At 68.4% G+C, this 110,780-nt stretch carries 110 protein-coding genes, 1 tRNA gene, 1 pseudogene and 1 riboswitch (2 of these 113 running past the window's edge); of the genes and pseudogenes, 68 read left to right on the top strand and 44 right to left on the bottom strand.

The window, feature by feature from the left end; all coding sequences use genetic code 11:
* Together leuS and OMP43_RS00305 are read right to left on the bottom strand one after the other, a co-directional pair.
* Window positions 1-1,249 carry the 5' end (the start) of a leucine--tRNA ligase gene (gene leuS, locus OMP43_RS00300; protein WP_280277443.1) on the bottom strand. 1,289 nt of this gene lie to the left of the window's left edge, so the window shows 1,249 of its 2,538 coding nt (coding positions 1-1,249); its start codon is at window positions 1,247-1,249; its stop codon lies beyond the left edge, outside the window.
* A 77-nt stretch (window positions 1,250-1,326) separates the two neighbouring features.
* Complete coding sequence (locus OMP43_RS00305; protein ID WP_086127797.1) at window positions 1,327-1,764, bottom strand: DUF3576 domain-containing protein; 438 nt, start codon at window positions 1,762-1,764, stop codon at window positions 1,327-1,329.
* 220 nt (window positions 1,765-1,984) lie between these two features.
* Here OMP43_RS00305 and OMP43_RS00310 point away from each other — a divergent pair, with 220 nt between their 5' ends.
* Window positions 1,985-2,725, top strand: coding sequence for a hypothetical protein (locus tag OMP43_RS00310; protein WP_280277445.1), 741 nt, complete (start codon window positions 1,985-1,987; stop codon window positions 2,723-2,725).
* Between the two features lie 315 nt (window positions 2,726-3,040).
* Here OMP43_RS00310 and OMP43_RS00315 read toward each other — a convergent pair whose 3' ends face one another.
* Window positions 3,041-3,532, bottom strand: coding sequence for a thiamine phosphate synthase (locus OMP43_RS00315; RefSeq protein ID WP_280277446.1), 492 nt, complete (start codon window positions 3,530-3,532; stop codon window positions 3,041-3,043).
* 58 nt (window positions 3,533-3,590) lie between these two features.
* On the opposite strand from OMP43_RS00315, the gene OMP43_RS00320 reads away from it, so the two are divergent.
* Complete coding sequence (locus OMP43_RS00320; RefSeq protein WP_280277447.1) at window positions 3,591-4,259, top strand: YggS family pyridoxal phosphate-dependent enzyme; 669 nt, start codon at window positions 3,591-3,593, stop codon at window positions 4,257-4,259.
* Window positions 4,256-4,918, top strand: a complete 663-nt coding sequence (locus OMP43_RS00325; RefSeq protein ID WP_280277448.1) for an HAD family phosphatase — start codon at window positions 4,256-4,258, stop codon at window positions 4,916-4,918. The genes OMP43_RS00320 and OMP43_RS00325 overlap by 4 nt, the downstream gene beginning before the upstream one ends.
* A 99-nt stretch (window positions 4,919-5,017) precedes the next feature.
* Here OMP43_RS00325 and OMP43_RS00330 read toward each other — a convergent pair whose 3' ends face one another.
* From OMP43_RS00330 to OMP43_RS00350, 5 genes are all read right to left on the bottom strand, one after another.
* Window positions 5,018-5,332 carry a hypothetical protein gene (locus OMP43_RS00330; RefSeq protein WP_280277449.1) on the bottom strand — a complete coding sequence of 105 codons (315 nt, stop codon included), beginning with the start codon at window positions 5,330-5,332 and terminating at the stop codon, window positions 5,018-5,020.
* Window positions 5,333-5,454: 122 nt separating this feature from the next.
* Window positions 5,455-6,498, bottom strand: coding sequence for a GTP cyclohydrolase II (gene ribA / locus OMP43_RS00335; protein WP_280277450.1), 1,044 nt, complete (start codon window positions 6,496-6,498; stop codon window positions 5,455-5,457).
* Window positions 6,495-7,277 carry an exodeoxyribonuclease III gene (locus OMP43_RS00340; RefSeq protein ID WP_280277451.1) on the bottom strand — a complete coding sequence of 261 codons (783 nt, stop codon included), beginning with the start codon at window positions 7,275-7,277 and terminating at the stop codon, window positions 6,495-6,497. The genes ribA and OMP43_RS00340 overlap by 4 nt, the downstream gene beginning before the upstream one ends.
* A 224-nt stretch (window positions 7,278-7,501) precedes the next feature.
* Window positions 7,502-8,095: an outer membrane lipoprotein carrier protein LolA gene (locus tag OMP43_RS00345; protein WP_280278081.1), complete on the bottom strand. Its 594-nt coding sequence runs from the start codon at window positions 8,093-8,095 to the stop codon at window positions 7,502-7,504.
* 133 nt (window positions 8,096-8,228) lie between these two features.
* Complete coding sequence (locus OMP43_RS00350; RefSeq protein WP_280277452.1) at window positions 8,229-10,547, bottom strand: DNA translocase FtsK; 2,319 nt, start codon at window positions 10,545-10,547, stop codon at window positions 8,229-8,231.
* Between the two features lie 134 nt (window positions 10,548-10,681).
* Between OMP43_RS00350 and OMP43_RS00355 the strand changes: the two genes are divergently transcribed.
* Window positions 10,682-11,899, top strand: coding sequence for a UbiH/UbiF/VisC/COQ6 family ubiquinone biosynthesis hydroxylase (locus tag OMP43_RS00355; RefSeq protein ID WP_280277453.1), 1,218 nt, complete (start codon window positions 10,682-10,684; stop codon window positions 11,897-11,899).
* 20 nt (window positions 11,900-11,919) lie between these two features.
* Entirely contained in the window at window positions 11,920-12,366 is a 447-nt protein-coding gene (locus OMP43_RS00360; RefSeq protein WP_280277454.1) for a hypothetical protein, read from the top strand.
* An 8-nt stretch (window positions 12,367-12,374) separates the two neighbouring features.
* Here OMP43_RS00360 and OMP43_RS00365 read toward each other — a convergent pair whose 3' ends face one another.
* Together OMP43_RS00365 and OMP43_RS00370 are read right to left on the bottom strand one after the other, a co-directional pair.
* Window positions 12,375-12,995, bottom strand: coding sequence for an LON peptidase substrate-binding domain-containing protein (locus tag OMP43_RS00365; protein ID WP_280277455.1), 621 nt, complete (start codon window positions 12,993-12,995; stop codon window positions 12,375-12,377).
* A complete protein-coding gene (locus tag OMP43_RS00370; RefSeq protein ID WP_280277456.1) occupies window positions 12,992-13,894 on the bottom strand; it encodes a tetratricopeptide repeat protein in 903 nt (300 codons plus the stop codon). Before OMP43_RS00370 ends, OMP43_RS00365 begins: the two co-directional genes overlap by 4 nt.
* 176 nt (window positions 13,895-14,070) lie before the next feature.
* On the opposite strand from OMP43_RS00370, the gene OMP43_RS00375 reads away from it, so the two are divergent.
* The 4 genes from OMP43_RS00375 (at window position 14,071) to OMP43_RS00390 (ending at window position 18,866) form a co-directional block, all read left to right on the top strand.
* Window positions 14,071-14,145 (top strand) — tRNA-Gly (locus OMP43_RS00375).
* A 198-nt stretch (window positions 14,146-14,343) separates the two neighbouring features.
* Window positions 14,344-14,769 (top strand): DUF2147 domain-containing protein, encoded by a 426-nt coding sequence (locus OMP43_RS00380; protein WP_280277457.1) that lies wholly within the window; start codon window positions 14,344-14,346, stop codon window positions 14,767-14,769.
* Between the two features lie 60 nt (window positions 14,770-14,829).
* The gene (locus tag OMP43_RS00385) at window positions 14,830-15,636 is read left to right on the top strand and encodes a DUF72 domain-containing protein (RefSeq protein ID WP_280277458.1); all 807 of its coding nucleotides are present in this window, start codon (window positions 14,830-14,832) and stop codon (window positions 15,634-15,636) included.
* Between the two features lie 275 nt (window positions 15,637-15,911).
* On the top strand, window positions 15,912-18,866 hold the full coding sequence (locus tag OMP43_RS00390; protein WP_280277459.1) for a TonB-dependent receptor: 2,955 nt from the start codon (window positions 15,912-15,914) through the stop codon (window positions 18,864-18,866).
* 74 nt (window positions 18,867-18,940) lie between these two features.
* Here OMP43_RS00390 and OMP43_RS00395 read toward each other — a convergent pair whose 3' ends face one another.
* From OMP43_RS00395 to hemC, 6 genes are all read right to left on the bottom strand, one after another.
* Window positions 18,941-20,047, bottom strand: coding sequence for a CaiB/BaiF CoA-transferase family protein (locus OMP43_RS00395; RefSeq protein WP_280277460.1), 1,107 nt, complete (start codon window positions 20,045-20,047; stop codon window positions 18,941-18,943).
* Window positions 20,044-20,562, bottom strand: coding sequence for a GNAT family N-acetyltransferase (locus tag OMP43_RS00400; RefSeq protein WP_280277462.1), 519 nt, complete (start codon window positions 20,560-20,562; stop codon window positions 20,044-20,046). The genes OMP43_RS00395 and OMP43_RS00400 overlap by 4 nt, the downstream gene beginning before the upstream one ends.
* Window positions 20,562-21,746, bottom strand: a complete 1,185-nt coding sequence (locus tag OMP43_RS00405) for an acyl-CoA dehydrogenase (protein WP_280277464.1) — start codon at window positions 21,744-21,746, stop codon at window positions 20,562-20,564. The genes OMP43_RS00400 and OMP43_RS00405 overlap by 1 nt, the downstream gene beginning before the upstream one ends.
* Window positions 21,747-21,860: 114 nt before the next feature.
* The gene (locus tag OMP43_RS00410) at window positions 21,861-22,694 is read right to left on the bottom strand and encodes a hypothetical protein (RefSeq protein WP_280277466.1); all 834 of its coding nucleotides are present in this window, start codon (window positions 22,692-22,694) and stop codon (window positions 21,861-21,863) included.
* A gap of 32 nt (window positions 22,695-22,726) precedes the next feature.
* Window positions 22,727-23,395 (bottom strand): uroporphyrinogen-III synthase, encoded by a 669-nt coding sequence (locus tag OMP43_RS00415; protein WP_280277467.1) that lies wholly within the window; start codon window positions 23,393-23,395, stop codon window positions 22,727-22,729.
* A complete protein-coding gene (gene hemC / locus OMP43_RS00420) occupies window positions 23,392-24,306 on the bottom strand; it encodes a hydroxymethylbilane synthase (protein ID WP_280277469.1) in 915 nt (304 codons plus the stop codon). The genes OMP43_RS00415 and hemC overlap by 4 nt, the downstream gene beginning before the upstream one ends.
* Window positions 24,307-24,517: 211 nt before the next feature.
* Between hemC and tsaD the strand changes: the two genes are divergently transcribed.
* Genes tsaD through OMP43_RS00435 form a run of 3 tightly spaced genes read left to right on the top strand, consistent with a single transcriptional unit; the run spans window position 24,518 to window position 27,050 of the window.
* Window positions 24,518-25,543: a tRNA (adenosine(37)-N6)-threonylcarbamoyltransferase complex transferase subunit TsaD gene (gene tsaD, locus OMP43_RS00425; RefSeq protein ID WP_280277471.1), complete on the top strand. Its 1,026-nt coding sequence runs from the start codon at window positions 24,518-24,520 to the stop codon at window positions 25,541-25,543.
* Entirely contained in the window at window positions 25,540-26,517 is a 978-nt protein-coding gene (locus OMP43_RS00430; protein ID WP_280277472.1) for an NAD(P)H-dependent glycerol-3-phosphate dehydrogenase, read from the top strand. The genes tsaD and OMP43_RS00430 overlap by 4 nt, the downstream gene beginning before the upstream one ends.
* Window positions 26,514-27,050: a DUF1697 domain-containing protein gene (locus OMP43_RS00435; protein WP_280277473.1), complete on the top strand. Its 537-nt coding sequence runs from the start codon at window positions 26,514-26,516 to the stop codon at window positions 27,048-27,050. The genes OMP43_RS00430 and OMP43_RS00435 overlap by 4 nt, the downstream gene beginning before the upstream one ends.
* Here OMP43_RS00435 and OMP43_RS00440 read toward each other — a convergent pair.
* Window positions 27,047-27,205 carry a DUF1674 domain-containing protein gene (locus tag OMP43_RS00440; RefSeq protein ID WP_280277475.1) on the bottom strand — a complete coding sequence of 53 codons (159 nt, stop codon included), beginning with the start codon at window positions 27,203-27,205 and terminating at the stop codon, window positions 27,047-27,049. The two genes, OMP43_RS00435 and OMP43_RS00440, sit on opposite strands and share 4 nt — an antisense overlap.
* Window positions 27,206-27,240: 35 nt before the next feature.
* Here OMP43_RS00440 and OMP43_RS00445 point away from each other — a divergent pair, with 35 nt between their 5' ends.
* Genes OMP43_RS00445 through purH form a run of 5 tightly spaced genes read left to right on the top strand, consistent with a single transcriptional unit; the run spans window position 27,241 to window position 32,836 of the window.
* Entirely contained in the window at window positions 27,241-28,548 is a 1,308-nt protein-coding gene (locus OMP43_RS00445; protein ID WP_280277476.1) for an RsmB/NOP family class I SAM-dependent RNA methyltransferase, read from the top strand.
* 37 nt (window positions 28,549-28,585) lie between these two features.
* A complete protein-coding gene (rpe, locus tag OMP43_RS00450; protein ID WP_280277478.1) occupies window positions 28,586-29,242 on the top strand; it encodes a ribulose-phosphate 3-epimerase in 657 nt (218 codons plus the stop codon).
* Window positions 29,239-30,972, top strand: coding sequence for a heparinase II/III family protein (locus OMP43_RS00455; protein WP_280277479.1), 1,734 nt, complete (start codon window positions 29,239-29,241; stop codon window positions 30,970-30,972). The genes rpe and OMP43_RS00455 overlap by 4 nt, the downstream gene beginning before the upstream one ends.
* 36 nt (window positions 30,973-31,008) lie before the next feature.
* Window positions 31,009-31,215, top strand: a complete 207-nt coding sequence (locus OMP43_RS00460) for a hypothetical protein (RefSeq protein WP_280277481.1) — start codon at window positions 31,009-31,011, stop codon at window positions 31,213-31,215.
* A 49-nt stretch (window positions 31,216-31,264) separates the two neighbouring features.
* Window positions 31,265-32,836, top strand: a complete 1,572-nt coding sequence (purH, locus tag OMP43_RS00465) for a bifunctional phosphoribosylaminoimidazolecarboxamide formyltransferase/IMP cyclohydrolase (protein WP_280277482.1) — start codon at window positions 31,265-31,267, stop codon at window positions 32,834-32,836.
* Between the two features lie 31 nt (window positions 32,837-32,867).
* On the opposite strand, the gene OMP43_RS00470 is transcribed toward purH, so the two are convergent.
* From OMP43_RS00470 to nadB, 5 genes are all read right to left on the bottom strand, one after another.
* Window positions 32,868-34,385 (bottom strand): lipopolysaccharide biosynthesis protein, encoded by a 1,518-nt coding sequence (locus tag OMP43_RS00470; RefSeq protein ID WP_280277483.1) that lies wholly within the window; start codon window positions 34,383-34,385, stop codon window positions 32,868-32,870.
* 8 nt (window positions 34,386-34,393) lie between these two features.
* Complete coding sequence (gene polA, locus OMP43_RS00475; RefSeq protein ID WP_280277484.1) at window positions 34,394-37,150, bottom strand: DNA polymerase I; 2,757 nt, start codon at window positions 37,148-37,150, stop codon at window positions 34,394-34,396.
* 183 nt (window positions 37,151-37,333) lie between these two features.
* Entirely contained in the window at window positions 37,334-38,455 is a 1,122-nt protein-coding gene (locus OMP43_RS00480; protein ID WP_280277485.1) for a serine hydrolase, read from the bottom strand.
* Between the two features lie 164 nt (window positions 38,456-38,619).
* On the bottom strand, window positions 38,620-40,077 hold the full coding sequence (locus OMP43_RS00485; protein ID WP_280278083.1) for a hypothetical protein: 1,458 nt from the start codon (window positions 40,075-40,077) through the stop codon (window positions 38,620-38,622).
* The gene (gene nadB, locus OMP43_RS00490) at window positions 40,074-41,678 is read right to left on the bottom strand and encodes an L-aspartate oxidase (RefSeq protein ID WP_280277487.1); all 1,605 of its coding nucleotides are present in this window, start codon (window positions 41,676-41,678) and stop codon (window positions 40,074-40,076) included. Before nadB ends, OMP43_RS00485 begins: the two co-directional genes overlap by 4 nt.
* 78 nt (window positions 41,679-41,756) lie before the next feature.
* Here nadB and OMP43_RS00495 point away from each other — a divergent pair, with 78 nt between their 5' ends.
* Window positions 41,757-42,665 carry a PHB depolymerase family esterase gene (locus OMP43_RS00495; RefSeq protein ID WP_280277488.1) on the top strand — a complete coding sequence of 303 codons (909 nt, stop codon included), beginning with the start codon at window positions 41,757-41,759 and terminating at the stop codon, window positions 42,663-42,665.
* Window positions 42,666-42,677: 12 nt separating this feature from the next.
* On the opposite strand, the gene OMP43_RS00500 is transcribed toward OMP43_RS00495, so the two are convergent.
* Both OMP43_RS00500 and OMP43_RS00505 read right to left on the bottom strand, forming a co-directional pair.
* Complete coding sequence (locus tag OMP43_RS00500; protein ID WP_280277489.1) at window positions 42,678-43,601, bottom strand: ABC transporter ATP-binding protein; 924 nt, start codon at window positions 43,599-43,601, stop codon at window positions 42,678-42,680.
* A 57-nt stretch (window positions 43,602-43,658) separates the two neighbouring features.
* Window positions 43,659-44,753 carry a histidine kinase gene (locus OMP43_RS00505; protein WP_280277491.1) on the bottom strand — a complete coding sequence of 365 codons (1,095 nt, stop codon included), beginning with the start codon at window positions 44,751-44,753 and terminating at the stop codon, window positions 43,659-43,661.
* A 95-nt stretch (window positions 44,754-44,848) separates the two neighbouring features.
* Here OMP43_RS00505 and OMP43_RS00510 point away from each other — a divergent pair, with 95 nt between their 5' ends.
* Entirely contained in the window at window positions 44,849-45,082 is a 234-nt protein-coding gene (locus OMP43_RS00510; RefSeq protein ID WP_280277492.1) for a zinc-finger domain-containing protein, read from the top strand.
* Between the two features lie 46 nt (window positions 45,083-45,128).
* Here the strand turns inward: OMP43_RS00510 and OMP43_RS00515 are convergent, their stop codons facing one another.
* Complete coding sequence (locus OMP43_RS00515) at window positions 45,129-46,196, bottom strand: histidine kinase (RefSeq protein WP_280277493.1); 1,068 nt, start codon at window positions 46,194-46,196, stop codon at window positions 45,129-45,131.
* 86 nt (window positions 46,197-46,282) lie between these two features.
* Between OMP43_RS00515 and tldD the strand changes: the two genes are divergently transcribed.
* The 5 genes from tldD to OMP43_RS00540 are packed head-to-tail and all read left to right on the top strand — an operon-like array spanning window position 46,283 to window position 49,915.
* Window positions 46,283-47,704: a metalloprotease TldD gene (tldD, locus tag OMP43_RS00520; protein WP_280277495.1), complete on the top strand. Its 1,422-nt coding sequence runs from the start codon at window positions 46,283-46,285 to the stop codon at window positions 47,702-47,704.
* On the top strand, window positions 47,701-48,204 hold the full coding sequence (locus tag OMP43_RS00525; protein WP_280277497.1) for a CPBP family glutamic-type intramembrane protease: 504 nt from the start codon (window positions 47,701-47,703) through the stop codon (window positions 48,202-48,204). Before tldD ends, OMP43_RS00525 begins: the two co-directional genes overlap by 4 nt.
* Before the next feature lie 9 nt (window positions 48,205-48,213).
* Window positions 48,214-49,146, top strand: a complete 933-nt coding sequence (locus OMP43_RS00530) for a DUF5996 family protein (protein WP_280277499.1) — start codon at window positions 48,214-48,216, stop codon at window positions 49,144-49,146.
* An 8-nt stretch (window positions 49,147-49,154) separates the two neighbouring features.
* On the top strand, window positions 49,155-49,706 hold the full coding sequence (locus OMP43_RS00535) for a pyridoxamine 5'-phosphate oxidase family protein (protein WP_280277500.1): 552 nt from the start codon (window positions 49,155-49,157) through the stop codon (window positions 49,704-49,706).
* Complete coding sequence (locus OMP43_RS00540) at window positions 49,706-49,915, top strand: DUF2007 domain-containing protein (RefSeq protein WP_280277501.1); 210 nt, start codon at window positions 49,706-49,708, stop codon at window positions 49,913-49,915. The genes OMP43_RS00535 and OMP43_RS00540 overlap by 1 nt, the downstream gene beginning before the upstream one ends.
* Here OMP43_RS00540 and OMP43_RS00545 read toward each other — a convergent pair.
* Both OMP43_RS00545 and OMP43_RS00550 read right to left on the bottom strand, forming a co-directional pair.
* The gene (locus tag OMP43_RS00545) at window positions 49,908-50,363 is read right to left on the bottom strand and encodes a hypothetical protein (RefSeq protein ID WP_280277503.1); all 456 of its coding nucleotides are present in this window, start codon (window positions 50,361-50,363) and stop codon (window positions 49,908-49,910) included. The two genes, OMP43_RS00540 and OMP43_RS00545, sit on opposite strands and share 8 nt — an antisense overlap.
* A 122-nt stretch (window positions 50,364-50,485) precedes the next feature.
* A complete protein-coding gene (locus OMP43_RS00550) occupies window positions 50,486-51,124 on the bottom strand; it encodes a TetR/AcrR family transcriptional regulator (RefSeq protein WP_280277504.1) in 639 nt (212 codons plus the stop codon).
* A 60-nt stretch (window positions 51,125-51,184) separates the two neighbouring features.
* On the opposite strand from OMP43_RS00550, the gene OMP43_RS00555 reads away from it, so the two are divergent.
* From OMP43_RS00555 to OMP43_RS00585, 7 genes are all read left to right on the top strand, one after another.
* Window positions 51,185-51,799, top strand: coding sequence for a glutathione binding-like protein (locus OMP43_RS00555; protein WP_280277505.1), 615 nt, complete (start codon window positions 51,185-51,187; stop codon window positions 51,797-51,799).
* Window positions 51,800-51,921: 122 nt separating this feature from the next.
* Window positions 51,922-53,085 (top strand): lycopene beta-cyclase CrtY, encoded by a 1,164-nt coding sequence (crtY, locus tag OMP43_RS00560; protein WP_280277507.1) that lies wholly within the window; start codon window positions 51,922-51,924, stop codon window positions 53,083-53,085.
* The gene (locus tag OMP43_RS00565) at window positions 53,082-54,560 is read left to right on the top strand and encodes a phytoene desaturase (protein WP_280277508.1); all 1,479 of its coding nucleotides are present in this window, start codon (window positions 53,082-53,084) and stop codon (window positions 54,558-54,560) included. The genes crtY and OMP43_RS00565 overlap by 4 nt, the downstream gene beginning before the upstream one ends.
* Window positions 54,561-54,624: 64 nt before the next feature.
* Window positions 54,625-55,206, top strand: a complete 582-nt coding sequence (locus OMP43_RS00570; RefSeq protein ID WP_280277509.1) for a TIGR00730 family Rossman fold protein — start codon at window positions 54,625-54,627, stop codon at window positions 55,204-55,206.
* Window positions 55,203-56,147, top strand: coding sequence for a phytoene/squalene synthase family protein (locus tag OMP43_RS00575; protein ID WP_280277510.1), 945 nt, complete (start codon window positions 55,203-55,205; stop codon window positions 56,145-56,147). Before OMP43_RS00570 ends, OMP43_RS00575 begins: the two co-directional genes overlap by 4 nt.
* 126 nt (window positions 56,148-56,273) lie before the next feature.
* On the top strand, window positions 56,274-58,100 hold the full coding sequence (locus OMP43_RS00580; RefSeq protein WP_280277512.1) for an ABC transporter ATP-binding protein/permease: 1,827 nt from the start codon (window positions 56,274-56,276) through the stop codon (window positions 58,098-58,100).
* An 8-nt stretch (window positions 58,101-58,108) separates the two neighbouring features.
* Entirely contained in the window at window positions 58,109-59,026 is a 918-nt protein-coding gene (locus tag OMP43_RS00585) for an alpha/beta hydrolase (protein ID WP_280277513.1), read from the top strand.
* 8 nt (window positions 59,027-59,034) lie between these two features.
* Here the strand turns inward: OMP43_RS00585 and OMP43_RS00590 are convergent, their stop codons facing one another.
* Window positions 59,035-60,495, bottom strand: a complete 1,461-nt coding sequence (locus OMP43_RS00590) for an ATP-binding protein (protein ID WP_280277515.1) — start codon at window positions 60,493-60,495, stop codon at window positions 59,035-59,037.
* 169 nt (window positions 60,496-60,664) lie between these two features.
* On the opposite strand from OMP43_RS00590, the gene OMP43_RS00595 reads away from it, so the two are divergent.
* The 7 genes from OMP43_RS00595 (at window position 60,665) to OMP43_RS00625 (ending at window position 66,823) form a co-directional block, all read left to right on the top strand.
* Entirely contained in the window at window positions 60,665-61,195 is a 531-nt protein-coding gene (locus OMP43_RS00595) for a hypothetical protein (RefSeq protein WP_280277516.1), read from the top strand.
* 38 nt (window positions 61,196-61,233) lie between these two features.
* Window positions 61,234-63,003: a DNA helicase RecQ gene (gene recQ / locus OMP43_RS00600; protein ID WP_280277518.1), complete on the top strand. Its 1,770-nt coding sequence runs from the start codon at window positions 61,234-61,236 to the stop codon at window positions 63,001-63,003.
* The gene (locus OMP43_RS00605; RefSeq protein ID WP_280277520.1) at window positions 63,000-63,488 is read left to right on the top strand and encodes a hypothetical protein; all 489 of its coding nucleotides are present in this window, start codon (window positions 63,000-63,002) and stop codon (window positions 63,486-63,488) included. The genes recQ and OMP43_RS00605 overlap by 4 nt, the downstream gene beginning before the upstream one ends.
* Window positions 63,485-63,919, top strand: a complete 435-nt coding sequence (locus OMP43_RS00610; protein WP_280277521.1) for a TIGR01244 family sulfur transferase — start codon at window positions 63,485-63,487, stop codon at window positions 63,917-63,919. The genes OMP43_RS00605 and OMP43_RS00610 overlap by 4 nt, the downstream gene beginning before the upstream one ends.
* On the top strand, window positions 63,916-64,275 hold the full coding sequence (locus tag OMP43_RS00615) for a hypothetical protein (protein ID WP_280277522.1): 360 nt from the start codon (window positions 63,916-63,918) through the stop codon (window positions 64,273-64,275). Before OMP43_RS00610 ends, OMP43_RS00615 begins: the two co-directional genes overlap by 4 nt.
* Window positions 64,276-64,340: 65 nt before the next feature.
* Complete coding sequence (locus OMP43_RS00620) at window positions 64,341-65,312, top strand: sterol desaturase family protein (protein WP_280277524.1); 972 nt, start codon at window positions 64,341-64,343, stop codon at window positions 65,310-65,312.
* Window positions 65,246-66,823 (top strand): FAD-dependent oxidoreductase, encoded by a 1,578-nt coding sequence (locus OMP43_RS00625; RefSeq protein WP_280277526.1) that lies wholly within the window; start codon window positions 65,246-65,248, stop codon window positions 66,821-66,823. Before OMP43_RS00620 ends, OMP43_RS00625 begins: the two co-directional genes overlap by 67 nt.
* Window positions 66,824-67,077: 254 nt before the next feature.
* On the opposite strand, the gene OMP43_RS00630 is transcribed toward OMP43_RS00625, so the two are convergent.
* Together OMP43_RS00630 and OMP43_RS00635 are read right to left on the bottom strand one after the other, a co-directional pair.
* A complete protein-coding gene (locus OMP43_RS00630; protein WP_280277528.1) occupies window positions 67,078-68,481 on the bottom strand; it encodes an ammonium transporter in 1,404 nt (467 codons plus the stop codon).
* A 26-nt stretch (window positions 68,482-68,507) separates the two neighbouring features.
* Window positions 68,508-68,846, bottom strand: coding sequence for a P-II family nitrogen regulator (locus tag OMP43_RS00635; protein WP_086127851.1), 339 nt, complete (start codon window positions 68,844-68,846; stop codon window positions 68,508-68,510).
* A 526-nt stretch (window positions 68,847-69,372) separates the two neighbouring features.
* Between OMP43_RS00635 and OMP43_RS00640 the strand changes: the two genes are divergently transcribed.
* Entirely contained in the window at window positions 69,373-69,564 is a 192-nt protein-coding gene (locus OMP43_RS00640) for an antitoxin (RefSeq protein ID WP_280277531.1), read from the top strand.
* A gap of 349 nt (window positions 69,565-69,913) precedes the next feature.
* Here the strand turns inward: OMP43_RS00640 and OMP43_RS00645 are convergent, their stop codons facing one another.
* The 4 genes and pseudogenes from OMP43_RS00645 to OMP43_RS00660 form a co-directional block, all read right to left on the bottom strand.
* Window positions 69,914-70,255 (bottom strand): hypothetical protein, encoded by a 342-nt coding sequence (locus tag OMP43_RS00645; protein ID WP_280277532.1) that lies wholly within the window; start codon window positions 70,253-70,255, stop codon window positions 69,914-69,916.
* A gap of 1,435 nt (window positions 70,256-71,690) precedes the next feature.
* Entirely contained in the window at window positions 71,691-73,625 is a 1,935-nt protein-coding gene (locus OMP43_RS00650) for a hypothetical protein (protein WP_280277534.1), read from the bottom strand.
* A gap of 166 nt (window positions 73,626-73,791) precedes the next feature.
* Window positions 73,792-73,908: pseudogene (locus OMP43_RS00655) on the bottom strand (transposase); the annotation flags it as partial.
* A gap of 2 nt (window positions 73,909-73,910) precedes the next feature.
* Entirely contained in the window at window positions 73,911-75,590 is a 1,680-nt protein-coding gene (locus OMP43_RS00660; RefSeq protein WP_280277536.1) for a DDE-type integrase/transposase/recombinase, read from the bottom strand.
* A 193-nt stretch (window positions 75,591-75,783) separates the two neighbouring features.
* Here OMP43_RS00660 and OMP43_RS00665 point away from each other — a divergent pair, with 193 nt between their 5' ends.
* The 7 genes from OMP43_RS00665 (at window position 75,784) to OMP43_RS00695 (ending at window position 81,892) form a co-directional block, all read left to right on the top strand.
* Window positions 75,784-76,491 carry a hypothetical protein gene (locus tag OMP43_RS00665; protein ID WP_280277537.1) on the top strand — a complete coding sequence of 236 codons (708 nt, stop codon included), beginning with the start codon at window positions 75,784-75,786 and terminating at the stop codon, window positions 76,489-76,491.
* A complete protein-coding gene (locus OMP43_RS00670) occupies window positions 76,491-77,240 on the top strand; it encodes a sterol desaturase family protein (RefSeq protein WP_280277538.1) in 750 nt (249 codons plus the stop codon). Before OMP43_RS00665 ends, OMP43_RS00670 begins: the two co-directional genes overlap by 1 nt.
* Before the next feature lie 73 nt (window positions 77,241-77,313).
* Entirely contained in the window at window positions 77,314-78,162 is an 849-nt protein-coding gene (locus OMP43_RS00675; protein ID WP_280277539.1) for a MipA/OmpV family protein, read from the top strand.
* Window positions 78,163-78,200: 38 nt separating this feature from the next.
* Window positions 78,201-78,308, top strand: a riboswitch (TPP riboswitch).
* Between the two features lie 33 nt (window positions 78,309-78,341).
* Entirely contained in the window at window positions 78,342-80,222 is a 1,881-nt protein-coding gene (gene thiC, locus OMP43_RS00680) for a phosphomethylpyrimidine synthase ThiC (protein ID WP_280277540.1), read from the top strand.
* 75 nt (window positions 80,223-80,297) lie between these two features.
* Entirely contained in the window at window positions 80,298-80,774 is a 477-nt protein-coding gene (locus tag OMP43_RS00685) for a DUF1579 domain-containing protein (RefSeq protein ID WP_280277542.1), read from the top strand.
* Between the two features lie 138 nt (window positions 80,775-80,912).
* Window positions 80,913-81,278: a hypothetical protein gene (locus tag OMP43_RS00690; protein WP_280277543.1), complete on the top strand. Its 366-nt coding sequence runs from the start codon at window positions 80,913-80,915 to the stop codon at window positions 81,276-81,278.
* Window positions 81,275-81,892 carry a Rid family hydrolase gene (locus OMP43_RS00695; protein ID WP_280277544.1) on the top strand — a complete coding sequence of 206 codons (618 nt, stop codon included), beginning with the start codon at window positions 81,275-81,277 and terminating at the stop codon, window positions 81,890-81,892. Before OMP43_RS00690 ends, OMP43_RS00695 begins: the two co-directional genes overlap by 4 nt.
* Before the next feature lie 479 nt (window positions 81,893-82,371).
* Here the strand turns inward: OMP43_RS00695 and OMP43_RS00700 are convergent, their stop codons facing one another.
* Entirely contained in the window at window positions 82,372-82,695 is a 324-nt protein-coding gene (locus OMP43_RS00700; protein ID WP_280277546.1) for a hypothetical protein, read from the bottom strand.
* Between the two features lie 8 nt (window positions 82,696-82,703).
* On the bottom strand, window positions 82,704-83,630 hold the full coding sequence (locus OMP43_RS00705; RefSeq protein ID WP_280277548.1) for a hypothetical protein: 927 nt from the start codon (window positions 83,628-83,630) through the stop codon (window positions 82,704-82,706).
* A gap of 254 nt (window positions 83,631-83,884) precedes the next feature.
* Between OMP43_RS00705 and OMP43_RS00710 the strand changes: the two genes are divergently transcribed.
* The gene (locus tag OMP43_RS00710) at window positions 83,885-84,286 is read left to right on the top strand and encodes a VOC family protein (RefSeq protein WP_280277549.1); all 402 of its coding nucleotides are present in this window, start codon (window positions 83,885-83,887) and stop codon (window positions 84,284-84,286) included.
* A 53-nt stretch (window positions 84,287-84,339) separates the two neighbouring features.
* Window positions 84,340-84,621, top strand: a complete 282-nt coding sequence (locus OMP43_RS00715) for a hypothetical protein (protein WP_280277550.1) — start codon at window positions 84,340-84,342, stop codon at window positions 84,619-84,621.
* A 273-nt stretch (window positions 84,622-84,894) separates the two neighbouring features.
* On the opposite strand, the gene OMP43_RS00720 is transcribed toward OMP43_RS00715, so the two are convergent.
* From OMP43_RS00720 to OMP43_RS00735, 4 genes are all read right to left on the bottom strand, one after another.
* Complete coding sequence (locus OMP43_RS00720; RefSeq protein ID WP_280277552.1) at window positions 84,895-85,551, bottom strand: hypothetical protein; 657 nt, start codon at window positions 85,549-85,551, stop codon at window positions 84,895-84,897.
* 75 nt (window positions 85,552-85,626) lie between these two features.
* Window positions 85,627-87,087: a S41 family peptidase gene (locus OMP43_RS00725; protein WP_280277553.1), complete on the bottom strand. Its 1,461-nt coding sequence runs from the start codon at window positions 87,085-87,087 to the stop codon at window positions 85,627-85,629.
* 282 nt (window positions 87,088-87,369) lie between these two features.
* Window positions 87,370-88,071 (bottom strand): uracil-DNA glycosylase, encoded by a 702-nt coding sequence (gene ung / locus OMP43_RS00730; RefSeq protein WP_280277555.1) that lies wholly within the window; start codon window positions 88,069-88,071, stop codon window positions 87,370-87,372.
* Between the two features lie 30 nt (window positions 88,072-88,101).
* A complete protein-coding gene (locus tag OMP43_RS00735; RefSeq protein WP_280277556.1) occupies window positions 88,102-88,806 on the bottom strand; it encodes an endonuclease III in 705 nt (234 codons plus the stop codon).
* A 60-nt stretch (window positions 88,807-88,866) separates the two neighbouring features.
* On the opposite strand from OMP43_RS00735, the gene OMP43_RS00740 reads away from it, so the two are divergent.
* From OMP43_RS00740 to OMP43_RS00755, 4 genes are all read left to right on the top strand, one after another.
* On the top strand, window positions 88,867-89,214 hold the full coding sequence (locus tag OMP43_RS00740) for a GFA family protein (protein ID WP_280277558.1): 348 nt from the start codon (window positions 88,867-88,869) through the stop codon (window positions 89,212-89,214).
* Window positions 89,215-89,253: 39 nt separating this feature from the next.
* Window positions 89,254-89,625: a tRNA-binding protein gene (locus OMP43_RS00745; RefSeq protein WP_280277559.1), complete on the top strand. Its 372-nt coding sequence runs from the start codon at window positions 89,254-89,256 to the stop codon at window positions 89,623-89,625.
* A 79-nt stretch (window positions 89,626-89,704) separates the two neighbouring features.
* Window positions 89,705-90,304: a hypothetical protein gene (locus tag OMP43_RS00750; RefSeq protein ID WP_280277561.1), complete on the top strand. Its 600-nt coding sequence runs from the start codon at window positions 89,705-89,707 to the stop codon at window positions 90,302-90,304.
* 67 nt (window positions 90,305-90,371) lie between these two features.
* Window positions 90,372-90,584 carry a DUF4287 domain-containing protein gene (locus OMP43_RS00755; RefSeq protein ID WP_280277562.1) on the top strand — a complete coding sequence of 71 codons (213 nt, stop codon included), beginning with the start codon at window positions 90,372-90,374 and terminating at the stop codon, window positions 90,582-90,584.
* Between the two features lie 33 nt (window positions 90,585-90,617).
* Here OMP43_RS00755 and ubiG read toward each other — a convergent pair whose 3' ends face one another.
* Window positions 90,618-91,349 carry a bifunctional 2-polyprenyl-6-hydroxyphenol methylase/3-demethylubiquinol 3-O-methyltransferase UbiG gene (gene ubiG / locus OMP43_RS00760; RefSeq protein WP_280277564.1) on the bottom strand — a complete coding sequence of 244 codons (732 nt, stop codon included), beginning with the start codon at window positions 91,347-91,349 and terminating at the stop codon, window positions 90,618-90,620.
* A gap of 86 nt (window positions 91,350-91,435) precedes the next feature.
* Here ubiG and OMP43_RS00765 point away from each other — a divergent pair, with 86 nt between their 5' ends.
* The 3 genes from OMP43_RS00765 (at window position 91,436) to OMP43_RS00775 (ending at window position 94,651) form a co-directional block, all read left to right on the top strand.
* On the top strand, window positions 91,436-92,716 hold the full coding sequence (locus OMP43_RS00765) for an aspartate kinase (RefSeq protein WP_280277566.1): 1,281 nt from the start codon (window positions 91,436-91,438) through the stop codon (window positions 92,714-92,716).
* Window positions 92,717-92,819: 103 nt separating this feature from the next.
* Complete coding sequence (locus OMP43_RS00770; protein WP_280277567.1) at window positions 92,820-93,587, top strand: hypothetical protein; 768 nt, start codon at window positions 92,820-92,822, stop codon at window positions 93,585-93,587.
* A 77-nt stretch (window positions 93,588-93,664) separates the two neighbouring features.
* Window positions 93,665-94,651, top strand: a complete 987-nt coding sequence (locus tag OMP43_RS00775) for a nitronate monooxygenase (protein WP_280277568.1) — start codon at window positions 93,665-93,667, stop codon at window positions 94,649-94,651.
* 124 nt (window positions 94,652-94,775) lie between these two features.
* Here OMP43_RS00775 and OMP43_RS00780 read toward each other — a convergent pair whose 3' ends face one another.
* Window positions 94,776-95,735 (bottom strand): hypothetical protein, encoded by a 960-nt coding sequence (locus OMP43_RS00780; protein WP_280277569.1) that lies wholly within the window; start codon window positions 95,733-95,735, stop codon window positions 94,776-94,778.
* The gene (locus OMP43_RS00785; protein ID WP_280277570.1) at window positions 95,735-96,076 is read right to left on the bottom strand and encodes a PadR family transcriptional regulator; all 342 of its coding nucleotides are present in this window, start codon (window positions 96,074-96,076) and stop codon (window positions 95,735-95,737) included. Before OMP43_RS00785 ends, OMP43_RS00780 begins: the two co-directional genes overlap by 1 nt.
* A 178-nt stretch (window positions 96,077-96,254) precedes the next feature.
* Here OMP43_RS00785 and ptsP point away from each other — a divergent pair, with 178 nt between their 5' ends.
* From ptsP to ftsH, 5 genes are all read left to right on the top strand, one after another.
* On the top strand, window positions 96,255-98,534 hold the full coding sequence (ptsP, locus tag OMP43_RS00790) for a phosphoenolpyruvate--protein phosphotransferase (protein ID WP_280277571.1): 2,280 nt from the start codon (window positions 96,255-96,257) through the stop codon (window positions 98,532-98,534).
* Between the two features lie 109 nt (window positions 98,535-98,643).
* The gene (locus OMP43_RS00795) at window positions 98,644-99,576 is read left to right on the top strand and encodes a helix-turn-helix domain-containing protein (protein ID WP_280277572.1); all 933 of its coding nucleotides are present in this window, start codon (window positions 98,644-98,646) and stop codon (window positions 99,574-99,576) included.
* A gap of 77 nt (window positions 99,577-99,653) precedes the next feature.
* Window positions 99,654-100,619, top strand: coding sequence for a hypothetical protein (locus tag OMP43_RS00800; protein ID WP_280277574.1), 966 nt, complete (start codon window positions 99,654-99,656; stop codon window positions 100,617-100,619).
* Window positions 100,597-101,598: a tRNA lysidine(34) synthetase TilS gene (gene tilS / locus OMP43_RS00805; RefSeq protein WP_280277575.1), complete on the top strand. Its 1,002-nt coding sequence runs from the start codon at window positions 100,597-100,599 to the stop codon at window positions 101,596-101,598. The genes OMP43_RS00800 and tilS overlap by 23 nt, the downstream gene beginning before the upstream one ends.
* A 68-nt stretch (window positions 101,599-101,666) precedes the next feature.
* Window positions 101,667-103,628, top strand: a complete 1,962-nt coding sequence (gene ftsH / locus OMP43_RS00810; protein ID WP_280277576.1) for an ATP-dependent zinc metalloprotease FtsH — start codon at window positions 101,667-101,669, stop codon at window positions 103,626-103,628.
* A 305-nt stretch (window positions 103,629-103,933) separates the two neighbouring features.
* Here the strand turns inward: ftsH and OMP43_RS00815 are convergent, their stop codons facing one another.
* On the bottom strand, window positions 103,934-105,010 hold the full coding sequence (locus tag OMP43_RS00815; protein ID WP_280277577.1) for a DUF3667 domain-containing protein: 1,077 nt from the start codon (window positions 105,008-105,010) through the stop codon (window positions 103,934-103,936).
* 50 nt (window positions 105,011-105,060) lie between these two features.
* On the opposite strand from OMP43_RS00815, the gene OMP43_RS00820 reads away from it, so the two are divergent.
* The 8 genes from OMP43_RS00820 to OMP43_RS00855 form a co-directional block, all read left to right on the top strand.
* Window positions 105,061-106,314: a glutamate-5-semialdehyde dehydrogenase gene (locus OMP43_RS00820; RefSeq protein ID WP_280277578.1), complete on the top strand. Its 1,254-nt coding sequence runs from the start codon at window positions 105,061-105,063 to the stop codon at window positions 106,312-106,314.
* 31 nt (window positions 106,315-106,345) lie between these two features.
* Window positions 106,346-106,609, top strand: a complete 264-nt coding sequence (locus OMP43_RS00825) for a ribbon-helix-helix protein, CopG family (RefSeq protein ID WP_086127885.1) — start codon at window positions 106,346-106,348, stop codon at window positions 106,607-106,609.
* Entirely contained in the window at window positions 106,597-106,884 is a 288-nt protein-coding gene (locus OMP43_RS00830; RefSeq protein WP_086127886.1) for a type II toxin-antitoxin system RelE/ParE family toxin, read from the top strand. The genes OMP43_RS00825 and OMP43_RS00830 overlap by 13 nt, the downstream gene beginning before the upstream one ends.
* On the top strand, window positions 106,881-107,510 hold the full coding sequence (locus OMP43_RS00835) for a nicotinate-nucleotide adenylyltransferase (RefSeq protein WP_280277579.1): 630 nt from the start codon (window positions 106,881-106,883) through the stop codon (window positions 107,508-107,510). The genes OMP43_RS00830 and OMP43_RS00835 overlap by 4 nt, the downstream gene beginning before the upstream one ends.
* A gap of 80 nt (window positions 107,511-107,590) precedes the next feature.
* Window positions 107,591-107,899: a ribosome silencing factor gene (gene rsfS, locus OMP43_RS00840; RefSeq protein WP_137861951.1), complete on the top strand. Its 309-nt coding sequence runs from the start codon at window positions 107,591-107,593 to the stop codon at window positions 107,897-107,899.
* Between the two features lie 27 nt (window positions 107,900-107,926).
* The gene (locus OMP43_RS00845; protein WP_280277580.1) at window positions 107,927-108,349 is read left to right on the top strand and encodes a 23S rRNA (pseudouridine(1915)-N(3))-methyltransferase RlmH; all 423 of its coding nucleotides are present in this window, start codon (window positions 107,927-107,929) and stop codon (window positions 108,347-108,349) included.
* A 4-nt stretch (window positions 108,350-108,353) separates the two neighbouring features.
* Window positions 108,354-109,526, top strand: coding sequence for a peptidoglycan DD-metalloendopeptidase family protein (locus OMP43_RS00850; protein ID WP_280277582.1), 1,173 nt, complete (start codon window positions 108,354-108,356; stop codon window positions 109,524-109,526).
* Between the two features lie 66 nt (window positions 109,527-109,592).
* Window positions 109,593-110,780 carry the 5' portion of a S41 family peptidase gene (locus tag OMP43_RS00855; RefSeq protein ID WP_280277583.1) on the top strand. 165 nt of this gene lie beyond the right edge of the window, so the window shows 1,188 of its 1,353 coding nt (coding positions 1-1,188); it begins with the start codon at window positions 109,593-109,595; its stop codon lies beyond the right edge, outside the window.

Below are 110,780 nucleotides of genomic sequence, written 5' to 3' on the forward strand. Positions count from 1 at the left end.
GGCGCCACACCGTCTGCCCCTGGCCCCAGCCGCCTTCCTCGGCGCGCCGGATCACGGTGCGCTTGGCGTCGGCCACGTCCATCCCGTCGAGGAAGTGCGAGTTCACCAGCGTGCCGGGGCCGGTATAGGCCTCGGCATCGTGGAATTCCGGCGCGATCTTGTCGCCCTCGGAAACGACGCGGCGGATCGGCAGCTTGTACTTGCTGGCGAACTCATGGTCGCGCTGGTCGTGCGCCGGCACGCCGAACACCGCGCCGGTGCCATAGTCCATCAGCACGAAATTCGCGATATAGACCGGAACTTGCCAAGTAGAATCAAAGGGATGGGTGGCAGTGAGGCCAGTGTCGAAGCCCAGCTTCTCCTGCGTCTCCAGCTCGGCCGCAGTGGTGCCGCCCTGCTTGCACAGCTCGACAAAGGCGCGAACTTCCGGGCTCGAAGCGGCCAGTTTCTGCGCGATCGGATGATCGGCCGCCACCGCAATGAAGCTCGCCCCGAAGATCGTGTCGGGGCGGGTCGTGTAGACCTGGAGCTTCTCGCCATCGGAAAGCGTCCAGTCGAACTGCAGGCCCTCGGACTTGCCGATCCAGTTCTCCTGCATCAGCTTGACCTTGTCCGGCCAATGCTCGAGCCCGCGCACGCCCTCCAGCAGGTCCTCGGCGAATTCGGTGATCTTGAGGAACCATTGGCTCAGCTTGCGCCGCTCCACGAGCGCGCCCGAGCGCCAGCCGCGCCCGTCGATCACCTGCTCATTGGCGAGCACGGTCATGTCGACCGGATCCCAGTTGACCGCCGATTCCTTGCGATAGACCAGGCCGTTCTCGAAGAAATCGAGGAAGATGGCCTGTTCATGGCCATAATAGTCGGGCTCGCAGGTGGCGAGCTCGCGGGTCCAGTCGAGCGCGAAGCCCAGGCGCTTCAGCTGGGCCTTCATCGTCGCGATATTGGCGCGGGTCCAGCTGCCGGGATGGACTTTCTTCTCCATCGCGGCATTCTCGGCCGGCATGCCGAACGCATCCCAGCCCATCGGATGGAGCACTTCCATGCCCTGCATCCGCCGGAAGCGCGCGAGCACGTCGCCCATCGTGTAGTTGCGGACATGGCCCATATGGATGCGCCCCGAGGGATAGGGGAACATCTCGAGGACGAAGCTCTTGGGCTTGGGCGAATCGTCACGCGCGGCGAAGGTGCGGTTCTCTTCCCACACCTTCTGCCATGCGGCGTCCGCCTTCAACGGGTTGAAGCGAGACAAATCAGTTCCTGCTGTCTTCTCGCGGTGCCGGCCTGCTTCGCCGGGCGGGAGAGCAGGCTGGAACCGTCACTAGGGGATCAGTTGGTGGCCACGGCGGCGCGGCGCAGGTCGCGGGCGCGGGTGAGGATGATGTCCTCGAGCTTCTGCACCGTCGCGGCCTGGACCGGCGCGGCGACCCAGGCGCCGCCCCGGTTCACTTCGCGCAGCGCCGCGACGCGCAGCGCATCGGCGCGCAGATCCTGGTCGAGGATCGTCACGGTGACCTTCATCCGCTCGGTCTGGACATTGGGATTCACGTACCAGTCGGTCACGATCACGCCGCCGTTCGAATCCGTCTGGAGCAGCGGCATGAAGCTCAGCGTGTCGAGGCTGGCGCGCCACAGATAGGAGTTGACGCCGATCGTCGTCACCTTCGAGGCGGCGAGATCCGCCTCGGGGCGCTTGGTGTGACCGCCGCACGCGGTGATCGAGAGAGCAAGCGACCCCAGGATCGCGGTGCGCAACAGGCGGTTCATCGTCACATTCCTACCAGGCGAGAAAAGTCGGGAGCATCTATAGTGGCGCATGTGGCGGGAGCAAGGCGGGAAGCCATGCCCCGATTCGCACGTTTGAAACACTGCTGGTTAAAGGGACCGCAAGCAGATTCTGTGGGTCTGGTGCAACACCGTCACGAAATTTGTGCCACCGGTGGAACCATGGTTCCGAATCATGGTAGGCGACATCATCTAGGGATTCATGACGATGCGAGTCGGACGGACGAGGACGGGAATTGCACTGGGAGCGCTCTGCGCTGCCGGGCTCCTGCTCGCGCCGGCGATCCAGGCGCAGACCAGCCGGGCCGATCGCGTCGCCCCGGCCAAGCGCGCCGCCGTGCCGGCGCGCGGCGGCATCGGCATCTTCACGCCGGCCGCGGCCGACCCCAAGCTTGCAGCGGTGCTCGCCCGTTCGGGCCTGCCCGAGGGCAGCTTCCGTTTCACGCCGGCCGAAGCGCGGGGCGGCAGCCATGGCGTGACCGTCGCCGTCCGCGCCACTTCGAGCCGTGCGGTGCGCGGCCGCGACGTGGCGCATGAGGTTGCCGTCGCGTCGGCGGCGCCGGTCAACCTGGCGCCGATCTCGTACAATCTCGGCGTCTCGGTCGGCTGGAAGCGCCTCGCCGTCTCGGGCGACGTGACTCGCGTCGAGCTGGTGGACCAGCCCGGCAGCCGCGAGCGGGCCGATATCGGCGTCAGCTACACCGGCAAGCGCCTGAGCGGCCGGCTGAGTGCCTCGGCGGATCGTCCGCTGGCCAACACGCCGGTGCTGATCGGCGACAAGCCGAGCTATTCCATCGATCTGGGCGGCAGCTATTCGCTGACCCGCAACCTGGATGTGACCGCGGGCGTGCGCTATCGCAGCGAGGAAGATCGCCTGCCCAAGCTCAACGAGAGCCGCCGGGACAGCCAGGCGGTCTATGTGGGCACCGCCTTCCGCTTCTGACGGCGCGCCCGTCCGTCCCAATGCCTGACGTCGGCCCCACGAAATCCTTGCCGCCAGTCCGGATGCCGTGACGGCGAAGCTTCGGGATAGTCCGGAGCAAGCCGCGCCCGCTCCGCCCGCGGCTCCGGATCGCTGTCCTTGCAGGAGTGGCGGAGGCATGGCCGGGCTCTCGATCCAGGGTCAGCGGGCCAAGGGCGGATTGCCCATAGTCGAGCCCTGCGCTCTCCGGAGAGCGCTCGCCCAGTGGCGTCGTTGTCCCGAGCTACCCGGACCCCGCTTTCGCAGGAATGGCGGTGTCTGCCGATTGAGTCGCGCCTAGTCTTTCGCCCCCGCCCAGGCGTCGATCGCCGCCCATCCATATATCTCCAACGGCCCGAGGCTGGCCGCCCTGCGCGCGTCCATTCCGCCCAGAGCGATCACCGGCACGCCGAGCCCCCGCGCCAACAGGCCGAAGCGCGCCCGCCCGAGCGCCCGGGCGCCCGGGTGCGAGCGAGTGGGGAAGGCAGGCGAGACGAACAGCGCGTCCACGCCCGCCCGCCGCGCGGCGATCGCCTCGCGCCGGTTATGCGCGGGCGCCGTGCGCAGGCCCCGGCCGCGCCCGCCATGCACACCCGATTCGCCGCGCATCGGCTGCGCCCCGGCGCGAATGAGCGTCAGCCCGCGCCGGCGCGCCACCTTCAGCACCTTCGCGAACAGCGCCCGCCGCTCGGCCGGTGGCAGGCCATAATGCCGGAACACCACGCCGCCCCCGCGCGGCAGCCGCGCCAGCGCATCCCACAGGGCGTCGCCCATGCGTTCGTCGGTCATCAGCCAAAGGCGCGGGAGGGGGTGGCGGCGGCGCATCGCCCTGCCTATAGCGCGGGCCATGCCGATAGACGAAGCCAGCCAGCGCCTTGCCGATGTGCGCGCCCGAATCGCGCGCGCGGCCAGGATCGCCGGGCGCGAAGCCGACGCGGTCACGCTGATCGCCATCTCCAAGACGCACGATGCCGATGCCATCCGCCCGCTCATCCATGCCGGCCAGCGCGTGTTCGGCGAGAATCGCGTGCAGGAGGCCGAGGGCAAATGGCCGGCGCTGCGCGAAGCGGCCCCGGACGTGGCGCTCCATCTGGTCGGCCAGCTCCAGTCGAACAAGGCCGAGGACGCCGTGGCGCTGTTCGACGCGATCCATTCGGTCGACCGCGCCTCGCTGGTGCATGCGCTCGCCCGGGCGATGGACAAGGCGGGCAGGCGCCCCGCGTGCTTCCTCCAGGTCAATATCGGGGACGAGGAGCAGAAGGGCGGCTGCGCCGTGGCCGCGCTACCCGAGCTGCTCGCCGAGGCGCGGGCAGCGGATCTCCCCGTGCAGGGGCTGATGTGCGTGCCTCCGCTCGATCTCGAGCCCGCCCCCTATTTCGCCCTGCTCGCCAGCATCGCCCGCGATCACGGCCTTGCCGGGCTCTCCATGGGCATGTCGGGCGATTTCGAGACGGCGGTGACGATCGGCGCGACGCATGTCCGCGTCGGCACCGCCCTGTTCGGAGCGCGCGCGTGAGATATGATGCGATATTGTTCGATTTCGACGGGGTGCTGCTGGAGAGCGAAGCGGCCGGCAACCGGCAGATCGCGGCCTATCTGACCAGCATCGGCCATCCGACCACGCCCGAGGATTCGATGGCCAACTTCATGGGCCTGTCGGGCGCGGATTTCCTGGGCGCGATCGAACGCTGGATCGGCCGGGCGATACCCGAGGATTTCCACGCCGCCCGCGCCGAGGAGGATGCGCGCGTGCTGGAGGAGGGGCTGCCCGCCGTTGCCGGGGCGATTCGCTTCGTCGAGGAATTGCCCGCCGGACTGCCCCGCGCGATCGCCTCGTCGAGCTCGACCCGGTGGATCAGCCGGCACCTCGCGCATCTCGGCATCCGTGCCGCGTTCGGCGAGCATATCTATAGCGGCCACGAGCATGTCGCGCGCGGCAAGCCGGCGCCCGATCTCTATCTCCACGCCGCCGCCGCGATCGGGGTGCCGATCCAGCGCTGCGTGATCCTCGAGGACTCGCCGGTCGGGGTGACCGGAGCGGTCGCCTCGGGTGCCGACGTCATCGGCCTGTGCGCCGGCTCGCATTGCGCGCCCGACCATGCCGAGCGCCTGCGCGCGCTGGGCGTGAAGCTGATCGCGCATGATTTCGGCGAAGTGGCGCGGCTGGTCGCCTGATCCGGCGCCGAAGGCGTTCCAGACTCGTTGCGCCGCCGCGTGGTTGCGCGCGAAATTTGATTCGCGCGGCGCCGCGACGAAGAATGAGAAAGCGCTGCGCTAGAAGCCCCGCGCCTCGCGCGCGAGCAGATGCTCCCGCAGCGCCATGGCGTCAGCCAGCGCATTGTGTGGCCGTTTGCTCATCGCCGCGCTGTCGAAGCCGAAGGCGTCGCACAGCTCGAAGCGGATGCGGTCGATCGGATGGCGCCGGCCCGGCGCGGCGATCAGCAGCTGCGCGGCATGGGCGATGTCCTCCGGCCAGTCGGCGACGAGCAGCGGATCGGGGTCGTCGCCCAGATAGGCGGCGAAGGCCTGGCCCATCGCCGCACGCGATATCGGCGCCGTATCGAGCACCGGCAGGATGTGCGCCGCCACCCAGGGCGTGGGGTCGGGGCAGGGCAGCGCTTCGTAGAAGGGAATGCTCCCATCCTCGGGCGCCAGCGCCAGCGCGATCAGCGGCCCGCCAAAGCCGTTGAACTCGGTGTCGAGGAAATATCTCAGAACTGGTGCCCCGTCCGGTCGCGTTTGGTGGCGAGATAGCGTTCATTGTGCGGGTTGGGCGGCAGGAAGTGCGGCACCCGCTCGGCCACCCGGATTCCCGCCGCTTCCAGCGCGGCCACCTTGTCGGGATTGTTGGTCAGCAGCCGCACCTGGTGTTGGCCGAGCAGCGACAGCATCTTCGCCGCGGTGGCGAAGTTGCGCGCGTCGATCGCGAAGCCCAGCCGGGTATTGGCGTCGACCGTGTCGAAGCCCTGGTCCTGCAGCGCATAGGCGCGCAGCTTGTTGATCAGCCCGATCCCGCGCCCCTCCTGGCGCAGATAGAGCAGCACGCCCCAGCCGCTGGCCCGGATTTCGCGGATCGCCGCCTGGAGCTGGGGCCCGCAATCGCATTTCAGGCTGCCCAGCACGTCCCCGGTCAGGCACTCGCTGTGCAGGCGCACCAGCGGCGGGTTGCCGTTCGGCTCGCCGATCAGCAGCGCGACATGCTCGCCGGGCATCTCGTCGGTGCGGAAGGCGACGATCTCGCTATCCTCGGCATCGGCGACCGGCAGCCGGGCGCGGGCGACGATGCGGAGGCGGTCGGCATCCTCGTGCGCGTCGATGTCCGCGGGAAGGATCATTTCCTCGCCAGCCGCGCGGCGCACGAAGAAAGCCGGGAGCAGCCCCGCGACGCGGGCCAGCCGCAACGCCGCCGCCGCCAGTTCGGGCTCCGCCAGCGGAATCGCCCGGAAGGGCCCTTTCAGGGGCGTGGCGAGATCGAACTGGGGATCGGCGAGCGCCGTCGCCATGTCGAAATCGAGCCATGGCGCACGCGCCACCAGCACCGGGGCATCGGGTGTCGCCGCATCGCGCTGGTTGGCGAGCTTGAGGGTTGCCGCGCGTCCGGCCGAGAGCAGCAGGTCGGCCGTGCCCGCCTCGTCGAACGCCGCGAGCCGCCGGGCATCGCCGGTCTCGACCGCGAGCAATGCGAGGTCCCCGATCGCCACGGGCCAGCCCCGGCGCAGCGCATCGATGGCGCGGGCCGCCTGGTGCGCGCTCAAAGGTCGAACTCGGTGACGATGGGCACATGGTCGGAGGGCTTGAGCCAGGAGCGGCAGGGCTCGCAAACCTTGTGCGACACGGCTTTCGCGGCAACGTCGCGGCTCGCCCACATGTGATCGAGCCGGCGGCCGCGGTCGGACGCCGCCCAGTCCTTCGCCCGGTAGCTCCACCAGCTATAATAGCGCGCCGGCGCGGGGATGAAGTGGCGGCCGAGATCGACCCAGTCGTTCGCCGCCTGGAGCCGGCCCAGCGTCGCCACTTCGATCGGCGTATGGCTCACCACGTCCAGCAGCTGCTTGTGGCTCCACACATCGCTTTCCAGCGGCGCGACGTTGAAGTCGCCGGTCAGGATCGAGGGGACGGCCAGCCCTTCTGACCAGGTGATCATGCGCTCGAGGAAATCGAGCTTCTGGCCGAATTTCGGGTTCACCTCGCGGTCCGGAACATCGCCCCCGGCGGGGACATAGACATTCTCGAGCCGCACGCCGCCCGGCAGCCGCACGCCGACATGGCGGGCCTCGCCGTTCGCCTGCCAGTCGAACCGGTCGTCCTCCACCACCGGCACGCGGGCGATGATCGCCACGCCGTGATGCATGCGCTGGCCGTGCTTGATGATGTGGTCATAGCCGAGCGCGCGGAACGGAGCCTCGGGGAAGTCCCCGTCGATCACCTTGGTTTCCTGGAGGCAGAGGATGTCGGGCGCTTCCTCGCGCAGGAACTGCTCGACGATCTCGATGCGGAAGCGGACGGAGTTGATGTTCCAAGAAGCGATCTTCATCGGGCGGGATTTAGGCGGTGTTTCGCCCGCGCACCAGTGGGGGAGGCCCGGACAAGGAAAGGCCCCCGCTCCGGGGGCAATGGAGCGAGGGCCGACCTAGCGTTCGTCACGCAGGCGGGAAGTGAAGATCCCGAGCAACAGGGGGAAAATCCCGGGTACGCCCTCACATCCGCAAGACAGGTTCTAGGCTGGCCAACCTGTCGCCAACATGAACGATGTTCAGCTTAGCGCGGGCCCTGGCGGCGGGGATCGTTCCAGCGGAACGTTCCGTCGCTGACGTTCGTGTTGAACGCCTGGTCCGACAGGCGGATCGTCGTGCGGTTGTTCTGCGAATCGAGCGCCACCCAGCCCTGGAGCATCAGCCCGCCCGGCGCGGTGGCGTTCTTCTGGAAGATCAGGGTGATGCGGCCATATTCGGGGTGATCCGTGTCATGCACCTCCACCGAGACGAGCTGGTCGCTGCCGGTGGGGATCACTTTGGCGAACTTGGCGATGTCCTTCTTGGGGTTGAGCAGCACGGCGAGCGGCGAGTTGCCGATCGGCCAGCGCTCGACCTGGCGGACCTGATAGTCGATGAAATAGAGGCTGCGCCCGTCGGCGACGATCAGCTGCGGCACGCCCTTCTGATATTGGAAGCGGATCTTGCCCGGGCGCTTCAGCGTCATCGTGCCGGTGAGCGTGCGGCCGTTGCGGTCGGTCTGCGCGAAGCTGGCGGTCATCGAGCTCACGGCTTCGAGATGCTGCTGTACCTGGGCGAGCTGGTCGACAGGCGCCGGGGCCGCGATCGGGGCCGGCGCGGGCGCCGCCGAAATCAGCATGGGCGCTGAAAGGGCGAGGCTGAGGGCGAGGGGCCGTGCAAACACGTGTCGATTCTCCGAAATTGCGGCTGATGCCCTGGGGGCAGGGGCTTGAATGTCCCCTGAACCCGCCAAGCGCGGTTTTCGATCCCGTCTAGAGCTGGCGGCCGTCGGTATCCATCAGCACTTCCCGGCGGCCGACATGATCAGGGCGCGAGACGAGCTCGTCCTTCTCCATCCGCTCGATCAGGCGCGCGGCGCTGTTGTAGCCCACGCGGAGCTGGCGCTGCAGCCACGAGGTCGAAGCCTTCTGGCTCTCCGCCACCAGCTGGATCGCCCGGCGATAGAGCTGGTCCTCGGGCGAATCGTCGCCCTCGGGCGCGCCGTCCAGGCTGAAGCCGCCATCCTCGGGCTCCTCGGTGACTGCGGAGATATATTCGGGCGTGCCCTGCGCGCGCCAGTGATCGGACACGGCCTGGACTTCGTCGTCGCTGACGAACGGGCCGTGCACGCGGACGATCTGCTTGCCGCCCGGCATGTAGAGCATGTCGCCCTTGCCCAGCAGCTGCTCGGCGCCCTGCTCGCCCAGGATGGTGCGCGAATCGATCTTGCTGGCGACGTAGAAGGACAGGCGGGTCGGCAGGTTCGCCTTGATCACGCCGGTGATGACGTCGACCGAGGGACGCTGCGTCGCCATGATCAGGTGGATGCCCGCCGCGCGCGCCTTTTGCGCCAGCCGCTGGATCAGGAATTCCACTTCCTTGCCCGCGGTCATCATCAGGTCGGCCAGCTCGTCGACGATCACCACGATCTGCGGCAGCGGCTGGAGGTCGAGCGCTTCCTCCTCGTAGATCGGCTTGCCGGTGTCGGGGTCATAGCCCACCTGCACCTTGCGGCCGAGCTTCTGGCCCTTCGCCTTCGCCTGGCGCACCTTGTCGTTGAACGAGGCGAGGCTGCGGACATTGGCATGCGCCATCATCCGGTAGCGGTCCTCCATCTGCTCGACCGCCCATTTCAGCGCGCGCACTGCCTTGGCCGGCTCGGTCACCACATCGGCAAGCAGGTGCGGGATGTCCTTGTACATGCTCAGCTCGAGCATCTTGGGATCGATCATGATCATCCGGCACTGCTCGGGCGTGAGCCGGTAGAGCAGCGAGAGGATCATGCAGTTGAGCCCCACCGACTTGCCCGAGCCGGTGGTGCCGGCGACGAGCAGGTGCGGCATCGGCGCCAGGTCGGCGATCACCGGATCGCCCGCGATGTTCTTGCCGAGCACCAGCGGCAGCGTCGCTCCCTGATCCTCAAAGGCCTGGCTGGCGACCAGTTCGTGCAGATTGACCGATTCGCGCGCCGCATTGGGCAGCTCGATGCCGATCACGCTGCGCCCGGGGATGGTGGCGATGCGCGCCGAGGTGGCGGACATGTTGCGCGCCACGTCGTCGGCGAGCTGGATCACCCGGCTCGCCTTGATGCCTGCCGCCGGCTCGAGCTCGTACATGGTGACGACCGGGCCCGGCCGCACCTCGACGATCTGGCCCTTCACGTTGAAATCGTCGAGCACGCTCTCGAGCAGCCGGGCGTTGCGCTCCAGCGCCGCCTTGTCGATCCCGGCATTCTTGTTGACCGGCGGCGGCTTGAGCAGGTCGATCGAAGGCAGCTGATAGCTGTCCTTGAAATCGAGGCTGGTCTGGGTCGGCGGCTTGGTCCGTGCGGGCGAGGGCGTGAGGTTGCGATCGGCGATCACCGGGCCGGGCCGGGTGTCGGGCACCACTGTCTTGCGCGGTTCGCGGCCCTCGCGGATTTTCGGCTCGGGTGCGGCGAGCTCCTTCTCCGGCGCGCCGAGCAGGGCCGTCTTGCCCGGCCCCTTGAGGCTGGGGATGCCCGGCAGGCTCACGCGCTCGGGCAGCGAGAAGTCGAGGCTGCGCCACCAGATGAACAGGCCGATCAGCCCGCAGACCAGGCCGAGGCCGCGCCCGGCCCACCAGCTGATCACCGGATCGCCGGCAAAGCCGATCAGCCAGTTGAAGAAGCCGGCGATCGACAGGCCGACCACGCCGCCCCAGCCGCCCGTCAGCGACAGCACCGCGTCGGCGGAGAAGAAGGCGAGCGCGGTGGCGGTGAAGACCACGCCCAGGCTCACGCCGCGGAACATGGTGCCCCAATTGCCCACCGGCCGGTCCTTGAGCAGGCGATAGGCGACGATCAGCCCGATCGGCAGGAACAGCACCACCGCGGGGCCGAGCAGCGCGAACAGGAAATCGGCGGTCCAGGCGCCGGGCTCGCCCATCCAGTTGCGGGCGGGGCCGGCGGCCGCGGTGTTCATCGACGGATCGGTCGGCTGATAGCTGCCCAGCGCCACGCCGAGCGCGAGCACGCCCAGGAACAGAGCGGCTCCGCCGATCACCGCGCCGCTGCGGCGCGCGCCGGCCTTCATGGTTTCGCGCCAAAGCGGCGCCTGTGCCCGGGACGCCATGCCCAGCCTCCAGATTTTCAGGGGTGCGGGCCGGTTAATCGCCTGAGCGGACTCCGGCGTCAAGCGTTCCCCGCACGTTCCGCCGCATCCCGCGCGGGGATGACGGACGGGAAGGGAGGCGCTACGGCGGGTCCATGGATCGCGCAGACGTTCTCATCCTCGGCGGCGGGCTGGTCGGCTCGGCGCTGGCTACCGCGCTCGATGCGCATGGCATTTCCTCGATCGTGATCGATCCCGCCGATCCGGCGCAGATCCTCGCCGCCCGGCACGACGGCCGCGCCTCGGCGATCGCCAGCGCGCCGATGCGGATGTTCGAGGCGATCGGCGTGGCGGCGCGGCTGGCGGGTAAGGGCTGCCCGATCGCGGGCATCCGCGTCTCGGACGGGCTCGATCCCGGCAAGCTCGATTTCGCGCCCGGCGAAGGCGAGGGCGCGCTCGGCCACATGTTCGAGAATCGTGTCCTTCGCACCGCTCTCTACGAAGCCGCGGTCGCGGCGCCGCTCGCCGATATGCGCATGCGGACGCGCGCGCTCCGCGTGGAGCGCGGCGCGTTCGGCGTCTCTGCCGAGCTGAGCGACGGCACCACGGTCCATGCCCAGCTGCTGGTAGGGGCCGAGGGCCGCAACTCGCCGACGCGCGAGGCCGCCGGGCTCAGCACCGCGCGCTGGAGCTATGATCACGCCGCGATGGTCGCCACGCTCGGCCATGAACGCAGCCACGAGAACATCGCCTTCGAGATCTTCTATCCGACCGGCCCGTTCGCGATCCTGCCGCTCCTGGACGACGCGCACGGCCATCGCTCGGCCGTGGTGTGGACGGTCCATGCCCGCGACGCCGCCGGCATGATGAAGATCTCCGAGCGCGCCTATCTGGCCGAGGCGGAGAAGCGCATGGGCGGGTTCCTGGGCAGGCTGGGCCCGCTCACCGCGCGCTTCAGCCATCCGCTCGGCTTTCACCATGCCGCCTGGATCACCAGCGACCGGCTGGCGCTGGTCGGCGACGCCGCGCACGGCATCCATCCGATCGCGGGGCAGGGGGTGAATGTGGGCTTTCGCGACGTCGCCACGCTGGTCGAGGTGCTGGTGGACGGCAAAAGGCTGGGCCTGGACATGGGCGACCCGCAGCTGCTCGCGCGCTATCAGCGCTGGCGCGGGCTCGACACCTTCATGGTCGCCGCCGCCACCGACGGGCTGACCCGCCTGTTCGGCATTCCCGGCAAGACCGCCAGCGCCGTTCGCCGCTTCGGCCTCTCCGCGGTCGACCGGCTGCCGCCGCTCAAGCACTGGTTCATGGCCGAGGCGCGCGGCGAAAGCGGCGACGTGCCCAAGCTGCTGCAGGGGATGCCCGCCTAGAAATTTCGGGGAATGGCAGGATGAGCTGGGATTTGTACGCGCAGGATTTTCCGCCCGTCGCTTCGGTCGAGGACATTCCCGAGGACTTCGATCCCCAGCCACTGGGTCCGCGCGATACGGTGATCTTGAAGATCAGGGCCGTGCTGCCCGACGTCGATTTCAGTGACCCCGGCTGGGGCCTGCTCAGGCGTGAGGGCTGGTCGATCGAGTTCAATTTGGGAAACGATGCGGAATGCAGCGGCGTCTCGCTTTACGTGCGCGGCGGTGGCGCTGATGCGATGGAAGTGGTCGATTCGATCCTGCATGCGATAGGTGCACGCGGCATCGACCTCCAGACCAGCAGGTTCTTCACGCTGGAAGCCGCCCGAAAAAGCTTCGGGACATGGCAGGACTATCGCGATCAGGTCGTGGCCGAATATGTGCCGGCACCCAAACGGGGCTTGCTTTCCCGCCTTTTCGGCAAATAGGGAGCACCCTATTGCAGCGTCCCCTCGTCGCCGTCGTGGCGGCCGAAGAACTGCATCAGCTGGACGATCAGCTCCGATCGCTCGGCCAGAGTGTCCGCCTCCAGCAGCGCCTGTTTCGAAGCGACGTCGAACGGCGCGATCTGGGCGATGCCGTTGACCAGCGATTCGTCGTCCAGCCGGCTCACCGCCTCCCAGTCGACCGCATAGCCGAGGCCATCGGCGAAGCGCCGCGATTCGATCTCGAGGGCGGCGCGCTCGGCCATGGCGAGCACTTCGATGTCGCCCGCCTGTTCCAACGCGGCCTCGACCTGGCGGAACGGCGTCGTGACGTCGAGCTCGCGCACCAGGGAGAAACGGGCCAGCCCCTCGAGCACGATGTCGAAGCGCCCGTCGTCGAGCGCCTCCACTTCGGCGATGCGCCCGACACAGCCGATCTCGAACAGGGCCGGCGAATCGCCCGGGCCGCGCGGTTGGATCATGCCGATCCGCCGGTCGCGCGCCAGCGCGTCCGAGACCATCGCCCGGTAGCGCGGCTCGAAGATGTGGAGCGGCAGGTGCATGCGCGGGAAGAGCAGGGCCCCGCCCAGCGGGAATATCGAGAGGCGCGAGAGCGTCCCGCCGGGAATCATCCGAACAGGATCGCCGACAGCTTGCGGCGCTGCGCCGCGACCCAGGGATCCTCGATCCCGGCGGCCTCGAACAGCTTCAGCAGCCGCTGGCGCGCCGCGCCCTCGTTCCATTCGCGATCGTCGCGGATCATGCCGAGCAGCGTCGCGGCGGCCGCATCGCGATCCCCCGCCGCCATCTGGCCGCCGGCGAGCTCGTAGCGCGCTTCCATGTCACCCGTCGCCGCCTGCGCGGCGAGGCCGCTCAGATCCTCGACCGGGCGGGCCTCCTTCGCCAGCGCGATCGCGGCGCGCGCCTGTTCGATCTCGGCGCCCTTGGCGTCTCCCGGCAGGGCGGCGAGCACGGCTTCGGCCTCCTCGGTCCGGCCCAGCGCCAGCAGCGCGCGCGCGCGGCCGGCGGCGACCGCGCCATGCTCGGGCGCCATCTCGGCAATCTGCTCGAAGATCGCGAGCGCGCGCTCGGCATCGCCTTCGGCCAGCACCTGCTCGCCCATCGCGATCAGCGGCTCCAGCTCGGCCTCCGCCTGCGCGTCGGCGCTCTGCACCGGAAGCTGGCGCAGGATCTGGTCGAGCATGGTGCGCAGCTGCGATTCGGTGCGCGCCGAGCTGAGGTCGGCGACCAGCTGGCCCTGGAACATCGCATAGACAGTGGGGATCGAGCGGACCTGGAACTGGTTGGCGATGAACTGATTCGCATCGACATCGACCTTGGCGAGGACGACGCCCTTGCCGGCATAGTCGGCGGCGACCTTTTCGAGGACCGGCGCCAGCGCCTTGCAGGGGCCGCACCATTCCGCCCAGAAATCGATGATGACGAGACTGGTCATCGAGGGCTCGACGACGTCGCGGCGGAACGCGTCGACGGCATCCTTCTCCGCGGGGGTGAGTCCAAGCGTGGCCAAGGCGCGTGCTCCTGAAAAAAGTGCTTCGTGGTTTCGCGGCGATATGTGGGCTTTCGCGCGTCATGCGCCAAGCCTCTAAAAAAGTTGCATCCATGGGGTTGCCCACCCCCAAAGCCGGTGCTAGTGGCCGCGCCTCACCCGCCCGGTGCGCTGATCGCCCGGGCCAAAACGCCAGAGCGGGCGTAGCTCAGGGGTAGAGCACGACCTTGCCAAGGTCGGGGTCGAGGGTTCGAATCCCTTCGCCCGCTCCAGCGTTTCCTGCCGGATCCCCGGCACTTTCCAGGGAAGCGTCGAAATCGCCCCGGCCGCTGCCGATGGCGCTCCGGGTATCGCCCGGAGCAGCGGTGCTGCGCCTGGCCGTCGAGCCGGGCCGATCCGTCCGATTCGGACATGCCGGGCTGCCGGCCATTTCAGCCTGGGTACAGATTCCGGCGGCGATAAGCCCCGCCATGTTCGGCAAGTCCTTCCGGGCGATCCTGCCCGCGCTCGCACTCTCCTCCACGCTGGTCGCCTCCGTGGCGGCCGGCTCGCCATCCGATGCGCCGATCGCCAGCGAGTGGCGCAATCCCGGCAACAGCGTCCATGTCCGCATCGACGAATGCGGCGGCGCGCTGTGCGGCACCATCACCTGGGCGAGCGAAGGGGCGATCGCCGATGCCCGGCGCGGCGGCACCGAGCAGCTGGTCGGCACGCGCCTGTTCCGCGACCTCAAGCCCGCCGGTCCCGGCAAGTGGAGCGGCAAGGTGTTCGTGCCCGATATCCGCCAGACCTTCTCGGGCACCATCCAGTTCCAGGACGGCGACAAGATGGTCGGCAAGGGCTGTGTGCTGTTCGGAGTCGTCTGCAAGGCGCAGACCTGGTCGCGGGTGCGTTGAGCGGGTTTGGCCGCAGCCTTCGGGCTGGCGGCGCGGCGCGGAGCGGCTAGGGTCGGGCGCATGAGCATGGCACCCATTCGAGTCGGCATCGGCGGCTGGACCTTCGAACCCTGGCGCGGGACCTTCTATCCGGAGGGGCTCAGCCAGAAGAAGGAGCTGGAATATGCCGCGCGGCAGCTGACCGCGATCGAGATCAACGGCACCTATTATTCCAGCTTCAAGCCGGCGACTTTCGAAGGCTGGGCGAAGACGGTGCCCGACGGTTTCGTCTTCGCCGTGAAGGGCTCGCGTTTCTGCACCAATCGCAAGGTGCTGGCCGATGCCGGCGAATCGGTGGCGAAGTTCGTCGGCCAGGGAGTCGTGGCGCTGGGGGATCGGCTGGGGCCGCTGATGTGGCAGTTCATGGCGACCAAGAAGTTCGACGCCGCCGATTTCGGCGCGTTTCTCGACCTGCTGCCGCGCGCGCATGAGGGCGTGGCCCTTCGCCACGCCGTGCAGGTCCGTCACGAGAGCTTCGCCGTTCCCGAATTCGTCGCGCTGTGCCGCGGGGCCGGCGTCGCGATCGTCTATGCCGATTCGCCGCAATATCCCGCGATCGCCGACGTGACCGGCGACTTCGTCTATGCCCGGCTCGAGGCGGGCGAGGACGACAATCCCTTCTGCTATCCCGAAGCCGATCTTCCGCGCTGGACCGCGGCGGCGGGGACCTGGGCTTCGGGCGGCCGCCCGGAAGGCCTGCCCTATGTCGAGGACCGGGACCCGCCGGCGGTGCCGCGCGAAACCTTCCTGTTCTTCATCCATGGCGGCAAGGTGCGGGCGCCGGCGGCGGCGCGGGAACTGATCCGGCGACTCGGCCAGTCAACTTGACCGGAACACCTCCGAAATGGTTTAAACAATTGCCAGATCGGTAGTAAACTGAGAGGTTTCGACACAATTTTGCAGTCCTGCAACTTGGCAGAAACATTACAGCCAAGATGCGTGCCTTTCTGGATACAGAAGAAAGGCAAAACGCGAGCCTGCCTTTTCGGCGCTTTACGCGCGAATCCGCGACTCTCATCCCGAAGCCAGTCCATGCCGTTACGGCGGCACGGCCGGCTCACACCCCGCGCAACGCTAGCGCTGGGCAGTAGGGAAAGGGTACCATGTTCAAGCGTAATATCGCTCGTACGCTCCGTGCGGGGACCGCGCTCTCGGCGCTGTCTCTGGCCGCGAGCCTCCTCGCCGTCCCCGCTTTCGCGCAGGACACCGCCCCCGCCTCCACTCCTACCCCCAGCCAGAACCAGCCCGCGGCCGACGATGCCGAGATCGTCGTCACCGGCTCGCTGTTCGCGACTCGGGTGACGACGTCGCCGGTAACCACCGTCACGGCCGAATCGCTCGATCAGCGCGGCATCAGCACCGTCCAGGACGGCCTGCAGCGCCTGGCCGCCAACAACGGACCCTCGCTCACCAACAGCTTCTCGGCCAATGGCGCGTTCGCCGGCGGCGCGTCGGGCATCTCGCTGCGCGGCCTGACGACCAACTCGACGCTGGTGCTGTTCGACGGCCTGCGTGCGGCCTATTATCCGCTCGCCGACGATGCGACCCGCAACTTCGTCGATCTCAACACGATTCCGGACGACATCGTCGACCGCGTCGAAGTGCTGAAGGACGGCGCTTCGTCGACCTACGGCGCCGATGCGATCGCGGGCGTGGTGAACATCATCACCAAGCGCAGCTTCACCGGCCTTTCGGCCCGGGCCGAGGCCGGCGTCTCGCAGGACGGCATCGCGGCGACCCAGCGCTTCTCGGTGACCGCCGGCACCGGCGACCTCGATCGCGACGGGTTCAACGCCTATATCAGCGGCTTCTATTATCACGCTGATTCGGTCAACAACCGCGACCTGCCCTATCCGTTCAACTCGGACAACCAGACCGGGATCGGCGGGCCGAACAACCTGATCAACGGCGACAATTTCGGGACCACCTCCGCCGGCTCGAACCTTTATGTCGCGCCGAGTTCGGGCGGCCGCTACCAGCTGCTCGGGAGCGGCTGCGCCAATGGCACGCCGATCCAGACCACGGCGGCCCAACAGGCCGCCAGTGGCCTGGTGCCCACGTCAATGTGCCAGCAGGACATGGTCAACCGCTACGGCGTGGTAGCGCCGGAGATCGATCGCTTCGGCTTCACGGCGCATGTCGCCAAGACGTTCGGCGATTCGACCGAGGCCTATCTGGAGCTCAACTTCCAGCAGTCGCGCAGCCAATATTCGGGCCTCCCTTCGTCGATCTACGCCAATGCGCCGGCGGGCATCTATTCCCCGCCCTATTCGACGCGCGGCAGTGGCCCGAGCTTCGCGCCGGGCTCGGGCCCGCTGACGCTGCCGGTCTATGTCTGCGCCGCGCGGGTGAACTGCACCGCGGCCAACGGCACGCTCAACCCGAACAATCCCTTCGCGGCTTCGGGCCAGACGGCGCTGCTAATCGGCGGCATGCCCAACATCACGCGCTATGACGAGACGCGCAGCCGCGTGTATCGCGCCGCCGCGGGCATCAAGGGCAGCTTCGGCGACGACTGGAACTACAAGATCGACGCGACGGCGATGCACACCGATCTGCGCCGCACGTCCAACGGCTATATCTATATCCAGCATCTGCTCGACGTGATCGCCGACGGCACGTACAATTTCGTCAATCCCTCGGCCAACAGCGCCGCGATACAGAGCTATCTGGCGCCGGAGCTCAACGTCGATGCCTCCTCGGATCTCTACCAGGTCCAGGCGAGCGTGAGCAAAGCGCTGTTCCAGCTCCCGGGCGGTCCGGTCCAGCTCGCCGTCGGCGGCTCGCTCTTCTACGAGGCGGTCGATGCGCCTTCGGCGAACAGCGACATCAACGGGCCGACCCAGCGCTACTTCACGATCAACGCGTTCGGCACCGAGGGGCACCGCACGGTCGCCTCGGCATTCGGCGAGCTGAGCGTGCCGGTGTTCGAGTTCCTCGAGCTCAACGCGTCGGGCCGCTATGACCATTATTCGACCGGCCAGAGCAATTTCTCGCCGAAGGTCGGCGCGAAGATCAAGCCGTTCGAGATGCTGACCCTGCGCGGCAACTGGTCGCGCGGTTTCCGCATCCCCAGCTTCGGCGAGGCGAACGCATTGCCGACCACGGGCTATGTCACCAACTCGGCCGGCCTGTTCAACGATGCGTATCTGGCCCAATATGGCTGCTCGGTCGCGACCTTCAGCACCGCCTGCCCGCAATATCTGCGCACGGCGAGCTATGGCCAGACCACGCTCGCCTCGCCGGACCTGAAGCCGGAGAAATCGCGCAGCATCACGCTGGGCGCCGTCTTCCAGCCGCTGCACAGCGTCTCGATCAGTGTCGATTACTTCAACATCAAGAAGACCGATGCGATCACGTCGCTCTCCTCGGGCGTGGCGCTCCAGGCCTATTATGCCGGCAATCCGATCCCGGCCGGCTACACGATCATCCCCGACGCGGCGGATCCGGCCCATCCGGGCGCGCTGCCGCGCGTGGCCTATGTCCAGTCGCACTATGTCAACGCCAACACCCAGAAGGCGGAAGGCATCGACTTCGCCGCGAATGGCCGCTTCCGCTTCGGCGACGTGACCTGGACGAGCAACCTCGACGCGACGCTCATGCTGGAGCTCAGCACCACGCTGCCCGACGGCACGCGCCAGACCTATGTCGACACGCTCGGCAACTTCAACCTCACGGCGGGCACGGGCACGTTCCGCTGGCGGGGCAGCTGGCTGAACAGCTTCGCGATCGGCAACTATACCCTCAGCGGCACGGTCAACTACACCTCCGGCTACAACCTGTCGGCGATGGACCAGGGCAATGCGTATGAGGATTGCGGCCTGGCGCCGTCGCCCGCCTATACCGGCTGCCGAGTGAAGAGCTACATCACGTTCGACCTGAACGCGACCGCCAAGATCGCGGACAAGTTCACCATCTACGCGAATGTGCTCAACCTGTTCGATCGCCTGCCGGGCATCGATCCGGTCACTTATGGCGCGTATCTCTACAATCCGGTCCAGGCCGGGGACAACATCTATGGCCGCCGTTTCACGGTGGGTGCCAAGGTCAATTTCTGATCCTTGGACGGGCCTGAAAGGAAAAGGGCGGTCCCGAAAGGGGCCGCCCTTCTTCGTTCCGGTGCCTGCCGGGGTCAGGGCCGCCTGGGGCTGGCCCGCTCGGCGGCCATGCGCTCGCCGTCGATCATGATCGGCGTGGCGATCCCCGGCAGGCCGTCACGCTCGATCTTCATGCCCCGCGCCGCCACCTGCGGATCGGCGAACACCTCGTCGACCGTGTTGATCGGCCCGGCCGGCACGCCTTCGGCCTCCAGCGCCTCGTAGAGATCGGCCTTGGCCCATTGCCGGATCGCCGCCTCGAGCAGCGGGATCAGCGCCACGCGGTTCACCACCCGCTGGGGATTGGTCGCGAAGCGCGGATCGGTGCCGTATTCGAGCCCGAGCACCCCGCACAGCTTGCGGAACTGCGAATCATTGCCCACCGCGATGATCAGCTCGCCATCCTTCGCGTGGAACGCCTGGTAGGGCACCAGATTGGCGTGTCCGTTCCCCATCCGGTGCGGCACCTTGCCCGATGCCATCCAGCCCAGTGCCTGGTTGGCGAGCACGCCCACCTGGGTGTCGAGCAGCGCCATGTCGATATGCGCGCCCGCGCCGGTAAGGTCGCGCTTCCTCAGCGCCGCCAGGATCGCCACCGCCGAATAGACGCCGGTGAAGATGTCGGCATAGGCGATGCCGGCCTTTTGCGGCGCGCCGTCGGGCTCGCCGGTCAGCGACATGAAGCCGCCCATGCCCTGGATGATGAAGTCATAGCCCGCGCGCGGCGCATAGGGTCCGGTCTGGCCGAAGCCGGTGATCGAACAGACGATCAGCCGGGAGTGGCGCGCCCGCAGCGACGCCGCGTCGAGCCCGTATTTCAACAGCCCGCCGACCTTGTAGTTCTCGATCACCACATCGGCGTCCGCCACCAGCGCGTGCACCGCCGCCTGCCCCTCGGGGGTGGCGATGTCGATCGCCCGGCTCGTCTTGCCGCGGTTGCAGGCGTGGAAATAGGCGGCGTCGCGATTCTCGCCCTCGGCGTCGTGGAGGAAGGGCGGCCCCCAATGGCGGGTGTCGTCGCCTTCGCCCGGCCGCTCGACCTTCACCACCTCGGCGCCCAGATCGGCGAGCAGCTGGCCGCACCACGGGCCGGCGAGGATCCGCGCCAGCTCGACGACCCTGATCCCCTCCAGCGGCTTCATGGCCGGGTAATCTCGTAGATCAGGTGCGGCTTCATCTCGCCCGCCATCATCCGCTCGACCGTGCCCGGCCGCGCCACGCCGCCGATCTTCTCCATGGCCCGGCGCGAGCGCAGATTCCCGACGCCCACGGTGAACACCGCAGTGCGCACGAACCGGTGGATGTGATCGAGCATCAGCCGCTTGATCTCGCGATTGTAGACGCCGCCCCAATAGGCCCGCGCCAGATAGGTCCAGCCGATCTCGATCTCGTCGGCCTCGGGCACCCAATTGTCGAAGCGCGACGAGCCGATCACGGTGCCGGTCGCCTTGTCGACAATGGTCAGCGCTCCGCCGCTGGCGATGCCGGCGTCGAAATAGGCGCGGAATACCGGCTCCTGCCAGCGGTCATGCGCCGGATGCACTTCCCAGAGGAGCGGATCGGAGGCGACCGCGAACAGCGCGTCCCAGTCCGCCGGCGTGCTGGGGCGCAGCATCACCAGCCCGCCTTCCAGCATCGGCTGCCGATCGGGTGCCATCAGAACGCCGCGATCCCGGTGATCGCCCGGCCCAGGATCAGGCCGTGGACGTCGTGCGTGCCTTCATAGGTGTTGACCGTCTCGAGGTTGATCGCGTGGCGCATCACATGGAATTCGGCCGAGATGCCGTTGCCGCCATGCATGTCGCGCGCGATGCGGGCGATGTCGAGCGCCTTGCCGCAATTGTTGCGCTTGATGATCGAGATCGCCTCGGGCGCGAGCGTCCCCTCGTCGAACATCCGGCCGGCCCGCAGCGCCGCCTGCAGCCCGAGCGCGATCTCGGTCTCCATGTTGGCGAGCTTGAGCTGCACCAGCTGGTTCGCCGCCAGCGGCTTGCCGAACTGGGCGCGGTCGAGCGTATATTGCCGGGCGGCGTGGAAACAGGCCTCGGCCGCGCCCATGCTCCCCCAGGCGATGCCGTAGCGGGCGCGGTTGAGGCAGCCGAACGGCCCCTTCAGCCCCTGTACCTCGGGCAGCAGCGCGTCCTCGCTCACTTCCACCCCGTCCATCACGATCTCGCCGGTGATGCTCGCGCGCAGGCTCAGCTTGCCTTCGATCTTGGGCGCCGAAAGGCCCTTCATGCCCTTTTCCAGGACGAAGCCCTTGATGCCGCCGCCATGCGCCTCGCTCTTCGCCCAGACGACGAACACGTCGGCGATAGGCGAGTTGGTGATCCACATCTTGCTGCCGGTCAGCCGGTAGCCGCCGTCGATCTTCGCCGCGCGCGTGCGCATGCCGCCGGGATCGGAGCCGGCATCGGGTTCGGTCAGCCCGAAACAGCCCACCCATTCGCCGGTGGCGAGCCTGGGGAGATATTTCCGCTTCTGCGCCTCGGTGCCATAGGCGTTGATCGGGTGCATCACGAGCGAGCTCTGCACCGACATGGCCGAGCGATAGCCCGAATCGACGCGCTCCACCTCGCGCGCGACCAGCCCATAGGAGACATAGCCGAGCCCCGCGCCGCCATAGGCTTCGGGAATGGTCGCGCCGAGCAGGCCCAGCGCGCCCATCTCGGCCATGATCTCGCGGTCGAACCGCTCTTCCAGATAGGCGCTGGTCACGCGCGGCAGCAGCTCGCCCTGCGCATAGTCGCGGGCCGCATCGCGGACCATCCGCTCCTCGTCGGTCAGCTGCGCATCGAGCCCGAAGGGGTCCGACCAGTCGAACCGGCCCATCTCTGCCATTTCCTCGTCCTTCTCTCGTCGGCCCGGCCAAGGCCGGGTGTTGCTCCGCCGTCCCGCTTAATGGCTCCGGTTCCCGGCGCGCGTCGGGATGACGGCATGGGGTATGCGGTGCGGCTATCCCGCCTGCCGGGCGGGCGGCGACGGCACGTCCATCGCGGCGCGTTCGATCTCGGCAAGGCCGGCACGGGCCGCGACATAGCGCCGGGCGGCACCGGTCCAGCTCTCGGCGACCGCGACGCCGGGCATATGGGCCACCTCGGCGAGCGCCGCCTCGACATCGCCGCGGTCGAGCGCGCGGCGGGCACGGCGCAGCCGCTCGGCGGGGAGCGGGCTCGGCGTGTCGGCCTGGCGCAGCACCACCAAGTCGCCGAGCATCCGGCGCACCCGGTTCCACAGGCTGTCGCCCGGATCATTGGCGAGGCGCGGCCCCAGCGTGTCGAGCGCGAGCCGCAGATCCTCGAGCGTCACCGGCTGGGCGGCGGCGCGCAGGATCGCGGCGACGGCGTCGCCGTCATGCTCGCCGAAACGCTGCTTGAGCTGGCCCTCGAGCGGTCCCAGCGGCTGGCCGCGCTCGAGCGCGCGCCGTGTCGCGAGGACGATCAGCATCCGCTCGGCGCGCGTCGCATAGGAAGCGGCATTGCGGGCGCTGCCGTCGGCGTCGCGCAGGCGCAGCTCGATCTGATCCAGCTTGCCCGCCAGCAGCGTCTCGCGCGCGCTGAGCGTGGCGAGGTCGGTGCCCGGCGGCAGCGCCGGCACCACCGGCTGCGCGCTGGCATTGGGAGAGGGCAGGGGCGCCGGCGCGGGCGGGCGCGGCGAAAGCCCGCCGGCCAGCCCGACGGCGGCGATGGTCACGCCGATCCCGCCGGCGAAGGCGATCGTGCCGATCAGGCTGGCGCTGCGCCACCAGGGCACGCGCGGCGCCGCGGGCGCGAAGGTCTCGTCGCTCATGGGGCCCTTATTCGCCGCGTGGCCCGGCCCGGTCAATCGGCGAGCTGCAGGGCGAGTGCGATCAGCGTGTCCGCCCGCAAGTCGGCGGCGACGGCGACGCGGAGCCAGCCCCGGCCCGCCGCTTCGGCCGCGCGTGCACTGATCGCTGCGATGCCGGTGGCTGCGCGGTGATCCGGCGCCACCAGCTCGGCGAGCCGTGCCCCGGCCCGGGGGGACTGGACGAGCGCGACCGCGCCGTGCAGCCGCGCTGCCTGTTCGGGCGCGATCGGCAGCGGTTCGCTGGCATAGACGGTGATCGCCCGGGCGATGATGCCGCCGGCTTCGAGCATCCGATCGCGCCCGCCCAGCAGCAATGCCCGGCGCACGCCGGCGGCTTCGGCTGCGGCCACCAGCGCGGCCCCGTCGCCGGTGCCGGCATGGGCGACGGCGAAGCCCGCCCGCCGCGCCGCAGCGGCGGTCGCGCCGCCCACCGCATGCACCGGCAGGCTCCGCAGCGCGGCCAGCTCCGTCCCGCCATGGCGCAGGGCATTGGCGCTGGTCAGCAGCAGCGCGTCGAACGCTGCCGGATCCGGAGCGCACCAGTCGACCGGCGCGGCGGCGAACAGCGGCAGGCGGATCGCCATGCCCCCCGCCGCTTCGATCGCCGCGATGGTCGCGCCGTTGCCGGGCTCGGGCCGGAGCACGGCGATCGGGCGGCTCACCCCTCGAACAATCGGCGGACCGCTGCCGGCGCGCGTGCCAGCAGATCGCGGGCGAGCGCGGCGGGCAGCGCATGGTCGAGCGGCGCGCCCTCGATCGCGCCATGGACATGCGCGGCGCCGTCCTCGGAAAGCAGCTCGGCCTCGAGCGTCAATATGCCTCCCTCGATCGTCGCCAGCGCGGCGACGGGTGAGTGGCAGCCGGCCCGGAGCGCAGCGAGCAGCGCCCGCTCGGCGGCGATGCAGCCATGGGTCTCGACATGGTCGATCGCGCGCAGCAGCTCGCGGGCATGGGTGTCGTCGGCGCGGATCTCGACGCCCACGGCACCCTGGGCCGGGGCGGGGAGGAGGATGTTGGTGGGGATCGGCGTGCCGACGTCATGGCGCCCGAGCCGGGCCAGCCCGGCGGCGGCGAGCAGGGTCGCGTCGGCTTCTCCCTGGGCCAGCCTGGCCAGCCGCGTGTCGACATTGCCGCGGAACAGCACGATCGACAGGTCGGGCCGCAGCTTGCGGATCTGCGCGGCGCGGCGCGGCGAGCTGGTGCCCAGCACGCCGCCTTGCGGGATCGCCGCGATGGATGCGGCGCCCACCAGCCGGTCGCGGACATCGGCGCGGGGCAGCATCGCGGCGATCGCGATCATCTCGGGCCGCAGGGTCTCGACGTCCTTCATCGAATGGACCGAGGCGTCGATCTCGCCGGCGAGCAGGGCGCGGTCGAGCTCCTTGGTCCACAGCGCCTTGCCGCCGATCTCGGCGAGCGGACGGTCCTGCACCTTGTCGCCGGTGGTGCGGATCACGACGATCTCGAAGTCGGTCACCGGCCGCGCGTGCGCGGCGGCGAGCGCGTCGCGCACCATCTCCGCCTGTGTCAGCGCGAGCGGCGAGCCCCGGGTACCCAGTTTGAAAACGGCCATGTCGTTCGCCTTACCGGCTCGTGTGCCGCTTGTCGAAGCGGACACTCTTGTTCGCGCGGAGGCACAGGGAGGGCAGAGGGTTTCGAGGCCTCTACGCGGCGGTTTTACTTCTCCGCGCTCTCCGCGCCTCCGCGCGAACAAAAATCCCGAACTTCGACAATCGCCTCCCGACACCCTAGATGCGCAAGCAACGGAGTATGAAACGAACGACATGGCCCTGATCCTCGGCCTCGAATCGAGTTGCGATGAAACCGCCGCCGCATTGGTCACCACCGATCGGCGGGTGCTGGCGCACAAGCTGGCGCGGCAGGAGGCTGCCCATCGCCCCTATGGCGGCGTCGTGCCCGAGATCGCCGCGCGCGCGCATGTCGAGGCGCTCGGCCCGCTGATCGAGGGCGCGTTCGCGGAAGCGGGCGTCACCCTCGCCGATGTCGACGCGGTCGCCGCCACGGCCGGCCCGGGCCTGATCGGCGGAGTCATGGTCGGCCTGGTCGCCGGCAAGGCGCTCGCGCTGGCGGGCGGCAAGCCGCTGATCGCGATCAACCATCTGGAAGGGCACGGCCTCTCGCCGCGGCTCACCGATCCGGACCTCGCCTTTCCCTATCTGCTGCTGCTCGTCTCGGGCGGCCATTGCCAGCTGCTGCTGGTCGAGGGCGTGGGCCGCTACCGGCGCCTCGCCACCACGATCGACGACGCCGCCGGCGAAGCGTTCGACAAGACCGCCAAGATGCTCGGCCTCGGCTTTCCCGGCGGTCCGGCGGTCGAGGAAGCGGCGGCGCGCGGCGATCCTCGGGCGGTGCCGCTGCCGCGTCCGCTGCTCGGCTCGGCGGAGCCCCATTTCTCCTTCGCGGGCCTGAAGAGCGACGTGGCGCGCAAGGTCGGCCGCTATGGAGTCGAGGATATCGCGGCCTCGTTCCAGCAGGCGGTGGTCGATTGCCTGGTCGATCGCACGCGCCGGGCGATGGCGCAGGTGCGGGCGACGGCGCTGGTCGTCGCCGGCGGCGTCGCCGCGAACAAGGCGGTGCGCGGCGCGCTGGAACGATTGGCGGCGGAAGCCGGCATGCGCTTCGTCGCGCCGCCGCTCTGGCTCTGCACCGACAATGCGGCGATGATCGGCTGGGCGGGGGCCGAACGGTTCCTCGCCGGGTTCAGCGATCCGCTCGACACGCCGGCGCGGGCGCGCTGGCCGCTCGATCCGGATGCGGAGAAGGTGCGCGGCGCGGGAGTGAAGGCATGAGGATAGGGGTGATCGGCGGCGGCGCCTGGGGCACGGCCCTGGCCCAGGTCGCGGCGCGTGGCGGCGAGGACGTGCTGCTCTGGGCGCGCGAAGACGAAGTCGTCGAGAGCGTGAACACCCGTCACCGGAACGATCTGTTCCTCTCCGGCGTGCCGCTCAGTCCCTCGATCCGCGCCACGCGGGCGCTTTCGCAGCTTTCGGACCGGGACGCGCTGCTGGTGGTCGCGCCCGCCCAGCATGTCCGCGGCGTCCTTTCCCAGCTCCCCGTCGGCACCACGCCGCTGGTCCTCTGCGCCAAGGGGATCGAGGCCGGCACCAAGCTGCTGGTCGGCGAGGTGGCCCATCAGGTCGCGCCCGGGGCGCCGCTCGCAGTGCTGTCCGGGCCCACCTTCGCCCATGAGGTCGCGGCGGGCAAACCCACCGCCGTCACGCTGGCCTGCGAGGACGAGGGGCTGCGCGCCCGCCTTGCCGAGCGGCTGGCCGGCCCCGCCTTCCGCACCTATGGCTCGGCCGACCTGGTGGGGGCGGAGATCGGCGGGGCGGTCAAGAACGTCCTCGCCATCGCCTGCGGGGTGGTGGAGGGCGCCGGCCTCGGCCTCAACGCCCGCGCCGCGCTCATCGCCCGGGGCTTTGCCGAGATGACGCGCTTCGGCCTAGCCCGCGGTGCCCAGGCGGAGACGCTCACCGGCCTGTCCGGCCTGGGCGACCTGGTCCTCACCTGCTCCTCCACCAATTCGCGCAACTTCTCGCTCGGCCTCGGCCTCGGCCAGGGGAAGCAGGCGGCGGCGCTGCTGGCCGATCGCAAGACGGTGGCCGAGGGCGCCTTCACCGCGCCCGTCCTGCGCGAAGCCGCGCGGGACGCGGGAATCGACATGCCGGTGACGGAGGCGGTCAACGCCCTGCTCGAAGGCGTTCCCGTGGCGCAGGTGATCGAAGTGCTGCTCAGCCGGCCCCTGCGGGAAGAAATGGCATGAAATGGGCGGCGATGCTGCGGGGCATCAACCTCGGCAAGCGCCAGCTCAAGTCGGCGGAGCTCAAGGCGGTGGTCGAGGATATGGGCTTCACCGAAGTCAGGACGATCCTCGCCTCGGGCAATGTCGTGTTCGAGGCCGGCGACGCGGCGCCCGAGGCGCTCGAGCGCGACCTCCACGCCGCGCTGGAGAAAGCCACCGGCCTCAAGTCCGAGGTGTTCGTGCGCAACCGCGCCGATCTCGAGAAGCTGGTCGAAGCCAATCCCTTTCCCGAGGAAGCCAGGGAGCGGCCGAGCTATCTGGTCGTCAGCTTCCACCACGCGCCGCCGGACCGGGCGGCGATCGACCGGCTGGCCCAAGGCTATGACGGCCCCGAGCGCATGATGGTGGTCGGCCGCGAGCTGTTCACCGACTTCCCCGAGGGCCAGGGCCGTTCGAACCTGATCCCCGCCCTGCAAAAGGCCAGGCTCGCGCACGGCAATACCGGGCGCAACTGGAATACCTTGCTCAAGCTGCTCGCCGCGCTGGACGACTAGAAATCGACGGCGATGCCCTTCAGCTCCCAGTCGCCATAGCGGGTGGGATCCTGGCCGAGCGGGTCCTTCGTCTCCTTCGCCGGCGCGGGCTCGGGCACCGGCGGGCTCGGCGTCAGATACGCGGGCGGTTTCACATTTGCGGGGCGCTGGGCCATAGGCGGCAGATCGTCCTTCCCATCGCCGAGGTCAAGTGAAGCCGCCGCGCCGCCATTCTCCCCGTCCTTCTCCCCGCCAGGCGCCCGATGCCCCCGGCGTCCCCACGCGCCGCGCCGCGCTCAGGCTGCTCGATGCCGTGCTCCGGCGCGGGCTGGCGCTGGAGCAGGCGCTCGACTCGGCCGCGCAGGGCCTTGCCCCCAATGATCGCGGCCTGGCCCATGCCATCGCGGCCGAAGTGCTGCGCCGGCTCCCCGATCTCGACGCGCTGATCGATTCGGCGACGAAGCAGCGCCTGCCCGACGACGCCAAGGCGCGCTTCGCGCTGCGCATCGCGCTCGTCCAGGCGCTCGCGCTCGGCACGCCGGGCCATGCCGCGATCGCCACCGTGCTGCCGCTCGTCGACGGCGGGCCGCGCAAGCTGGTGCACGGCGTGTTCGGCGCGCTGGTCCGCCAGGGCGCGATGCTGCCCGAGCCGCCGACTCTGCCCGATGCGGTGGCGCTGCGCTGGCACGCCGCCTGGGGCGACCAGATGATCGAGGATGCCGAGCGCGCCATCGCGGTTCCGCCGCCGCTCGATCTCACGCTGCGCGATCCCGCGATCGCGCCCGACCTGCCCGGCGCCAGCCTGATCCCGGGCCATCTCCGCCTCGACGAGAAAGGCGCGGTGGCGATGCTGCCGGGCTATGCCGAGGGCCAATGGTGGGTGCAGGATCTCGCGGCCTCGCTTCCCGCCCGGCTGATCGGCAAGGTCGAACCCGGGGGCAATGGCACTGCGCTCGATCTCTGCGCCGCGCCCGGGGGCAAGACGCTCCAGCTCGCCGCCGCCGGCTGGCGGGTGACCGCAGTCGACATCTCCGAAAGTCGTCTGGCGCGACTTCACGAGAATCTGGAGCGTACCGGCCTCGCCGCCGAGGTGATCGCCGCCGATCTGCTCGGCTGGGCGCCGGCCGCGCCGGCCGACGCGGTGCTGCTCGATGCGCCGTGCAGCGCCACCGGCATCTTCCGCCGCCATCCCGACGTGCTCCACCGCGTCCGGCCGAGCCTGATCCGGGAGATGGCCGAGCTGCAGGGCAGGCTGCTCGCGCGCGCGGCGGACTGGGTGCGGCCGGGCGGCACGCTCGTCTTCTCGACCTGTTCGCTCGAGCCCGAGGAAGGCGAGGCGCAGCTGGCGGCGTTCCTCGGGGCGCGTTCCGACTATGCGATCCTGCCGGTCCGGCCCGAGGAACTCCCCGATGGCGTCATGCCGCGCGCGGACGGGAGTTTGCGCCTGCTCCCCGGAACGCTTGGCGATGCCGGCGGGTTGGACGGTTTCTTCATCGCGAGGCTCGTCCGCAACGGCTGAGGTTGCGCGCGAATCGCGGGGTGCCTAAGGATTCGTCATGGCCGTCCGCATCGCACCTTCGATCCTCTCCGCCGATTTCGCCAGGCTCGGCGAGGAAATCCGCGCCATCGACGCGGCGGGAGCCGACTGGATCCATGTCGACGTGATGGACGGGCATTTCGTGCCCAACATCACGATCGGGCCGGGCGTGATCAAGGCGCTGCGCCCGCACAGCGCCAAGCCGTTCGACGTGCATCTGATGATCGCCCCGGTCGATCCGCTGCTCCAGGCGTTCGCGGATGCCGGTGCCGACTGCATCTCGGTGCACCCGGAATCGGGCCCGCACCTCCATCGCACGCTCCAGACGATCAAGGGCCTGGGCAAGCGTGCCGGGGTGGTGCTCAATCCCTCCACGCCGGTCGACGCCGTCGACTATGTCATGGACATGATCGACCTCATCCTGGTGATGAGCGTGAATCCGGGCTTTGGCGGGCAGAAGTTCATCGAGAGCCAGCTCGGCAAGATCGCCGAGCTGCGCAGGCGGATCGATGCCAGCGGCCGCGCGATCGACCTGGAAGTGGATGGCGGCATCGACCGCGAGACCGCGCCGCGCGCCATTGCCGCGGGCGCCGATGCGCTGGTCGCCGGCACCGCCACCTTCACCGGCGGGCCCAGCCACTATGCGGCGAACATCGCCGCGCTGCGAGGCGGGTGAGCGATGGCGGCATCGACTCCGGGGCCGACGGAGTCGAGCAGGGCAAGCGGCTCATCCGCACCGGCGGGGAACGCGGGCTCAGCCTCGCCGAGCGCATCTCCGAGCGCTTCCAGCGGCTCGCCTGGCGCACGCCGCTCCACAATATGCGCCTGAAGGGCCGGCATCCCCTGAAGCTGATCGCAGTCGGCGAGGACCCGTTCTTCGGCGATGTCGAGCGCGGCAATGCGCTGCTCGACGGCCATATATTGTTCCGCGGCGAGCAGCGCGCGATCGCCGGGCTCGACTTCGCCCGGCCCGACTGGTCGGCGGCGATGGGCGTGTATCTCCACGGCTTCAGCTGGCTGCGCGATCTCTCCAGCGTCACCACCCGCGTCACCGCGGCGCCGATCGCCGAGGCGCTGACGCAGCGCTGGCTCGCCGTGCATGGCGACAAGGTCTCCGATCCCGCCTGGCGCGCCGACCTGGTCGGCCGGCGCATCCTGGCCTGGACGGCCCATGCGCCGCTGATCCTGTCGGCGAACGACCTGGTCTATCGCTCCTCGGTGCTCCATGCGCTCGCCAAGGGTGCGCGGCACCTCGATCGCGCCGCCGATCGCGTCCCGCTCGGCACGCCGCGCATCGCCGCCTGGTGCGGGGTGCTGGCCGCCGGGCTGATGATCCCGGGCGGCGATCCGCGCCGTTCCTTTGGCGAGACCGGGCTGCGCCGCGCGCTCGAACAGTCGATGTTCGACGATGGCGGCACCGTCGGCCGCTCGCCGGCCGGCCAGCTCGACGCGGTGCAGCTGCTTTCGGTCCTGGCCAATGCCTATGCGGCGCGCCGGCTCGAGCCGCCGGCCTTTATCGGCTCGGCGCAGGCGCGGATGGTCACCGCGCTGCTCGGCGTCTGCCATGGCGACAAGGGGCTGGGCAGCTGGCAGGGCAGCGCGCCCGTGCCCGGCGCGCTGATCGAGCAGGCGGTGGAGGCGACCGGCGTGCGCACCCGCCCGCTCAAGCAGGCCCGCGAATGGGGCTATCAGCGCCTGGGTGCCGGCGGCACCGTGCTGATCGTCGACGCGGCGCCGCCGCCGCTCGCGCGGCTGGCCGCGGGCGGCTGCGCCTCGACGCTCGCCTTCGAGCTGTCGGACGGGCCGCACCGGATCGTCGTCAATTGCGGTGGCTCCAACATGGCCAATGCCGCGGTGCCCGCCGCGCTGAGCGAGGGCCTGCGCACCACCGCCGCGCATTCCACCCTGGTGCTGGCCGACAGCAATTCGACGGCGATCCACCCGGACGGGTCGCTCGGTCGCGGCGTGGTGGAAGTCGAGCTGGCCCGTACCGAGAGCGAGAATGGCAGCCGGATCGAGGCGAGCCATGACGGCTATGTCCGCCGCCTGGGCTTCGTCCATCGCCGGCTGATCGCGCTGGGCGGCGACGGGCGCGACGTGCGCGGCGAGGACATGCTGCTGCCCGCCGACAAGCGGAAGCGCAAGGCGAACACGCCGTTCGCGATTCGCTTCCACCTGGCGCCCCAGGTCGAGATATCGCCCACCGCGGACGGGCAGGCGGCGATCCTGCGCCTGCCGAGCGGACATCTCTGGCAGTTCCGCTGCAAGGGCGGCCTGCTGGCGTTCGAGGATTCGCTCTGGATCGACGGCACCGGCAGGCCGGTGGCGACGAAGCAGCTGGTGATCACCGGCGAATCGCTCGCGGGTGGTGCAAACGTCAGCTGGCTGTTCCACCGCGCGAAGTGATAAGGCCTCGCCCGCGGATTCGGGGGAGGAAGCGAGATGGCGCAGGTCGAGGTATTCGATGAGGAGGATGCGCGCGAGCCGTTGTTCGTCGGCGAGTTCGGCTTCCTGCCGCGCGCGGGCGAATGCCTGTCGATCGCAGTCGATGGTGCGTTCAGCTATTACCGGGTGACCGAAGTGTGGTTTCGCCACGACGAGGAAGGCGAGGCATTCCAGCCTTGCCTGCGCGTCGAGCTCGAAGACTAGCCGTTAGGGGGTTGCGCCGGGCGCCCCGATCCGTAGAGGGGCTTGCCGCATGGATCAGGTGAAAATCAGGCGCGCACTCCTCTCGGTCTCCGACAAGACCGGGATCGTCGAACTCGCACGGGCGCTGGCGGCGCAGGGAGTCGAGCTCGTCTCGACCGGGGGCACCGCCACCGTGCTCCGCGATGCCGGGCTCGCGGTTCGCGACATCTCCGACCTCACGGGCTTTCCCGAGATGATGGACGGGCGCGTGAAGACGCTCCATCCCAAGGTGCATGGCGGCCTGCTCGCGATCCGCGGCAACGAGGACCATGAGGCCTCGATGGCCGAGCACGCGATCGCGCCGATCGATCTCGTCGTGGTCAATCTCTATCCCTTTGCCGAGACGGTGGCGCGCGGCGCGAGCCGCGACACGATTATCGAGAATATCGATATCGGCGGCCCGTCGATGGTGCGCTCGGCGGCGAAGAATCACGAAAGCGTCGCGATCCTCACCGATCCCGCCGACTATGCGCTGGTGACGGACGGCTCAACCACGCTGGCCCAGCGCCGCAAGTTCGCCGCCAAGGCCTATGCCGCCACCGCCGCCTATGACGCGATGATCGCCAGCTGGTTCGGCCTGGTCGATCAGGGCGAGGAATTCCCCGACACGATGCACCTTGCCCTCAAGCGCGGCCAGCAGCTGCGCTACGGCGAGAATCCGCACCAGAAGGCCGCCTTCTACATCCATGGCGGCCCGCATGTGCAGGGGATCGGCCAGGCGCGCCAGGTCCAGGGCAAGGAGCTGAGCTACAACAATTATAACGACGCCGATGCGGCGCTCGAGCTGGTCAGCGAGTTTCGCGACGGCCCGCCGAGCGTGGTGATCGTCAAGCATGCCAATCCCTGCGGCGTGGCCAGCGCGGCGACGCTCGCGGACGCCTATGCCGCGGCCTTTGCCTGCGACACCGTTTCGGCGTTCGGCGGCATCATCGCGGTCAATCGCCCGCTCGACCGCGCCACCGCCGAGCAGATCACCTCGATCTTCACCGAAGTGGTGGTCGCCCCCGGTGCCGATGCGGAAGCGCTGGCGCTGTTCGAGGCGAAGAAGAATCTCCGCCTGTTGCTGACGGAGGGCCTGCCCGATCCGGCGCGCGGCGGCCTGACCGCCAAGTCCTTCGCGGGCGGCTGGCTCGTCCAGAGCCGCGACAACGGCATCACCGCGCGCGAGGACCTGAAGGTGGTGACCCGGCGCGCGCCGACCGAGCAGGAGCTGGCCGACTGCCTGTTCGCCTGGAAGGTGGCCAAGCACGTCAAGTCGAACGCGATCGTCTATGCCAGGGACGGCAGCACCGCCGGCATCGGCGCGGGCCAGATGAACCGCCTGGAGAGCGCGCGCATCGCCGCCTGGAAGGCGAAGGACGCCGCCGAGAAGGCCGGCTGGGCGCAGCCGCGCACCATCGGCTCGGCGGTCGCCTCCGACGCCTTCTTCCCCTTTGCCGACGGCCTGCTCGCCGCGGTGGAGGCCGGGGCGACGGCGGTGATCCAGCCCGGCGGCTCGATCCGCGACGACGAGGTGATCGCGGCGGCCGACGCGGCCGGCCTGGCGATGGTCTTCACCGGCATGCGGCATTTCCGGCACTGAGCAATTCCCCCTCCCCGGCAAGGGAGGGGTGCTAGAGCGGCCCTTCCGTCGGCAGCGTCGCTTCGCTGGCCGCCGGCATCTTGCGGAACAGCGCCCGGTCCTCCGGGCCGAAGCCGAACTTGATGATCACGAACAGATAGGTGACCAGGATCGCCGGCATGCCGATGCTGAGCTCGGCCCATTCATATTGCTTGGGCAGGGACGTGAACGCGCCGCCGACCAGGCCGGCGATCGCGATCGCGGCGAAGAAGCTCGGGCGGATCGAGACGACCGACGCGCCGGTGAGGCGATAGAGCAGGGCGGCCTTCACCGCCGAGCCGATCGTCAGCGACACGGCGAGCGCCAGTGCCGGCCCGGCGGCCTGGACCGGCTCGGACCAGCCCTCCGCCCGCGCGACGAAGACGAACACGAAGCTCAGCACGATCTGCAGCAGCAGCACGCACACCGATATCGCCAGGTTCTTGTGCCGGGCGATATAGACCAGGCCGGTCTCGCAGACCGCCCCGGTCGAGGCGAGCACTTCCGCGACGAGCAGGATGCACAACGCGCCGGCGCCGATCACGAACTCCTTGCCGATCAGTCCCATCACGCCCTCGGCCGGGAGCGAGAACATCACCGCCAGCGCCGCCTGGGCGCTGGTCACCCAGAAGCCGACCTGGCGCACCTGCTTGGCGACCGCCACCCGGTCGTCCTCGGCCAGCGCCTTGGTGACGACCGGCCCCAGGATCGGATCGAAGCTCGATTTCAGCCGCTGCGGCACCGACGCCACCTGCTGCGCCATATAATAGATCCCCACCACCGCCGGGCTGAACAGCAGCGCGAGGATGAAGCGATCCACGTTGCGCGTCGCCCATTCGATCGCGTCGGCGCCGGCGAGCGGCGCATTGGCGCGCGCGAGCCACCAGATCGAGCTGGGGCGCGGCCGCCAGCCATGCGGCAGGCCATATTCCTTGACGAAGGGCACGATCGAGGCCGCGAGCGCCGCGATCATCGACAGCGCATAGGCGAAGATCAGCCCGTCGCGCGCCGAGACATAGGAAAAGGCCCAGGCGGCGATGCTGATCGTCCAGGGCTCGATGATCGCCCGCGCGGTCACCGCCGCGCCGATATTGTGGCGATAGGCGCAGGCTGACAGCGCGACGTCGGAAAGCGCCGGGCACAGCACCACCAGCGCGACCAGCGGCTCGAGCCCGGTCACCTGGCTGTTGGGGAACATCGCCTGGGGGAAGACGACCAGCACGCCGCTGGCGATCAGCGACGCGATCAGCGCCACCACCATCGCGTCCCACACGACATGGGTATGCGGCCGATCGGTGCCGGCCAGCGCCTGGGCGAGCCCGCGCTTGAGGCCCAGCGTGGCGAGCAGCGCCGCGACTTCGATCACCAGCACCGCGATCGCATAGCGGCCGACAATGTCCGGGCCATAGGCGCGGCCGGCGATGAACAGGAACGGCAGCCGCGCGGCGAGGCGCAGGACGAAGCCGAGAATGTTGGTTCGCCCGCCCTTGGCGAGCGCGTCGATGTCCTCGCCCCCCGACGGCGCGGTCACGGCCTGGCTCAATGCGCCGCGCCCCAGCTCGGACCCACGCCGATCTCGACGCCCAGCGGCACGCTGAGCCTGACCGCCGGCTCGGCGGCGGTCGCCATCACCCGCTGGATGACCGGCCGCGCCGCTTCCACATCGCCCTCGGGCAGCTCGAACACGAGTTCGTCATGCACCTGGAGGAGCATCCGGACGTTCGGCAGGCCGGCTTCGAGCAGTGCCGGGCCCATCCGCGCCATCGCCCGCTTGATGATGTCGGCGCTGGTGCCCTGGATCGGCGCGTTGATCGCCGCCCGCTCGCTGCCGGCCCGCTCGTTCGGATTGGGCGATTTGAGCCGCGGGAAATGCGTCTTCCGGCCGAACAGGGTGGTGGTGTAGCCGTGCTCCTTGGCCAGGTTCAGCGTATCGGCGATATAGCGGTTGATGCCGGGGAAGCGCTCGAAATAGCGGTTGATCATCGCCTGCGCCTCGTCGGGCGTCACGTCGAGGCGGCCGGCCAGGCCCCAGCGCGAGATGCCGTAGAGGATCGCGAAGTTGATCGTCTTGGCGCGGCCGCGCGTATCGCGGTTCACTTCGCCGAACAGCTCCATCGCGGTGCGGTTGTGGATGTCCTCGCCCTGCTCGAACGCTTCGCGCAGGGCGGGCACGTCGGCGATATGCGCCGCCAGGCGCAGCTCGATCTGCGAATAATCGGCCGAGAGGATCACATTGCCCGGTTCCGCCACGAACGCGTCCCGGATCTGCCGGCCGGTCTCGGTGCGGATCGGGATGTTCTGGAGGTTGGGGTCGGTGGAGGAGAGCCGCCCGGTCTGGGCGCCGGTCAGGCTGTAGCTGGTGTGGACGCGCCCGGTCGCCGGGTTGATCTGCGCCTGGAGCGCATCGGTATAGGTGGATTTGAGCTTGGTCAGCTGGCGCCAGTCGAGCACCTTCAGCACCATCTCGCGGCCCGGGGAATCCTTGTCGGCCGCGATGCGCTCCAGTTCGTTCACATCGGTGGAATAGACGCCGGACTTGCCCTTGCGCCCGCCCTTGATCCCCATCTTGTCGAACAGCACGTCGCCCAGCTGCTTGGGGCTGCCGATGGTGAACTTGAAGCCGGCCAGCCCGTGGATCTCCTCCTCCAGCGCGGCGATCTGGTGCGAGAAGTCGGTCGAGAGCCGGTGGAGCACCTGCGCATCCACCTTGATGCCCGCGCGCTCCATGTCGGCGATCACCTTGACGAGCGGCCGGTCGACCATCTCGTAGACTCGGGTCGAGCCCTCATAGGCGAGCCGCGGCTTGAAGCGGCGCCACAGCCGCAGCGTCACGTCCGCGTCCTCGGCGGCGTAGCGGGTCGCGGCCTTGAGATCGACCTGGCCGAAGCCGAGCTGGTTCTTGCCCGTGCCGACCACGTCCTTATAGGCGATGCAGCTGTGCGAGAGATGGGTGGCGGCCAGCTCGTCCATGCCGTGGCCGTGCAGCCCGGCGTCGAGATCGAAGCTCATCACGATCGTGTCGTCATAAGGGGCGACTTCGATGCCGCAGCCGCCGAGCACGATCAGGTCGTATTTCAGGTTGTGGCCGATCTTGAGGACGGCGGGATCCTCGAGCAGCGGCTTCAGCTTGGCGATCGCCACCGCGCGATCGATCTGCACCGGCTTCTCGGCGAACATGTCGGTGCCGCCATGGCCGATGGGCACGTAACAGGCCTTGTTCGGCGCCAGTGCCATCGAGACGCCGACCAGCTCGGCGCGGGTGGCGTCCACCCCGGTGGTCTCGGTGTCGACCGCCAGCCAGCCCTGGTGCCGGGCCTCGGCGATCCACCGGTCGAGCGCGGCTTCGTCCACCACGGTCTCATAGCCGTCGTGATCGCAGGGCGGGTCTTCTGCCAGCCCAGGCGTCTCGTGCGTCTCGACCGGCGCATCCGCCACCGCCGAGAGCCGGTTGAGCAGGGTGCGGAAGCCGTGATGCTCCAGGAATGCGCGCAGCGGCGCATCGGGAATGCCCTGCAGCGCGAAGGCCTCGAGCGGCTCGGGCAGCGGCACGTCGCTGGCCAGCTCGACCAGCTGGCGCGACAGCCGTGCCATATCGGCATGCTCGATCAGATTGTCGCGCAGCTTGCCGGCCTTCATCGCCGGCGCGGCGGCGAGCACCGCCTCGACATCGCCATGCTCGAGGATCAGCTTGGCCGCGGTCTTGGGGCCCACCCCCGGCACGCCGGGGACGTTGTCGACGCTGTCGCCCATCAGCGCCAGCACCTCGCCCAGCTTGTCGGGCCCGACCCCGAACTTCTCGATCGTGTTCTCCGGCCCCAGCCGCCGGTTGTTCATGGTGTCGAGCATGTCGACGGACGGGTCCGTCATCAGCTGCATCAGGTCCTTGTCGGAGCTGACGATGGTCACGCTCCAGCCCTGGGCCAGCGCCGCCTTGGTATAGCTCGCGATCAGGTCGTCGGCTTCCCAGCCCGCTTCCTCGATGCAGGGCAGCGAAAAGGCGCGAGTCGCGTCGCGGATCATCGGGAACTGGGGCACCAGATCCTCGGGCGCGGGCGGGCGGTGCGCCTTGTACTGGTCGTACAGCTCGTTGCGGAACGTGTGCTCGCTCTTGTCGAGCACCACCGCCATATGGGTGGGGCCGTCGGCCTTGTTCAGCTCGTCGACCAGCTTCCACAGCATGGTCGTGTAGCCATAGACGGCGCCCACCGGCTCGCCATGCTTGTTGGTGAGCGGTGGCAGCCGATGATAGGCGCGGAAGATATAGCCGGAGCCGTCGACGAGATAGAGATGGGGCATCGCCGCGCCGGGATAGCCGAGCCCGTGCGCCGAACAAAGCCCGCTTTGCTCCAGTTTGCGTCGGGGACGCCGATTCCCGGCACGGGCAGCGCTCCGGCACGCATTTCGCCGGCGTCATCGGCCATGGCGGGATGCGGTCGCCGCGGTCATGCGCGCGGCGTGTTCCGCCGCGTTGCCCGCGCGCTAGTCGCGATGGGCGACGATCGCCTGCGCCACCTGCTGCATCAGCATCTGGCGCTCGCGCACCGGGCGGTGCGTGTCGCCGATCATGATCGCCAGCGCATAGGATTTGCCGTCCGGCGCCGTGAGGATGCCGACATCGTTGAAGCCCGCAGTGCGCGCGCCCAGATCCTGGCCGGTGCCGGTCTTGTGGCCATAGGTCCAGCCCGGCGGCACCGCGCCGTGCACGCGGGCGCGGCCGGTCTTGGCGCCGTCCATGGTCTGGAGCAGCCAGGCGGTGGCGGTCGGCGACAGCAGCTCGCCGCGCTTCAGCCGGGCGAGCGCCACCGAGATGCCGGCGGCGGCGGCGCCGTCGGGCGGATCCTTCACATAGGATTCGAACGCTGCGAGGCGCACGGCGGGGGAGAGGCGCGAGCGGGCGATCGCGAAGCTGTTGCCCATCGAATATTCGGGCTTCCACGCCAGGCCCGCGGTGCCGGCCTGGAGCAGCTTCTCGCCGGGGCCGAAGCGCACGCCGGTGATGCCCTTGCGCGCGAGGAAGCTGCGAACGGCGTCGGGCCCGCCGACCAGCCGCAGCAGCTTGTCGTTGCAGGTGTTGTCGCTCATCTGCATCGCGCGGCGGATGATCTCGCCGACGCTGGCGGTATAGCCGGCATCGCCCTTCACCAGCGCGGCGACCGGCTGGTGGAACAGCGTGAAATCGGCCCGGGTGATCGTGATCGGATCCTCGAGGCGGATCCTGCCCTGGTCGACCTGGTCGAGCACGGTCATCGCCACCCAGAGCTTGGACACGCTCTGCTGCGGCATCGGCCGCTCGCCGTTGGCGGCGACGATCCAGCCATCGTCGATGCTGGTCACCGCGACGCCGACAAGGCCCTCGAAACCGTTGGTGATGCCGCGGATCGCCTGGTCGAGCGCGCGGGGCGCCGGCGCGGTCGGCTTCCATGCCGAGCTCTTCGCCTTGGCATCGCCCCAGGGAAAGGCCAGGCTCACGCCATAGGCGGCGGGCAGATAGGTGGCGAGCGACGGATCGCCGTGCACGGTGCAACCCACCAGCATCGCCGGGCCGAGGCCCGCGATGGTCACTGCACGCTGAAACGTCGAGAAGTCCTCGAACTTAAACACTTAACACGACCCCTTGCCCGTCTCCGACCATGCGGCGGATGTGTTGCGCGGGAAAGTCCGCGCCATGCCGGGTTGCGACGAATACCAGTCTTGTAGCGGTGAAGCGTGAACGCAGCGGAAACGCGCCGTGATTTTTCGGCGGAATGCGGGGAAAGTCCGGAGGTTCAGTTGCCGCTGGCGCGAAGCCATGCGTTGATCTCGGGCACGGCCGGATCGGGCGTGCAGCCGCCGGCGCGGCGCAGGACGCAGCCGGGCGCGTCGGTGAGGCCGGGCGCGGCGCAGGCCTCGAGCCGATAGTGCTTCGGCAGTTCCCCGGCATGGGCGCGCGGCGCCACCACCACGTCGAAGGCGCCCGCATGGCGCGCGGCTTCCGCCGGCGTCCGCAGCACATAGATCGGCGTATCGCGGCGATAGAGCGCATAGGCGCCCGCGACGGTGTCGCGCGGCCGGTAGAGGGCGAGGCCGCAGGTGGCGGCGGGCCGGCCGGCGCGCTCGAGCGCGCCGGCGAGATCGGCCTCCAGCGACCAGTTGGGGCGGAAATGCCCCGCCGCCAGCGCCGCCGAGGCCGTGCCCCACAAGGCGAGCGTGCCCATGGTCGCCAGCGCCAGCCGGCGGCGGGGCACGCGGCGAAGCAGCTCGGCGCTGCCGATCGCGGCCAGGATCACCAGCAGCGCGGCGCTCGCCAGCACGAAGCGATATTCCTTGTGCCCGATCAGCGAATGGAAGCCGAGATGCGCCAGCGCCACCCAGAGCAGCACCGGATAGCGCTTCGCGCCGATCCAGGCGAGCAGCAGGATCGGCGCCGTCGCGAGATACCAGTACCAGGCGATCAGCGAGAAATAGCCGGTGACGGGCATCTCGCCATAGGCGCCGGCGCGCCCGGCGATCAGGTTGATCCGCGCCGCCTCGATCATCCAGCGGAAGGGCATGGCGCCCATGGCGAGATTGGCGGCCGCGTCGATCGCCAGCGCCCCGCAGCCGCCCGCGATCATCGGCAGCCAGGCGCCGCGCCAGTCCCGCCGCGCGGTGAGGATCGCCAGCGTCAGCAGGGCGGGGGCATATTGGATGCGCGCGACGAAGCAGAGCCCCATCAGCAGCCCGGCGACCGCGAACTGGCGCGGCCCCGGCTTTCCACCCGGCTTTCCACCCGGCTTTCCGCGCGCGAGCAGCAGCCAGATCGCGCCCATCAGCAACGCCAGCCCGATCGGTTCGGAAAGCGCGCGCGGGGCGAAATAGACGAGCTCGAACCAGGTCGCCGCGACGAACCCCACCACGATCCCGTGCAGCCGCGACAGCCGGAGCCCCAGCGCCGCCGCGCTTCCCACGATCGCCAGCGACAGCGCCGCGAGCGCCAGCCGCGCCAGCAGCAGATGGAGCGTGGTATCGGGCGAAAGCGCGTGCCCCAGCGCCATCGGCCCCGCGAGCAGCTCGGGGATCAGCCAGCTGCGCAGGCCTTCGCGATAGTCCCAGGTCTGCACCCAGGGGCCGGCGACCAGGTGCCAGGCGGGCTCCAGATACTGCCAGATCTCGTCGAACCAGCCGACCGTGAAGGGGATCGAAGCGGCGATGCGGAGCGCCGCCGCCAGGGCGATCGCGCCCCAGAAGATCCGCGCGCGGCTCAGGGCACCAGCACCGTGTCGACCGCCGCCGGCAGCATCTCGGGATAGTCGAGCGTGTAGTGGAGGCCGCGGCTCTCCTTGCGGTGCAGCGCGGAGCGGACGATCAGGTCGGCGCTCTCGAGCAGGTTCCTGAGCTCGATCAGGTCGGGCGTCACGCGGAAATGGCCGTAATAGTCCGCCACTTCGTCGCGCAGCATCTTGATCCGGTGCGCCGCGCGCTCGAGCCGCTTGGTGGTGCGCACGATGCCGACATAGTTCCACATGAAGCGGCGGATCTCGGTCCAGTTCTGCTTGATCACCACTTCCTCGTCGGAATCGGTGACCCGGCTCTCGTCCCAGGGGCGGATGGCGGGGGGCGGGGCAAGGTCGCCCCAATGCGCGGTGATGTGGCTGGCCACCGCCTCGCCGAACACGAAGCATTCCAGCAGCGAGTTGGACGCCAGGCGATTGGCGCCGTGCAGCCCCGACTGGCTGACCTCGCCCGCCGCATAGAGATTGGGCAGGTCGGTGCGCCCGTCGCGATCGATCACCACGCCGCCACAGGTGTAATGCTGGGCGGGGACGACGGGGATCGGCTCCCGCGTCATGTCGATGTCCAGGTCGAGCAGCCGGGCATGGATGGTCGGGAAGTGCTGCTTCACGAACTCGGGGCCCATGTGACTGATGTCGAGATGGACATAATCCAGGCCTAGCCGCTTGATCTCATGGTCGATCGCCCGCGCCACGATGTCGCGCGGGGCCAGCTCGGCGCGGGGATCGAGATCGGGCATGAAGCGGCGCCCCGCCTCGTCGCCCGCATCCGGCGGCAGGAGCAGCCGCCCGCCCTCGCCGCGCACCGCCTCGGTGATCAGGAAGTTCTTGACCTCGAGATTGTAGAGGCAGGTCGGGTGGAACTGCATCATCTCCATGTTCGAGATGCGGCAGCCCGCGCGCCAGGCCATGGCGATGCCGTCGCCGGTGGCGCCGCGCGGCGCGGTGGAGAAGAGATAGGTGCGGCCCGCGCCGCCGGTCGCCAGCACGGTGGCGCGCGCGGTGAACAGCTCCACCCGGTTGGTCCGCCGGTTGAAGGCATAGACGCCCCAGACATTGCCGGCCCCCGAATAGCGTTCCTCGTGCCGGCTGGTGGCGAGGTCGATCACCACCATGTCGGGCACCAGGGTGATGTTGGGATTGGCCTGCGCCGCCTTGAGCAGCGCGGTCTGCACCGCCAGCCCGGTCGCGTCGTCGACATGGACGATGCGGCGATGGCTGTGCCCGCCCTCGCGCGTGAGGTGCAATGCGCCGCCCTCGGTGTTGAACGGCACGCCGATCTCCGCCAGCCGCGCGATCGCGGCGGGGGCGTTCTCGACCACCATCTCCACGGTTGCGCGGTCGTTGAGCCCGGCGCCGGCGATCATCGTGTCCTCGATATGGCTCTCGAACGTGTCGCCCGGCTCCAGCACCGCGGCGATGCCGCCCTGCGCCCAGGCAGTCGATCCTTCGGCGAAGCCGCCCTTGGCGAGCACGGTCACCTTGAAGCGCTGGGCAAGGTTGAGCGCCGCGGTGAGCCCCGCCGCGCCCGATCCGATGACGAGGATGTCGCTGCTATGGGGATCGTGCGCCATGTCTTCGCTGGATGTCTCTTCCGCTGGTTCCCGCCCGGACTAGGCGCTAGGCAGGGGTGCTGGCAACGGGAGAGAGATATGCGCCGCCAAAGCCTGGGTTTCGCGCTGGCCGCGCTGGCGGCGCTCTGGGCCGCGCCCGCCGTCGCCGCCGGCTGCACCCTGGGTGCGCCGGGCGAGACGGTGCGCGTCGCGGTGGGCGGCACGGGGCGTTCGGCGATGCTGCACCTGCCCGCCGGCTTCGCGCGCGCCCGCCCGGCGCCGCTCGTCCTGCTGCTCCATGGCAGCGGCGGCAGCGGCAAGGGCATATTCGAGAATTCGAAGCTCGCCGCCGCCGCCGATCGCCATGGCTTCATCGTCGCCGCGCCCGATGCCGGCATCCCGGTGCAGCAGGGTTTCGTGTGGAACATCCCGGGCGTCCCCACCGTCACCGGCAAGATCCCCGGCCCGGGGGATGCCGACGACGTCGCCTTCCTGACGGGCATGATCGACTGGCTGGCGGCCAATCGCTGCGCCGACCGGACGCGCGTCTACGCCACCGGGCTTTCGGGCGGCGGGCGGATGAGCAGCTGGCTCGGCTGCGTCGCCGCCGAGCGTTTCGCCGCGATCGCGCCGGTGGTCGGCCTGCGCGCCGGCAACCCGCTGGCGGGCAATCCGCGCGTGCCGGATCCCGCCACCTGCACGCCGTCGCGCGCCGTTCCGGTGATCGCCTTCGCCGGAGACGCGGACAGGACCAACCCGATCCAGGGCGGCGGCGCGGGCTATTGGCAATATACGATGGCGATGGCGCTCGCCCGCTGGTCGGACCTGGATGGCTGCCGTGCCGGCCCGGCGCAACGCGAGCTGGGCGCGGCGCTATATGAGGTGCGCTATTCCGATTGCCGCGCCGGCGCCGAGGTGCTCGGCCGGATCACCCGCGGCGCCGGCCATGTCTGGGCCGCCGACAACGATGCGATGTGGGCCTTCTTCGCGCGGCACCGGCGGCGCTGAGCCGGCCCCGGCCTAGCTATTGGCCGCCCGGGTGAGGTTGAGGAACACGTCCTCCAGATCCGCCTCGCGGGTCGAGACGTCGACGATGCCGAGACCGGCGCCCTGCACCGCGCCCAGCACCTCGCCGGCATTCGCCTGGTCCTTGCGATAGGTGATGACCAGCGTCCGCGCGCCCTTCATCTCCACCTTCTGGAAACAGGCATTGGCCGGCGGCGCCGCCACGTCGCGGTCGACCGTCACTTCGACCACCTTCTCCTGCGCCATCCCCACCAGCTCGCGCGTCGGCTTGTTGGCGATCAGCTTGCCATGGTTGATGATCGCGATCCGGTCGCACAATTGCTCGGCTTCCTCGAGATAATGGGTGGTCAGCACCACCGTCACCCCGCGCTGGTTGAGCTGGCGGACATAGGCCCAGAGCTGCTGGCGAAGCTCGACGTCCACGCCCGCGGTCGGCTCGTCGAGCACGAGCACCGGCGGCGAATGCACCATTGCCTTGGCCACCATCAGCCGGCGCTTCATGCCGCCCGAAAGCGTGCGCGAATAGGCATCGGCCTTGTCCTCCAGATGGACCGCGCGCAGCAGCTCCATCGCGTCGAACCGGTCCCGGGCCACGCCGTAGAGCCCGGCCTGGATCTCCAGCGTCTCCTTGGGCGTGAAGAAGGGATCGAAGATGATCTCCTGGTTGACGATGCCGATGCTCGCCTTGGCGTTGCGCGGATGCGCATCGATGTCGAAGCCCCAGATCGAGACCGCGCCGCTGGTCTTGTTGACCAGCCCGGCCAGGATGTTGATCAGCGTCGACTTGCCGGCGCCGTTCGGGCCGAGCAGCCCGAATATCTGCCCGCGCGGCACGTCGAAGGTCACCCCGTCGAGCGCGCGCTTGCCGCCCTGATAGGTCTTGGAGAGATCCTGGATCGCGATCGCAGCCTGAGTCATGCCCCGCGCATATCGCGTTGCGGCGGCGCGGCAAAGGCCCGGCGGCGGCGTGGAGCGTCAGGCGGCGTCGCGCAGCCTGTCGGCAGGGGGGATCGGCAGCCGGATCGTCGCGCGATAGCCCTGGTCGATCGGCTCGCTTTCGAGCGACGCGGCGTCGGCATAGACCATCTGGAGCCGCGTGCGCGTGTTGGCCAGGCCGATGCCATGGCCGGCGCGCTCGCCCTGGGGGGCGTCCGGTCCCTCCCAGCGATTCTCCACCGTCAGCACGAGCATGTCATCCTCGCGATGGGCGCGTATCGCGATCTCGCTCCTGCCCGAGACGGCCTCCACGCCATGCTTGATCGCATTCTCGACCAGGGGCTGGAGCAGGAAGCTGGGCACGGATACGGCACCGAGCCCGGCGGCCACGTCCATCCTGATCTCCAGCCGCTCGCCGAAGCGCGCGCCTTCGATCTCGAGATAGCGGTCCACCGTTTCCAGCTCCTCGGCGAGCGGCAGGCTCTGCGTCTCGATGTCCATCGATGCCTGGAGGAAATTGGCGAGCCCCTCCGCCATCTGGTTCGCCTCGGCGGTGCGCCCGGTCACGATCAGGCTGGAGACGACGTTGAGCGAATTGCACAGGAAATGCGGATTGAGCTGCAGGCGCAGCATGGTGAGCTCGGCCTCCAGCCACGCCACCTTGGCCTCGGCCAGCTCGCGCTCGCGCAGGCGGATCTTCCGCATCGTGCCGGTGATGACGAACAGCGAGAGATTGCATGCGTCGATCAACAGGTAGATCACGGTGACGAGGAGCAGCGCCTGGCCCGAATGGTCGGGAATGCGCGTCGCCATGAACTCATGGGTCGCGAACTGGCCGGCATAGTCCAGGACCATCTGGAGGATCGCAGTGCCGAGCAGCACGGCGAGTCCGGCCGGGATGACGAGCCGCAATCGCTTGCCGACCGCCCAGCGCAGCACGGCATAGGGCAACGCGGCCAGCAGGAGCGCCGCGCCCGTTCCCCAGGCGAGGGTGATCCATTCGCCCGCGCCCACGATCTGCCCCGAGACGAACGAGCCGGGTATGATCACCGACATCGTCGCGCCCCACAGCACCGCGGTCAGCTGCGCGGCCTGTTTCGGGGTGGGCGGCACGATATCGAACCGGTTCGTCATGGCGTGACAGGATAGTAACGCACGGTGCCGATAGGCAAGCGTCGCCGAATCCGCGCATCGTTGCGGGACGCGAGCGCGCTTGCTATCGGCGACTCATGACCGCGCCCCTGCCCGAGACCATCCGCACCGCTTCCGCCCGCGTCGCCTGTGACGGCACCGGCCCCGGCCTGCCCGCTGCCCTTGGCCATCCGCGGGTGTTCCTGCAGATCGACGAGCATGGCTATGTCGATTGCGGCTATTGCGATCGCCGCTTCGTGCTGATCGGCGGCCCGGCCGACGGCGCCGACCAGGGCCGCCTGCCGGATCATCCGGCCGGCGCGAGCATCTAGGGCGGATCGCGCTTCGATCCGGGGCCGAATCGCGTCGGCGCCGGGCCTAGGCGAGCTTCAGCGGCAGCCGGACCGCCGCCCGGAACCCGTCCGCGACGGCACCGGTCTCGAGCGACGCCTCGCCGGCGAACAGCATCTCGAGCCGCGCCCGGGTATTGGCCAGGCCGATGCCCCGGCCCGGTCGGACCGGGGCCGCCGCCGGGGCCGGTGCCGATCGGTTCTCCACGGTCAGCACCAGCTGCGTGCCGGCCCGGACCGCCGCGATGCGGAGGCTCGCCGTCCCGGCGCTCGCCTCGACGCCGTGCTTGATCGCGTTCTCCACCAGCGGCTGGAGGAGGAAGCCCGGCACCAGGGCTCCATGCAGCGTGGCGGGGGCATCGGTCTCCACCCTCAGCCGTTCGCCGAAGCGCGCCTGCTCCAGGTCGAGATAGCATTCGATCAGCTCGAGCTCGCGCGCCAGCGGCACTTCGGACCCGTCCAGGTCCATCGCCGCATGCAGGAACTCGGCCAGGCCTTCCGCCAGCCGGTTGGCCTCGTCCGCCCGGCCGAGCGTGATCAGCGCCGAAAAGGCGTTCAGCGAATTGTACAGGAAATGCGGGTTGAGCTGGAGCCGCAACAGGGCGAGCTCGGCGCGTAGCCGGGCGATCTCGGCACGGGCCAGCTCGCGCTCGCGGCTGCGGATCCGCTGGAGCACGCCGGTCACCACGAAGACGGCGCCGGCACAGGCATAGATCAGGAAATAGATGATCCGGACGATCAGCGTCTCCTCGGGCGAATGCGTCGAGAGGCGGGTGGGGAGCAGGCCATGGACGAGCGCCTGGATGCCGAAATCGCTCGCGGTCTGGATCGCCGCCGCGCCCGCCAGCGCGATCAGGGTGATCGCCACGCCCAGCCAGAGCGGCTTCCCGTTGCCGGCGGAGAGGCCGAGATAGACGGTCACGGTCAGCGCCGCGCCGGAGAGCATCACGCCGGCCTGCGCCACCCATTCGGCGCCGCGGAGCTGGTCGGCGGCGGCCAGGCTGGGCAGCAGGATCGCCGCGATGCCGATCCACAGGATCGCGCCGAGCTGGGCGGCCTGGCGAGGCGGGGGAAGCTGGAAGTCGAGCCTGGGCATGCGCATCCGGAGCGGTTTCTGGGGCAGTGGCCGCCGCCGGTGCGAAGCCATATGGCGTCCGTCGGCGGCTTCCCTATATCTGGGGCATGTACAGCGATCCACGCAACTTCCTCTATCGCGACGGTTTCGATCCCGATGCCGCGGCGACGCTCACCGCCGAGGCGCTTCGCGGCGCGGAAGATGGCGAACTCTATCTCCAATATCGCAAGACCGAGGCGTTCGGCTTCGACGACGGCCGGCTGAAGACCGCCTCGTTCGACACGCAATCGGGTTTCGGCCTGCGGGCGGTATCGGGGGAGACGACGGCGTTCGCCCATGCCAACGAGATCTCGCCCGCGGCGATTCGCCGCGCCGCCGAGACGATGGCGCTGATCGATCCGTCGAAACGGGCCAAGGCCCCGCCGCCCCAGGGCAACAACCGCCATCTCTACACCCATGCCGATCCGCTCGACCTGGTGCCCTTCGCCGACAAGGTGAATCTGTGCCAGGCGATCGACGCCGCCGCCCGCGCCCGCGATCCGCGGGTGGCGCAGGTCTCGGTCGGGCTCACCGGCTCGTGGAGCGTGGTCGAGATCGTGCGGCCGGACGGCTTCGTCGCCACCGATGTCCGCCCGCTGGTCCGCCTCAACGTGTCGATCGTGGTCGAGCAGAACGGCCGGCGCGAGACCGGCAGCTTCGGCCTGGGCGGCCGCACCCTCTACGACAATCTCTTCCGGCCCGAGACCTGGAACCGCGCGATCGACGAGGCGCTGGCCCAGGCGCTGGTCAATCTCGACGCGGTCGACGCGCCGGCGGGCGACATGACCGTGCTGTGCGGCCCGGGCTGGCCCGGGGTGCTGCTCCACGAGGCGGTGGGCCATGGGCTCGAAGGCGATTTCAACCGCAAGGGCACCTCGGCCTTTTCGGGCCGGATCGGCGAGCGGGTCGCGGCGCCGGGAGTCACGGTGGTCGATGACGGATCCCTTCTCGACCGGCGCGGCTCGCTGTCGATCGACGACGAAGGCACGCCGACTCGCGAGACGGTCCTCATCGAGGACGGCATTCTCAAGGGCTATATGCAGGATCGGCTGAATGCCCGGCTGATGGGCGTGGCGCCCACCGGCAACGGCCGTCGCGAATCCTTCCAGCACGCGCCGATGCCGCGCATGACCAACACCTTCATGAAGGGCGGCCGGGACGATCCCGCCGAGCTGCTGCGCCGCGTGAAGAAGGGCATCTACGCCAAGTCGTTCGGCGGCGGGCAGGTGGACATCGTCTCGGGCAAGTTCGTCTTCTCCTGCACCGAGGCGTACAAGATCGAGGACGGCAAGCTGGGCGCCCCGATCAAGGGCGCGACGCTGATCGGCGACGGCCCCTCGGTGCTCACCCGCGTCACCGGCATCGGCAACGACTTCGCGCTCGACGAGGGCGTCGGCATGTGCGGCAAGGGCGGGCAGAGCGTGCCGGCCGGCGTCGGCCAGCCGACGCTGCTGGTCGAGGGGCTGACGGTGGGCGGCACCGCCGCGTGAGATCGGCCGGGCGTCGCCTTCACGCGGCGCTCGCCACCTGGCCCGATGCGCAAGGCTGGCGGCAGGCGGGGCGGGAACTGCTCTGGGGGCTGCCCGCCATTGCCTTGCTCGCGTTCGTGACCGGGCTTGCCCGGTTCGATCCGATGCCGTTCGGCGCGCCCTGGCTCGCTTTCTTCTTCGGCCTGATGCTGGTGCCCGCGCTGGGCGAGGAACTGGCGTTTCGCGCGCTGCTCGTGCCCAGGCCGGATCAGCCCTTCCCGGCATGGCAGGCGGTGCTGGCCGTCACTGCCTTTCTCCTCTGGCATCCCTTGCAGGCGCTCGGCTTCGGTCCGCCCTGGTCGGCGCTCTTCCTCGATCCGCGGTTCCTGGCGATCGTCGCGGTGCTGGGCGCGCTGCTTGTCCGCCTCTATCGCGCGACCGGCAGCATCTGGCCTTGCGTCGCCACGCACTGGCTTGTCGTCGCGGCATGGAAGCTGTTGTTCGCCGGGCCGATCGGATAGGATCCGGGCATGACCCAGGCGTTGCCCCCACTCGACTGGTCCGGCTGGCGCGAAACCGCGCGGCACCTGCACCTGATCACCCAGATGATCGGCAAGATCCGCCTCGCGCGGACGCCCTGGCTCAACCATGGCTGGCACGTGGCGCTCTATCCCATGGTGCATGGCCTCACCACCGGCCCGATCCCCTGTGCCGAGGCGACGCTCCAGCTCGATCTCGATCTGCAGGCGGGCGAACTCCGCCTCGCCACCGATGCCGGGGGCGAGGCCAGCCTGCCGCTCGGCCCGGGCAGCATCGCCGATTTCCACGCGGCGCTGACCGGCGCGCTCGCCGCGCTGGGCACGCCGGTGAAGTTCAACGGCGTGCCCAGCGAGATGCCGGATGCCGTCCCCTTCGCGCAGGACGTCGAGCCCCGCCCATGGGATGGCGAGGCGGTGCGCGATTTCCACCGCGCGCTGCTCTGGATCGATCGCGTCTTCCAGCAGTTCCGCACCGGCTTTCTGGGCAAGGCCAGCCCGGTGCATTTCTTCTGGGGCAGCTTCGACCTGGCAGTGACGCGCTTCTCCGGGCGGACGGCCCCGCTGCATCCGGGGGGCATTGCCGGCCTGCCCGATGCGGTGACCTGCGAAGCCTATAGCCATGAAGAGGCCAGCGCCGGCTTCTGGCCCGGGAACGACGCGTTCCCGAAGGCGGCCTTCTACGCCTATGGCTATCCGGCGCCCGCCGGCCATGCCGAAGCGCGGATCCCGGCGCCCGCTTATTACGATGCCGCGCTCGGCGAATGGCTGCTCGATTATGATGCGGTGCGCTCGGCGGAAGATCCGCAGGCGGTACTGCGCGCCTTCCTCCAGGCGAGCTATGATGCCGTCGCCGATCTCGGCCATTGGGACCGCGCCCATCTCGAATGCGTGCCGGGCATCCCGCGCCGCCCGCGCCAGGTATAGCCGGCGGCATGGCCCGGTTCTTCGATGCGCTTTCGGACGATCATCGCGCCTTCATCGCTCGCCAGCCCCTGTTCTTCGTCGCCACCGCCGCGGCCGGCGGCCGCGTCAATCTCAGCCCCAAGGGCATGGACTGTTTCCGGGTGCTCGGGCCCGATCGCATAGCCTATCTCGACGTCGCCGGATCGGGGAACGAGACTCATGCCCATCTGGTCGCCGATGGGCGCATCACCCTGATGTTCTGCGCGTTCGACAATCCCGCGCTGATCCTGCGCCTCTATGGCCGCGCCGTGCCGGTGCTGCCCCAGGACGAAGGCTGGGCGGCGCTGCGGGCGCATTTCACGCTGCTGCCGGGCACGCGCCAGATCTTCGACATGACGGTGGAGAGCGTCCAGACCTCGTGCGGCTGGGGCGCGCCGCACATGCGCTTCGAGCGCGAGCGCGAGACGCTCGCCAAATATCATGCGACGCACGATTCCGCGCTGCGCTTCGCCAAATATGCGGTGCGCACGCACAGCATCGACGGGCTGCCCGTCCGCAACCCCACGCAGGAGCCCGGCTGATGCCGCTCGTCGAACTGGGCCGGTACGACCGGCAGGAAGCCTTTATCGTTCAGGGCCGGCTGGAGGACGAGGCCATCCCCAGCTTCGTGTTCGACGCCGGGACCAGCATCGCCGATGGCTCGTACCTGCTGATCCCGGTGCGCGTGATGGTGGACGACGAGGATCTGGCGCGGGCGCGCGCGATCCTCGACGCCGCTCGGCTCAGGTGACGATCCTGACGGGCATCGTCGCGATTTCCTTGCCGTCGCAGAAGATCGTGACGGCCCGGTATTTCGGCAGCGCCGGCTTGACCTCGGCCTTCACGTCCTGAGTCGTCACGACCTGCGGGACCGGACCGGTCGGCGCGGTGGCGATGAAATCGAAGCGCTGGGTCGGCGGCAGGGCCTTGTCGAGGATGCCCCGATGGAGCGCCAGCTTCCAGCCGGCCGTGGGCGTGGTCGCCTTTCCGAGCACATGAAGCGTCGGCGTGGAACCGGGCCCGGGCATCTTGTCGAGCCATGCCTTCCAGCCAGTCGTCTTGACTCTCACACAGGCATTGGCCGGCACGGCCGATGCATCCGCGGCGGCGGGAAGCGATGCCTCCCTGGCATCCAATGCCGTATAGCCGGCGGCGAGCATCGCAACGAGGGCCAGCGACGGCCAAGATAAAGCCTGCATGTCCATTTCTCCCCATGAGTCGTGGTGCGGGGATGCTGCGCTCGTTCTACTGGAAGTCAAACAGGTTCGGCGCCGAAATGGACATGTAATGCAGGCCGGCCGATTGCCGATTGATAATAAAGCTATTTAGTTTCGCCGTCGGGATTTCGAAGAGTATTTGGTTCGGCCAGCAACAGGGCGGTCGCTTTCTTCGCGATCGCGATCAGCTCGTCGCGCGGCGTGCCGGCCCGGGCGCGGGTGCTCAGCGAATGGATCACCGAAGAGGCGACCTGCGCATCGCCGCGCGGGTCGGCGCTTCCCGCCTGCGCCATCAGCCGCTCGATCCAGCCGTCCTGCAATGCCATGAACGCGGCCAGCGCCGCGCGGATGTCCGGATCGGTAACCGCTTCGGCCGCCGCGGTATTCACCGCGATGCAGCCCGAGGGGCCATGTTCGCCGGTCAGAAAGCCTTCGATCGCGCCGAGGAACAGCGCCTTGAGCATCTTCTCCGGTGGATAGCCCATCGCGTGGAGCGCCGCGAAGGTCGAATCGATCACGGCATGGGTGCGCGCCAGGCCGGCGAGATACAGCGCCTTCTTGTCGCCGAACGTCGCATAGAGGCTCGGCCGGTTCACGCCGGTCGCCGCGGCCAGCTCGTCGAGCGAAGTGTTGGAATAGCCGAGCGTGCGAAAACGCTGGAGCGCGGCGCGCAACGCCGCCTCCTCGTCGAACTTGCGCGGCCGTCCCCGCCCGCGCGGCGCTGTTTTTGTATCGTTTCGCATTAAATTCCTTGACGCCCCGATTTTTGTGCGGGATCGTATAAAAATCAAGGGAGACTCGCCATGAAGCTCTATTTCACGCCCTTCGCCTGCTCGCTCGCGGCGCGCATCGCGCTCGAGGAAGCCGGGCTCGACGCCGAATATGTCCAGGTGCCCAAGGATCTGCGCCTGGCGGACGGGCGCGATTTCACCGAGATCTCGCCGATGGGCTATGTCCCCGCGATCGAGACCGGCACCGGCTTCGTGCTCACCGAAGGTCCGGCGGTTCTCACCTATATCGCCGAGCTGGCGCCCGAAGGCGCGCTCAGCTTCACCGGCTTTTCCGACGGGCATTACCGGATGCTCGCCTGGCTGAACTTCGTCAGCACGGAGCTGCACAAGGCAGTGTTCATGCCGATCCTCGGCAAGGGCTATGGCGCGGCCGAGCAGGATGCCGCCCGGGCCCGCCATGCCCGGCCTTTCGCCGTGCTGTCCAGGCATCTCGAGGGCCGCGAATATCTCGACGATCGCTTTACCGTGGCGGACGCCTATCTGCTCGCGGTGCTCAACTGGTGCGAATATTCGAAGGTGCCGCTTGCCGAATGGCCGGTGCTGTCGGCCTATCGCGAGCGCGTTCGCGCCCGCCCGGCGGTGGCCCGGGCGATGGCCGCCGAATGGCCGCTGCTCCAGGCGGCCTGATCTTCCTCCCGGGCTCCGGGCGTGGCCGCATCGCGGCCTCTCCCGCCACACCTGCCCCTTCCGCCCGCGCGGGAGGGGCATTTTTGTTGGAATCGCGCGAATCGCTGGGTTAGGTTTGTGCCATGCCCGCAACGATCAACTGCGACGTGGCGATTGTCGGCGGGGGCCTGGCCGGCGGGCTGATCGCGCTCGCCCTGCGCCGCAAGCGCCCGGATTGCGACGTGCGCATCGTCGAGGGCGGCAGCCGGATCGGCGGCAACCATCTCTGGTCCTTCTTCGCCACCGATGTCGCGCCGGGGGACCGCTGGCTCACCGCGCCGCTGATCGGGCATGGCTGGACCAGCTACGACGTCGCCTTTCCGGCGGTCTCGCGGACCTTGCGCACCGGCTATTATTCGATCGAATCGCGCCGGCTCGACCAGGTCGTCCGCGCCGAGCTGCCCGCGCAGGCGGTGATGACGCGGCGCAAGGTGCTTGCCGCCAGTCCCACCGCGGTCGTCCTTGCCGATGGCGACCGGATCGAGGCCAAGGGCGTGATCGATTGCCGCGGGCCCGCCGATCTCGCGGCGCTGCGCTGCGGCTGGCAGAAATTCTACGGCCGCGAGCTGGCGCTGGCCGAAGCGCACGGCCTGGCACGGCCGAAGCTGATGGACGCGACCGTCGAGCAGCTGGACGGCTACCGGTTCGTCTATGCGCTGCCGTTCGGCCCCACCTGCGCGTTCGTCGAGGACACCTATTACAGCGACACCCCGGATTTCGATGCGGCGCTGCTCGGCGCGCGGATCGACGCCTATGCCGATGCGCGCGGCTGGCAGGTCGATCGCGTCGTGCGCGAGGAGGGTGGCGCGCTGCCCGTGGTGATGGGCGGCGACTTCGAGGCCTATTGGCAGGCGGGCGGCAACAAGGTCGCCAAGGCGGGCGGGCGCGCCGGCCTGTTCCATCCGCTCACCAGCTACGCGCTGCCCGATGCGGTGCGCACCGCCACGCTGGTCGCGGCCGCGAGCGACCTGGGCGGGCCGGCGCTGCACCGGCTGCTGCACGATTTCGCCCGATCGACATGGCGCCGGCGCCATTTCTACCGCATGCTCGCCGCCATGTTGTTCAAGGCCGCCGAACCCGCGGAGCGTTACCGCATCCTCCAGCGCTTCTACCGGCTCGATCCGCAGCTGATCGGGCGCTTCTATGCCGGGCATTCCACCCTGGCCGATCGCCTGCGCCTGGTTTCGGGCAGGCCGCCGGTGCCGATCGGCCGCGCGCTCTCGGCGATCCGGGAGTCGTTCCGGTGAAGCGGGCCGTCGTGGTCGGCGCCGGGATCGGCGGCCTGGCGCTCGCGATCCGGCTGCAGGCGGCGGGCGTCGACACGGTGGTGCTGGAGGCGCGCGACAAGCCGGGCGGGCGCGCCTATTTCTGGGAGAAGGACGGCTTCACCTTCGACGCCGGCCCCACGGTGATCACCGCGCCCGAGGCACTGCGCGAACTCTGGCAGCTTTCCGGGCACGACATGGCTGCCGATGTGAAGCTGAAGCCGGTCACGCCCTTCTATCGCCTCTCCTGGCCCGACGGGACGCGCTTCGACTATTCCAACGACGATCACCAGCTCGCCGCCGAGATCGCGCGGTTCGAGCCGCAGGATGTCGCCGGCTATGGCCGCTTCCTCGAATATGCCGCCGGCGTGTACGAGGAAGGCTATGTGAAGCTTGGCCATGTCGCGTTCCAGGACGTGATGTCGATGGTCCGCGCCGCGCCGGCGCTCGCCAAATATGGCGCCTGGCGCTCGGTCTACGCCAAGGTGGCGAGCTTCATCCGCAACGAGAAGCTGCGCCAGGCCTTTTCCTTCCACACGCTGCTGGTGGGCGGAAACCCGATGACCGCGAGCGCGATCTATGCGCTGATCCACCAGCTCGAGCGCCAGAGCGGGGTCTGGTGGGCCGAGGGCGGCACCAACCGGCTGGTCGCCGGGATGGTCCGCCATTTCGAGCGGCTGGGCGGCACGCTGCGGCTCGGCGATCCGGTGACCGGCATCGACACGCTGGGCGATCTCGTCACCGGCGTGCGCACGGCGGGCGGCCTGGAGCTGCAGGTCGATGCGCTCGCCTGCAACGCGGACGTGGTCCATGGCTATCGCGACCTGCTGAAGGGCTCGCGCTCCAGCCAGCGCGCGGCGCAGGCGCTGGTGCGCAAGCGCTTCTCGCCGTCGCTGTTCCTCGTCCATTTCGGCGTGCGCGGGACCTTTCCCGAGATCGCGCATCATTCGGTGCTGTTCGGGCCGCGCTATCAGGGCCTGCTCGCCGACATCTTCGATCACGGCGTGCTGAGCGAGGATTTCTCGCTCTATCTCCACCATCCGAGCGCCAGCGATCCGACGATGGCGCCTGCCGGGCATTCGACCTTCTACGCGCTCTGCCCGGTGCCGCATCTCGGCAAGTTCCCGGCGGACTGGAGCGAGGTCGCCCCGATCCTGGAGGAGCGTATCCTCGCCGAAATCCAGCGCCGGCTGATTCCGGACCTCGGGAATCGTATCCTAACCAAATTCAGCTACGCGCCGCCCGATTTTCGCGACGATCTCGGCGCGCATCTGGGCTCGGCCTTCAGCCTCGAGCCGATCCTCACCCAGAGCGCCTGGTTCCGCACCCACAATCGCGACGATGCGATCCACAACCTGTTCTTCGTCGGCGCCGGCACCCATCCCGGGGCCGGCATTCCCGGCGTGGTCGGCAGCGCGAAGGCGACCGCCGCGCTGATGCTCGGCGACGGCAAGTGAGCGGCTTGCCCCCGCGCGCATTCTGGTCGAAGGCGGGGCGAATCATGGCTATCGGGAAGATCAGATGAAGCGCGTCGCAGTCTATTGCGGTTCGGCCAGCCCGGCCGATCCCGTCTATATCGAGGCCGCGCGCCATGTCGGCCGCACGCTGGCGCAGCGCGATATCGGCATCGTCTATGGCGGCGGCCGGCTCGGCCTGATGGGTGCGGTCGCCGATGCGGCGCTGGAGGCCGGCGGCGAAGTGATCGGGGTGATCCCCGAGCTGCTGGTCAATGCCGAAGTCGCGCATCGCGGCTGCACCGAGCTCCACGTCGTCGCCACCATGCACGAGCGCAAGGCGCGTTTCACCGACATCGCCGACGGCTTCATCAACTTGCCGGGCGGCACGGGCACGATGGACGAGCTGTGGGAAGCGCTCAGCTGGGCCCAGCTCGGCTATCACACCGATCCGGTCGGCCTGCTCAACATCGCCGGCTATTATGACAAGCTGGTCGAGTTCTGGCAGCATATGGGCAAGGTCGGCTTTGTCCGCCCGCAGCACCAGGACATGTTGATCGTCGACGGCACGCTCGAGGGGCTGCTCGACAAGATGATCGCGGCTAAGCCGGTCGAGACGATCGTCCAGATGCGGCGCGGCGATCTGTGAGTTCCCCGCTTCCTGGGCGTGCCGCGATCGTCGCGACCGCGCAGGAAGCGATCGCGCGGGGCTCGCGGAGCTTCGCCGCCGCCAGCCGGCTGTTCGAGCGCGAGACGCGCGAGCGGGCCTGGCTGCTCTATGCCTGGTGCCGCGCCTGTGACGACCTTGCCGACGGACAGGACCATGGCGGCGAGGCGCGGGCGGCGGATGCCGCAGCTGGCCTGGCGCGCATCCGGCTGCTCACCGAGGCGGCGCTCGCCGGGGAGCGGGTGGGCGATCCCGCCTTCGATGCGTTGCGCATCGTCGCTGCCGAGGCGAAGCTGCCGCACCGCTTTGTCCGGGACGTGGTCGAGGGCTTCGCGCTCGATGCGGCGGCGTGGGTGCCGCGCCATGAGGACGACCTGTATCGCTATGCCTATCACGTCGCCGGCGCGGTCGGCTGCCTGATGGCGGTGATCATGGGCGTCCCGCCCGAGGACGAGGCGACGCTCGACCGGGCCTGCGACCTCGGCATCGCCTTCCAGCTCGCCAATATCGCCCGCGACGTCGAGGCGGACGACCGGATGGGCCGTTGCTACCTGCCGCAGGACTGGCTGGCCGAGATGGATGTCCCGCCCGGCCAGCACATGAAGCCGCCCTTTCGCCAGCGTCTCGCGGTGCTCGCCGGCCGGCTCACCGGCCGGGCCGCCGACTATGCCGCGAGCGCGCGGGGCGGCACGCCGGCGCTGGGCTTTCGTTCGGCCTGGGCAGTGCTCGCCGCCGCCGGCATCTATGGCGATATCGCGAGAAAGGTCGCCGAGCGCGGCGAGCATGCCTGGGATCGCCGCGTCGCCACTTCCGGCTTCGAGAAGATCGGCTGGATCGCCCGTGCCGGGTGGCAGGGGCTTCGTCGCCGGGATCTCTATCCCGCGGCGCCGCGCGATCCCGCGCTCTGGACGCGCCCGCGCTAAGCCGGGGCACGGGGCGCCGGCGAGCCTCGTCATCCGCCTCCAAGGGCCCGGTCCATCGCGCGTCCCTTTCCGGAGCCGATAGCCAAATGTTGCATCCCGGTGCCGAGCGCCCCAGATCTGGCGGCGATGGCTTCCAATCCCGACACACCCGCCGGCGAGCGCCCGATGCTCGCCACGCTGCGGCGTTTCCTCCCCTATCTATGGCCCAAGGACGCCCCCGGCCTGCGGGCCCGCATCGTCCTCGCGCTTGGCCTGGTCGTCGTGTCGAAGCTGGTCCAGGTCTATGGCGCGCCCTTCGCGCTGCAGGGCGCGATCGACCGGATGGCGGGCGGTTCGCGCGATGCGGTGTGGCTCGTCGCGGCGCTGGTCGCGGGCTATGCGCTGGCGCGCTTCGGCACGGTGCTGTTCGACAATCTGCGCAACGCGGTGTTCGAGAAAGTGGGGCAGGACGCGACGCGCCGGCTTGCCTCGGACGTGTTCCGCCACCTGCATCAGCTGAGCCTGCGCTTCCATCTCGAGCGGCGCACCGGCGCGATCACCAAGGTGGTCGAGCGCGGCACCAAGAGCATCGACACGATGCTCTATTTCCTGCTGTTCAACATCGCGCCCACGATCCTCGAGCTCGCCCTGGTCATAGGCATCTTCTGGACGCGCTACGGCGTGTGGCTGGTCGTCGGCACCCTGGCGATGGTGGTGCTCTACATCGCCTTCACTCGCTGGGTGACCGACTGGCGCTCCAAGCTGCGCGAGAAGATGAACGACCTCGACACCGGCGCCGTCGCCCATGCGGTCGATTCGCTGCTCAACTTCGAGACGGTGAAATATTTCAACGCCGAGGCGCGCGAAGCGCGGCGCTACGAGAATGCCGTCACTGCCTATGCCCGCGCGGCGACCACCAGCGAGAACAGCCTGGCCTGGCTCAACATCGGCCAGGCGCTGATCACCAACTTCATGCTCGGCGCGGGCATGGCGCTGGTGGTGTTCGGCTGGAGCAGCGGCAAGTTCACGGCGGGCGACGTGGTGCTGGTCTCGACGCTGCTGTCGCAGCTGTTCCGCCCGCTCGACATGCTCGGCTGGGTCTATCGCACCATAAGGCAGGGCGTGATCGACATGGGCAGCATGTTCGACCTGCTCGACAGCGCCGCCGAAGTGAAGGATGCGCCGGGCGCCGCGCCGCTGGTCGTCAGCGCGGGCCATGTCCGGTTCGAGGGCGTGCATTTCGGCTATGATCCCGAGCGCGAGATACTGAAGGGCATCGATCTGGACATCCCGGCGGGCGCCACCGTCGCGGTGGTCGGCCCCTCGGGCGCCGGCAAGTCGACGCTGGCGCGACTGATGTACCGCTTCTACGACGTGACCGGCGGCCGCATCACCATCGACGGGCAGGACATTCGCGACGTCACCCAGACCTCGCTGCGCGGAAGCATCGGCATCGTTCCGCAGGACACGGTACTGTTCAACGACACGATCGGCTACAACATCGCCTATGGCCGCGAAGGCGCGAGCGACGACGAGATCGCGTCCGCGGCGCGGGGCGCGGCGATCGCCGGCTTCATCCAGTCGCTGCCCGCCGGTTTCGAGACTCGGGTCGGCGAGCGCGGGCTCAAGCTCTCGGGCGGCGAGAAGCAGCGCGTCGCCATCGCGCGGACGCTGGTCAAGAACCCGCCGATCCTGATCCTCGACGAGGCGACGAGCGCGCTCGACAGCCGGACCGAGGCGGACATCCAGGCGACGCTGGAGGCGATCGAGCATGGCCGCACCACCATCGTCATCGCCCATCGCCTCTCGACCGTGGTCCATGCCGACCGGATCATCGTGCTCGAGGCCGGCCGCGTCGCCGAGCAGGGCACGCACGCCCGGCTCTTGCGCAAGAACGGTCTCTATGCCGAGATGTGGGCGCGGCAGGCGCAGGAGCGCGCGGCCGAGGGCGGAGAGGAAGTCCCCGCCGAATAGGAGGGGCGATGATTGGGTTCCTGGTTGCGCTGGCGGTGGTGATCGCCGCGCTCGTCCTGTGGTCGGGCTATGTCTCGCGCGGCGTCGAGCGCTGGGTGCCGATGGACGGCAGGCAGGTCGAGGTGCCGGGCGCGCGGATCCATTATGTGGAGACCGGGCCGGCCGACGCGCCCGCCATCGTGATGATCCACGGCATATTGAGCCAGCTGCGCGTCTTCACCTATGCGCTGGCCGGCCGACTGGCGACGGACCGCCGGGTGATCGTGATGGACCGTCCCGGCTGGGGCTATTCCACGCTTACCGGGCCGCGGCTCGACATTCCCGGCCAGGCCGACGCCGTCGCCGCCGCGATCCGGGCGCTGGGGCTGGAGAAGCCGCTGCTCGTCGGCCATTCGATGGGCGGGGCGGTGAGCCTGGCGCTGGCGCTGCGGCATCCAGGCGCGGTACGGGGCCTCGGGCTGATCGCGCCCTATACCCAGCCGATCGACGAGCCGCCCGCGCCGCTCGCGGGGCTGCGGGTGCCGGGCCCGCTTCGCCCGCTGATCGCCTGGACGATCGCGGTGCCGCTCGCGATGCGCACCGGCAAGGCGAAGACGGCGGCGGTCTTCGCGCCCGATCCGGTGCCCGAGGATTTCGCGATCCGGGCCGGCGGCGCGCTCGCCATCCGGCCCGCGAGTTTCCAGATGGGCTGCTACGAGATCGAGATGGGGCCCGCCGCGATGAAGGTCCAGGCGCCGCGCTATGGCGAGATCGCCGTGCCGGTTTCGATCCTCTACGGCCGGGAGGACGCGCTGCTCGATCCCGAACTGCACGGGCGCAAGACCGCTGCGGACGTGCCGAACGGCCAGGTCGAGATCATCGAAGGCGGCCATATGCTGCCGGTCACGCATGTCGACGCCACCGAGGCCTGGCTGCGCGGGCTCTGATACCGGTCCTAGCCGCCGATCTCCGCGGGCTGGGTGGTCCAGCCGAGCCGCGGGATCGTGATCGAGCGCTTGCCCGAAAGGTCGGTGCGCGTCACGAACAGCTCGCGGCTCTCGATATATTGGAGGAGCCGGCGCACGCGGCCGAGCGAGCTGGTGCCATAGGTGGCGGCGATCTCGGTGTCGCTCGGGCAGGGCGCGCCTTCGCGCGCCGCGCGGGCGACGAGCAGGAACGGGCCGAGCATGTCGTCGGGCAGCGCGCGCGCCGCGTCGAGCGCCTGGGCCCATTCCGCGTCCGGATCGCCATGGATGCCGGCACGCGCGGCCGAGAGCCGGCGGACGAAGGCGGAGAGGTCGAGCGGGGCCCGGGCCAGGCCGACCATCCGGCAGCGCACCAGGAAATCCTGGTAGAGCACCGAGGGCGAGCGATAGGCGCTCTCGGCATCGGCGACGATGTCGCGCAGCACGTCGGCGATCTTGGCGGCGGCTTCCTCCGGATCGACCTCGGGGATTTCCTCGCGCACCGGCGTCGAGCGTGCGAGCGCCTCGAGCAGCCGGTCCGAGGCGAGCTGCGGCGCCTGTGCCGGCGCCGGCGGGGCGGGGGGCGTCCATTCGGGCTCGGCCGGGGCGAGGAGCAGGTCCTTCAGTTCCGCCGAGGGCGCCTCGGGCAGTGGAGTCAGCTTGGGGCTGCCGCTGCGCGCGCTGGTCTCCACCGCGCCGATCTGCACCGAGATGGGCCGGCGCGACACGGCGGGACCGAGCGCCAGGAAATGGCCGCGCGCGAGATCGCGGATCGCCTCGGCCTGGCGGCGTTCCATGCCGAGCAGGTCGGCGGCGCGCGCCATGTCGATGTCAAGAAAGGTGCGGCCCATCAGGAAGTTCGAGGCTTCGGCCGCCACGTTCTTGGCCAGCTTGGCGAGGCGCTGGGTGGCGATCACGCCCGCCAGGCCGCGCTTGCGCCCGCGGCACATCAGGTTGGTCATCGCCGAGAGCGAGGCGCGGCGGACGTCCTCCGCCACCTCGCCGCCGCCCGAAGGCGCGAACAGCTGGGCTTCGTCGACCACCACCAGCGCCGGATACCAATGGTCGCGCGGCGCGTCGAACATCGCGTTGAGGAAGGCGGCGGCGCATTTCATCTGCCCCTCGGCCTCCAGCCCTTCCAGGCTGAGCACCACCGACGCGCGATGCTCGCGAATCCGGGTGGCGAAGCGGGCGATCTCGCGCTCCGAATAATCGGCGGCCTCGATGGCGATATGGCCATATTTGTCGCCGAGCGTGACGAAGTCGCCCTCGGGATCGATCACCACCTGCTGGACATGGCCGGCGCTCCGCTCGAGCAGCCGGCGCAGCAGATGCGACTTGCCGGACCCCGAATTGCCCTGGACGAGCAATCGCGTCGCCAGCAGCTCTTCGAGATCCATGGCGACGGCATCGCCCTTGCCGTCCACCCCCATGTCCACGCGCACCGTCATCGCCGGACGCTTTGGCCGATGGCGATGGCGGGGGGAAGCGCATTCCGGCGAAAATCTGTGGGCGGTACGCTTGCGAAACGCCCCGCCCGGCCGGCGGCGGGGCGCGAACCCCCTTGCGGGATCCCGGCGCGGCGCGGATAATCGCTGGAGAAACAGGGGGGTGATCGGCATGCGGGCATGGGTTTTGGCGGCCGTCGGCGCCGCGCTGCTCGTCCCGGCCGGCGCGCGGGCGCAGGCGGTGGGGATCGCGCCCGGCGAGGAAGCCGCCTTCTCCTTCGATGGGCGGACGGCTGGCGAAGTGCGGCGGACCGCCGCCACGCCCACGCCGTTCGAGGCCGCGGTCGGCCGCGAATATTCGGGCATGACGCCGCCCGAGGCCCCGGTGCCCGAGGCGGCGCCGCTGCCGAACCAGAACAACCTGCCGCCCCTGCCGATCCCCGATCCGGGGAAGCTCCGCTTCCGCTTCCTGCTGGTGCCGGGCTCCAGCCATTCGCTGCTGATCGTCCACAACGGCTATCCCAAAGCGCTTGTCTATCGCGCACGGATCTGGGCGCATGGCGGCAATCGGCCGACCGATGTCTGCCTGGTGATGCCCGGCAGGCCCGGCGTCGAGTATTGGCCCTATGCGATCAGCGCGATCGAGGTCAGCGCCTTCGAACTGGTCGATTGGAAGCCCGAGGACGGCGTTCCCTGCAAATAGCCTCGACTTCGCCGGCCGTCCCCCGCTAACCGGGCGCGATGGCTCCCGCGATCGAAACCCTCCGCCGCGTCTTCGGCTTCGACAGTTTTCGCGGCGTCCAGGCGAACGTGGTGGAACGCGTCCTGGCCGGCCGGCGCACCCTGGCGGTCATGCCCACCGGCGCGGGCAAGTCGCTCACCTATCAGCTGCCCGCCGTGATGCTCGAGGGCACCTGCGTCGTCGTCTCGCCGCTGATCGCGCTGATGCACGACCAGCTGCGCGCCGCCGAGGCGGTCGGCATCCGCGCCGCGACGCTGACGTCGGTGGACGAGAATCGCGCCGAGACGATCGAGCGCTTCCGCTCCGGCCAGCTCGACCTGCTCTATGTCGCGCCCGAGCGCGCCTCGGGCGAAGGCTTCCGCAACCTGCTGGCGAGCGCGAAGCTGTCGCTGTTCGCGATCGACGAGGCGCATTGCGTCTCCGAATGGGGGCATGATTTCCGCCCGGACTATCGCCTGCTCCGCCCGCTGCTCGATCGCTTCCCCGACGTGCCGCGCCTCGCGCTCACCGCCACGGCGGACGCGCATACCCGCGCCGACATCCTCGAGCAGCTCGGGCTGCCGCAGGAGGGGCTGATCGTCGCCGGCTTCGACCGGCCCAATATCCGCTACGCGATCACCCCGCGCGAGAACACGACGCGCCAGGTGATCGACCTGATCGCCGAGACGCCCGGCCCCGGCATCGTCTATGCCCAGACCCGCGCGGGCGTGGAGAAGCTGGCCGAGAAGCTTGCGGCGGAGACCGGCCGGCCGGTGCTGCCCTATCATGCCGGACTCGATCCCGCGGTCCGCCGCCGCAACCAGGCGGCGTTCGTCGCCTCGGAGGAGATGGTGATCGTCGCCACCGTCGCCTTCGGCATGGGGATCGACAAGCCGGACGTGCGCTTCGTCGCCCATGCCGGCCTGCCCAAGTCGATCGAGGCCTATTATCAGGAGACGGGCCGCGCGGGGCGCGACGGCGATCCGGCGGTGGCGCATCTCTTCTGGGGCGCCGATGATTTCGCCCGCGCCCGCCAGCGGATCGGCGAAGTCGAGCCCCAGCGCCAGCCCGGCGAGCGCGCCCGGCTGACGGCGCTCGGCGCGCTGGTCGAGACCGCGACCTGCCGGCGCCGCATCCTGCTGCGCCATTTCGGCGAGGAGCCGGCGGAGCAGTGCGGCAATTGCGACAATTGCCTGAGCCCGCCCGCCGCGATCGACGCCACGGTGACGGCGCAGAAATTCCTCTCGGCGGTGTTCCGCACCGGGATGCTGTTCGGCACCGGCTATATCGAGAGCATCCTGCTGGGCCAGTCGAGCGAGCGCAGCCTGACGAACGGGCACGAGAACCTCTCCGTCTTCGGCATCGTCGACGGCGAGGAGGCGGCGCTGATCAAGCCGGTCGCCCGCGCGCTGCTGCTGCGCGACGCGCTGCGCGCCAACGAGCATGGCGGGCTGGAATTCGGGCCCGAGGCGCGTTCGATCCTCAAGGGCGGCGCCACGGTGGCGCTGGTGCTGCCGCCCAAGCGCGAGCGCCGGCGGCGCGGCGGCAAGGCGGGGGCGCCCAATCCCGTCGGCGATCCGCTGTTCGAGGCGCTGCGCGCCAAGCGCCGCGAGATCGCCCAGGAGACCGGCCTGCCGCCCTATGTGATCTTCCATGATTCGGTGCTGCGCGACATGGCCCTGCTCCGGCCCGCGAGCATCGCCGCGATGGGCAACATCTCGGGCGTTGGCGCGCGCAAGCTCGACGCTTATGGTGACGCCTTCCTGCAAGTGATCCGCGATGCCGCATGAAGACGATCCTGCTCGCCGCCCTCGTCCTGCTCGCCGCCTGCGCGCCGCAGCGCGCGCGGGTCCCGACCATGCCCGTGCCCTCGACCATCGCGATGGACCGCAACAGCTGGGGCCATCTGGTCTCGCGCTGGACGATCGACGGGGCGGGCAAGGGCAGCTACACCATGGCCGAGCCCGATACCTACAAGCCCGAGCGGCTGGTGACGCGGCGTTTCTCCGCCGGCAGCGCCGGCTTCGCCGAGATCCGCAAGCTGCTCGCCCTGGGCGAGGCGCAGGCGGAGAGCGAGCTCGACTGCGGCGATCGCATCACCGACCAATATTACGGAACGGTCCGCTGGGACGATGCGAGCCTGACCTATGACATGGGCTGCCAGGCCCCCGCCACCGAGGAAGTGCTCAAGGGCATCACCGCGGCCGAGCGCCGGATCGCCGCCTGGGCCGCCAACCAGCCGATCACGGAAACCCAGAAGGTGGAGAAGCAATGACCAGCCCGCGCCGCGTCGACGACAATATCTCGGTTGCTCCCCAGATCGCGGCCGAGGACATCGCCTTCCTTGCCGAACAGGGCTTCACCTATGTGATCAACAACCGCCCCGACGAGGAGGAGAGCGGCCAGCCCGAGGGCGAGGCGATCCGCGCCGCGGCGGAGGCGGCCGGGCTCGGCTATGCCGCGATTCCCGTCACCCATGCCGGCTTCTCCTCCGCCCAGGTCGAGGCGATGGCGGCGGCCTTGGCGGAGGCTTCGGGGCCGGTGCTCGCCTATTGCCGCTCGGGCACCCGCTCGTGCAACCTCTGGGCGCTGGCCGAGGCGGCGCGCGGCGGCGATCCGGCGGAGATCACCGCCAAGGCCGCCCAGGCCGGCTACGACCTGTCGGGCATCCGTCCGCTGCTGGACCAGCTTTCCGGCCGGGCGTGACGCAGCTCACCATCTTCGGCGGCTCGATCGTCGCGGTGCTGGTGCTCGCGCTGCTCGCCCGGCTGCTCGGGCTCGGCGGCGCGCGCATCGGCAGCGCCGAGGAGGCCCGCGCGGCGGCGGAGGCAATGATCCCCGGTTTCGAGGGCGGCGCGGTGGTGATCGGCAGCGACGGCAAGGCAGCGCTGGTGCGGGGCGGCGCGGGCGACGCCGCGCTGCTCAAGATCCATGGCGCCCGCATTGCGGCGCGGCACCTGCGGGCGCCGCTCGCCGGCACGCCCGCGCCCGACGGGCTCGCTTTCGACAGCGGCGATGCGCGCTTCGGCACGGTGGTGCTCAAGGGCGTGACCGCGCTGTGATCCCGCCCGCGTTCCATGCCGCAGCGCGGCGTGACTCGCTACTGACATTGCGGTAAACAAGGTCGATGCCCGAGATGCCGCTGCTCTTCGATCCGGTGAACTATGCCATTCCCGGCTTCGTGGCGCTGATCGTCGTCGAGATGCTGATCGCGCGGACGCGGGACCGGCAGCGCTATTGCCCGCGGGACACGCTCACCTCGCTGCTGCTCGGCTTCGGCAGCACGGTCTCCAGCGCGCTCACCGCCGGGCTGGTCTTCGCCATCTCGATGTGGGTGTATCAGTTCCGCTTCTTCACCATCGGCTTCGCCTGGTACTGGTTCGTCGTCGCCTTCGTGCTCGACGATCTCGCTTATTATTTCGCGCATCGTACCGGCCACCGCGTCCGCTGGTTCTGGGCGAGCCATGTCATCCATCATTCGAGCCAGCACTATAACCTGTCGACCGCGCTGCGGCAGACCTGGACCGGCTTTGTCAGCCTGAGCTTCCTGTTCCGCCTGCCGCTGTTCCTGATCGGCTTTCATCCGCTGATGATCTTCTTCTGCGCCGGGCTGAACCTGATCTACCAGTTCTGGATCCATACCGAGGTGGTCGGCCGGATGCCGCGCTGGTTCGAGGCGGTGATGAACACCCCGTCGCACCACCGGGTCCATCACGCCACCAATCCGCGCTATCTCGACAAGAACTATGCGGGCGTCTTCATCGTCTGGGACCGGCTGCTCGGCACGTTCGAGGCGGAACGGGAGGACGAGAAGCCGCGCTACGGCATCGTCAAGGATCTCGGCAGCTTCAGCCTGTTCTGGGCCGCGTTCCACGAATGGGTGGGCATCGCGAAGGACGTATGGGCCGCGCCGGACCTGAAGTCCCGAATCCTGTACATGATCGCGCCGCCGGGCTGGAGCCATGACGGCAGCCGCGATACATCCGAGACCATCAAGGCGCGCTGGGAGGCGCGGCAGCAGCGGGGGATCGCGTGGAAGCAGCCGACATCGTCGTCATCGGTGGAGGATCGGGCGGAAGCGCCGTCGCAGGCCGCCTGAGCGAAGGCGGCAGGTACAGCGTCGCGGTGCTCGAGGCCGGCGGCCGCAACACCGGCATCAAGACGCGCATGCCCGGCATGCTTCCGTTCCAGGGCCCGGCGACCAACTGGGCGTTCGAGACGGTGCCGCAGCGCGGGCTCAACGGCCGGCGCGGCTATCAGCCCCGCGGCAAGGGGCTGGGCGGGTCGAGCGCGATCAACGCGATGCTCTATGTCCGCGGCCATGCCCGGGACTATGACGAATGGCGCGACCTCGGCTGCCCGGGCTGGGGCTGGGACGAGATGCTGCCCTGGTTCCGCCGCGCCGAGCACAATGTCCGCGGCGCCGATGCCTTCCATGGCGACAGCGGCCCGCTCTGGGTGAGCGACCAGCTCTATGCCCATGGCGGCAGCGAGGCGTTCATCGAAGCCGCCGGCGCGCTGCAGATCCCGCGCAACGACGATTTCAACGGCGCGCACCAGTCGGGTGCCGGCCTCTTCCAGGTGACGCAGCGCAACGGCGAGCGGTGGAGCGCCGCGCGCGCGTATCTCGAGCGGCGCGAGACACTCGAGATCATTACCGAGGCCAGCGTCGAGCGCGTGCTGTTCGAGGAAGGCCGGGTCTGGGGCGTCGCCTATCAGCGCGACGGCGTGGCGCGCGAGATCCGGGCCCGGCGCGCCGTCGTGCTCGCGGCCGGCGCCTTTCAGACGCCGCAGCTGCTGATGCTCTCGGGCATCGGCCCCGGCGAGCATCTGCGCGAGATGGGCCTGTCGGTGCGGATCGACCGGCCGGCGGTGGGCGGCAATCTCCAGGACCATCTCGACTATGTCGCCGCCTTCGAGACGCCGGGCAGCTATTTCCTCGGCAGCTCGGGCATGGGCAAGCTGAAGTCGCTGGCATCGATGGGGCGCTGGATGCTCACGCGCAAGGGCGGGATGACCAGCCCCTATGCCGAGGCCGGAGCCTTTCTCCGCAGCGATCCCGCGCTGGAGCGGCCCGATCTCCAGCTCCATTTCCTGATCGCCATCGTCGAGGATCATGGCCGCACCCCGGTGCCGGGGCATGGCTTCAGCTGCCATGCCTGTGTGCTGCGGCCCGAGAGCCGTGGCACCGTCCGCCTCCAGTCGCTCGATCCGCGCGCGGCCCCGCTGATCGATCCCGATTTCCTCGGCGATCCACGCGACCTGGCGCTGCTCAAGCAGGGCGTGCGGACCATGTACCGCATCCTCGAGGCACCGCAGCTCGCCCGGTATAAGGGGCGCGATCGCTATCCGATCGACCTGGCCGACGATGCCGCGCTCGAGCGGCTGATCCGGGCCCGGGCGGACACGATCTACCACCCCGTCGGCACCGCGCGCATGGGCTCGGACGAAGGCGCGGTGGTGACGCCGCGGCTCAAGGTGCGCGGGGTGGAGGGGCTCTACATCGCCGATGCCTCGATCATGCCGCGGCTGATCGGCGGCAACACCAATGCGCCGACCATGGTGATCGGCGAGCGCTGCGCCCGTTTCATCGAGGAAGACCTGGCCTGATCTCCTTCTCCCTTGGCGGGAGAGGGAAGGGGCCCGCCGCCAAAGGCGGTGGGAAGCATGTATGGGGTATTCCGCGGCCCAAGGGCCGGGGTCCCGGGATCCCCGCCTTGGCGGGAATATGCGTCCGCGTGCCTCCGGCCCGCAAACGCCAAAAAAAGGGCCGATGGTCGAGACCACCGGCCCAAGTCGTCCGCAGGAGGAACCTCGGTTGGGCGCCGCGCGCGCAGGAGAGATGCGCGCGGCGCCCGATCTCGTCAGTAATTGTAGGCGCGCTCGCCATGGGCATTGATGTCCAGGCCTTCGACCTCGACTTCCTTGCTGGGGCGGATGCCGATCGTGAACTTGAGCAGCAGGAACAGGACCAGCGACACGCCGCCCGACAGGGCCAGCGTGGTCAGCACGCCCTGGGTCTGCACCCAGAGCTGGCTGGCCATGTCGTACTTGCCGGCCACCGCCGGGATCACGGTGAAGTCCATGAAGCCCTGGCCGCCCAGCGCCGGATCGGCGACGATGCCGGTGCCGATCGCGCCGATGATGCCGCCGATGCAGTGCACGCCGAACACGTCGAGCGTGTCGTCATATTTCAGCGCGTTCTTCACCGTGGTGACGAAGAAGAAGCAGCCGATCGAGGCGACCGCGCCGAGCACCACCGAAGTCATCGGGGCGGCGAAGCCGGCGGCCGGGGTGATCGCGACCAGGCCGGCGACCACGCCCGAGGCGGCGCCGAGCAGCGACGGCTTGCCGTGCACCACCTGCTCGATGATCGCCCACATCGCGCCCGCCGCGGCGGTGGCGACCATGGTGTTGATGAAGGCGAGCGAGGCGAACTTGTTGGCCTCCAGGTTCGAGCCGGCGTTGAAGCCGAACCAGCCGACCCAGAGCAGCGAGGCGCCGATCATCGTCATGGTCAGCGAATGCGGCGGCATCGGCTCGCTCTTGTAGCCCACGCGCTTGCCGATCACGAGGCAGCCGACCAGGCCGGCGATGCCCGCATTGATGTGCACCACGGTGCCGCCCGCGAAGTCGAGCGCGCCCTTGCCCCACAGGAAGCCATGATCGTCGGGCAGGCCGGCGGTGAAGTCCGGGCCCGGCCAGTACCAGACCATGTGCGCCATCGGATAATAGACCAGGATCGACCAGGCGACGACGAAGAGGATCAGCGGCGTGAACTTCACGCGCTCGGCAAAGGCGCCGACGATCAGCGCCGGCGTGATCATCGCGAAGGTCATCTGGAAGACGACGAAGGTCGTCTCGGGCAGATAGACGCCGTTCGAGAAGGTCGCGGCGAAGGTGTTGGCGTCGACGCCCTTCATCAGCGCCTTGGAGAAGCCGCCGACGAACGCGTTGAGCGCGCCGCCATTGGTGAAGGCCATGGAATAGCCGATGGTAACCCAGAGCAGGCCGGCGACGCAGACGATGGTGAGCACCTGCATCAGCACCGAGAGCATGTTCTTGGTGCGGACCAGGCCGCCATAGAAGAGCGCGAGGCCGGGCACCGACATCATCAGCACCAGCGCGGCCGAGACGAGCATCCAGCTGACGTCGCCCTTGTTGACCATCGCGTCGGTCGGCACCACCGGGGCGGCGGCGGGCGCCTGCGCGAGCGCGGGTATCGCGGCGAACAGGGCGCCGAGCCCCGCTCCCGCGGCAATCTTCATCGCTAGTTTCATCTGGACCCCCATCTTCACAGCGCCGTCTCGTCGGTCTCGCCCGTGCGGATGCGCACGGCCTGGCCGACATCGAGGACGAAAATCTTGCCATCGCCGATCGCGCCGGTGCTGGCGGCGGCCTGGATCGCTTCGACGGCGCGATCGGCCAGGTCGGCGCCCACCACGACCTCGATCTTGATCTTGGGCACCATGTTGGTGCTGTATTCCGCGCCGCGATAGATTTCGGTCTGGCCCTTCTGGCGGCCGAACCCCTTGACCTCCGACACGGTCATGCCCGCGACCCCCACGCCCGTGAGCGCCTCGCGGACCTCGTCCAGCTTGAACGGTTTTATGATGGCGATGATGAGTTTCATGTCGCCCCCTCGTTGGCGGTTATCCCGAGAGGTGCAGGAGCAAGCGGCGTGCCAAGCGCAAGAATCCCACGATTCCGCGGGGTTTCCGCGCAATCAAATACTACCTGGCGGTAAAATTTTGTGCAGTTGCGAAGGAGTGCCTAAAAAACGGGCAGAATTCGTTGTGCATCCGGTGCGGCGGATGTCATTTTCAGAAGACGACTGCACGGATGTCAAAAGGCGACTGCACTAGGGCGGCGGCAGAATGGGTGAGCGCCAAGTGGACGGACGATGTTCGGGGGGCGTCCTGTCGTGAGAAACGGTCTTGAGAGGCTAGGACTTTCGAGCCGAACGCATCATTCTGATCGCCCTTCGAATGGGTGTGAATGGGCGAGGTTGAAATAGTACGATGTCGGCGGCCAGGAGAGCCGTGGAGGATTCGATATTGGGCAGCTGGAATTTCGAGAAGCCTTGAGCTTTGTGCTCGATAAACGACCGGCGCGCTTCGCGCTCGGCTAGCGTGCAGGTATTTTAGCAGGAATCTGCTATGTTCCCCTGGATGGGAACCGAGCGCGCCATTTTCGAAAGCACCGACCTGGCGGCCGAAGCCGCGGCCGATGCCCGTGCGGATGCCGATTCTGCCGCGGGCCGAATTGTCGACCATGCCGAGGTAGCGGCATGGCTGGCCAAGTGGGGTACGGCCGACGAGACCCCGATGCCACCTCAATGGCTCGCGTAGTCCGGACGCCAACTATAGCGGACTCGACCACAAGAACGTGAAGGTCACCGGCTCGTCGAACCCGGCGCCCTGATCCCGCGTGGCGCTACCTGCGCCCACACGCCTGCTCACAAATGTTCTGATAACGGACAAGCAGGTCACCGGCTTGATCGTACCGTACCGCGCCCTCGCTCAGGCATCCCGGTCTCGGAGCCAAACGGCAGCGAGCGCTTCTTCTGTCGCCTCACAGACTTCCGCCGTGTCAACGCCAGCTATGACAAGCGCGCAGACATCTTCCTCTCCGCCATCCTCGTCGCCATCATCTGGTGGACCGATAGAGCCGATCCCCAGGGCGCGAAATGCCCCAAGATTACTTGATTCTTACCGTCTCATCTTCCCATGTCACCTGAGGAAAATTTACGTTCGCTTCCCTAGAATATGTCAATCTAGGATCATTTCTATCGGGAGTGAACATCTTTTCATCAGGGTTCTTAATAACAAAGACATTATAGGTCGAAAACGTAACCATGCTCTCGTTGTCGCATATGGTCAAATAGAGCAGTGCGCTTTTCTGACCTGACGGCGAAGCAATCACTGACATCTTTTTCCAGGTGCAAGCATATTCTTTTGGCTTGATCGCGGACATCATGATTATAGGAAATATGAGCGTGAGTGCCACCAGCATGACGATAGCCAAAGCCAATTTCTTCATGAAATCATTCCGGCAGGAAACACAGCACGCTTGCAATATCGCCGACTATAAATTCAAACATTAACAAAACCTGTATTTTTCACCGTTTACTTCGATACAAAAATCCCCAAATCCACTATCAAGCGACGGATTCGTGTCATCTATAGTGTATTTTGATTTGGATCTGGTGCCTCTTATTATCGTACCATTCTTTGATATTTTAGTTATATTTGGATATATGACAAACTCACCGTTATTCTTTATAATGGCCTTGTTGTCGCCATCTAACTCAACCAGCTTCAATCCTCCTCCGAGGCTCACCTCGCCCCTAGAGCATCCGCCACAGGCGATAGCCACCAGCGCAATCGAATAAGATAGGTTTCTATTCATTATCGAGCCTGAACCAAGCCCCAGCAGGGCACCGCCACAGCGAGGCCGGGTGACATGACACCCGGCACAATCCGCTGGCAACGCGCCGTTTTAATGGCGGCAAGAGGGGCTTGGACTGCATCGATCGCTTGACAAGCGGAACGCCCTCAGAAAACCGCGGAGTATTGCTGATCAATCGGTGTAGAACGGAGCGCCTAGAATACGTTGCTCATCGCCGCGACGAAACCGCTATTTGCGCCCACAAACATTGACATAAACTGTAACCATTTTGATGACGCGCGCGACTCAAATTTCGGTGAGTACAGTTTATTCCTTGACAAAATGCCCATTTACCCAATGAAATTTCACGGTAGTCAAATCGGTACTCCTATCGGACGCGTGCTGAGCTAATGTTACCATAACGACGCTTCCTTCGGCGTGTATATTTAGTGGTGCCATTGAATATTCATCCAGCACCTTCACCACGCCATCACCCGATATACGAAAAATCCTAACCTTATAAGCGCTGGCCGCCTGCCAATATGACACGATCAAATTATCCATGTCATAGTAACTGAATAATCCTAGCGGGGTGTCTCCGTAATTTTCCGAAAAGTATACGGGCCTTTTGCACCCTTCTAAGCAAGTCGCCCTGAGACGATATGGAGATCTTACTCCATCTTGAGTTATATCTGCCAAAAATACCGCGCCGTTGTCGTACATGCGTAACTTTGCATACACGATTTGATCATCCGCTTGGCAAGCGTAATCCGCACCCGTTAACATAAATGCGAATATTATCCATATTACACCTTTCATGGCTTTCCAATCTCCTGAATTAGAACGGCCATTGGGTCTCGAGGGCCAAGAATAAGCTGATTATAGGCGTCGATTATCGATATTGAATATCCGCGACCAGTGCCAAATCCGTTGAGCCCAGCCTGAATACTCCCTGCTCTATCAATACGTATCTGAAGATACATCGTCCCTGCTTGTATATTTGTCGAAGAGGTTAGCATATCATCATATGCAAACGATGTTTTATTAACTCTGTTAACCTCGTTCACGGCTGTTTTTGTCATTTGCATCAATCCAGCGGCGGTGCTATTTTTTTGGCGCTAGATTTTGCGCTCGGGTCAAATCTGGATTCCTTATATATGAGCGCGATTACAAGTTCATCTCTTTGATCGGATTTGTTATTGCCTTTAACAAGTGTGGCAATTTCAGAGTAGGTTAAGCGATCTTTCGTGCCTCCATATCCGCCGTCCCAACCGGCAATGGGTGCGCTCATACAGGCCGCTGAAGGAGAGTTAATGCAGGATATTATCTGATTCACACCGAGTTTGGAAATGCCCGGAAGCGCCCCTTGGATGGCGCTTTCTAGCTTCGCATTCCGGTAACCACCGGCTGCATTCGAAGCCGCCGGGTTCGTACTTGTGCAGCTACTTCCAGCTGGGCAGCCACCAAAAAGGCCAAACATTCCTGACGGGTCGGTAGCATTAATTGGATCGGCCCCTACGTACGCGTAAGAGTTGAGGCCATCGCTATAACCAATCGGATCAGTCTGGTAGTCGGTAGTCGAGCTAGTGTCCGATCCCTTGGTCGCCACCGGATAGCGGGTCTTAACGAGGCGATAGACGCCGTCATATTCATAGGTCGTCTTGTTGCCTTCGGCGTCGGTTACCGATGCCACCCGACCGTTGTTAGAATAGGTCGTGCTTACGTCATCCGATTGGGTGTCGGTCACGCCAAAGGCTGAGGTGACCTTCGTAACGTGGTCGGCGACATCGTAGGTGGTTTTCGTAATGCGGTCAGGCCCTGCCGCGCCGGTGGTGCCAAGGGTGCAAGCTGAAGCCGGCAGCGAATTCCATGTCGCGCTGTTCATTCGCGCCGCAGAGCAATCGAGCCGGCCAGCTGCGTCATAGCTATACTGTGTCAGCGAATAACTGGTGCTCCCGGATTTGACTGTGACAGTCAACTTTCGATCAAGACCATCATAGCTGGTGGCAACCGCCTGTGCCGGTGTGAAGGCGGCCCAGGCCGTGTCGCTCTGGTCGGTAACGGTGCCAGTCTCAACCAGGGTCACGCGACCCTTGTCGTCATACGTGTTCCGCACCGCTCGGGGTTTGCGGGCACCTGCTCCATCGGGATCGGGACTGGTTACGCCAACCAGCTGCCGCGCAGCGTCAAAGCGATAGCGAGTGGTGTCGACCGTGCCGGAAAGCGGCCCATCGACGGTGATCGCATTGCCGACGTTATCATATCCTGTAGTCGTCGTGGCGCTCAACGAACTGTCGCCCGCTTTCGTCGTTACCGATACCGGCAGCAAATTATCGCCCGGGCCCGCGACCTGCGGACCGTAATCTATAATGGTTTTCACCTCGTCCGCGGTACCGGTACAGGTCGCGCCGGTCTGGCACTGGGAAACGGAGGTCAGGCGATAAACGGGCTCGCCCGATGCCACGATTCCGGACCCTTTGTTGAAATACGCCTGCAGGGACGTGTAGGTGTACCGTGTTTGCGGTCGCGTCGCGCCGGTCGTCGGCGCCGGCGCGGTAACGGTAAGCACGCCACCGTGCGTCGTGTCATAAGTATAGTCGGTGACGTTGCCGCGTTCGTCGGTAGTTGTGGTCGGCTCGTTGCAGGTTACGTCAACGCAGGTCGCCGGGTAGCTCGCAGAGGTGACAATATCGGCTACGCCCGAGCCCGACTTTGCCACCATACGCTTCTCGGTCACGTTGCCGCGCGCGTCGTAGGTGAGCTGGAGGTAGTTGCCCTCGGGCTGGGTGACGCGTGTGATGCGACCGCTGCTGTCATATTGCCAGCTTGTCGTGTGACTTAGCGCATCGGTTTTGCCCGTCATGCGCTGGAGCGCGATGTCAAAAGTGTGCGTTGTGGCGTGTGACAGAGGATCGGTGACCGTCACAGTGCGCACGTTGCCCGCGTCGCTTGAGGAGTAGGTCGTGGTTCCGTCCGCTGTGGTGATGCTCGCCACCCGGCCGGCATTGTAGGTGAACGTCACGTCCTCGCTGGCGCTGCCTGGACGCGTTATGCCAAGCATCTGGGGACCATTGGTGCGGTAGACCGTAACGCGACCGAGCGCGTCGGTACTGGTGCCATAGGAATAGCCGCCGACTGCCGCGAACGTGAAAGTCAGGGTTGGCGTCGGGCCGACTGCCGCAGCATTGATAGCCTATCCAGCGGTCGGTTCGGATGCGCTGCACCCGCTCTTCCGCCGGCAAAAGCGCCAGGCCCTGTACCGCCGGCAGCAAATGAGACAGATCGACCATCGAAGCTTCGTTCACGGCTACCACTCCTCGATCTGATCGAAAGGCTTGGCCAGCGGCAGGTCGCTTTGCAGAACACTCGGGGCGTTCATCTGTGACGGAACGCGGGGATCAGGCGGAGCCTGCGTCTCGAGATGCTGGCGGCGGTCTGCGTCGCGTCGCGCCTTGCGCGTAGCTTTCTGTGCGGTGGCGACGATCTCACGCATCTGGCCGATCATGCGGAATAGCGCCGATTCATCAACTTGGTGGCGCCCTTGCTGCCGCAACTTTGTCAGCGCCTCTCGCTGTTCCCAGAGGGTGACAGCCGGATGTGCCAAGGTTCGGTACGGGACTTCCAGATAAAGTGCCCCTTCGGGCTCCAGCACCCAGATGCGGCTGATATCGCGCGGGTCACGCCGGATCAGGAAGGGCTGCAAGTGGTCACGGCGTGCGATCCACGGCTTGAGTGCATCAGTATAGTAAAAGACGTGGTCGATTACGAAGCCAGTACGTTGGAGCGTGCGCCGTATGATGGGCAGAAAGTCCACCAGAAAAGCCTTGGGATTGGTGACGATGGCAGGCATGCCTTCGTAGGCCATTACCTCGGACCAGCGCGCCATAGGCGGTTGCAGCAGGCCGCTATGTACGGATCCGTGATAGGTGCCGACCGCCAGTGCGAGCCAGCGCTCCAGCTCACGCAAGGTCAAGGATGACATCTTCTCCGAGGCGTACTTCCCGCGCTGACCGGGATTGGAGAAGGTCGTGCCCGGCAATTCGTTGTGGATCATCTGCATTGTGGTGCCGATGATCCGCTCCACGATGCCTCCGTAATGCGGTTGCCCAGGCGGACGATAGTTTAACCTGATGCCATGTTGTTCGCAGCCGCGGCGCAGGGCCTCACTTTTGAATTCGGCTGCGTTGTCCAGGTAGAGCAGCTTGGGCTTGCCGCTCATCGGCCAATCTATCTCTGCGTTCAGCTCCTGAAGCCAAGGGCGCTTGTCGGACGCGATATGCGCCAGGCAGAGGCCGACCGAGACAGCGGATGGGGCTTCAAGCGTGACCACCATGCCGAGCACGCATCGGGTAAACACGTCGATCGCGATCGTAAGATATGGGCGCCCAATCGGCTGACGATCACGTTCGTCCACAACGATCAGGTCGATGACCGTGTGGTCGATCTGGACCCGTTCAAGCGGTGCGGTCAGGACTGGCGGTCTGCCGCTGGCACTTTGCAGGCCGCGGGATGCATCCTGACCCTCCCGGAGGCGAGTAGCTTTGATCGGGTCGAGGCCAGCAATTCGTCGGGCCAAGGTATTGCGCGTCGGGATCGGGAGATTCTGCGCCGTGCAGACACGCGCAACCTCGCGATGGAATGCCGCGACGCTCCGCTTCTCCTTGGTCAAGAAGCGCCTTTGAAGAAGGTCGCGGATAATGAATTCGACCTGCTCCGACAAACGGCTCTTGCCTTTGCCACCGCCGGATTGCCCGCGAGCGACATCCGTCGCCAGTCCCTCGCCTTGTCGAGCGCGGCGGACAAGGACATAAATCTGCCGCCTGGACAGGCCGAGTGCTTGAGCGGCGATGTCCGCAGCTTCGTGGCCGACTACTGCAAGGTCCGCCAATGGTCCGATGACCTCGGCCCGACGCCGACATTGCGCCCATTCTTCCTCGGAAAGGGTGGCCACGCCGCGTTCGGCTATCGAGGCTGTCTCAGACGCCATGCGCGAACCTCAATTTGGTGCACACGGCTAGTGAGCATAGCCTAAATTGGTGCTGCCGTCTTCTGATCATTGGATATCAGAAGTCGGCTGCACTCTCGGGATCACTCCCTGTCGATTTAGTGCAGTCGTCTCTTGAAAATGACAGCGGAGCGGAACATGTCGATCCGCGCGAAACTGGGGTAAGGAGCGACCCATGCCATTCGCCATGCCCGTTCCGCAGGACAATGTGCCGACGGTCGGCTATCCGGTGCTCGCGGCTGAAGCCGCAGGCGCCCGGGGCTTCGTGCCGCGCGGCTGGACATTGGAGAGCGCGGTGACCGGCGATCTCGACGGCGATGGCCGGCCTGATCTCGCCTTCGTGCTCCACATGACGGACCCCGCCAATGTCCGGAAGAACGATGACGGCCTTTGCGGCGATACGCTCGACACCAATCCGCGCATCCTCGGCGTCGCGCTCGCGCGGCCGGAGGGCGGCTATCGCCTCGTCGTACAGAATCACGATCTGGTGCCGCGCCGCGACAATGCCTGCGCCGAGGACTGGTTCGATGGCGAGACGGGCGGCGGGATCGCCATCGCACGCGGCAATGTCGTGGTCACGCTCGGCCGGTTCATGAGCGCGGGCGGATGGGGCATGGGGCGCACCGTCTTCACGCTGCGCTGGCGTGAGGGCGCGCTGCGGCTGATCGGCTTCGACGCCCGGAACACCCAACGCAACAGCGGCGAGACTTCGTCGCTCAGCGTCAACTATCTCACCCGCAAGGTGCGGATCGCGCATGGCAGGATCGACAGCGATGCGGAAACGGTGCGCTGGACGCGGCTGCCCGGCACCACGCTCCCCGCGATCGATGCGATCGGCAACGGGCTCGACTATGATCCGGCGGGGCTGGCCGGGAAGCTCTGATGCTGCTCGCCATCCTCCTCTCCGCGCTGGCGATGACGCTGATCGTCGGCTTCCGCTATCTGCTGGCGAGCGGCGGTTTCGCGCTGGCGACGCGGCTCCGGCACCCGGGGCTCTATGCCGGGCTCGGCCCGCAGATCCGCCGCGAGATCGGCTGGAGCTTGGCGAGTGCCGCCATCTACGGGGTGCCGGCGGGCGTCGTTGCCTGGGGCTGGGCCAATCGCGGCTGGACGCGGATCTACGCCGATGTCCATGGCTTTCCGCTCTGGTATCTCCCCGTCTCGGTGCTGCTCTATCTCCTCGCGCACGATGCCTGGTTCTACTGGACGCATCGCTGGATGCACCGGCCCGCGCTCTTCCGCCGCATGCATGCCGTCCATCACGCCAGCCGGCCGCCCACCGCCTGGGCGGCGATGAGCTTCCATCCCCTCGAGGCGGTGACCGGCGCCGTGGTCATCCCCGGCCTCGTCTTCCTGGTCCCCATCCATGCCGGTGCATTGGGAGGGGTGCTGGCGATCATGACGGTGATGGGCGTCACCAACCATATGGGCTGGGAGATCTGGCCGCGCTGGGTCTGGCGCGGGCCGCTCGGCGCCTGGCTGATCACCGCCAGCCACCACCAGCGCCATCACGAGCGCTACAACCGCAATTTCGGCCTCTATTTCCGCCATTGGGACCGGCTTTGCGGCACCGATGCCGGGCTCGGCGGCTTCGCGCCGCCCGGACCGTCCAAGGGCCGCGACTGGTCCTGATTTGCCGCCGGCCGGAGGAACCGGGTTCGCGCGGGCGGCGTTTCGCAGCTGCAACATCCGGGAAACCCAGTTCATGCGTATCCACCGTGCCGCGCTCTTCGCGGCGCTCTGCCTCGCCGCCATGCCTGCCCTGGCCCAGGACGAAACGCCGCCCGCCACGCGCGACAAGGGCGATTTCGCGATGATCGGCGTCGGCGCGGCGGTGCTGCCCGATTATGAAGGCTCGAACGACTATCGTTTCGCCCCCGTGCCCTTCGCCGTCGGCAAGCTTTCGGGGTTCGGCTTCGAGCTTGCGGGCACCCGGCTGAGCATCGACCTTATTCCGGATCGTTCGGCCAGCGGCCTCGACTTTCAGGCCGGCCCCACGGTCAACGTCAACTTCAACCGCACCAGCATCGGCGCCATCGCGGATCCGCGGATCCGGGCGCTGGGCAAGCTCGATGCGGCGATCGAGGTCGGCGGCTTTGTCGGCGTCGCCAAGACCGGGGTGTTCACCAGCGACTATGACCGGATCGCCTTCCGCGCCTCCTATCGCCATGACGTGGCCGGGGTCTCCAGCGCGGGCGTGTTCAATCCCTCGATCACCTATATGACGCCGCTCAGCCGCAAGGCGATGGTCGGGCTGTTCCTTTCCGCGACCCGCGTGGAGAAGGGCTATGCCACCACCTATTTCGGCGTGACTCCCGCTGGCGCGGCCGCCAGCGGCCTGGCCGCGTGGAACCCCAGGGGCGGCTGGAAGGACTGGACCGCGGGCCTGGGCGGCGCGGTGTCGCTCGGCGGCGACCTCACCCATGGCCTCCAGCTCGTCGGCGGCGCCACCTATCGCAGGCTGATCGGCGACTTCGGCGATTCGCCGATCGTCCGCACCGCGGGCGCGCGCGGCCAGTGGCTGGGCAGCATCGGCGTTGCCTACAGCTTCTGAAGCATCGCTGGACCTTGCCGGCCCGAGCGCCTAAGACTCCGCCATCCCCGGGGGACCGCGCCTGAGCGGTTGAGAGTTGGCTGAAGCCAAGACCCGCTGAACCTGATCCGGTTGAGACCGGCGTAGGGAGGGAGCGGCCTTTACCCGAAGACCGTCCTCTCCCGTCATGGAGAAGACGAATGGCCGACATCCCCGCCAAGACCGAACTCGCCCCCGCGGGCAGCGCATTGGCCGTCACCACCGGCGCGATCCGCGGCTCGAAGAAGATCCATGTCGGCCCGCTGAAGGTCGCGATGCGCGAGATCCATCTCGAGCCCGGCTCGGGCGAGCCGCCGGTCCGCGTCTACGACACCTCGGGCCCCTATACCGATCCCGATGCCCGCATCGACATCATGGCCGGCCTGCCCGAGCTGCGCCGCGCCTGGATCCGCGGGCGCGGCGATGTGGTGGAAGTGCCGCAGCGCGAGGTCCGTCCCGAGGATAACGGCCAGCTCGGCCCCGACCGCTCGGGCGGCGTCCAGCCCTTCCCGAACGTCCGCAAGCAGGTGCTGCGGGCCAGGCCGGGCATGAACGTCTCGCAGATGCACTATGCCCGGAAGGGCATCGTCACGCCCGAGATGGAATATGTCGCCGAGCGCGAGAATCTCGGCCGCGAGCGCCTGAAGGAATATGCGCGCGACGGCCAGGGCTGGGGCGCCGCCATCCCCGACTATGTGACGCCCGAATTCGTCCGCGACGAAGTGGCGCGCGGCCGCGCGATCATCCCGAACAACATCAACCACCCGGAATCGGAGCCGATGGCGATCGGCCGCAACTTCCTGGTCAAGATCAACGCCAATATCGGCAACTCGGCCGTCGCCTCGAACGTCGCGCAGGAAGTGGACAAGATGGTCTGGGCGATCCGCTGGGGTGCCGACACGATCATGGACCTGTCGACCGGCCGCAACATCCACGACACGCGCGAATGGATCCTGCGCAATGCGCCGGTTCCGGTCGGCACCGTGCCGATCTACCAGGCGCTGGAGAAGGTCGGCGGCATCGCCGAGGACCTGACCTGGGAGATCTTCCGCGACACGCTGATCGAGCAGGCCGAGCAGGGCGTCGACTATTTCACCATCCATGCCGGCGTCCGCCTGCCCTATGTGCCGCTCACCGCCAAGCGCGTCACCGGCATCGTCAGCCGCGGCGGCTCGATCATGGCGAAATGGTGCCTGGCGCACCACAAGGAGAGCTTCCTCTACGAGAAGTTCGACGAGATCACCGAGATCATGAAGGCGTATGACATCGCCTATTCGCTGGGCGACGGCCTGCGCCCGGGCAGCATCGCCGACGCCAATGACGAGGCCCAGTTCGCCGAGCTCTACACGCTGGGCGAGCTGACCAAGCGGGCCTGGGCGCAGGACGTGCAGGTGATGATCGAGGGCCCCGGCCATGTGCCGATGCACAAGATCAAGGAGAATATGGACAAGCAGCTCGAAGCGTGCGGCGAGGCGCCCTTCTACACGCTCGGGCCGCTCACCACCGATATTGCGCCCGGCTATGACCATATCACCAGCGGCATCGGCGCCGCGATGATCGGCTGGTACGGCACGGCGATGCTCTGCTACGTCACGCCCAAGGAGCATCTGGGCCTGCCGGATCGCGACGACGTGAAGGTCGGCGTGGTGACATACAAGCTCGCCGCCCATGCCGCCGATCTCGCCAAGGGCCATCCCGCCGCCAAGGTCCGCGACGATGCGCTGAGCCGCGCCCGCTTCGAGTTCCGCTGGCGCGACCAGTTCAACCTGTCGCTCGATCCCGACACGGCCGAGCAGTATCACGACCAGACGCTGCCGGCCGAAGGCGCCAAGACCGCGCATTTCTGCTCGATGTGCGGCCCCAAATTCTGCTCGATGAAGATCACCCAGGAAGTGCGCGACTTCGCCGCGAAGCAGAATGCGCCGGTCGAGGGCTTCCTGGCGGCGGAAGATGCCGAGGCGGGCATGGCCGCGATGAGCCAGGTCTTCAAGGAAACCGGCAGCGAGCTCTATATGGGCGCGGGCGGCCGCGAGCACGACTAGGGGTTTCGTTCCTAATATGTTCCAATCCTGCGGAGGCTGTGCTAGGGCTGCGCCGTCTCCGCAGGAGTAATGTCCATGCACCACGTCGAACCTTGCCGCGATTTCGATTTCCAGCGGGGCCGCTGGCACGTCCGGCATCGCCGGCTCACGGCGCGGCTGGCAGGCTGCACGACCTGGGAGGAATTCACCGGTACCAGCGAGCAGCGCCCGCTGCTCGGCGGCAATGGCAATATCGAGGACAATCTGCTCCATCTGCCCGGCGGGACCTATCGCGCGGTGGCGCTGCGCTCCTATGATCCGGCAAGCGCCAGCTGGGCGATCTGGTGGCTCGACGGCCGCGCGCCCCATCGGCTCGACGTGCCGGTGATCGGCGCGTTCGAGGATGGCATCGGCCGCTTCCATGCCGATGACGTGCTGGACGGCCGCCCCGTCCGCCTGCGCTTCCTGTGGCTCGGGACCGACGGCGCTGCCCCGCGCTGGGAACAGGCGCTTTCGCCGGACGGCGGCGCGACCTGGGAGACCAACTGGACGATGGACTTCACTCGGGCCTGAACCGGTTTCCGCCCGGGGCGGAATCATCTCCGGAACGGATGAGCCTGTGTCCATTCCCGACAGATTGGGCGCTATTCCCCCCATCGTTCGCATCGGGGAGAGGTCATGGCGCGGGGCGGGAAACGATGGGCGGGAGCGTTGCTCCTCTTCGGCGGGCTCGTTCCCTCCGCCGTGGCGCAGGAGCGAATGGCGTGCGCGCCGGATTTCTCGGCGGTCACCAGCGATGCGGCGGCGCACCGGCTCGTCCGCGAGGGGAGGCTGGTCGCGATCCGCCCTTTCCCCGGCGGCCCGGACGATATCGGCTATCTCTCCCCCGCGGCCGAAGCGGCGCGTCGTCATTTCATCGGCATGCTCGGTCGCCTGGTCGAGCAGGACCTGATCGACAGCCTCGAGGTTCTGCCCGAATATCGCGGCGAGAGCATCGTCCCCGTCCGCCTCCGCTTCCGCGGCGATCATAGTCGGGGCGGCGGCGCGCCGTTCGAGGCCGTGGTCGAGATCTGGTGACCGCCCGCCCCGTGACGGCACTGGCATCGGAGCCCGTGCCGGTGCAGGCTGTTTCCGGCCGCGACGAGGGGCGGGGCATGGGCAAGGCATGGCGGAGGCAGGCAATGGCACGGGACGGGGATCGAAGCATCGGCGGCGCGGCGAATCGGCGGGGCGGGCGCCGTGGCGTGGTGCTGGCCCTGGCGGCGCTGGCCTGCCTGCCCGCCGCCGCCCATGCCCAGCGCAGCGCGATGACGGTGATCATGCCGGAGAATCCCGCCGCGAAGGCGTCGCAGGAGGATTGGGGCTATGCCGAGGCGGTGGTGGCGGGCAACACCATCTATCTCTCGGGCGTGGTGGTGGGCCTGGCCCCGGGCGAGACCGATCTCGAGGCCGCGTTCGACCGCGCCTTCCGCCGGATCGAGGCGACGCTGAAGCGCGCCGGCGCGAGCTGGGACGATGTGGTGGATATCACCAGCTTCCATACCGAAATCCTGCCCCAGCTCGCGGCGATGAAGCGGGTCAAGCACCGTTATGTCCATGCGCCCTTTCCCGCCTGGACCGCGATCGACGTCGATCGCCTGCTGCCCGACGCGGGGCTGACGGAGATCAAGGTCGTGGCGGTGAAGCGCTAGGTCGGATCGACATTTGGCGGGAAGAGGCTTTCCCGTTCCCCGGCGAAGGCCGGGCCCCAGTCCCGGTGCATCTGGCCGGGCACGAGAACCTCTCGCACGGCGTTGCAACCGGGCCCCGGCCTCCGCCGGGGAACGGCTTTTCCTCCGTCGGCAAGGCGCGCTCGATACAGATCCCAAATGTCGATCCGCGCTAGGGTGACGACCCAGGCAGTGGAGCTGGTCATCCCCGCGCAGGCGGGGATCCAGGGCCGGGGACAAGGCGCGCAAGGCTCGCTTTGCCGTTTCCGACCAGCATGCGCGTGATTGCTTCGATCCTCCCGGACTGTCCTGGATCCCCGCCCGCGCCGGGATGACGGAAGTGATCTCAAAGGCTTGTTCGGGTCTTCAACCAAGGTTGGACTCATATTCCCGGTTGCGGGGACGACGATCAAAAACGGGGTCTCCGGCCGCGGGGGCCGGGATTCCAGTGGCTCCCGGGTTCATTCCCGCGGGCGCAGCGTGTCTTCGATCATCGGCACCAGTCCGACCCAGTCGCGCGGCAGGCGGGCGATCAGGAAGCGCTCGATGGTCTGCCGTGGATCGGCAAGGATCGCGTGCGGCGTCCGCACCGCGCCATGATAGGCGCGGCAGCCATCGGCGCGGATCGCATAGAGGAAGCCGCGATAGCCGAGCGCGGGAGGCTCTCGCCAGCCCGCGCCCGCAATCAGGGCATCGTGCAGCGCGGTCAGCGCCGCGGCGGCTTGCGCGTCGAGCTGCCAGGCCGGATTGGGCCGGCCGCTGAAGACATCGAGCTCGACGCGCATGGCCTGGTTCAGTTGATCACCACCGATCTGCCTGCGTAGAAAAAGTCGCAGAAATTGGCGTACGGCCCCCGCGCGCAGGTCTGCGGGTCGGTGATCAGCACGCCGTTGCTGTCATAATTGCGTGCTGCCGTGCTGCCGGGCTTGTGGCCCCAGAAGCCGCCGCGCTGGTGGCGATACCAGTGATAGTCATAGCCCGGCGCGATCACCAGCGCCATCAGCCGGCGCGGATATTCGCTCTGCGGCAGGCAGGTGCACCGCTTCTTGAGGCCGTCGGCCATCGCCGCCGCGGTCACCGTGTTGCACGCCATGACGGATGTTCCCGCACCATGCGCGCGGCCCGGCTGGGCGAAGGTGTTGGTGCGCCAGTTCCGCGCGTAATTGTAGCAATTATTATAGGGCTGGGTCGCCGGATTGTTCCAGAAGCCGGGGTTATACTGGCTGACCTCATATTGGCACTGGCTGCACTTGCTGTCGGGAATGGTGGTGATGAGCGGGTTGCTCGGCGGGGGCGGCGGGGGCGGCGGTCCCGGCGGCTTCCGCATCAGGCGCGTCGTCACCTCCATCCATTCCAGCGCGGTCTCGCGCAGCTTCTCGTCGAGCGGTGTCACGGCATGCTCGACCAGCCGGACCTCGGAGCGGAGCGGCATCGTCCCGATGAGCAGGCGCGCCAGCTCGCCCGCGGCATCCAGATTTTCCTTTCCGGTCGGCGCCACCGCGAATTTCTGCGGCAGCCCGCGCGGCGCCCGCACGTCGTCGAGGAGATTCTCGACGCGAACCTCGCGAAAGCCGAGCCCGTCATAGCCCGCGCCGGGCTTGGTCACCGCGGCGCGCATCTCGCGGGCCGCGCCGAGCAGCTTCTTGGCTGCTTCTTCCTCGGTGATCATCCAGACCGGATTGGGCCGGCCCGAGAACATATCCACTTCAATGCGTAGCATGATCGATTCTCCCCAGTAGAAGAATTGGCGTCATGCGACCCAGGATTTATCGAAGAAATTTATTGGCTGACCCGAATTGCCCCATGGAGTTTCGCGCAGTTCATGTGCGACTCGACATGCGGGTTTCAAGCATAGCCCCTGCTTTTCGATCCACGCAACCGAATAGACTGGAAGAATAATCCATTTTGGGTATCAGCCATTCCGGCGACGGCGCCCGAGCCCGTTGCCGCGGCCCGGCTTGCTCTGGAGACAAGGTGCCCCAACTCGCCCATATCACCCTCATCGTCCGCGACTATGACGAGGCCCTTGCCTTCTACATCGGCAAGCTGGGCTTCACGCTGGTCGAGGACAGCTACCAGCCCGAGCAGGACAAGCGCTGGGTCACGATCCGCCCGCCCGGCGCGCCCGATGGCGCCACCACGCTCCTGCTCGCCCGGGCCGCCACGCCGGAACAGGAAGCCGCGATCGGCAACCAAGCCGCCGGCCGTGTCTTCCTGTTCCTCGCCACCGACGATTTCGCGCGCGACCATGCGGCCTTCGCCGCGGCCGGCGTGCGCTTCGTCCGGCCGCCTGCCGTGCAGCCCTATGGCAAGGTAGCAGTGTTCGAGGATCTCTACGGCAATCGCTGGGACCTGATCGGGCCCGCCCGGGACTGAAGACGCCGCCCGGCCATCGATGCTAGGGTGCCGCTCCGAAGGGAGCCCCGCGCATGGACACCGAACCGCACCCCCTGTTCGCGCCGCAGACCGCCCGCGCCACCTTCCGGGTCGGCGATCGCGTGGTGATGGAGGCGGAGGCGCGCACGACGCCGCTCGGGCTGCTCGCGGCCGGGGGAATGGTCGCGGCGATCCTGCTCGCGATCCCGCCGATCCTGCTTGCCAGGCGTATCCGCGCGGCGCCCCGGCCGCCCGGGGCAGGCGGCTCCGCGATCCCTATGGATGCCCCCGCGCAACACCTGCCGGAAACCTCTCCAACCACGCTCGCAAAATAGGACTTCGCCTGGCCTATCCGGCCCGATGAGGAGGAGGCGCAGTGCCGCCGCCTCGCTGCTCTCTCGCGCGACGCACAATCTGGAGGAGGTCCGGGCCGCCGGCCTGGCCCGGGAGGAAGAAGCGCGCGCAGCGGCGGACGAAGCGCGGCGCGAGGCCGAGTTCCAGGCCCATCTGGATGAGATCGCACGCACCGAGGGCGGGGGAAAACTGGCCCCCCGATAGTCTAAACTTCGTAAACTTCCGCGCGCGCGGCGCTGCTTCGGATGCTCCTCTCAGATGCCCCGGCGCCGCTTCCAGTCGAGCGCCACGCCGATGCGCTGGTCCCAGCTGCCGTCCCAGCGAGTCTCCAGCCCATGCGCCTCGAGCTCGGCGACGATGTCGCGCGCCACCGCCAGCGCCGCGTCCTCGCCCTCGTCGCAGGCGCCGTAATTGAGGTACAGCCCGCCGCCGTCCACGGCGCTCTCGGTGTCCTGCATGTGGTAAAAGGCATAGCCGCGTGCCGGCACCCCGGCATCCTCTGCCGCGCGCACCTCGTCCCAGATCTCGGTCGCGCCGCAATTGCCGCAGCAGCTGAAATTCTGGCGGGCGATCACGCCGCTTTCCTCCAGCGCGGCGAAGGCGGCGTCGAGCCGGTCGCAATCCGTCTCGTCGGGCCAGTGGCGCTCGGCGGCGCGCTGCTCGGCCAGCGCCTGGCGGAGCAGCTTCTGGGCGAGCGGGCGCAGTTCGTCGGGAGACAGGTCGTCGGCAAAGGCGTCGGACGCGTTGGTCAGGATCGCGTCCTCGTCATAGAAGCCGCTCGCCACGTCGCGGCGGATCTGGTCGCGCACCCATTCGGTCTTCTCGGCCAGCGGCGTGGCCGGGGGTGCCAGCGCGGCCTCCGGCTGCGGCGCGATGCGCTTGCCGAACAGGCGGCCGAACAGCGACTTCATTGCTTCCTCCATTGTCGGGAGGGGAAGATAGCAACCCCGAAGGCCCGCGCCTATGCCACGCGCCGCAAAAACGGATCAGAACATGCCGGGCACGTCGCGCTGGGGCACGCTCGGCCGGGCGGGCGCGAGCAGCTCGTGCGCCGCCGCGCTGCCCGTCTCGGTGGCGCTTTGCGCCGCGGCGGTGGCGGTCACGGCGCTGATCGCGGTGCAGCTCCTGCCCTGGATGAAGTCGAGCGCGGCGCGGGTCGATGCCTCGCGCGGATCGCCCATGGGATAGGCGATGTCGTCCGACGCGCGGCAGCTCGCCCGCACCGTGCCGGCGAGGCCGGTGAAATAGGCGCCCTGATGGTCGCGATTCTGCAGGGCGAAGGCGATGATGCGGAAACGGTCGTCGCAGGCGGTCTTGTCGATGGCGATCTGGCCCACCGGCTTGCCATAGGTGTTGGTGCCGACCAGGGCGAGGCTGGTGCCGAGATAGGGCAGCATCCCGGCGACGACGAGCTCGCTGGCCGATGCGGTGCTCGACGTGCCGATAAAGGCGACGCGGGTCGGCGCGATCGACTGGGTCTGGGGCGCGAAATAGGCGGTGCTGTTCTCCGCCGACTTGCTCGGGCGGAAGGTCATATAGTCGAACACGTCCGAGGTCGCCCGGTTGGCGCCCATCAGATTGCCCATCAGCTCGGCGATCGAGACGAGCCCGCCGCCATTGTAGCGCAGGTCGATGATCACTTCGGTGATGCCGGCGGCGCGGAACTGGGCGAAGGCGGCGCGCAGCGGCGAATCGGCGGTGTTGATGAAGGTGCGCAGATTGACATAGCCGACGCGGTGGCCGCCATCGTCGATGATCTTGGCGCCGTAGCGCGAGGAGACCGGGGTGAGCGTATAGTCGGTCTTGGCGATGGTCACCACGCGGGTGCCGGCGGCGGCGTCGTTCACGCGCATGGTGCGGCTGGTGCCGGCGGTGTTGGGCCCGAGCGCGTCGGTCAGCGCGGCGGTGCCGCCGCCGGCGAGGATGTCGCTGACGTTGCGCAGGTTGGCGGCGCTGGTGCCGATCGCCTGGATCTCGGTGCCGCGGTCGATCCCGGCGGTGAGCGCGCTGGTGCCCTCGAACGTCTCGGCGGAGTAGAGCCGGTTGCCGTCGAGATAGAGGCGGAAGCCGAAGCCGGCGCTCGAGCCCGAATTATAATAGGCATTCTCCTCGGCGATCGAGGTGACATAGGTGAAATAGCGATCGCGCCCCTGGGCCCGCGCGGTGGCGGTGAGCGCGTCGACATAGGCGCCGACGCTGGCATAGGGCGTGGGATCGAGGCTGGCGGGCAGCGTCTCGGGAAAGAGATACCATTCGTTGAGCTGGGCGGCTGCCCAGTCCTGGCGTTCGCGCAGGGTGCAGCCCGCCACGGTGGGGGTTGGCGTGTTGGTCGGCGTCGGCGTTACGCTGCCGGACGATCCGCCGCCGCCCGCGACGGACCCGCCGCCGCCGCCGCCGCTGCAGGCGGAAAGGGAAAGCGCGATCAGGGCAGTCAACGTACGGCGCATGCGAAGTCTCCTCGGCGGGCAGCCTAAGTCAAGCGCTGGGCCAAGTCATCCTGTCGTATAGGTGTAATCTAGGGCCAATCGACATTCAGGCTCAGGATGTAGCTGGCAAGCCGGAGCGCTTCGGACCAACCTTATTCGTCACCCTGAACTTGTTTCAGGGTCCAAGGTGCCCCCGGGCGATATCGCTGGTGGAGAATTGGATGCTGAAACGAGTTCAGCATGACGGAAGAGAGAGGTTTCGGCATTCAACTTCCGTCCTGCGCCGCCGGGAACGGAAGGAACCTAGCCCTGCAGGGGCGGCAGCGCCCAGTCGATCGGCTTCATGCCGCGGCTCTCCAGGAATTCGTTGGCCTTGGAGAAGTGCCGGCTGCCGAAAAAGCCCGAATGGGCCGAAAGGGGGGAGGGATGGGGTGCCTTGAGCACCAGATGGCGGCCGCCGCGATCGATCGAATCGACGAACGCCGCCTTTTTCTGGGCATGGCTGCCCCAGAGCAGGAAGACCACCGGCTCGGCGCGGGCGTTGACGAGGCGGATCACCGCGTCGGTGAACCGCTCCCAGCCGCGCCCCTGGTGCGATGCGGCCATCCCCATCTGCACGGTGAGGACCGCATTGAGGAGGAGGACGCCCTGGCCGGCCCAATGCTCGAGAAAGCCGTGGCGCGCCGGCGGGATGCCGAGATCGGCCTCCATCTCCTTGTAGATATTGACCAGGCTGGGCGGGGTGCGCACGCCCGGCCGCACCGAGAAGCACAGCCCGTGCGCCTGGCCCTCGCCATGATAGGGATCCTGGCCGAGGATGACGACGCGGACGTCCTCGAGCGGCGTCAGGTCGAGCGCGCGGAACCACTCGCTGCCCGCCGGGAAGATGCGCTTGCCCGCCGCCTTTTCGGCGACGAGGAACTGGCGGAGCGCCGCCATGTACGGATCGGCGAACTCGCCCTGCAGCGGTTCGAGCCAGCTCGGATGGAGTTTCACCTCGGCCATGGCCTCCTGTCCGAAAGCCGCGCCGCCCTGTCAATCGCCTCGCGCGCGGCAATCGCTCCGCAAGGGGCAGCGCGCGCAGTCGGTGGCGTCGAAGCGGCAGAGCGTCTGGCCGAGCTTCTTGGTGCCGATATGGAAATCGAGAAAGTCGTGGCCCCGCCATTCGGGCATCGCCCGGGTCACCGCCTCGCTCGCCGCGCGGCCGCCGGCGCCGCGGCGGACCAGGCCGGTGCGCTGGAGCACGCGCAGCACATGGCCGTCGACGATCAGCACCGGACGGTCGAGCGTGCTGGCGTTGAGCGTGGCGGCGGCGACCTTGCGGCCCACGCCCGGCAGCCGCTCGAGCCAGGCCAGGGCGTCGTCGAGCTGCAGCTCGCCGAGAAAGCCCAGGTCGAACCCCTGGCGCTCCGCCGCGATCCGGCCGAGCGCGCCGATCACGTAGCGCGCCTTGTCCTCGGCATGGGTGACCGCGCCGATGCAGCGCAGCACGTCCGCCGGGCCGGCCGCGAGCACCCGCGCCGGGGTGCCGAACGCGGCGACGAGCCGGTCATAGGCGGCGAGCGACACCGCGTCCCTGGTCCGCCCGCTGATCATCGACTTGACCAGCGCCCCGATCGGCGAGCGCCGGGGTAGCGGTCCGGCCAGGGCGCGGATAGGCTCCAGCGCGCGCTGCCAGCGCTGGATGTCGTCGTGCCCGCAGAATCCGAAGCCCGATTGCATGGTGGCAGCGTAGAACATAGCTAGAACAAGAACAATGGGCGGCGCCGGCGCGCTGCCCAAGGAACAGGAGGAGAGCCGATGCCGTTCACCGGAAGCTGCCATTGCGGCGCGATCGCCTATACGGTCGCGGAGGATCCGCCCGGCCAGGCGATGCAATGCAACTGCTCGATCTGCCGCCGCAAGGCGCCGCTCCACCATTTCACCACGCCGGAGCGGTTCACGCTCCATACCCCGCGCGATGCGGTGGCGACCTATCGCTTCAACCATCATGTCATCGATCATCACTTCTGCGGAACCTGCGGCGTCGCGCCCTTTGCCGAGGGGCAGGGGCCGAACGGGCCGATGGTCGAGATCAACCTGCGCTGCGCCGACGGGATCGACCTCGATGCCCTTCATGTGCAGCTGTATGACGGGGCGAGCCGCTGAGCGCTGGTCTCGGCGGCGTGGCGGTGGCAGAGGATCGGCATGCACCTTTCCCATGATCCCGCCGCCCCCGCCGCCGAGACGATCGGCTTCGACCAGTTCCTGTCCGTCGACATCCGGGTCGGCACAATTGTCGAGGCGCAGCCTTTCCCCGAGGCGCGCAAGCCGGCCTACAAGCTGCTGATCGATTTCGGCCCCACCATCGGCCGCAAGCGCTCCTCGGCGCAGATCACCGAGCATTATGCGCTGGAGGAACTGCCGGGGCTCCAGGTCGCCGCGGTCGTCAATTTCCCGCCGCGCCAGATCGGCAAGTTCATGTCCGAAGTGCTGACGCTCGGCTTTCCCGACGCGGCCGGCAGGGTGGTGCTGTTCCATCCCTCGATGCCGGTGCCCGATGGCGGCCGGCTCTTCTGATCGGTAGCGCTAACATTTTCCGTTGAAACGTTCCGGACACAGGCATAGCCTCGCCGCAAAATAACGAGGGGAGGCAAATATGACCAAGCGACTGGCGCTCGCCGCCATGGCCCTGCCGATTCCGGCAATCTCGATACCGGCCCTGTCGATTCCGGCAATGGGCTCCGCCCCGCGCGCCGCGCAGGAAGCGCCGCCGGCGGCGGAGCCCGAGATACTCAACAATGCCGATCCGGACAGTTTCCAGGTCTATGGCCTGCCGGGCGGGGCCAAGCCGGCGTCGATCAAGGATGCCAAGGTCCAGTTCGGCAAGGCGATCCGCGTCGAGACGCCGGGGGGCGGCAATGCCTGGAGCGTCGGAGTCAACGCGCCGTTGCAGGCGGGCGTGCGGAAGGGCGACAAGCTGCTCATCGCCTTCTATGCCCGGGTGGAGAAGCCGGCCGAGGGCGCGACCACCGCGACGATCGCTTCGGCCCAGCTCCAGCTTGCCGCCGCGCCCTATACCAGGCTGTTCGGCGAGGGCGTCACGGTCGGGCCCGAATGGAAGCTCTACAAGGTCGTCGGCCATGCCGATCGCGACTATGCGAAGGGCGAGCTCGCCGCGGCGCTGCACATCAACACCGCCCGGCAGACGCTCGACATCGGCGCGATGGCGGTGCTGGACTTCGGCCAGAAGCCCTGAGCAGCGGTTGCGCCGCGGCCACGCATGGCCCAGTGCGTCCCGGCAATATATGCGGAGAGCGAAGCGCGTGGCTGACGAATCCATCAAGGGACCGGCTTCCTATTTCCCGTCCATCGAGAAGAAGTACGGGCGCCCGATCGGCGAATGGCAGGAACTGGTGCGCAAGGCGCTGCCCGCCAGGCACATGGAGCTGGTCGCCATGCTGAAGAACGAGCACGGCATGGGCCATGGGCATGCCAATGCCGTGGTCGCGCACGTGCTGGCGGCGGAAGGGCGCTAGGCTGCAGATCGTGACCGCTCCGCCGGGGACGGTCTAGGCCCGCACCACCGTGACCAGATAGTTCAGCGCCTCGCCGGTGCCGGTCACGAAGCCGCGCGCCGGCGAAAAGCCCAGGCCGGTGCGGTCGATCACCTTCAATCCCGTGGCGACCAGCAGTTCCTCCAGCTCCTCCGGGCGGAGGAACTTGCGCCAGTCATGCGTTCCCGGCGGGATCGCGCCGGTGCCCTCGGCCAGCGTGATCATCGCCAGGCGCGAGGCGAGCGTGCGGTTGGGAGTGGAGAGGATCATCAGCCCGCCCTCGGCCAGCGCCCCCGCCAGCGCGGCGACGAAGGCGGCCGGATCGGTGACGTGCTCGATCACTTCCATCGAGGTGACGAGGTCGAAGGTCCGCCCCGGCAGATCCTCGATCCCGCCGGCGACATAGTCGATGGCCAGCCCGGCCGCCGCCGCATGCGCGCGGGCGGCGCCGATATTCTCGGGCGCGGCGTCGATGCCGGTGACTGTCGCGCCCAGCCGGGCGAGCGGCTCGGCGAGCAGGCCGGCGCCGCAGCCGACATCGATCGCGGTCTTGCCCGCCAGCGGCGTGAAGCGCGTGGAATCGCCGCCCCAATGCGCATCGACCGCGGCCCGGACATAGCCCAGCCGCGCCGGATTGAGCCGGTGCAGCATCGCCGAGGAGCCCTTCGGATTCCACCAGTCCGCGGCCAGCTTGCCGAAATGCTCAGCTTCACGGGGGTCAATCGTAGCTTTGGTTGCGCTTGCCATGCGCCGCTCCTATCAGGGCGCCCCATTATCGTCATCCCCGCGCAGGCGGGGACCTCAAGGCCCGCAAAGCAGACAGGCTCCTTTCCATGGCGCGTATCGTGATGAAGTTCGGCGGCACCTCGATGGCTGGCATCGAGCGCATCCGGAGCGTCGCTGCGCGGGTAAAACGCGAATGGGAAGCCGGCAACCAGGTCGCGGTGGTCGTCTCGGCCATGGCCGGCGAGACCGACCGGCTGGTCAATTTCTGCCGCGAGGCAAGCTCGCTCTACGATCCGCGCGAATATGACGTGGTCGTATCGAGCGGCGAGCAGATCACGTCGGGCCTGCTCGCGGTCGCGCTCCAGGCGATCGGCGTGCCCGCGCGTTCCTGGCTCGGCTCGCAGGTGGCGATCCACACCGACGCCGCCCATGCCAAGGCGCGCATCCGGTCGATCGATTCCGCCGGGCTCGAAGCGGGCTGGTCGCGCGGCGAGGTCGCGGTGATCCCCGGCTTCCAGGGCATCGCCAATGACGGCAGCAACCGCGTCACCACGCTCGGCCGCGGCGGATCGGACACCTCGGCGGTGGCGGTGGCGGCGGCGGTCAAGGCCGATCGCTGCGACATCTATACCGATGTCGACGGTGTCTACACCACCGATCCGCGCATCGTCCCCCGGGCCCGCAAGCTCAGGAAGGTGACGTACGAAGAGATGCTGGAGCTCGCCAGCGTCGGGGCCAAGGTGCTCCAGACGCGCTCGGTGGGCCTGGCGATGAAGGAACAGGTCCGCGTCCAGGTGCTGTCGTCGTTCACCGGCGACGATGCCCCGATGGCGGACACGCTGCCCGGAACGATGATCGTGGGCGAAGAGGAGATTCAGGACGTGGAAAGCCAGCTCATCACCGGCATCGCGCACGACAAGAACGAAGCGAAGATCACGCTCACCGCGGTGCCCGACAAGCCCGGCGCGGTGGCGACGATCTTCAATCCGCTGGCCGAGGCCAACATCAACGTCGACATGATCATCCAGAACATCGCGCACCAGAGCACGGGTTCGGCGAGCGCGACCGACGTGACCTTCACCGTGCCGGCGGCCGATCTGGCGCGCTCGATCGAAGCGCTCAACCAGGCCAAGGGCTCGATCGGCTTCGCCGACCTGCTGCAGGACACGCGCGTCGCCAAGATCTCGGTGGTGGGCGTGGGCATGCGCAGCCATGCGGGCGTGGCGGCGACGATGTTCAAGACGCTCGGCGAGCGCGGGATCAACATCCAGGCGATCACCACTTCGGAAATCAAGGTCAGCGTCCTGATCAACGAGGACGAGACCGAGCTGGCGGTGCGCATCCTCCACACCGCCTATGGCCTCGACGCGACCGACGAAGCGGCCTGATCCGCTTTTCCGCCACGGCGGCAACATGTCGTAACATGGGGCGCGATGCTGCCATGTTTCGGTCGTGGTGCCGCCGCGGCGCAATGGTTGGGGCGAAGCCGTGATGCGGTGGCCTTCCCGTCTCTTCGCCGATTCGGGACTGCTCCGCAGGCGGGGCGCCGCATTGCTGCTGGCGCTCGCCATCGAGCTGCTGCTGGTGCTGCTCCTGCTCTTCTTCGTGCCGCCGGTGCCGGGCCGCAAGGAGAGCGGGCGCACCACCGTATTCGGGGTCGAGGCGTCGAAGGGCGAGGACAGTCCCGACAAGAAGCCGGCCGAGAAGCAGCAGCAGAAAAAGGCCGCGAAGGCGCAGCGTGCCGAGGCGCAGACCCAGCCGCCGCCGCCGGTGCCCGTGCCGGTCGAGACCCCGGTGCCGGTGGGGCCGCCGACCTTCCTCAAGCTCAGCCGCAACGATTATCAGCAGGGCGATATCGCCAGGATGCCGTCGCGCGGGCCGACGCGCAGCCAGGACAGCGAGGTCGCCGATAGCGGCGGTGCGCGGGCGGACGATAGTCCGATAGTCGGCACGGCCCCCAATGGCGAGCCGCTCTATGCGCCAGGCGGATGGGTCCGAAAGCCTACCAATGCCGAAATCGAGCCCTATCGGCCGCGCCGGGCCAAGAACGGTACTGGCACGATCGCGTGCCGCACGGCGCCACGAAACCGGCTTGTCGATTGCCAGATCCTTGGTGAGTCGCCTCGCGGATCGGGCTTCGGTTACGCGGCGCAGCAGGCATCCTGGCAATTCCTGATGCGGCCGCCGCGCCTGGGCGGCAAGGAGCAGATCGGCGTTTGGGTGACCGTCACCGGCGAATATACGACTACCGAGAAATGACACCGGGCTTGCGGGGAGCCGCCGGGCGCGGCTAGGCCCCTGCCATGACGATCGGACAAGAGAGACTGGAGCGCCGGATGGCGCGGGGACGCGACTTTCTGGGCAGCGAGGTCGCGATCATGTGCGGCGCGATGTCATGGGTGAGCGAGCGCAACCTCGTCGCCGCAATGTCGAATGCCGGCGGCTTCGGCCTGATCGCCTGCGGCGCGATGACGCCCGAGCTGCTCGACGCGGAGATCGCCGGCACCAAGGCGCTCACCGCGAAGCCCTTCGGCGTCAACCTGATCACCATGCACCCGCAGCTGTTCGACCTGATCGAGGTCTGCAACCGGCATGGCGTCGGTCATGTCGTCCTGGCTGGCGGGCTGCCGCCGGCGGGCTCGCTCGACGCGATCAAGGCCAATGGCGCGAAGCTGATCTGCTTCGCCCCGGCGCTCAGCCTCGCCAAGAAGCTGATCCGCTCGGGCGTCGACGCGCTGGTGGTGGAGGGCATGGAGGCCGGCGGCCATATCGGCCCGGTCTCGACCAGCGTGCTCGCGCAGGAGATCCTGCCCGAAGTGGCGGAGGCGGTGCCCGTGTTCGTCGCCGGCGGCATCGGCCGGGGCGAGGCGATCGCGGGCTATCTCGACATGGGCGCGGCCGGCGTCCAGCTCGGCACCCGCTTCGTCTGCGCGACCGAAAGCATCGCGCATGCGAACTTCAAGAAGGCCTTCATCCGCGCCTCGGCGCGCGACGCCACCGCCAGCGTGCAGATCGATCCGCGCCTGCCGGTGATCCCGGTGCGCGCGCTCAAGAATGCCGGCGGCGAGCTGTTCACCGCCAAGCAGCGCGAAGTCGCCCAGCTGCTCGACGAGGGCAAGGTGGCAATGGCCGAGGCGCAGCTCCAGATCGAGCATTACTGGGCCGGGGCGCTGCGCCGCGCGGTGATCGACGGCGATGTCGAGCATGGCAGCGTGATGGCCGGCCAGTCGGTCGGCATGGTGACGAAGGAAGAGCCGGTGGCGGACATCATCGCGACGCTGATGGTCGAAGCCGCCCATGCGCTGGAGAAGCGCGCGGCCTGAGGCTTGCCGAGCGCCGGGCGGGGAACACCCGGCGCTGGTGCCAGGCCGAGGACCCATGTTGCTTCAACCGTCACCCCGGCCCTGTGCCGGGGTGACGAAGAAGGAACCGCTGAGTCCCCAAAAGCTAGCGAGGCTCCTTGTAGAGCTGGTACAGCTCCTTCACGCATTGCCAGGCGGAGATCGCCGCGACCACGATCACTGCGATCTCGAGGCTCTTGTCGAGGCTCTGCTGGATCTTCGCGACCTTGGCCGCATCGGCGCCGGCAACGATCACGATCCGCTCCGCTGCATGCAACACCGCGGCGATGGCGAGCGTGCCGGCGGTGCTGGCGAGGATCAGGAGCGCGCGCAGCGGCTTCCAGGCCGGCCGCAGGAATCGGACCAGGCTCAGCAGGATCCGCGCCCAGACCAGGGCCACCACCGGCCAGTAGAGCGTTGCCCAGATCGGCGCGGCGGTAATCGCCATCCCGTCGTCGTGCGGGAAGAAGGGGATGGTGAAGGCGCCCGCCCACCAGGCAAGAAAGCCGATGCCGAAGGCGATCTCGAACACCGGCTCCCAGCGCTTGCGCGGCGGCAGGTCGAGGCGGAGCTTGCCGAGGTCGGGCAGTTCCTCGGGCTTCCAGCGGGCGAGATAGGTGTCGAGCCAGCCGGCCTGCTCGATGGCCGCGAAGGCCAGGGTGATCAGCGCGCCGATGGTCAGCAGCGTGTTCGCGGCGTCGCCGAGCCCCTGGGACAGCGCCTGGAAGAAGGGCTCGCCGCTCACCGCGATCCGCCCGGCGGTCTTCACCGCCTCGATCACCGCGAAGAGCGCCAGCATGATCCGCAGCGCGAACCAGTAGAAGGGGAAGAGCTCCGCGCCGATCAGCACCTGCCGGTCGTGATAGCGGCCGGCGACGGTGAGCGGGTGGCCGAATTCCCTGAGGATCTGGCTCACCTCGCCCTTGTCGAGCGGGCGGCCGAGCGCTTCCTCACGATCCTCGATGCGGGCGGCGATCAGGTCGGCCAGTTCGGCGATGATGTCGCCGGCCTTGGCCGAGGGCAGGTTCCAGCGCACCGCGCCGAGATAGCGTTCGATGAGGTCCATCACTTTTCTCCCTCGGTCAGGCGCAGGATCGATTCCGAGATCGCGTTCCATTCGGCGAGAAGCTGGCCGAGCACGTGCAGGCCGTCGGGCGTGAGGCGGTAGAAGCGCTTGTTGCGCCTCGCTTCCTCGCGCCATTCGCTGGTGAGCAGCCCCTGTGCCTCCAGCCGGCGGAGCAGCGGATAGAGCGCGCCTTCGTCGATCGGCAGCCCCGCTTCCTCCAGGCTGGTGCGCAGCGTGTAGCCATAGCGTTCCTCGCGCAGCGCGCCGAGCACCGCCAGCACCAGCGATCCGCGCCGCAGCTCGACGCGCAGTTTCTCGAACAGGTCTTCCTCGACCGGCATCGTCCTGTGCCTCATATCGTGTATGACACACACTGTGTAGCATACAGTATATGGGGCCGCAAGCTCCCCCCGGGATCGTTTCGCCGGCGTTCGCGATTCGCGGCGGGCCGCCGGTGGCGGCGCACACTTGTTTCGCCTGCGCATGGCGCGCGCGATCACAATCTGTTAGCGCGCATCCATGCCCGTTTCCGCAGCCGCCTCGGCCCGTGAGATACTGACGCGCCTCCACGACGTGATGGCGTCGCGCAACCCGGCGCAGTCGAAGCTCAATTCGGTGGTCAACATCATCGGCGAGGCGCTGTCGAGCGAGGTCTGCTCGATCTATCTGCTGCGCGAGGGGCTGCTCGAGCTGTTCGCGACGCGCGGCCTCGCGCAGGAGGCGGTGCACGTCACCAAGCTCGCGCTGGGCGAGGGCCTGGTCGGCACGATCGCCCAGAATGTCGAGACGCTGAACCTCGACGAAGCCGAGCTGCACCCCGCCTTCGCCTATCGCCCCGAAACGGGCGAAGAGGCGTTCCACAGCTTTGCCGGCGTGCCGATCATCCGGCGCGAGCGGGCCGTGGGGGTGCTCGCCGTGCAGCATGCCGAATCGCGCCGCTACGAGAGCGAGGAGATCGAGGCGCTGCAGACCGTGGCGATGGTGCTGTCCGAGCTGATCGCCAATGCCGATCTGATCGACCCGGCGAGCGGCGGCGGTTCCACCCGGCTCCAGTCGACCGCGCCCGAGCTCGGCCATGGCTTCAAGCTGGTCGACGGCATGGCCGCCGGCGTGGCGGTGTTCCACCAGCCGCGCATCGTGATCGAGCACACCGTCGCCGAGGATACTGAGGCGGAGCGCCACCGCGTCTATGCCGCGTTCGACAAGATGCGCGAGCAGATCGACCGCATGGCCAGCCAGGCGGAGTTCGGCGGCGGCGGCGAGCAGGACGAGATCCTCGCGACCTACAAGATGTTCGCCTATGACGAGGGCTGGTCGCGCCGGATCAACGAGGCGATCGATTCGGGCCTCACCGCCGAGGCGGCGATCGAGCGCGTCCAGCAGCGCACCCGCCAGCGCATGCGCGAGATCGACGATCCGCTACTGCGCGACCGGATGCACGATCTGGAGGATCTCTCCAACCGGCTGCTCCGCATCGTCTCGGGCCAGCTCGGCACCGCGGCGCAGATGGGGCTGCGGCAGGATTCGATCCTGATCGCGCGCAATCTCGGCCCGGCGGAGCTGCTCGAATATGATCGCCGGCGCCTGAAGGGCGTGGTGCTGGAGGAAGGCTCGCTCACCGCGCACGTCACCATCGTCGCGCGCGCCATGGGCGTGCCGGTGCTGGGGCGGGTCCGCAACATCCGCCAGATGATCGCCGAGGGCGACATGCTGCTGCTCGACACGAGCGAGGAGAGCCTGTTCGTCCGCCCCACCCAGGCGATGCAGGAAGCGTTCGAGGCCAAGCTCGAGCTGAGCCAGAAGCGCCGCGCCGCGTTCGCGCAGATGCGCGGCGTCGCGCCGGTGACGACCGACGGCCACCGCGTGACGGTGATGGTCAATGCCGGCCTGCGCGACGACATGGCCGCGCTGGATCTTACCGGCGCCGACGGCATCGGCCTGTTCCGCACCGAGTTCCAGTTCCTCGTCTCGGCCACGCTGCCCCAGCGCGAGATGCAGCGCCGCCTCTACAAGGATGTGCTCGACGCGGCGGGGGACCGCCCCGTTACCTTCCGCACCGTCGATATCGGCGGCGACAAGGCGTTGCCCTATCTCAACCATGACGAGGATGGCGAGGAAGAGAATCCCGCGATGGGCTGGCGGGCGCTGCGTCTCGCGCTCGATCGCGACGGGTTGATGAAGGCGCAGGCGCGCGCGCTGATCGAGGCCGGTGCCGGCCGCACGCTCAACATCATGTTCCCGATGGTCTCGGAGCCATGGGAGTTCGACGCGGCGCGCGAGCTGTTCGAGGCGCAGCGCACCTGGCTGGCCGCGCGCGGGCGCAAGATGCCGACCGAGATCCGCTATGGCGCGATGCTCGAGGTGCCGGCGCTGGCGGAGGTGCTCGACCTGCTGCTGCCGCGGCTCGATTTCCTGTCGATCGGCACCAACGACCTCACCCAGTTCCTCTTCGCCGCCGATCGCGCGCATCCCAAGCTGGCGTTGCGCTATGACTGGCTGAGCCCGTCGATCCTGCGATTCCTCAAGCGCGTGGCGGACCAGTGCCGGGCGGGCGGCGTGCCGGTGGGCGTCTGCGGCGAGATGGGCGGGCGGCCCCTGGAGGCGCTGGCGCTGGTCGGGCTCGGCATCGATCGCCTGTCGATCACCCCCGCCGCAGTGGGGCCGATCAAGGCGATGGTCCGTTCGATCGATCGGGCCGCGCTGATGACGGCGATGGCCCGGATGCTGGCCGATCCGGGCAGCTCGCTGCGCGACCAGCTGGAGGCATGGGCGAGCGAACATTCCGTCGAACTGGCCTGAACTGCGGGCAAAATCACCTTGGCCGGCGTTGACAGGCGCGGCTTGGTGAACGACAGCTTCAGCCGTCGGCGGGAGCAACGGGCGCAACCCTTCCGCCCGGAGAGTATGGATGGAAGGCGAAGCCGCCGAAGACCCGACCCTGTTTCCCGCCAGCGTGGGCGAGAAGCTGCGTGCCGCGCGCGAGGCGCAGGGCCTCGATCTTCCCGAGATCGCCGCGCGTACCCGCATTCCGCAGCGCCATCTCGAGGCGATCGAGAAGGGCAATTATGCCGGGCTTCCGTCGATCACCTATGCGCTGGGATTCGCCAAGGCCTATGCCCGCGCGGTCGGTGCCGACGAAGTGATGATCGCGCGCGAGCTGCGCACCGAGCTGCACCGCAATCCCGAGCGCGCGGCGCCCGTTCCCGCCTATGAGACGAGCGATCCGGCGCGCGTGCCGCCGCGCGGGATCGTCATCTTCGGGGTCGTCCTGGCGCTGCTGCTCGTGGTCGGCGGAGTGCTCTATTACGGCACCGGCCTGTTCCGCGGCAGTGCTCCGGCGCCCGAGACGCTGGCGACCGAGGAGCCGCAGGCGAACCTGGCCGACAATGCCAGCATCGCCAATGCAACCGCGCCGGTGGCGGCCAGCGGCGGCCAGGTCTCGCTGATCGCGCTCGACACTGTCTGGATTCGCGTCACCGACGCCAAGGGCGCCAAGCTCGTCGAGAAGGAGCTCGCGCCCGGCGAGCGTTACGATGTGCCGGCCGATGCCGATCATCCGCGCATCCGCACCGGCGGGCCCGAGAAGATCCAGGTGACGCTCAACGGCTCGAACGTCGATCCGCTCGGCCGCGCCGGCACGACGGTGGATGTCGAGGTGAGCGCCGATGCGCTGCGCGCCCGCGGCCAGCCGGGCGTTTCGCCGACGCCGGCTGCCGCCGCGACGACCACCGCGACGCCGGCTGCGCGCCGCGAGCGTCCGGCCGCGCGCCTCTCGACGGCGACTCCGGCGCCGACGCCTGCCGAGCCGGCTGCGACGAGCACTGGCAACAGCGCGCCGTAAGGACTGGCGAGGCGGGCGGCCTCCCGGCTATAGCGGACCAATTCTCCATGTCTGACCTGCACCGGGGGGTGTGATCGATGCGTTTTCTTCTTGCCGCCACCGCAATGGCCGTCGTCTTCGGCGCCGGCACCGCCCAGGCCCAGGATTCGGCGCTGTCCGGCCGCGTCGACCGGCTCGAGCGCGAGATGCGCGCCGTGCAGCGCAAGGTGTTCCCGGGCGGCGCCGGCCAGACGGTGGAACCGCAGATCACGCCCGAGACCAGCACGAGCGTGCCTGGCACGCCGTCGGGCACACCGCTGATCGACCTGACCCAGCGCGTCACCGCGATCGAGGAGCAGCTGCGCACGCTCACCGGCCAGGTCGAGCAGGGCCAGTACCGCCTGCGCCAGCTCGAGGACGCCTTCGCCGCCTACAAGCGCGGCAATGATGCGCGCATCAAGGGGATCGAGGACCGCGCGACCGCCAATGCGGCGCTGGGCGGCGAGGACACGACGGTGCCGGCCGATACCGCCGGCGCCACGATCCGCCCGCCGGCGGGCGGCACGCGCCCGACCACGCCGCCTCCGGCCGCGGGCACCACGCCGGCCGCGCCCAAGCCCGGCGGCACGCGCGCCCAGCAGGTCGCGGCGATCGAGAAGCCCAATACGGGCGATCCCGCCGAGGACGGCTATGCCTATGGCTTCCGCCTGTGGCAGGCCAAGCTCTATCCCGAGGCCCGCCGCGAGCTCGAAGCGGTGGCGACCAAATATCCGACGCATCGCCGCGCCAGCTATGCGCAGAACCTGCTCGGCCGCGCCTATCTCGACAGCGGCGCGCCCAGCCTGGCGGCGGTGGCCTTTTACGAGAATTACAAGAAGAATCCCAAGGGCGAGCGCGCGCCCGACAGCCTCTATTATCTGGCCCAGGCGCTCATCAAGCTGAAGAAGCCCGCCGCCGAGGTCTGCAAGGTCTATACCGAGCTCGACCAGCTTTACGGCGACAAGCTCTCGATCGAGATGAAGACCGGCGTGGCGGAGGGCCGTGCAAGCCAGAAGTGCAAGTGACCGGCCGACGCCCGACCGGGAGAAGGTCGAGCGTTTCCGCCGCGATTGCGAGGCGCTGACCGGCGGCGCTCCGGATGCGGGGCGCGCGCTGGCCCTGGCCGTCTCGGGCGGCCCGGACAGCCTGGGACTGCTCCTTCTCGCCCATGCGGCCTTTCCCGGCGCGGTGATCGCGGCGACCGTCGATCACGGCCTGCGCCCCGAAGCGGCGGAGGAAGCCGGGTTCGTCCGGCAGCTGTGCAATCGGCTCGGCCTGCCGCACGAGACGCTCGGCGGAACCGTGCCGGCCGCCGGCAACCTGCAGCAGGGCGCGCGGGCGCTGCGCTACAAGCTGCTCGCCGATTGGGCGGCGGGCCGGGCCGCGTGGCTCGCGACCGCGCACCAGCAGGACGATGTCGCCGAGACCTTCCTGATGCGGGCCCGGCGCGGCGCCGGGGTGGGCGGGCTTGCCGCGATGGCGGCGGCCCGGCCGCTTGGCCGGGTCATGCTGATCCGGCCGCTGCTCCACTGGACCCGGGCGGAACTTGAGTCAGTGGTCGTGGACGCGGGAATCGCGCCGGTGCGCGACCCCTCCAACGCCGATCCGCGCTTCGACCGCGCCCGCATCCGCGCCTTGCTGGCGCAAATGGGGGAGCTGCCCGCCGATCGCCTTGCCGCCGCGGCGCGCAATCTGCGCGATGCCGAGGACGCGCTGGCCTGGCTCGCCGATCGCGAATGGCAGGCGCGGGCGGTGGTCGACGGCGGCGCGGTCGCGCTCGATCCCGCCGGTCTGCCCCGGGAGATCCGCCGCCGTTTCGCCGAGCGCGCGGTGGCGACCGTCCGCGCCGCGCACGGCCTGGGCCCCGAGTGGCGGGAGACCGGGCTCGAGCCCCTGCTCGCCGCGCTGGATGCGGGAGGCACCGGTACGATTGCGGAAGTGATCGCCCGGGCCGGGGCTGCTATCTGGCATTTCGCGCTGGCGCCACCGCGTCGATCACACTGATCGACGCTGTTCCATTGCCATTAACTTGGCCGTGCCTATCTTGGGCAGCGGAAAGGTACCGAATCCGCATGAGCGACAACGACAAGCAGCAGGGCCCCGACAATGGGGGCGGCAACCCCTGGATGAAGAGCCTGTTGATATGGGTGGGCATCCTGGCGGCGCTCGCCCTGTTCGTGACGATCTTCGACAAGAACAATGCCCCCGCGCCCGGCGATGCCGTGGCCTATTCCGATTTCATGGCCAAGGTGAACAACGGCGAAGTGAAGTCGGTGAACATCTCGCGCGCCACCGGCGTGGTCAGCGGCGAGCTGTCGAACGGCGGCAAGTTCCGCACGAACGCGCCCGAGGATCCCGCGATGATCGGGACGCTCCTCGCGAAGAACGTGAAGGTCTCGGCCCGCGCCGAGGAGGGGCCGAACATCTGGATCTACCTCCTCTACCAGTCGCTGCCGTTCCTGCTGATGCTCGGCATCGCCTTTTTCGTGATCCGCCAGATGCAGAAGGGCTCGGGCTCGGGCGCGATGGGCTTCGGCAAGTCGCGCGCGCGCCTGCTCACCCAGAAGGAAGGCAAGGTCACTTTCGACGACGTGGCCGGCATCGACGAGGCGCGCGAGGAGCTGCAGGAGATCGTCGAGTTCCTCAAGGACCCGACCAAGTTCGCCCGCCTGGGCGGCAAGATTCCCAAGGGCGCGCTGCTGGTCGGCTCGCCCGGCACCGGCAAGACGCTGCTCGCCCGCGCCATCGCGGGTGAGGCGGGCGTGCCCTTCTTTACCATTTCGGGCTCGGACTTCGTCGAGATGTTCGTCGGCGTCGGCGCGTCCCGTGTCAGGGACATGTTCGAGCAGGCCAAGAAGTCGGCCCCCTGCATCGTCTTCATCGACGAGATCGACGCCGTCGGCCGTTCGCGCGGCGCCGGCCTCGGCAACCAGAATGACGAGCGCGAGCAGACGCTCAACCAGCTGCTCGTCGAGATGGACGGCTTCGAGGCCAATGAGGGCATCATCATCATCGCGGCGACCAACCGCCCCGATGTGCTCGATCCCGCGCTGCTGCGCCCGGGCCGCTTCGACCGCCAGGTCCAGGTGCCGCGTCCCGATATCGAAGGCCGGGTGAAGATCCTCCAGGTCCATATGAAGAAGGTGCCGCTGGCGCCGGACGTCGAGCCGCGCGTCATCGCGCGCGGCACGCCGGGCTTTTCGGGTGCCGATCTTGCCAATCTGGTCAACGAGGCTGCGCTGCTCGCTGCTCGCCGCGGCAAGCGGCTGGTGGCGGCGCAGGAGTTCGACGACGCGCGCGACAAGGTGCTGATGGGCGCCGAGCGCCGCTCGATGGTGATGACCGACGACGAGAAGCGGATGACCGCCTATCACGAGGCCGGCCATGCCCTGGTCTTCGCGCACGAGCCGACGGCCGACCCGATCCACAAGGCAACGATCATCCCGCGCGGCTTCGCGCTGGGCATGGTCCAGCCGCTGCCGGAGCGGGACAGCTACAGCTATCACCGTGACAAGATGCACGCGGATATCGCCGTGGCATTTGGCGGCCGCATCGCCGAGGAGCTGATCTTCGGCTATGACAAGGTCTCGTCGGGCGCCTCGAACGATATCATGCAGGCGACGCGGCTTGCCCGCGCGATGGTCACCAAATGGGGCCTGTCGGACAATGTCGGCCCGCTCGACTTCTCGGAGAGCGACGAATCCTACGGCTATGCGATCTCCCGCGCCAAGCCGATGTCGGACGAGACGGCGCGACTGATCGACAGCGAAGTGAAGGCGTTCGTCGAGCGCGGCCTTGCCCGCGCCCGCCAGCTCCTCACCGATCATATCGATCAGCTTCACACCATCGCCCAGGCGCTGCTCGAATATGAGACGCTGACCGGCGAAGAGATCAAGCGATTGATCGCGGGCGAGGATCTGGGCCGTGAGGATCCGGGCGCCGCCGCGCGGCCGGCGGCGGTAGCGGGGACTTCGATTCCCAAGATTCGCAAGCCCAAGGGCCCGTTCGGCCAGCCGGCACCGCAGGGCGCCTGAGGCGGGGCTCCAGTTCCAAAGGAAAGGGCCTTCCCGGTCGTCCGGGGAGGCCCTTTTTCTTCGCCGCCATCTTCCTGGATCGTAATCCCGCCCGGGATTCCGGCCCGGCGATTTCGCAACCCGCCTGGTGGACCCGGGCACGAGGCCGGAGTGACCGGAGAAAGGTCGCTACGCGCTCGTCCGGCCTGAACCTCGGTACGGCCTGGGAGCAAAAGCTGGAAGGCTTTGATTTCTTTCGTCCTCCCCGCCTGCACGGGATGACGGTGTCCGTTGACTGAGGCGGGACCCCAGGCCGCCCGCTCCGCCTATCCGAACAGCCCCAGCGCCACCAGGATCAGCACGAAGATCGTCAGGATCCAGCTGATGAAGAAGGTCAGCACCCAGGCGCGCATGATCGCGGAGAACCAGTTCAGCTGATAGGCCTGTTGCAGCTGCCGGGTCACATGGACGAACGGTATCGCCAGCGCCGCCACGGCCAGCCAGCCGCCGCCCAGCCCGATCGCGGCGACGATCGCCACCACGATATAGAAGAGCGACATGAAGGTGATCGAATAGGTGACGAACACCGCATGGTCGTAGAGCTTGTACTGGCGCTTCCAGAAGAACAGCGCCCATAGGAACGGCACCGAGAGCGGGATCAGCAGCCAGGAGAATTTGTAGCTGGCCGACTGGAGTTTGTACATCATCAGCGCCGGGTTCTTCTGCCACTTCTCGATGCCGTGATCGAGTGCGTGCCAGCCGGTATGGGCCTCCGCCATGGCCATGTCGACATTGCCGCCGCCTAGCGACCTGGCTGCCTTGTCGAGCCCGGCCAGGCTTTGCTGCGCATCGGCGATGCGCTCGCGATACTCGGCCTTCTCCTCCTCGTCGCTGGCCGCGGCGAGCTTTCGTTGCGCCTTGTCGAGCTTCGCCTGCGCATCCTTGCGCGCATAGTCGATCGCGACGAAGGGCTTCATGTTGCCGGCATTGAGCTCGGTCGGCGCCGAGATTCCCACCCAGGAGAAGACCGCGAACATCGCGAAGACCGAGAAGAGGAAGATCGCCATGGGCGAGACGAAGCGGGCGCGCTCGCCGGCGATGTAGCGCCGCGTCAGCTCGCCCGGCCGCCAGGCGAGCATCGGCAGGGTGCGCCACAGCTTGCCTTCGAAATGGAAGACGCCGTGCAGGATGTCGTGCCCGATCGCCGAAAGCGAGCGATGGATATGCCCCGCCTGGCCGCAGCCGTGGCAATGCGATCCGATCAGCGCCGTTCCGCAATTGAGGCACAGCCCATGTGCCGCATCATGACCTGCGCCATGCCCTTCGCCCGCCTGCGGCTCCACCGCACGGCCGAGCAATGCCCCCGTCGCCAGTTCCCCGGCTGCTTCGATTCCCCCCGACATGGCGCCCGACCTATCAGCTTGATCTTGCACGTGCTAGGCGCAAGCGCAGCATGACCGACACCGCAGCCCAGATCGCCCAGATGGCCCAACGCGCCCGCCGCGCCGCAGTGCAGCTCGCCGCCATGCCGACCCCGGCCAAGGCCGCCGCGCTGCGCGCCGCCGCCGCCGCGATCCGCGCCGACATGCAGGCGATCCAGGCCGCGAATGCCGAGGACATGGCCGCCGCCGAAGCCAATGGCCTGTCGGGCGCGCTGCTCGATCGCCTGAAGCTCGATGCCGGGCGGATCGAAGCCATGGCCGCCGGCGTCGAGGCCGTGGCCGGGCTCGCCGATCCGGTCGGCGACGTGATCGACCGGGTCGAGCGGCCCAACGGCCTGGTGCTCACGCGCGTCCGCGTGCCGATCGGCGTGATCGGCATCATCTATGAGAGCCGGCCCAACGTCACCGCCGATGCCGGCGCGCTCTGCGCCATGGCGGGCAATGCCGCGATCCTGCGTGGCGGCTCGGAGGCGATCCGCTCGAACCGCGCCGTCCATGCCGCGCTCGCCCGCGGCCTGGCGGAGGGGGGCATGCCCGAGGATGCGGTGCAGCTCGTTCCCGTCACCGATCGCGCCGCGGTCGGCGCGATGCTCACCGCCGAGGGAGCGATCGACATGATCGTGCCGCGCGGCGGCAAGAGCCTGGTCGCCCGGGTCCAGGCGGAGGCGCGCGTCCCCGTGCTGGCTCATCTCGACGGGCTCAATCACACCTATATCGACGGTGCCGCCGATCCCGCGATGGCGCGCGATCTCGCGCGCAACGCCAAGATGCGCCGCACCGGCATCTGCGGCGCGACCGAGACGCTGCTGATCGACCGCGGTTTCGCCGATCCGCGGCCGGTGCTGGCCGCACTGGCCGATGCCGGCTGCGAGCTGCGCGGCGATGCCGAGATCCGGGCGCTCGAGCCGCGCGCGGTCGCCGCCGATGCCGAGGATTGGGACACCGAATATCTCGATTCGATCCTGTCGGTGAAGCTGGTCGACGGCGTGGACGCGGCGATGGCGCACATCGCCGCGCACGGCTCGCACCACACCGATGCGATCGTCACCGCCGACGCGGCCATTGCCGAGCGCTTCCTGGCGCAGGTCGACAGCGCGATCGTGATGTGGAACGCCTCCACCCAGTTCGCCGATGGCGGCGAGTTCGGGCTGGGTGCCGAGATCGGCATCTCCACCGGCCGTCTCCACGCCCGCGGACCGGTAGCGCTCGAAGGGCTGACGACCTATAAATGGGTGGTGCGCGGCACGGGCCAGGCGCGGCCTTGAACTCTTGAATACGAATGTATACAATAGTGACATGAGCAAATCCGCCGTCGTTACCGCGCGTCTCGATCACGAGACGCTGGACCTTGTCGACAAGGTTGCGGCCGCGCAGGGTCGAACCCGTGCCGATTTCGCTGCCGAGGCGATCCGGCGCGTTGCGGAGAGCGAAGCCGACTTCATGGCCTTTGTGCAGGTGGGGATCGATGCCGCCGAGCGCGATGAAGTCGTGCCGCATGCCGAAGTCATGGCGGAACTCGAGCAGATGATCGAAAAGCACCGGGCTCGATGCCGGCCCTGATCTGGACGGTACCTGCACGGGATGACATTCGCAGGATTGAAGCCTGGCTCGATGAGAATGCCACGCCTGGTTCCGCCGTCGCGACGCTGACGGCGATCTATCGTCGCGCCGCATTTCTCGCGAATTTTCCCCGGTCGGGACGCCCGTTGAAGAATGGTCTGCGGGTTCTGCGCGTCCTCGATACGCCGCACGTGATCCTGTACCGCGCGACGGAAGCGGCAGTGCAGGTTCTGCGCGTGCATCATGAGCGCGAAGACTGGCTGGTCGAGCCATGAAGCGCATCGGCCTGCTCGGCGGCTCGTTCAACCCGGCGCATCTCGGCCATCGCAAGCTCTCGCTCCACGCGATCCGGGCGCTGGGGCTGGACGAGGTGTGGTGGCTCGTCTCGCCGGGCAATCCGCTGAAGGACAAGGCCGGCATGGCGCCGTTCAAGGCGCGCATGGCCTCGGCCCGGCGCATGGCGCGGCATGCGCCGATCCGCGTGTCGGACATCGAGAAGCGGATCAAGACGCGCTACACCGCCGACACCGTCCGCAAGCTGCCCCGGCTGTTCCCGCAGCATCGCTTCATCTGGCTGATGGGCGCGGACAATCTCGCCCAGTTCCACAAATGGGAGCGCTGGCGCGACATTGCCGAGCAGGTTCCGATTGCGGTGATCGCGCGTCCGGGGTATGATCGCGATGCCCATGCAAGTCCTGCAATGGGTTGGCTGCGGCGCGCTGTGTGGCCCGCAGGCCAGGCGAAGAACTGGACGCGTTGGAGATTGCCGGCCCTCGTGCTGTTGCGCTTCCGCCCCGATCCGACTTCGGCGACGAGCCTTCGGGCCGCCGATCCCGCCTGGCACCGGCGTTTTTCCGCGTCGTCTCCACAACAAGCGCGCACAGACAAGTTGCAACCCTAGGAGGCCCCTTGGCCACATCGCCCAATGTTCTGCGTTCGCCCGATGCCGCTGGTGGCACCGAGGCGCTGCATCAGCTCGTGATGGCGTCGCTCGACGACGATCAGGCGGTCGAGACAGTCTCGATCCCGCTCGCCGGCAAGAGCAGCATCGCCGATTATATGGTCGTGGCATCCGGCCGTTCGACACGCCAGGTCGCGTCGATGGCGGTGAAGCTCGCCGACAAGATCAAGGCCGAGTTCGGCCGCACCCCGCGCGTGGAGGGCCTGCCCACCGCCGACTGGGTGCTGATCGACGCGGGCGACGTGATCGTCCACCTGTTCCGCCCCGAGGTGCGCAGCTTCTACAATCTCGAGCGGATGTGGTCGTTCGGCGAAGCCGGCCAGGCGTGATTCGCTAGAAAGGGGGCGGCACGGGCGATGCAGCTCCATATCGTCGCGCGCGGGAAGATCGGCCGCAGCCCGGAGGCGGAGCTGGTCGATCGCTATCTCCGGCGCATCCAATGGCCGAGCAAGGTGACCGAGCTGCCCGATACGGGCGGCAAGGTTCCCGAGCTTTCGGGCAGCACCCGGATCGTGATGCTCGACGAGACCGGCGAGAACCTGCCCTCGCGGGTGCTTGCCGAGCGGCTGGGCGCCTGGCGCGACGACGGGGTGCGCGAGGCGCGCTTCCTGATCGGCGCGGCGGACGGGTTCGAGGATGCCGATCGCGCCCAGGCCGATCTGCTGCTCAGCTTCGGCCGTGCCACCTGGCCGCACATGCTGGCGCGTGCGATGCTCGCCGAGCAGCTGTGGCGCGCCACTTCCATCCTTGCCAACCACCCCTATCATCGCGAAGGCTGAGCCGGTGCTCCGCCCGCTGATCCTCGGCGCCAGCCTGCTGGCGATCCTCGCCACCGGCAGCTTCGCCGCGGCGCAGGCGCCGAGCCTCGGCGAGCAGCAGGGCCGCCTGCGCGAGGCCACTGCCCAGAGCCGTGCGGCGCAGGCGCGCAGCGCGCAGCTCGAGCGCCAGGCGGCGTCGGAGCGCGACCAGGCCGCGCGGGCGCGGGCGCAGGAAGCCGCCGCCGCCGAGCGAATCAAGGCCGCCGAGGCCGACATCGCCGCCGCCCGGGCGCGCATCGGCATCGTCGACCGCCAGCTCGCCGCGCAGCGCACCCGCGTCGCCGAGCGCCAGGGCCCGATCCTCCGCCTGATCGCCGCGCTCCAGTCGATGGCCCGCCGCCCGGCGGTGCTCGGCCTGGTCCAGCCCGGATCGACCGGCGACATGGTCCATGTCCGCGCCGTGCTCGGCACGGTGATGCCCGTGGTCGAGGCCCGCACGCGCGACGTACGCGCGGAGCTCGGCCATATCCGCGCGCTGCGGGCCGATGCGCTCGCCGCGGTCGAGAGCTTCCGCGCGGCGCGCCGGCGGATCGAGGACGAGCGGGTCGCCCTGGTCCGGCTCGAGGCCGATCACCGCGCCCGTTCCGCCCGGCTCGCCTCGAGCGCGCTGGTCGAATCGGACCGCGCCATTGCGCTGGGCGAGCGCGCCCGCGAGATCGTCGACCAGATGGAGACGGCGGGCCAGGCCGCCGGGATCCAGGCCGATCTCGCCGCGCTTCCCGGCCCGCTGCCACGCCCCGGCAGCGCCGTCGCGGCGCCGTCGCGCAGGGCCGGCCCCCCCTATGTCCTGCCCGTCGCCGGCGCGGTCGTCACCGGCATGGGCGAGCTTTCCGCCACCGGGGTGCGCGCCCGCGGCGTAACGCTCGCCTGCGCGGCCGGCAGCGATGCCGTGGCTCCCGCGGCCGGGCGCATCCTCTTCGCCGGCCCGTTCCGCGACTATGGCGGCGTGGTGATCATCGACCATGGCAATGGTTGGACCAGCTCGGTCACCGGGCTGGGCGGCACCAGCGTCCGCGTCGGCGAGCATGTGATGCAGGGCGCGCGCATCGGCCGGGCCCCTGGCGGCGAGGCGCCGCGCGTCACGGTGGAGCTGCGCCGGCGCGGCGAGCCCATGGACCTTGCGCGCCTGCTCGGCTGATTGTGCCGTGCATTTGCCGCGATCCCGTCCTAGATTGATCCTCGAACGCGTTTCCGGAAAGTAACTATGCTTCGTTCGTTCCTTCAGGTCACCGCCGCGGTCGGCGCGCTGGCGCTCGTTCCCATTGCCTCGGGCGCCATGGCCGGCGTGGACACTTCGAGCTTCAAGGAGCTCGACACCTTCATGGAAGTCTACAGCCAGGTGAAGGCGAACTATGTCGACAAGGTGGACGACAAGACGCTGATGAAGGGCGCGATCCAGGGCATGCTGGCGGCGCTCGATCCGCACAGCAGCTATGCCGACGGGCTCGATTTCGACAATCTGAAGATCCAGACCGACGGCAATTATGGCGGCCTCGGTCTCACCGTGACCCAGGAGGACGGGGCGGTGAAGGTGGTGGCGCCGACCGAGGACACGCCGGCCGCGCGCGCGGGCATGAAATCGGGCGATTTCATCACGCATATCGACGGCAAGTTCATCGTCGGCGGCAGCCTGGACGATGCGATCCAGCAGATGCGCGGCAAGCCGGGCACCAGCGTCACGCTCACCGTGATCCGCCCGGGCGCGGACAAGCCGCTCACCTTCACCATGAAGCGCGAGATCATCGTGCAGCGGCCGGTGAAGTGGGACGTCAAGGACGGCGTCGGCATCCTCAACATCAACACCTTCACGGCCCAGACCGGGGCGGACACGATCAAGGCGATCCAGGAGATCGACAAGAAGCTGGGCCACAAGCCGCTGGGCTATATCGTCGACCTGCGCCAGAATGGCGGCGGCCTGCTCAGCCAGGCGATCGAAGTGTCCGACATATTCCTGACGCATGGCGAGATCGTCTCGCAGCGTGGCCGCGAGAAGGCCGATATCGAGCGCTGGTATGCCGATGTGAGCGAGCCGGGCATCGTCGCGGTCCCGGGCGACCTTGCCCAGGGGCTGCCGGTGGTCGTGCTGATCGACGCGGGCACCGCCTCGGCCTCGGAGATCGTCGCCGGCGCGCTGCAGGACCATCACCGCGCGCTCGTCATGGGCGTGCGCAGCTTCGGCAAGGGCTCGGTCCAGTCGATCCTGCCGATGGGCCCGCGCGCCGCGCTGCGCCTCACCACGGCGCGCTATTATACGCCATCGGGCCGCTCGGTGCAGGAAGGCGGCATCAAGCCCGACCTGCTCGTGCCCCAGCTCACCGATCCCGACTACAAGACCCGCCCCTCGATCCGCGAGGCGGATCTGCGCGCGCACCTGATCAACAACGACAAGGTC

Source organism: Sphingomonas sp. CBMAI 2297, assembly GCF_029870595.1.
In the GTDB taxonomy this organism is placed as follows: Bacteria; Pseudomonadota; Alphaproteobacteria; order Sphingomonadales; family Sphingomonadaceae; genus Sphingomonas.

Coding starts and splice junctions, on each gene's coding strand:
- OMP43_RS00740 (WP_280277558.1), top strand. CDS start 88,867: ATGCCGTTCACCGGAAGCTGCCATTGCGGCGCGATCGCCTATACGGTC.
- rsfS (WP_137861951.1), top strand. CDS start 107,591: ATGGCGTCGCTCGACGACGATCAGGCGGTCGAGACAGTCTCGATCCCG.
- OMP43_RS00765 (WP_280277566.1), top strand. CDS start 91,436: ATGGCGCGTATCGTGATGAAGTTCGGCGGCACCTCGATGGCTGGCATC.
- OMP43_RS00440 (WP_280277475.1), bottom strand. CDS start 27,205: ATGGCCCAGCGCCCCGCAAATGTGAAACCGCCCGCGTATCTGACGCCG.
- OMP43_RS00340 (WP_280277451.1), bottom strand. CDS start 7,277: ATGAAGATCGCTTCTTGGAACATCAACTCCGTCCGCTTCCGCATCGAG.
- OMP43_RS00305 (WP_086127797.1), bottom strand. CDS start 1,764: ATGAACCGCCTGTTGCGCACCGCGATCCTGGGGTCGCTTGCTCTCTCG.
- OMP43_RS00635 (WP_086127851.1), bottom strand. CDS start 68,846: ATGAAACTCATCATCGCCATCATAAAACCGTTCAAGCTGGACGAGGTC.
- OMP43_RS00385 (WP_280277458.1), top strand. CDS start 14,830: ATGAGCATGGCACCCATTCGAGTCGGCATCGGCGGCTGGACCTTCGAA.
- ung (WP_280277555.1), bottom strand. CDS start 88,071: ATGGCCGAGGTGAAACTCCATCCGAGCTGGCTCGAACCGCTGCAGGGC.
- nadB (WP_280277487.1), bottom strand. CDS start 41,678: ATGGCGCACGATCCCCATAGCAGCGACATCCTCGTCATCGGATCGGGC.
- OMP43_RS00780 (WP_280277569.1), bottom strand. CDS start 95,735: ATGGACCTCATCGAACGCTATCTCGGCGCGGTGCGCTGGAACCTGCCC.
- OMP43_RS00545 (WP_280277503.1), bottom strand. CDS start 50,363: ATGCAGGCTTTATCTTGGCCGTCGCTGGCCCTCGTTGCGATGCTCGCC.
- OMP43_RS00630 (WP_280277528.1), bottom strand. CDS start 68,481: ATGAAGATTGCCGCGGGAGCGGGGCTCGGCGCCCTGTTCGCCGCGATA.
- OMP43_RS00835 (WP_280277579.1), top strand. CDS start 106,881: ATGAAGCGCATCGGCCTGCTCGGCGGCTCGTTCAACCCGGCGCATCTC.
- purH (WP_280277482.1), top strand. CDS start 31,265: ATGGATCAGGTGAAAATCAGGCGCGCACTCCTCTCGGTCTCCGACAAG.
- OMP43_RS00610 (WP_280277521.1), top strand. CDS start 63,485: ATGACCAGCCCGCGCCGCGTCGACGACAATATCTCGGTTGCTCCCCAG.
- hemC (WP_280277469.1), bottom strand. CDS start 24,306: ATGGCCGTTTTCAAACTGGGTACCCGGGGCTCGCCGCTCGCGCTGACA.
- OMP43_RS00800 (WP_280277574.1), top strand. CDS start 99,654: ATGCGTTTTCTTCTTGCCGCCACCGCAATGGCCGTCGTCTTCGGCGCC.
- ptsP (WP_280277571.1), top strand. CDS start 96,255: ATGCCCGTTTCCGCAGCCGCCTCGGCCCGTGAGATACTGACGCGCCTC.
- OMP43_RS00770 (WP_280277567.1), top strand. CDS start 92,820: ATGCGGTGGCCTTCCCGTCTCTTCGCCGATTCGGGACTGCTCCGCAGG.
- OMP43_RS00410 (WP_280277466.1), bottom strand. CDS start 22,694: ATGAGCGACGAGACCTTCGCGCCCGCGGCGCCGCGCGTGCCCTGGTGG.
- OMP43_RS00430 (WP_280277472.1), top strand. CDS start 25,540: ATGAGGATAGGGGTGATCGGCGGCGGCGCCTGGGGCACGGCCCTGGCC.
- OMP43_RS00830 (WP_086127886.1), top strand. CDS start 106,597: ATGCCGGCCCTGATCTGGACGGTACCTGCACGGGATGACATTCGCAGG.
- OMP43_RS00735 (WP_280277556.1), bottom strand. CDS start 88,806: ATGTTCTACGCTGCCACCATGCAATCGGGCTTCGGATTCTGCGGGCAC.
- OMP43_RS00685 (WP_280277542.1), top strand. CDS start 80,298: ATGCACCACGTCGAACCTTGCCGCGATTTCGATTTCCAGCGGGGCCGC.
- polA (WP_280277484.1), bottom strand. CDS start 37,150: ATGCCCCATCTCTATCTCGTCGACGGCTCCGGCTATATCTTCCGCGCC.
- thiC (WP_280277540.1), top strand. CDS start 78,342: ATGGCCGACATCCCCGCCAAGACCGAACTCGCCCCCGCGGGCAGCGCA.
- crtY (WP_280277507.1), top strand. CDS start 51,922: ATGCCCGCAACGATCAACTGCGACGTGGCGATTGTCGGCGGGGGCCTG.
- rpe (WP_280277478.1), top strand. CDS start 28,586: ATGGCCGTCCGCATCGCACCTTCGATCCTCTCCGCCGATTTCGCCAGG.
- OMP43_RS00310 (WP_280277445.1), top strand. CDS start 1,985: ATGACGATGCGAGTCGGACGGACGAGGACGGGAATTGCACTGGGAGCG.
- OMP43_RS00785 (WP_280277570.1), bottom strand. CDS start 96,076: ATGCCGGTCGAGGAAGACCTGTTCGAGAAACTGCGCGTCGAGCTGCGG.
- OMP43_RS00400 (WP_280277462.1), bottom strand. CDS start 20,562: ATGGCACCCGATCGGCAGCCGATGCTGGAAGGCGGGCTGGTGATGCTG.
- OMP43_RS00555 (WP_280277505.1), top strand. CDS start 51,185: ATGAAGCTCTATTTCACGCCCTTCGCCTGCTCGCTCGCGGCGCGCATC.
- tldD (WP_280277495.1), top strand. CDS start 46,283: ATGTACAGCGATCCACGCAACTTCCTCTATCGCGACGGTTTCGATCCC.
- OMP43_RS00580 (WP_280277512.1), top strand. CDS start 56,274: ATGGCTTCCAATCCCGACACACCCGCCGGCGAGCGCCCGATGCTCGCC.
- OMP43_RS00535 (WP_280277500.1), top strand. CDS start 49,155: ATGGCCCGGTTCTTCGATGCGCTTTCGGACGATCATCGCGCCTTCATC.
- OMP43_RS00640 (WP_280277531.1), top strand. CDS start 69,373: ATGTTCCCCTGGATGGGAACCGAGCGCGCCATTTTCGAAAGCACCGAC.
- OMP43_RS00550 (WP_280277504.1), bottom strand. CDS start 51,124: ATGCGAAACGATACAAAAACAGCGCCGCGCGGGCGGGGACGGCCGCGC.
- OMP43_RS00820 (WP_280277578.1), top strand. CDS start 105,061: ATGACCGACACCGCAGCCCAGATCGCCCAGATGGCCCAACGCGCCCGC.
- OMP43_RS00775 (WP_280277568.1), top strand. CDS start 93,665: ATGGCGCGGGGACGCGACTTTCTGGGCAGCGAGGTCGCGATCATGTGC.
- tsaD (WP_280277471.1), top strand. CDS start 24,518: ATGGCCCTGATCCTCGGCCTCGAATCGAGTTGCGATGAAACCGCCGCC.
- OMP43_RS00345 (WP_280278081.1), bottom strand. CDS start 8,095: ATGCTGATTTCGGCGGCGCCCGCGCCGGCCCCGATCGCGGCCCCGGCG.
- OMP43_RS00360 (WP_280277454.1), top strand. CDS start 11,920: ATGAGCTGGGATTTGTACGCGCAGGATTTTCCGCCCGTCGCTTCGGTC.
- OMP43_RS00675 (WP_280277539.1), top strand. CDS start 77,314: ATGCGTATCCACCGTGCCGCGCTCTTCGCGGCGCTCTGCCTCGCCGCC.
- OMP43_RS00660 (WP_280277536.1), bottom strand. CDS start 75,590: ATGGCGTCTGAGACAGCCTCGATAGCCGAACGCGGCGTGGCCACCCTT.
- OMP43_RS00595 (WP_280277516.1), top strand. CDS start 60,665: ATGCGGGCATGGGTTTTGGCGGCCGTCGGCGCCGCGCTGCTCGTCCCG.
- OMP43_RS00570 (WP_280277509.1), top strand. CDS start 54,625: ATGAAGCGCGTCGCAGTCTATTGCGGTTCGGCCAGCCCGGCCGATCCC.
- OMP43_RS00395 (WP_280277460.1), bottom strand. CDS start 20,047: ATGAAGCCGCTGGAGGGGATCAGGGTCGTCGAGCTGGCGCGGATCCTC.
- OMP43_RS00585 (WP_280277513.1), top strand. CDS start 58,109: ATGATTGGGTTCCTGGTTGCGCTGGCGGTGGTGATCGCCGCGCTCGTC.
- OMP43_RS00540 (WP_280277501.1), top strand. CDS start 49,706: ATGCCGCTCGTCGAACTGGGCCGGTACGACCGGCAGGAAGCCTTTATC.
- ftsH (WP_280277576.1), top strand. CDS start 101,667: ATGAGCGACAACGACAAGCAGCAGGGCCCCGACAATGGGGGCGGCAAC.
- ubiG (WP_280277564.1), bottom strand. CDS start 91,349: ATGGCAAGCGCAACCAAAGCTACGATTGACCCCCGTGAAGCTGAGCAT.
- OMP43_RS00795 (WP_280277572.1), top strand. CDS start 98,644: ATGGAAGGCGAAGCCGCCGAAGACCCGACCCTGTTTCCCGCCAGCGTG.
- OMP43_RS00355 (WP_280277453.1), top strand. CDS start 10,682: ATGGATCGCGCAGACGTTCTCATCCTCGGCGGCGGGCTGGTCGGCTCG.
- OMP43_RS00500 (WP_280277489.1), bottom strand. CDS start 43,601: ATGACTCAGGCTGCGATCGCGATCCAGGATCTCTCCAAGACCTATCAG.
- OMP43_RS00590 (WP_280277515.1), bottom strand. CDS start 60,495: ATGACGGTGCGCGTGGACATGGGGGTGGACGGCAAGGGCGATGCCGTC.
- OMP43_RS00405 (WP_280277464.1), bottom strand. CDS start 21,746: ATGGCAGAGATGGGCCGGTTCGACTGGTCGGACCCCTTCGGGCTCGAT.
- OMP43_RS00435 (WP_280277473.1), top strand. CDS start 26,514: ATGAAATGGGCGGCGATGCTGCGGGGCATCAACCTCGGCAAGCGCCAG.
- OMP43_RS00705 (WP_280277548.1), bottom strand. CDS start 83,630: ATGCTACGCATTGAAGTGGATATGTTCTCGGGCCGGCCCAATCCGGTC.
- OMP43_RS00460 (WP_280277481.1), top strand. CDS start 31,009: ATGGCGCAGGTCGAGGTATTCGATGAGGAGGATGCGCGCGAGCCGTTG.
- OMP43_RS00665 (WP_280277537.1), top strand. CDS start 75,784: ATGCCATTCGCCATGCCCGTTCCGCAGGACAATGTGCCGACGGTCGGC.
- OMP43_RS00605 (WP_280277520.1), top strand. CDS start 63,000: ATGAAGACGATCCTGCTCGCCGCCCTCGTCCTGCTCGCCGCCTGCGCG.
- OMP43_RS00750 (WP_280277561.1), top strand. CDS start 89,705: ATGACCAAGCGACTGGCGCTCGCCGCCATGGCCCTGCCGATTCCGGCA.
- OMP43_RS00720 (WP_280277552.1), bottom strand. CDS start 85,551: ATGAAGTCGCTGTTCGGCCGCCTGTTCGGCAAGCGCATCGCGCCGCAG.
- OMP43_RS00715 (WP_280277550.1), top strand. CDS start 84,340: ATGGACACCGAACCGCACCCCCTGTTCGCGCCGCAGACCGCCCGCGCC.
- OMP43_RS00645 (WP_280277532.1), bottom strand. CDS start 70,255: ATGAAGAAATTGGCTTTGGCTATCGTCATGCTGGTGGCACTCACGCTC.
- OMP43_RS00320 (WP_280277447.1), top strand. CDS start 3,591: ATGCCGATAGACGAAGCCAGCCAGCGCCTTGCCGATGTGCGCGCCCGA.
- OMP43_RS00515 (WP_280277493.1), bottom strand. CDS start 46,196: ATGCCCAGGCTCGACTTCCAGCTTCCCCCGCCTCGCCAGGCCGCCCAG.
- OMP43_RS00700 (WP_280277546.1), bottom strand. CDS start 82,695: ATGCGCGTCGAGCTCGATGTCTTCAGCGGCCGGCCCAATCCGGCCTGG.
- OMP43_RS00495 (WP_280277488.1), top strand. CDS start 41,757: ATGCGCCGCCAAAGCCTGGGTTTCGCGCTGGCCGCGCTGGCGGCGCTC.
- recQ (WP_280277518.1), top strand. CDS start 61,234: ATGGCTCCCGCGATCGAAACCCTCCGCCGCGTCTTCGGCTTCGACAGT.
- OMP43_RS00620 (WP_280277524.1), top strand. CDS start 64,341: ATGCCCGAGATGCCGCTGCTCTTCGATCCGGTGAACTATGCCATTCCC.
- OMP43_RS00745 (WP_280277559.1), top strand. CDS start 89,254: ATGCACCTTTCCCATGATCCCGCCGCCCCCGCCGCCGAGACGATCGGC.
- OMP43_RS00825 (WP_086127885.1), top strand. CDS start 106,346: ATGAGCAAATCCGCCGTCGTTACCGCGCGTCTCGATCACGAGACGCTG.
- OMP43_RS00505 (WP_280277491.1), bottom strand. CDS start 44,753: ATGACGAACCGGTTCGATATCGTGCCGCCCACCCCGAAACAGGCCGCG.
- OMP43_RS00510 (WP_280277492.1), top strand. CDS start 44,849: ATGACCGCGCCCCTGCCCGAGACCATCCGCACCGCTTCCGCCCGCGTC.
- OMP43_RS00725 (WP_280277553.1), bottom strand. CDS start 87,087: ATGCGCCGTACGTTGACTGCCCTGATCGCGCTTTCCCTTTCCGCCTGC.
- OMP43_RS00815 (WP_280277577.1), bottom strand. CDS start 105,010: ATGTCGGGGGGAATCGAAGCAGCCGGGGAACTGGCGACGGGGGCATTG.
- OMP43_RS00670 (WP_280277538.1), top strand. CDS start 76,491: ATGCTGCTCGCCATCCTCCTCTCCGCGCTGGCGATGACGCTGATCGTC.
- OMP43_RS00380 (WP_280277457.1), top strand. CDS start 14,344: ATGTTCGGCAAGTCCTTCCGGGCGATCCTGCCCGCGCTCGCACTCTCC.
- OMP43_RS00350 (WP_280277452.1), bottom strand. CDS start 10,547: ATGGCGTCCCGGGCACAGGCGCCGCTTTGGCGCGAAACCATGAAGGCC.
- OMP43_RS00365 (WP_280277455.1), bottom strand. CDS start 12,995: ATGATTCCCGGCGGGACGCTCTCGCGCCTCTCGATATTCCCGCTGGGC.
- OMP43_RS00390 (WP_280277459.1), top strand. CDS start 15,912: ATGTTCAAGCGTAATATCGCTCGTACGCTCCGTGCGGGGACCGCGCTC.
- OMP43_RS00845 (WP_280277580.1), top strand. CDS start 107,927: ATGCAGCTCCATATCGTCGCGCGCGGGAAGATCGGCCGCAGCCCGGAG.
- OMP43_RS00530 (WP_280277499.1), top strand. CDS start 48,214: ATGACCCAGGCGTTGCCCCCACTCGACTGGTCCGGCTGGCGCGAAACC.
- OMP43_RS00315 (WP_280277446.1), bottom strand. CDS start 3,532: ATGACCGACGAACGCATGGGCGACGCCCTGTGGGATGCGCTGGCGCGG.